Raw genomic sequence first — 112962 nt, 5'->3', positions numbered from 1 at the left:
GTTCGCGGCGAACCGGCGCTGGGCGGCGACCAGCTGTTCCATCCGCCCGAGCATCCCGTCGAAGGTGTCGGCCAGCCGCTTGAGCTCCCCCGGCGGTGCGTCGAGCGCGATCCGCTCGTGGAGGTTCTCGCCGGACAGCCGGCGGGCCGTCTCGGTGATCACCGCGACCGGGCGCAGCACCCGGCCGGCCATCCACCAGGCCAGCAGGATGGAGAGCACGGCGAAGACGGCCAGGGCGATCAGCGAGTACACCAGCAGCCGGTGCAGGGCCGCGTCCGTGACGGCGGCGGAGATGTTCTGGGTGACGCGGAAGGACTCCAGCTGCTCCTCGGTGAGGGTGCCGGGCGGCAGCTTCTGCGCCGGGACCGCGTCCCGTAGGTCCAGTTCGAGGCCCTTCATCGTCCCGGGGGTGGTGGTCCGCACGGCGGTCGTGAGGCTGCCGAGCATGCCCTGGCTGACCAGTACGTACACCAGCGCCACCAGTCCGCCGCCGGCGAGCAGCAGCAACGCGCCGTAGAGGGCGGTGAGGCGGACGCGCTCGCTGCCGGGCAGCAGCCGGGCCGGAACGCCGCGCATCAGGGGCGGCCTTCCGTGACGGGACCGTCCGCGCCGGTCCGCCCGGGCGGCGCCGGGCGGTCCGGCGGGGGCGCGATGCGGTAGCCGGCGCCCGGGACCGTCTCGACCACCGGCGGCTCGCCGAGCTTGGCCCGCAGCTTGCTGACGGTGACGCGGACGGCGTTGGTGGAGTAGCTGGTGTCCTCCTCCCACACCTCCTCGATCAGGTCGTCGCTGCTGACCACCGCCCCCTGCGCACGGACCAGCGCCTCCAGCACCGCGAACTCCTTCCGGGACAGCGCGAGCCGGTGCCCGTCCCGGGTGGCGTCGCGGCGCGCGGTGTCGACGACGATGCCGGCCCGCTCCAGGACCGGCGGCAGGGCGGGGCGGGCGCGGCGGCCGAGGGCGAGGACGCGGGCGAGCAGTTCGTCGTACGCGAAGGGCTTGGTCAGGTAGTCGTCGGCGCCGAGGCCGAGGCCCTCGACCCGGTCGCGCACGGTGCCGGAGGCGGTGAGCATCAGGATCCGGGTGAGCAGGCCCTCGCGGACCACCTGGCGGCAGACCTCGTCGCCGTGCAGGCCGGGGAGGTCCCGGTCGAGGACCATCACGTCGTACGCGCCGAAGCGCAGCCGGTGCAGCGCCTCCAGGCCGTCGGCCGCCTCGTCCACGGCCAGGGCGTCGCGGCGCAGGCCCTCGGCGATCATCTCCCGGAGGAACTCCTCGTCCTCCACCACCAGAACTCGCATGCGTTCCTCTCTATCCGAGGCGGGGGTTTCGGCGTTGTAAAGGTCCGCCGTTAGGGAAGCGAAAGCCCGCTGTGGCGCAGGGTCGGCGCCATGACTCCACACACCTCGGGCAGGCGTGCGTCCTCCCCCGTGACCATGACCGCAGCGGCGCTCCTCACCGGACTGGCGCTGCTCGTGACCGCGTGCACGAACTCGTCTCCGTCGGACGGTCCGGACTCCGCCGGCTCCGGTTCGTCGTCCGGATCCGGTTCCGGTTCGTCGTCCGGCTCGGGTTCCGGTTCCGGTTCCTCGGCGGGCGGCGGGGCCGACGCCGACGCGGCGCTCAAGCTGCGCCAGTGCCTGCGCAAGCAGGGCCTGGACGTGCCGGACCCGAAGCCGGGCGAGGACCCGCGGGGCATGACGCTGGGCGGCGGTTCGAACGCCGACCCGCAGAAGTTCCAGAAGGCGCTGGAGGCCTGCGGCAGCGGCCCGAAGGGCGGCGCCGGCGGCCCGACCCAGAAGGAGAAGGACGACCAGCTCACGTGGGTCCGCTGCATGCGGGACAACGGGATCAACCTCCCGGACCCCTCGTACGAGGGCGGGATGATGAAGGCCACGGAAATACCCAAGGGGCAGGAAGAGGCCTTCAAGAAGGCCATGGAGAAGTGCAACGCGGGGCGGCCGTGAAGAAGTGGCTCGTGGCGGGCCTCGTCGTGCTGGCAGCCGCGGGCGGCGGGGGGTACGTACTGGTGGCGCAGCCGGGCGGCGGCGGTGCGGGCGGCGAGGAGCGCCGTACGGACGGGCTGCCGCCCGACACCGCGCCGGTCACCCGCGGCGACCTCGGCAACGGCCTGCAGGTGGACGGCACCCTCGGCTACGCCAGGGAGCGCAAGCTGAACGCGGCGGCCCAGGGCGTGCTCACCTGGGTGGCCGGAGAGGGCTCGGCGGTCTCGCGCGACGGGCGGCTGTACGAGGTCGACGGGCGGCCGGTACGGCTGATGTACGGGCCGGTGCCGATGTACCGGGCGCTGAAGGCGGGCGACAAGGGCGAGGACGTCAAGCAGCTCAAGGCCAACCTGCGGGCGCTGGGCTTCGGCACGGGCCTGGACCCGGCCGACGGGACCTTCACGCAGGGCACGGTGACGGCCGTGAAGCGCTGGCAGAAGTCCCACGGGCTCAAGCAGACCGGGCAGGTGGGCGCCGGTGACGTGGCCTTCGCCTCCGGCCCGCAGCGGGTGCAGGCGGCGGACGCCGCGACCGGCGACCAGGCCGCGCCCGGCAAGCCGGTGCTCACGCTGACCGGCACGGAGCGCGTGGTGCGCTTCACGCTGGACGTCGCCAGGGCCGGGTCCGCGCGGACCGGGGACGCGGTGACGGTGTCCCTGCCGGGCGGTGGGACCGCGACCGGGCGGATCGGCTCGGTGGGCCGTGCGGTCACGGACGAGGGACAGGGCCAGGGCCCGGGCTCCGGCGGTGCCGGGGACGGCGCGGCGAAGGTCGAGGTGACGGTGCTGCTCGACCGGCCGGGCGAGGTGAAGGCCCCGGACCGGACCCCGGTCTCCGTCGGACTGACCGGGGAGACGGTCAAGGGCGTGCTGTCCGTGCCGGTGAACGCGCTGCTGGCGCTGGCGGGCGGCGGCTTCGGGGTCCAGGTGGTCGAGGACGGCCCGGACGGCCGGCCCCGGGTCCGCGAGGTCCGGGTCGAGCTGGGGATGTTCGGACAGGGCCGCGTCGAGATCAAGGGCGGGGCGCTGAAGGAGGGCATGAAGGTCGGGGTGCCGAGGATATGACGGACGAGCGGGTGCCGGGCACCGTGGTGGAGCTGACGGGGGTGACCAAGGAGTACCCGGGCGGGGTGGCGGCGCTGCGCGGCGTGGACCTGACCGTGACGGCCGGGGAACTGCTCGGCATCGTCGGCCCGTCGGGCTCGGGGAAGTCGACGCTGCTGCACATCGTCGGGACGCTGGACCGGCCCACCGCCGGTACGGTCGCGATCGCCGGCCACCACGTGCCGTCCCTGTCCGACCGCGCCCTGTCGGCGCTGCGCGCCCGGCACGTCGGCTTCGTGTTCCAGTCCTTCCACCTGGTGCCGGGCATGAGCGCGCGGGACAACGTGGCCGAGGGGCTGCTGTATTCGGGCCTCCCGAGGGCCGAGCGGCGGCGCCGGGCCGTGCGGGCGCTGGAGCGGGTGGGGCTGGGCGACCGGCTCGGCCACCGGCCGCACCAGCTGTCCGGCGGCCAGAAGCAGCGGGTGGCGATCGCCCGGGCGGTGGTCGGCGAGCCCGACCTGCTGCTGGCGGACGAGCCGACCGGGGCGCTGGACTCGGCGTCGGGCGAGGCGGTGATGGAGCTGCTGCGCGAGCTGAACCGGGACGGCGCGACCATCGCGGTGATCACGCACGACCAGGAGATCGCGGCGGCCCTGCCCCGCCAGGTGCGGATCCGGGACGGGGAGATCGTGGCGGACGAGTGGAACGGGGCGGCGGCATGAGGGCGGGGCGGCGGGACCGTACGCGGGAGCGGCCGGCCCGGCGGGACCGTACGCGGGAGCGGAGGAGCCGTGCGCGGCTGCGGGGGGACCGTACGCGGCTGCGGCCGGCGCGGCTCTCCCCCCGCGACGTGCTGCACGTGGGCTCGGCGGGGCTGCGGGCCCGGCCGGTACGGGTGGTGCTGTCGGCCCTCGGCATCGCGATCGGCATCGCCACGATGATCGCGGTCGTCGGCATCTCCTCCTCCAGCCAGGCGAAGCTGCTGCGGGAGCTCGACGCGCTGGGCACGAACATGCTGGTCGTGACGCCGGGCCAGTCGATGTTCTCCGGCCAGGACACCAAGCTGCCCAAGGAGGCGCCGGGCATGATCGGCCGGATCGAGGGCGTGGAGCGCGTCGGCGCGACCGGCGCAGTGGCGCACTCGGTACGGCGCAGCGAGAAGATCTCCCCGGACGAGACGGGCGGCATCGCGGTGCTGGCCGCCCGGGGCGACCTGCTGGAGACGCTGCGGGCCGGGGTGCGCAGCGGGGCGTGGCTGAACGCGGCGACCGGCCGGTACCCGGCGGTGGTGCTGGGCGACGTGGCGGCGCGGCGGCTCGGCATCACGGCACCGGGCCGGCAGGTCTTCATCGGCGGGCGGTACTTCACGGTGACCGGCATCCTCGGGCCGGTGCCGCTGGCGCCGGAGATCGAGCGGGCGGCGCTGGTGGGCTGGTCGGCGGCGGAGTCCCTGCTGGGCTTCGACGGGCACCCGACGGCCGTGTACGAGCGCTCCGCGGACGCCCGGGTGGGCGCGGTGCGGAACCTGATCCCCCGGACGGCCAACCCCCGCTCGCCGCAGACCGTTTCGGTGACGGACCCGTCGGCCGCGCTCCAGGCCAGGGCGGCCACCGAGGGTGCGTTCTCCACGCTGCTGCTGGGGCTGGGCGGGATCGCCCTGCTGGTCGGCGGGGTGGGGGTGGCCAACACCATGATCATCTCGGTGCTGGAGCGGCGGCACGAGATCGGCCTGCGCCGCTCGCTGGGGGCCACCAAGGGCGCGGTCCGCGTCCAGTTCGTCACGGAGTCCCTGCTCCTGTCCGGCCTCGGCGGACTGGCCGGCATCGCGCTGGGCTCGGCGGCCGTGGCCGCGTACGCCGCCGCGGGCGGCCTGCCGTGGGTGGTCCCGCTGTGGTCGGTCACCGGCGGCTTCGGCGCGACCCTGGTGATCGGCACACTGGCGGGCCTCTACCCGGCGGTCCGGGCCTCCCGCCTGTCCCCGACCCTGGCCCTGCACGCGTCCTGAGCCGCCCGGCCACCCGCCCGGATCCCGGAACGCCGGTCCCCAGGCCGGGGCGGATCCGGGCGGGGCGGGTCCGGGCGGGGCGGGTCCGGGCGGGGCGGGTCCGGGTGGGGAATCCGGGCGGGGAATCCGGGCGGGGAATCCGGGCGGGGAATCCGGGCGGGGAATCCGGGCGGGGAATCCGGGCCCCTGACCGGGCCGTCCACGGCCGGGCCGGTCAGGGGCCCGTGCCCAGGCCCCGCTCGCGGGCGCGGACGATCGCTTCCGCGCGGGTGGCCGTCCGGAGCTTCGCCAGGATGTTGGAGAGGTGGTTGCGGACCGTCTTCGGGGAGAGCGTCAGGCGCCGGGAGATGGCCGTGTTGTCCAGGCCCCGCGCCACCAGGTCGAGTACCTCCAGCTCCCGGGCGGTCAGCTCGGGGAAGGGCACGCGGGCGGCACCGGGCACCCCCGGGCCGGTCAGGTAGGCCATCGCCCGGGTGGCGACGGCGGGACCCAGGATGACCTCCCCGTTGGCCACGGCGTGCAGCGCCCGCTCGATCTCCTGCGGCGCCGCGCCCTTCAGCAGGTACCCGCGCGCCCCGGCCCGCATCGAGGCGAACACCGAGTCGTCGTCGTCCAGCATCGTCACCACCAGCACCGCCGTGCGGGGCCTGACCCGCAGGATCTCCCGCGTCGCGTCCACCCCGGAACCGGCTCCCTCGCCGAGGTCGAGGTCCATGACCACCACGTCCGGCTCCCCGGCCACCGCCCCGGCCACGGCCTCCGGCAGCGACGCGGCCTCGGTCACCACGCGCACCCCCGCCAGGGAGCCGAGCAGCGCCGCCATCCCCATCCGGAACACCGGGTGGTCGTCCACCACCATCACCCTCATGCCGCCGCCCCCTCCCGCCGCGCGGGTATCCGCAGTTCCAGCCGGGTGCCCCGGCCCCCGGAGCCCGGTCCCCACGCGACGGTGCCGCCGACGAGTTCGGCGCGCTCGCGCAGGGACTGCGTACCGACGCCCGGGCGGGCTCCCGGGCGCATGCCCCGGCCATCGTCCTCGACCGTGACGGCCAAGGCGCCCCGTTCGCCCGCCAGTTCCACGGCGCAGACCCGGGCGCCGGAGTGCCGGGCCACGTTCCTGATGGCCTCGGCGACCACCGCGTACACCGCGCCCGCGACCTCCCGCTCCGGTTCGCCGGCACCCGCGTCGCGCACCACCACCGCCAGGCCGTCCGCCTCGTACCGCATGACCAGCTCGCGCAGCGCCGGTACGAGGCCCAGCTCGGCCAGCACGGGCGGGACCAGCCCGCGCGCCAGCACCCGGACGGCCTCCACCTGGTGGTCCACCTCCTCGCGGAGCGCGGCCAGCAGCGCGTCCGAGGCCGCGGCTCCGGGCGGCAGCAGGTTGCGGGCGGCGGACAGCCCGAGGCCGACGCCGGCCAGGGCGGGACCGAGCCCGTCGTGCAACTCCCTGCGGAGCGCACGGCGTTCGTCGTCCCTGGCGGCGGCGAGCCGGCCCCGGGACTCGCGCAGCGCGCGGGTGACGGCGGCGATCTGGACGGCGGTGCCGAGGAGCGGGCCGACCTCGTCGAGGGCGCTGCGCGCCCGGCGGTCGAGCGCCTCACCGGGGCGGGCGGTGACGCGGAGCGTCCCGGCGGGCTCCTGCCGGACCACCAGGGGGAGTTCGTACGGCGCCTGCTCCTCGGGGTCGCCGGCCGCGGCCAGCACCCGGCCGTCGGGGCCGAGCACGCGGACCGAGCCGAGGTTGAAGGACGCGGCCACGCTCTCCGCCATGCCGGCCAGCGCCTCCTCGGGGGTGGCGGCGCTGCCCAGGTGGCGGCCGACGCGGCTGAGCGCGGGGGCGGCGGCCTCGCCGTGCACCAGCCGGTCCACCCGGCGCTGGAGCCAGCCGCGGGCGGGCTGGATGCCGGCGGCGGTGGCGGCGGTGGCGAGGACCGCGCCGAGCGTGCCGGAACCGGGCAGCAGCGCACCCAGCAGGGCCAGGGCGGCGAAGCAGCCGCCGATCAGCAGGCCGGTGAGCAGCGCCCAGACGAGGGTGCGGCTGATGACGAGGTCGATGCCCCAGAGGCGCTGGCGCAGGACCACGACAAGCACGGCCGCCGGGAAGAAGGCCTGCGAGGCGAGGTGCGTGACCGGGGTGAGCAACTCCGGCCAGCCGCCGGGGCCTTCGGGGCGGACGACCAGGGGGACGAAGGTGAGCGCGATCAGGGCCGTGCCGATGGCGAGCCAGCCGAGGCCGCGGGCCGAGGGGTCGCGGCGGCGCCGCAGGGCGGCGTGGGCCGCGGCGGTGAGCCCGAGGACGATCACGGCGAGTACGAGGGCGTCGGCGAGCGGTCCGGCCAGCCGGGCCCAGGCGGCGCTGCGCACGGCGAGCGGGGCGAAGGGGTCCGGCGCGGCGGGCCAGGGCCAGGGGTCGGCGAGGCGTACGGCGAGCAGCGCGGCGATGACGGCGACGCCGGCCCCCACGGCGGCGTACGCGGCCCGGGAGGGGCGTTCGCGGCCGAGGAGGTACGGGACGACGAGGATCAGGGAGAGGGTGCCGGGGACCCAGGCGGTGCCCTGGAGGATGCCCCAGGCGGGGGGCGGGGCGGCGGGCCCGTACCGGGCGGCCAGCTGGGCGACGACCGCCGCAACACCTCCTCCGGCGGCGCACAGGGCGACGAGCCAGGCCACGGGATGGGTGCGGCGGCCGAGCACGACGGCCGCGGTGAGCCCGTAGACGAGGGCGTCGGCGGTGTCGACGAGGAAGTAGACCTGGTCGGGGCTCCAGGGCGGGTGGGCCACGGCCCACAGGCCGAGCCCGAGGGCTGCCGCGCCCCAGGTCAGCACCAGCACGGCGGCAGCGGCCGGCCGGCACCCCCCGCCCTTCCCGGCCGTTCCCCCCGAATCCGCCATACGGCCCAAGATGGCACCCCGCGGCGGCCCTGTCACAGGGTTCGGCGGCGGACACGCCGGGCGCCGTGCGCCTGCCGGCAGGCAGGGACGGAGGGTGGGCGCGTACCGCCCGGCCGCCGGCTCACCGGTGGGCCGACGCGGTCCGCACGCACGGCACCGGCGCGGACGCGCGCACGGCCGCCGGGGCGGCTCACAGGGTCCCCGGACGGAAGGGGCCCCGGCGGTCCGCCGCCCGGGCCCCGGTCCGGCGCGCCGCACCCCCGGAGGGGTCAGGCGCCGGGCCAGAGGCCGTCCGGGGTCAGGCCCAGGAGGTCGATGGCGTTGCCGCGGACGATGCGGTCCACCACGTCCGGGGCCAGGTGGGACATCTGCGCCTCGCCCACCTCGCGGGACTTCGGCCAGGTGGAGTCCGAGTGCGGGTAGTCCGTCTCGTACAGGACGTTGCCCACGCCGATCGCGTCCAGGTTCCGCAGGCCGAAGGCGTCGTCGAAGAAGCAGCCGTAGACGTGTTCGGCGAACAGCTCCGACGGCGGGCGGGTGACCTTGTCGGCGACGCCGCCCCAGCCGCGGTTCTCCTCCCAGACCACGTCGGCGCGCTCCAGGATGTACGGGATCCACCCGATCTGACCCTCCGCGTACATGATCCGGAGGTTGGGGAACCGCTCGAACTTGCCGCTCATCAGCCAGTCGGTCATCGAGAAGCAGCAGTTGGCGAAGGTGATGGTGGAGCCGACCGCCGGCGGCGCGTCCGCCGAGGTGGACGGCATCCGGGACGAGGAGCCGATGTGCATGGCGATGACCGTGCCGGTCTCGTCGCAGGCCCGGAGGAACGGGTCCCACTCGTCGGTGTGGATCGACGGCAGTCCGAGGTGCGGCGGGATCTCCGAGAAGGCCACGGCGCGCACCCCGCGGGCCGCGTTGCGCCGCACCTCCTCGGCGGCGAGGCGGGCGTCCCACAGCGGTACGAGGGTGAGCGGGATCAGCCGGCCCCGCGCGAGGGGGCCGCACCACTCCTCCACCATCCAGTCGTTGTAGGCGCGGACGCCGAGCAGCCCCAGCTCGCGGTCCTTGGCCTCGGTGAAGGTCTGGCCGCAGAAGCGCGGGAAGGTGGGGAAGCAGAGCGCGGACTGGACGTGGTTGACGTCCATGTCGGCCAGCCGGTCCGGGACCGAGAAGGAGCCGGGCCGCATCTGCTCGTAGGTGATGACCTCCAGCCGGATCTCGTCGCGGGCGTAGCCGACGGCGGTGTCGAGGCGGGTCAGCGGGCGGTGCAGGTCCTCGTACACCCACCAGTCGCCGATGGGGCCCTCGTCGCCCTTCGCCCCCATGACGGGAGCGAACTTGCCGCCCAGGAAGGTCATTTCCTTGAGGGGGGCGCGGACGACGCGCGGGGCGACGTCGGCGTACTTGGACGGGAGCCGGTCCCGCCAGACGTGGGGAGGCTCAACCGTGTGGTCGTCCACCGAGATGATCTTGGGGAAGGTCTCCATGTCCTCCACGGTAGCGTTTATCTGACGTACCGTCAGCTACTCGGGTGGTGATCGATGTGTACCAGCTCTGCCACACACACCGGCCGGGCTGACGCGCCCGCCCAAGACAGGGCAGACTGACCAATGCGTACACACGGCTCCGGAAAGGCGAGGGGGAAGTAGATGGACGGCACACCGCCCATACCGCGGCAGCGGAACCACCCCGGATCGGCGCCCGGACCCGCACCCTCCACATCCGGCGAAGCCACGGGCGCGCCCACCGACACCTCCACGGGCACCACGAGCCCCACAGGCACCCCCACCGGTCCCGACGCCACCAGCGGCACCGGCGGCACCAACGCCACCGACCGCACCGGCACCACCGGCGGCACCCGCGGCCCCACCGGCACCTCCGCCACCGCCACCGGCGCCTCCGCCGGCGCCGCCGGAGCCCCCGCCCCCGCCCCCACTCCCGACACCGCCCGCTTCGCCGTGCTCGGCCCCGTACGCGCCTGGCGCGGCGGCGAGCCGATCCCCTCGGGCTCCCCGCAGCAGCGCGCCCTGCTCGCCGCCCTGCTGCTGCGCGACGGCCGCACCGCGACCGCGCCCGAACTGATCGACGCCATCTGGGGCGAGGACCCGCCCTCCCAGGCGCTGGCCGCGATCCGCACGTACGCCTCCCGGCTCCGCAAGGTCCTCGACCCGGGCCTGCTGGTCAGCGAGTCCGGCGGCTACGCCATCCGCACCCCGGCCGCCGCCCTCGACCTCGGCCTCGCCCGAGGCTTCGCCGCCGACGCCGACAAGGCCCGCGCCTCCGGCAACCGCGGCCAGGCCCGCACGCTCCTCAACCACGCCCTCGCCCTCTGGGACGGCGAGCCGCTCGCCGGCGTCCCCGGCCCGTACGCCGAGACCGAGCGCACCCGGCTCTCCGAATGGCGGCTCACCCTCCTGGAGACCCGCCTCGACCTCGACCTGGAGGTCGGCTCGCACGGCGAGGCGGTCTCCGAACTGACCGCGCTCACCGCCGCCCACCCGCTCCGCGAGCGCCTCCGCGAGCTGCTGATGCTCGCTCTCTACCGCAGCGGCCGCCAGGCCGAGGCCCTCGCCGTGTACGCCGACACGCGCCGCCTCCTCGCGGACGAGCTGGGCGTGGACCCACGCCCCGAACTCGCCGAACTCCAGCAGCGCATCCTGCGCGCGGACGCCGAACTGGCCCGGGTCGCCGAGCCCGCCCCCGCCGCCCCCGCCGTGATCGTCCGCCCGGCGCAACTCCCGGCGACCGTGCCCGACTTCACCGGCCGGTCGGCCTTCGTACAGGAACTCAGCGAGGTCCTCACCGCCGCCGGCACCGACGGCCGGGTGATGGCCGTCTCCGCACTGGCCGGCATCGGCGGCGTCGGCAAGACCACCCTCGCCGTGCACGTCGCGCACGCCGCCCGCCCGCACTTCCCCGACGGCCAGCTGTACGTGGACCTCCAGGGCACCGACCCGCGGGCCGCCGAACCCGAGGCCGTGCTCGGCGCGTTCCTGCGCGCCCTGGGCACCGCCGACTCCGCCATCCCCGACACCGCCGACGAGCGGGCGGCCCTGTACCGCTCCACCCTCGACGGGCGCCGGGTCCTGGTGCTGCTCGACAACGCCAAGGACGCCGCCCAGGTACGGCCCCTGCTGCCCGGCACCGCCGGCTGCGCGGCCCTGGTCACCAGCCGGGTGCGGATGAACGGCCTGGCCGGTGCGCACCTGGTGGACCTGGACGTGATGAGCCCGGAGGAGGCGCTCCAGCTCTTCACCCGGATCGTGGGCGAGGAGCGCGTGGCGTCCGAGCGGCAGGCCGCCCTGGACGTGGTCGGGGCCTGCGGCTTCCTGCCCCTGGCCATCCGCATCGCGGCCTCCCGGCTGGCCGCCCGGCGCACCTGGACCGTGTCCGTCCTGGCCGCGAAGCTCGCCGACGAACGGCGCCGCCTCGACGAGCTCCAGGCCGGCGACCTCGCCGTCAAGGCCACCTTCGAGCTCGGCTACGGCCAGCTCGAACCCGCCCAGGCGCGGGCCTTCCGGCTGCTGGGCCTGGCCGACGGCCCCGACATCTCGCTGGCGGCCGCCGCGGCCGTACTGGACCTCGCCGAACACGACGCCGAGGACCTGCTGGAGGCGCTGGTCGACTGCTCCCTGCTGGAGTCGGCGGCGCCCGGCCGCTACCGCTTCCACGACCTCGTACGGCTCTACGCGCGTGCGTGCGCCGAGCGGGACGAGCAGCCGCCGAGCGAGCGCACGGCCGCCATGTCCCGGCTGCTGGACTTCTACCTGGCCACCGCGGCCGGCGTGTACGCGCTGGAGCGGCCGGGCGACCGGCTGGTGGAGCACCTCTCCGCCACGGCCTACCCGGGCCTGGTCTTCCCGGACGGCCGGTCGGCCGTGGACTGGCTGTACTCGGAGGCGGCCTGCCTGCTCGCCTGCGTGCACCAGAACGCCTCGGGCGGCGCCCTGGGGCGGGCCGTAGACCTGCTGTGGGCGGCGAAGGACCTGGCCGAGTCCGGGGCCAACTCCCGCCAGTACGAGACCACCGCGACGGCCGTGCGCGAGGCGGCCCGCGCCGCCGGCGACGCCCGGGCGGAGGCCCGCGCACGGATCGCGCTGACCACGCTGCTGCTGGTCTCCGGCCGCTTCGCGCAGGCCGACGAGGAGGCGCGGGTGGCCAGCGAGCTGGCCCGGCTGACCGGCGACCCGATGCCGGCGGGCGTGGCGCCCAACGACCGCGGCATCATCGCCTTCTACCAGAACCGGCACGCGGACGGCGAGGCGCTGCTCAGCGAGGCCATAGAGAACTACCGGGCGGACGGGAACCGGCCGGGCGAGGCCAGCGCGCTGTGCAACCTGTCCCGGATCCACGTGAACATGGGCCGCACGACCAGTGCCGTCCAGCTCGCCGAGCGCGGACTGGCCATCTTCAAGGAGATGGGCCTGGCGCTGCGGGTGGCCAACGGGCGCTTCGCGCTGGGCATCGCGCTCACCCGGGCGGGCCGGCCGGCGGACGCGCTCGAACAACTCGGTGAGGCGCTGCGTGTGTTCCAGGAGAACCGGCAGCGGCTGTGGGAGGGGACGACCAACTTCCGGATCGCCGAGGCCCACCTCTCGGCGCAGCGCTTCGCCCTGGCGGCGCAGCACGCGGAGCGCGCGCTGGCGCTGCGCTGCATCGGCGGCGAGTGGATGCGCGGGAACGTGCTGACCACCCTCGGCCGGGCCCTGGACAGCCTGGGCCAGGCGGACCGGGCGCGGGCCTGCTGGCGGGAGGCGCTGAGCATCTACGAGCAGACGGGCGCGGGCGAGGCGGCGGAGGTCCGGGCACTGCTCCGGCCCACGCAGGCGGCGTAGGAGCCTTCGGCGGCGTAGGCTCTGACCTGCGTCTTTCCCGGACCACCGGCGATAATCGGGCACGTTCATCGAACGTTTATCGCCGGGCGCCATGCTTCTTCCAACGGTCCGTCGCGTCGGGGGGCAGGCGGACCACCAGGTGTGGTTCACCGCTAGGGTGAACGACCCTGGAACGCCCGTCCGGTGGTTCGCGGGGGAATCCCCGGGCGGGCGTTTCCCACCAGTTGATTTCAGGGAGTTGAAGATGAGCGACGCCAAGAAGCCCGTGATCGGCACCAGCACCGACGCCGGCACCATCAAGCCGATGGAGAACCACGCGGGCCTCGTCGGCGCCGACGCCCTGATCACGGACCCGGCCGCCAAGCCGATCCTGACGCCGGTGCCGGACCCGGCGGCCGAGAGCCTGCCCGAGGAGACCACGCCGCTGGAGAACCACGCCGGCAGCGTCCAGGACGACATCTTCAAGCCCGCGGAGAACCACGCGGGCTGACCCCACCGGCCGCCGGGCCCACGGGACTCGGTGGATCACGGGGGACACGGGGGACCACGGGGGACACGGGGGGTCCGCGCGGATCACGGGGGAACCGCGCGGACGTACGTACGGGGGAACCACGGGGGGACACGGGGGACCACGGGGGACACGGGGGACCCACGGGGGAACACGGGGGGACGGTCGCGGTGGCCCGGAGGGGGAGCCACCGCGACCGCCGCCGTTCCGGCACGTCCGGGACCGGGCCCGGGTGATTAGGCTGGCGGCGTGTTCACCACCGAGGGACCCAGTCTGCGCGAGCTCACCGTCCAAGCGCTCTCGTCCGTGGAGCGCGGCTACGACCTGCTCGCCCCGAAGTTCGACCACACCCCCTTCCGCACGCCGGACCGCATGCTCGACTCGGTCGCCGAGACGCTGAGCCTGCTCGCCCCCTTCGACGCCGGCCTGGACGTCTGCTGCGGCACCGGCGCCGGGATCGGCGTGCTGCGGCAGCTCTGCCGGGAGCGGGTGACCGGCGTGGACCTCAGCGCCGGGATGCTGGCCGGGGCGCGGGCCGCGCACGCCGGGGCGATCACCCCCGCGGTGGACTTCGTACGGGCCGACGCCCGCGCCCTGCCCTTCGCCGACGCGTACGACCTGGCCGTCTCCTTCGGCGCCTTCGGGCACTTCCTGCCCGCCGAACGCCCCGCGCTCTTCGAGGGCGTGCACCGGGCGCTGCGCCCCGGCGGGGTGTTCGCCTTCCCGATCGGGGCCCCGCTGCCGCTGTCCTCGGCGGGGTACTGGGCCATGCTCGGCTTCGACGCGGCGATGCGGGTGCGCAACGCCGTGTGGCGGCCGCCGTTCGTGATGTACTACCGGACCTTCCCGCTCGGGGGCGTGCGCGAGGACCTGGTGCGGGCCGGCTTCCGCGTGGAGCTGCTGCCGCTGGAGCACTTCGGCCGCCGCCCGGACGGCAGCCCGCACTGGCGGCTGCTGGTGGCCCGCAAGCAGGGGTGACGCGGGCGGTCCGGGTGGTCCCGGCCACGGCGGCCGGTCCGGGTGCCCGCGGCCCCGGGGGCTCAGGCCGGGTGCCCCCGGCCCCGGTGGCTCAGGCCGCCCGCGTGCGGAGTTCCGTCTTCAGGACCTTGCCGCCGGCGTTGCGCGGCAGTTCGGCGACGAACTCAACGGCCCTGGGCACCTTGTAGTTGGCCATCTCCCGGCGCGCCCAGGCGATCAGGTCGTCGGCGGTGAGGGTGGAGCCGGGGCGGCGTACGGCGTAGGCCTTGCCGACCTCGCCCAGGCGCGCGTCCGGTACGCCGACGACGGCGACGTCCGCGATGTCCGGGTGCAGGCCCAGGAGTTGCTCGATCTCGGCCGGGTAGGCGTTGAACCCGCCGACGATGAACATGTCCTTGATCCGGTCGGTGATGCGCAGGTTGCCCGCGGCATCCAGCACGCCGACGTCCCCGGTGCACAGCCAGCCGTCCGGGGTGACGGCCTGCGCGGTCCCGTCCGGGTCCTCGAAGTACCCGCTCATGACGTTGTGCCCGCGCACCCGGATCTCGCCGGGGGTGCCGGGCGCCAGCGGGGTGCCGTCGGCGGAGACCACCCGTACCTCGGTGTCCGGGATGGCCCGGCCCGAGGTGGCCGAGATGACCTCCGCGGGGTCGCCCTGCCGGCACATGGTGACGATGCCGCTGGCCTCGGAGAGCCCGTACGCGGTGAGCACGGTCGCGATGCGCAGCTCGGCCCGCAGCCGCTCGACCAGTTGGAGCGGGACCACGGCGGCGCCGGTGACGACCAGCCGGAGCGCGGACAGGTCGTGGCTGTCGCGGGCGGGGTGGTCGAGCAGGGACTGGTGCAGGGTGGGCGGGCCGGGGAGCACGGAGATCCGCTCGGCGGCGACGTTGGCGAGGACGGTGTCGACGTTGAAGACCGGCTGGGGGACCATCGTGGCCCCGCGCATCAGGCAGGCGATGATCCCGGCCTTGTAGCCGAAGGTGTGGAAGAAGGGGTTCACGATCAGGTAGCGGTCGCCCTCCCGCAGTCCGGCCAGCTCGCTCCACACCTGGTAGCAGCGCAGGGACTGGGCGTGGGTGATGACGGCGCCCTTGGGCCGGCCGGTGGTGCCCGAGGTGAAGATGATGTCGGAGGGGGCGTCGGAGCGCACGGCGGCGGCCCGCTCGCGCACGGCCGCGGCGGACACGGCGTCCCCGTCGGCCAGGAACTCCTTCCAGGTGCGGAAGGAGGGCGGCGCGTCCTCGGCGAGCACGACCACGTCCTCCAGGTGCGGCAGGCCGGGGAGGGGCCCGCTGCCGGTGCCCTCGGCGGCCGCACGGCGCAGCGAGGCGACGTACGAGGTGCCGAGGAAGGTGCCGGTGACGAAGAGCAGCCGCGCCCGGCTGCGTTCCAGCACGTACGCGGCCTCGGCGCCCTTGAAGCGGGTGTTCAGCGGCACGAGCACGGCCCCGGCCGAGACCGCGCCGAGGGCGGAGACGATCCACTCCAGGGTGTTGGGGGCCCAGACCGCGACGCGGTCCCCGGGCTCGACGCCCGCGGCCAGGCAGGCCGCGGCGGCGCGTTCGACGCGCTCGCCGAGTTCGGCGTACGAGATGCGGGTGCGGCCGTCGGCCACGGCCTCGCGGTCCGCGAACCGCACGGCCGCGTCGCGCACCAGCCCCGGAATGCTGACCCAGCGCAGATCCCCGCGTTCTTCCCGGCTCATCAAGGCCTCCCCGCCGCCGGACCGTCGGCCCGGCACCCAGTAGCTGACTATCCGTCAGATTAGCTGTACCCTTCCCGGCTGTCAGCAGTGGAGTACCCGGAGGTGGCGATGGCGGCAACCCTGAAGGACGCTACGGCGATAGTCGGGATCGGCCAGACCGCCTTCGCGAAACGACTCCCCCAGACCGAGAAGGAACTGGCCTGCCGGGCCGTCCTCGCGGCCCTGGAGGACGCCGGGATCGCACCGTCCGAGGTGGACGCCTTCGCCTCGTACACGATGGAGGAGACCGACGAGGTCGAGGTCGCCAAGGCCATCGGCGCCGGCGACGTCACCTTCTTCTCCAAGGTCGGCTACGGCGGCGGCGGTTCCTGCGCCACCGTCGGCCACCTCGCGAGCGCCGTCGCCACCGGCCAGGCCACCGTCGGCGTCGCCTGGCGCTCCCGCAAACGCGGCTCGGGCCCCAGACCCTGGAAGAACACCGCCGTCCAGCTGCCCACCCCCGGCCAGTGGACCCGCCCCTTCGGACTGCTCCGCCCCGCGGACGAGATCGGCATGCTGGCCCGCCGCTACATGCACGAGTACGGCGCCACCCGCGACCACCTCTTCAACGTCGCCCTGGCCTGCCGCAACCGCGCCAACCAGAACCCCGCCGCGATGATGTACGAGCGCCCGCTGACCCGGGATATGTACATGACCGCCCGGTGGATCAGCGACCCGCTCTGCCTCTTCGACAACTGCCTGGAGACCGACGGCGCGCTCGCGTGCGTGATCGTCTCCGCGGAGCGGGCCCGCGACTGCCGGCAGAAGCCGGTGTACGTCCACTCCGTCGCCCAGGGCCTGCCCGCCCAGCACCACGGCATGGTCAACTACTGGAACGACGACCCTCTCTCGGGCCCCGCCTGGACCGCCGCCCGGCACCTGTGGAAGCAGGCCGACTTCGGCCCCCAGGACGTGGACGTCGCCCAGATCTACGACGCCTTCACCCCCCTGATCCCGCTCTCCCTGGAGGGCTACGGCTTCTGCGGGCGCGGCGAGGGCGCCGCCTTCACCGAGGGCGGTGCCCTGGAGATCGGCGGCCGGCTGCCGATCAACACCGGCGGCGGGGGCCTCTCGGAGGCGTACGTGCACGGCTTCAACCTGATCAACGAGGGCGTCAAGCAACTGCGCGGCACCTCCACCGCCCAGGTCCCGGACGCGGCCACCTGCCTGGTGACCGCGGGCGAGGGCGTCCCCACCTCCGCGATCCTGCTGCGCGCCTGAGCCGCGCGCCCCGAGAGGAGCCGAACGATGACCGCGAACGGAACGACGGCCACCGACCCGGCCGTCGCAGGCGCCGAGGAGGGGCTGCTGCTGCCCGTCCCCGACGAGGACGGCGCGCCCTTCTGGGAGTACGCGGCCCGCGGCGAACTGCGGGTGCAGGCCTGCGCCGCCTGCGGCCGGCTGCGCTTCCCGCCCCGCCCCTGCTGCCCGCACTGCCAGTCCTTCGACAGCGAGTGGCGGCAGATGAGCGGGCGCGGACGGATCTGGTCGTACGTCTTCCCCCACCCGCCGCTGCTGCCCGCCTACGCCGCCCAGGCCCCGTACAACGTGGTCCTGGTGGAGCTGGCCGAGGCGCCGCACATCCGCCTCGCCGGGAACCTGGTGAGCGCGCCGGACGCGCCGCTGGACTCCGTCGACCCGGCCCGGCTGCGGATCGGCGCCCGGGTACAGGTCGCCTTCGCCGAGGTGGGCGGCGTGACCGTGCCCCGCTGGCTGCTGGAGCGCCCGTGAGCGCGGAGCCGGGCGGGGGCCTGCGGGTCGATCGGGACAAGGCCACCGGCGTCGCCGTGGTCACCCTCTCCCGGCCCGAGCGGCACAACGCCCTCGACCTCGCCACCGCGGCCGAACTCGCCTCCACCTGGCAGGAGTTCCGCTTCGACGCGTCGGTACGGGCCGTGGTCGTGACCGGCGCCGGGCGGGCCGCCTTCTGCACCGGCATCGACCGGTCGGCGGACGTGCCGCAGCCCAGCTCCCCGTACGCGATCGAGGACCCGATGATCGCGACCGGGCCGAAGGCCAACGGCCTGTGGACACCGGTGATCGCCGCCGTCAACGGGATGGCCTGCGGCGGCGCCTTCTACCTGCTCGGCGAGGCGGAGTTCCTGGTGGCCTCCACCGAGGCCACCTTCTTCGACCCGCACACGACGTACGGCATGGTCAGCGCCTACGAGGCCGTCTACATGGCCCAGCGGATGCCGTTCGGCGAGGTGGCCCGGATGTCGCTCATGGGCACCGCGGAGCGGCTCTCCGCCCGGCGCGCGTACGAGATCGGGCTCGTCTCGGAGCTGACCGAACCCGGCGAGGAGCTGGCCGCCGCCGTCCGCTGCGCGGAGACGCTGGCCGGCTATCCGGCGGAGGCCGTCCAGGGCACCGTACGGGCGGTCTGGTCGGCGAAGGAGGCCGCCAGGGCCCAGGCCCTGGCCCACGCCCCGCACCTGATCGCGCTGGGGAACCTGGCGCCGGAGCGGCAGGCGGAGCTGTTCAGCTCGCGGAAGGCGACGGGCCCGGGGCCGGGCTTCCGGACCCGGTGACCTCTCTGACGCCGTCGACCTCGCACTTCTTGACGTCGGCGGCCTTGCGGGGCTTGGTCATGGGCACCTCCACCTCCTTGGTGCCGTGGGCACCGACGGTGACCGTGACGGTCCGCTCGTCGATCTCCGTGGAGGTGACGCCGCCGAGGAAGTCCACCTCGACCTCCACGGTGACCGGCCGGCCGACGTTGCCGGTCACCTGGACGAGCGCCGAGGTGCGGGGCTTGGAACCGGCCTTGGACCTGGACTTCCGGGCGCCGGCGGACTTGTCCGGGCCCGCACACTCCCAGATCACCACCGAGACCGGCTCCCGGGTGGACGCGGTGGTGGCGGTGGCGTTGGCGCCGTTCCCGGCGTTGTCCTGGTAGTCGCCGTCGCTGTGCGTGCCGTTGCGCTTCTTGGAGCTGGAGCAGCCGCCGCCGGAGTCGGAGTCCGAGCCGGACCGGGACTTGCTCTTGCCGCCCGACGAGCCGTGGCCGTGCCCGGTGGCGAAACCGGTCAGCGACAGGACCACCACGGTCAGCACGGACGCGAACTTGATACGACGGCGCAGCACGTGCGCTCCCTCCCCCGATGACGGCGCGCCACGCTACCAGGGGTGCCGGGGTGCGGGGGCGCCGGGCCGGGCGTAGCGTCGGGAGCGAGAGCCCGACTCAGGAGGCCGAGCATGATCCGCAATCTCCTCGGCGGTCTGATGGGCCTCATCGGAGCGACGGCCGCCGTCTGGAGCCCCTTCCGTGCCTGGTACGACGGCCGTCACGGCAGCGACTACCGCATCGAGGAGCTCTTCTCCGGCTCCGGGATCACCGCCGACCGCGCCGCGCTCCTCGGCTCCCTCTTCCTGCCCTTCCTCGTGGCCGCGGTCCTCGCCCTGGTCGCCGCCCTGCTGCGGTCCCGGCTGCTGATGGCCGTGGCGGGCGTGCTGGTGCTGGGCTTCACCGTGCTGTGGATGGTCCGGCAGGGCCAGGCCGCGGGTGCGCTGACGGTCGGCGGTGACGCGGGCGGGCTGGGCGACGGGGTGGCGAACGCGTTCGGCGGCGGCGTGCTGATGCTGCTGGGCGCGGTGGTCATGAGCGGCCGCCGGCGCGCTCCGCGCCGGCCGCTTCCGGCCCACGATCCGTCGCCTCCGCCGTCGGCCCACGAGTGGGCTCCGCGGGGCGGGGGTGCGGGGGCGCCGGTGCCGGCGCCGGACCGGGACGCGACGCGGGAGCACCCGGACGCAGGGGCGGAACCGGGGGCGACGCGGGAGTACCCGCGGCCGGAACCGGGGCCGGGGGCGACGCGGGAGTACCCGCGGCCGGCTTCCCCGGAGGACGGTCACGGACCCGTACTGGGCTCGCCCCTGCACGAGCAGGACCCGGCCCCGAACGGACCGGACCACGGTCCCCCGCTGGGACCCCCGCTGAACAAGGACTGACCGCCGGCCGCCTCCTGCGGGGCAACTCCCCGGGGGTCCGGGGGCAGCGCCCCCGGTTTCGGGAAGGGGCGGGGTGGGGAAGCGGCTCCGCGCAGCGGCGACGGCCCGCACCACCCCGGCACCGCACCCGGCCACGCACCGCACCCGGCACGGGACCGGCACCCGGCACGGGACCCGCACCGGGGGTGTCAGGTGGTGCGGGTACCCGTGCCCTTGGCCGCGTCGAGGGCGTACACGCACCGGTCCTTGCTGCACGCGTAGACCACGCCCGCCTTCGCCACCGGCGACCCGGTGATCTCGCCGCCCGTCGCGAGCTTCCAGCGCAGCTGGCCGCCCGCCGCGTCCAGCGTGTACAGGCAGTGGTCGGCGGAGCCGAAGTGGACCCGGCCCTCCGCCACGGCGGGGGCGCCGGTGATCTCGCCGCCCGCGGCGAACCGCCACTTCGGGGTGCCGGTGACCGCGTCCAGCGTGTACAGCGCGCTGCCCGCCCCCAGGTGGATGCTGCCGTCCGCCACGATCACCGGCTCGGCGGACTGCCGCGGCTCGGTGGCGATGCGCCAGCGGTCCTTGCCGGTGGTGGCGTCGAGCGCGTACACCGTGCCGAGGTAGTCCACCAGGTACACGCCGCCGCCGGTCACCGCGGGCCCCGGCGCGAACGCCGGCGGGGCCAGGAAGACCGCGGGCGCCTCGAAGTGCCACCGCACCCGGCCGGAGGCCACGTCGATGCCCAGCACGCGGGTGCCGGCCGCCACGTACACGTAGCCGTCCGCCGCCGGGGTGACCCGGACCGGGACGTTCCCGCAGGAGGCCGCGTCGCCGATCGGGTACGACCACCGCTCGGTGCCGGTGCGCGCGTCCAGGGCGCGCAGCCGCGCGTCCTGCCAGACGTACACCGTGCCGTCGTGGACCACCGGACCGGCCTCGGGGGTCTCGAAGTCGGTCTGGCCGCCCGTGACCTCCCACAGCTTCCGGCCGTTCGCCGCCTCCCAGGCCTGTACGCCGCCGCCGCGCGTGGCGGTGACGACGGTGCCCCGGTCGGCCTTCAGCGCGTACACCCACGCGTCCGTGCCCAGCCGCCACCGCTCGGACCCGTCCTGCGCGTCCAGCGCGTACAGCGTCGGGCCGTCGGAGGCGTGGATGCGGCCGTCCGCGACCTGCATGGCCCAGGCCACGTCCCGCGTCTTGAACTGGCGGCGGCCGCTGGCCACGTCCAGCGCGTGCACCTCGAAGGAGGTCACGTACAGCAGGTCGCCGTCGACGGCCGGGGTGCCCCAGACCTCGTTCGACATCCGGAACCGCCAGGGGCGCCAGCGCCCGCTGTCCGGTGCCGCCGCGGGCCGCGGCACGGCCCCGGCGGACGGTCCGGTGGCGTTCGACGGCGCGGGCGGCGCGGCCACCCCGCCGGGCGGCCGGATCCAGCCGGTGGCCGCGCCGGCCTCGGCGACGGCCACGGCCGAGCCGCGGGACACCCGCGGGCCGGGCCCGATCGGCACGGACGCACCGGCCAGGCGTACGGGCTCACCGGACGCCACGGAGGACCCGGCGGACCCCACGGGCGCCACCGGCGGGTGCTGCGGCATCGGCGGGGCGACGGCCGGCCCGGTACGCGGGTCCGCCCACTCCCTGACGGGCGCGGGCCCGGGCTCCCGGCCCGGCGGCACGGCGCGGTCCCGGCGGTGCGTGGCCGGCCCGGAGACCGGACCGGCGCCGTGGCCGCCCGCCCCGCGCCCGCCCGCGCCGCCGCCCGGCGTGGTCGTCGTACGCCCGGAGGCCCCGGCGCGGCGCTGCTCGATCAGCTCCACGGCGCGCCCCGGCAGCCAGGCCGAGGCCGTGCCGCTGTCGTCGCCCGCGGCGAAGAGGTGCGGGGCGAGCTGCGCCTGGAGGTCGGCGGGGGTGGGCCGCTGCGTGGCGTCCATCTGCATGCAGGACTCGATGAGCGGCCGCAGCTCCTCCGGCAGCCCCTCCAGGTTCGGCCCCTCGCGCAGCAGCATGAAGACCGTCTCCACGGGGTTCGCGCCGTGGTACGGGGGGTGGCCGGTGGCGGCGAAGACGAGCGTGGAGCCGAGGGAGAAGACGTCGCTGGCGCCCTTGACGCTGCGGGAGTCCTTCGCCTGCTCGGGCGACATGTAGGCGGGGGTGCCGACCGCGACGTTCGTCATGGTCAGCCGGGTGTTGGAGACACCGCTGGCGATGCCGAAGTCGATGACGCGGGGGCCGTCCTCGACGACGAGCACGTTGGACGGCTTCAGGTCGCGGTGGACCAGGCCCGCCCCGTGGATGGACTGGAGCGCCTCGGCGATGCCGGCCGCCAGCCAGCGCACGGCCTGCGCGGGCATCGGCCCGCACTCGTTGACGATCTCCTCCAGGGAGGGCGCCGGTACGTACGCGGTCGCCAGCCACGGCACGGCGGCCCGCGGGTCGGCGTCGACCACGGCGGCCGTGTAGAAGCCGCTGACGGCGCGCGCCGCCTCGACCTCCCGCGTGAACCGCACGCGGAACAGCTGGTCCTCCGCCAGCTCGGTCCGCACGGTCTTGATCGCCACGCGTCGGCCGGAGGCCGAGCGTGCCAGATAGACCAGACCCATGCCGCCCGCGCCGAGCCGGCCCAGCACCTCGAACGGGCCGATCCGTCTCGGGTCGTGCTGCGTCAGCTGCTCCACTCGTCTGCCACCTCCCCGTACGGGCCGTTCTCAGGACCCGCTTCCTACAGCACGGTGCAGCGTCTCACCGCAGCGTCTCAGCGTCTCACCACGGGGTGACACCCGGTGGTGCGCACCCTGATTCTGTCTGGCCCGGGCCCGATGGGCGAACCCAGGGGCGGATCGGGGTGTCTTACCGCGATCCGGACACGTCGGGCGTCCCACCCGCTCGCGTACCGGGCGTTCTGCCTGGTCACACGCCGGATGCTCCGCCTGCTCCCCCGTTCCGTCCGGTCACGACGTTTCGGAGAGCATCGCGAAGGCCGCCCCTTGATTGTCCGCGACGACCGCGATCCTCCCGTAGGGGGTGTCGAAGGGATCCGCGGTGACGCGTCCGCCCAGGCGCTGGACGGTGCCCACCGAAGTGTCGCAGTCCTGGACGGCGAAGTACGTGAGGAAATGCGCGGGCATCGCGGCCGGGAAGGCCTCGGTGATCACGCTGCGGCCCAGCACGGCGGTGTCGGGGCCGGGCGCGCTGCCCGGCGGGGACCAGGTGCGGTACTCGACGCCCGCGTCGTCCCGGTCCTCGGGGACGTAGCCGAAGACCCGGGCGTAGAAGACGTCCACCGCGTCGCGCTCGCGGGTGTAGACCTCGGCCCAGCAGAAGGAGAAGGGCTCGTTCTGCCGCTCGAAGCCGTGGTGGGTGCCGGGCTGCCAGAGGCCGAAGACGGCCCCGCCCGGGTCGGCGGCCATGGCGATGCTGCCGTAGGGGCCGACCGGCATCGGGGGAATGATCACCTGGCCGCCGGCGTCCGTGATCCGGGCGGCGGTGGCGCGGGCGTCGCGGGCGGAGAGGTAGACGTTCCACACGGTGGGCATGCGGCCGTCGGGCTTGGGGGCGAGCGCGGCGACGTTGCGGCCCTCGCTGAAGGCCTGGGTGTAGCCGCCGTACTCCGGCCCGGCGCTCTCGCCGAAGGTCCACTCGAAGAGCTCACCGTAGAACCGCTTGCCCGCCTCTACGTCCGGGAGCGAGGCGTCCACCCAGCAGGGCGTGCCCTCAGTGAATCCGGCCATGGCCCCGTCCCTTCCTTGCGCGCGGTGCGCGGCCGTACGTGATGTCAAGCTAATGGGCTCCCGGCGGTCACGCAGCGAGAGGAATCGAACACCGTGGGCGGTGCGGCGGGCGGCCGGACGGGGTCCGGGCTTGGGGCGCCGGGGTTCCGGGGTGTCCGGGGGCTTGTCCACCGACGTTGTCCACAGGCTGTTGATAAGACTATTCGGGGGACGGGGTGGGGGACGAGTGGGTGGCGAGTGGGTGGCGACGGGGAGGGGGCCGAGGTCTGGTCCGGGGGCTCGGGGTGGCGGTTGCGGCGGTACGGGCGGCTGCCGCCGGGGCGCCGGAAACCGCGGTGCGGAGGTACCCCGAACCGTGCGGAAACCGGGCACGGAGGGCCCGTAACCCCATTTGCAGGCGGCCGAATCGCGCGCCGATCACCCCTCGGTAAGCTGACGGCATGACAGGACAAGTACGCACCGTCGACGGCCGCGTGGCCGGTCGGCGCGGTCAGGCGACGCGGCAGAAGCTGCTCGACTGCCTCAGCGAGATGCTCAGCTCCTCGCCATACCGCGACGTCAAGGTCATCGACGTCGCACGCAAGGCCGGGACCTCGCCCGCGACCTTCTACCAGTACTTCCCCGACGTCGAGGGGGCGGTTCTGGAGATCGCGGAGCAAATGGCCACCGAGGGCGCACAATTGACCGCGCTCGTCGAGGGCCGCGCCTGGGTCGGCAAGGCTGCCTGGCAGACCTCCGAGGAGCTCGTCGAGGGATTCCTCGACTTCTGGCGCAAGAACGACGCCATCCTCCGCGTGGTCGACCTCGGTGCCGCCGAGGGCGACAAGCGCTTCTACAAGATCCGCATGAAGATCCTGAACTCCGTCACCAACTCCCTGACGGAGTCCATGAAGGAACTCCAGGCCAAGGGCAAGGTCGACAAGGACGTCAGCCCCGCCGCCATGGCCGGATCGCTGGTCGCCATGCTCGCCGCGGTGGCCTCGCACCAGAAGGGCTTCCAGACCTGGGGCGTCAAGCAGGCCGAGCTGCGGCCGAACCTCGCCCTCCTGGTGCACCTGGGCATCACGGGCAAGAAGCCGACCAAGTAGGGCCGGCCGGCCGCAGGGGCTCCCGGGAGAGGGGCCGCGGCCGGCGCCGGACACCGGCACATCCTGTCTGCGCGGCGGCGGACCACCCGGGGGTCCGCCGCCGTGGTGCGTACGGGGCGGGCCGGCGGTGCAGCCAGGCCGGCGGCGCGGATGCGGTGGGCGCCGCATCGCGTACCGGCTCGGGCCGACGACGCCACCCTCGGGCGGGGTGCGCGGAGGTCCCGGCGCACACCGGGTCCGGTCAGCGGCGCTCCAGGCGGAAGAGCCGGATCTCGCGCTCGATCCTGGCCTGGTACGTCGCGTACGGCGGCCAGAACCTCAGCACCGCCTGCCACGCCTCCGCCCGCTCCTCGCCCGCCAGCAGCCGGGCGCGCACCGCGATGTCCTCGCCCCGCCAACTCACCTGCGCATCGGGGTTCTTGAGGAGGTTGGCGGTCCAGGCGGGATGACCCGGACGGCCGAAGTTGGAGCCGATCAGGATCCAGGTGCCGGCCGCCTCCTCCGGCATGCACGCGAGCGGCGTGGTGCGCGGCTGCCCGGACCTGGCGCCCTTGGCGGTGAGGATCACGCCCGGCAGCATCTGGGCGCTGAGCATCACCTTGCCGCGCGTGAGCCGGTGGACGGCGCGGTCCATGGCGGGGATGAAGTGCGGGGCGATCTTCGCGAACGTACGGGTCGAGGAAACCTTCTGCATCAGGCGGACACCGGGAGGCATCAGACGGCCACCCTCTCTTCTGTCGTGGTGGGGGTTCCGGCAGGGGTTCCGGCAGGGGCGAACAGGCCGGCGCGCTGTGCGGCGTACGCGCGCAGCCGGTGGACGGGGCCGAAGAGCAGCTCGTCGGCCGCGGCCCGCTTGAAGTACAGGTGCGCGTCGTGCTCCCAGGTGAAGCCGATACCGCCGTGCAGTTGGACGGCCTCCGCGGCCGCCGTGCGCAGCGCCTCCAGACCCTGGGCGAGGGCCAGGCCGCCCTGCCCCGGGTCCCAGGCGGCGTAGTACGCGGCCGAGCGGGCCGCCTGGAGCTGTACGTACACGTCGGCGAGCCGGTGCTTGACCGCCTGGAACGAGCCGACGGGCCGGCCGAACTGCTCTCGCGCCTGCACGTACTCGACGGTCCTGGCCAGGGCCTGCCCGGCGGCCCCGGCCGCCTCCGCGGCCAGCACGGCCGCGGCCCCGAGGCCGGCGGCGGCGAGCGCGGCGCAGATCTCCGCCTGGTCGTCCTCTCCCAGCAACTCCGCCGGTGTGTCCCGGAGTTGTACGCGCCCCTGCGGGCGGGTCTCGTCCAGCACGGTCTGCCGGGCCCGCGCCAGGCCGGGCGCGTCCGCCCGCACCAGGAACAGCTGCGCCCGGCTGCGGGCGAACCCGCCCGTGTGCGCGGCCACGACCAGCAGCTCCGCGCCGTGGCCGTCCAGCACCTGGGCGGCCTCGCCGTAGAGCAGCCAGCCGCCCGCCTCCATGTCCACCCGCGCCTGGATGCCGCCGGCGCGGCCGCCGCCGGCCCAGCCGTCGGGGGCGTTGTCGCAGGTCAGGCCGAGGGCGGTGGAGAGCGCGGGGCCGGGCACCACGAGGGTCGCGGTCAGCTCCCCGCCCGCGATGCGGGGCAGCAGCTCCGCCTGCTGGGCGGGGGTGCCGAGGGCCGCGATCAGGGGGGCGGCGAGCACGGAGGTGGCCAGCAGCGGCGAGGGGGTCAGCGCGCGGCCGGTCTCCTCGCACGCGAGGGCCAGGTCGGCGAGGGTGCAGCCGACGCCGCCGCGGTCCTCGGGGAGGGCGAGGCCCGGCAGTCCGAGCTGCCGGGCGAGCTGCTGCCACAGCTCGCGGTCGTATCCGGCTGGGGTGCGTACGGCGGCCTTGACCTCGTCGGGTCCGCTGCGCTTGCCCAGCAGCTCCCTCAAGGTGCGGCGGATCTCGTCCTGTTCCGCGGTGAAGGCGGCATCCATCGGCGGGCTCCTCCCCGTATCTGACGGCGCGTCATATTAGGGCGGCCGAGCGTGGATGCACAGAGCGCGGGGCGGTCGGACTCCTGCCGCGGGGGGCAACATCTGATGTACCGTCAGATCCATGTCGTCCTCCTCCAGCTCCTCCAGCACCAGCACGCGTGCTGCGGCCGCGGCCGGGCGGTCCGCGCCCGGCCGTCGCAGGGTCGCCGTCGTCGGCGTCGCCCTCTCCGACTGCGGCCGGGTCGACGAGGCCACCCCGTACGCCCTGCACGCCCAGGCGGCCCGGCGCGCCCTGGCCGACTCCGGACTCGACCGCTCGGTCGTCGACGGCTTCGCCTCCGCCGGGCTCGGCACCCTGGCGCCGGTCGAGGTCGCCGAGTACCTCGGGCTGCGGCCCACCTGGGTGGACTCCACCTCGGTCGGCGGCGCGACCTGGGAGGTCATGGCGGCCCACGCGGCGGACGCCATCGCGGCCGGGCACGCCAACGCCGTCCTGCTGGTCTACGGCTCGACGGCGCGCGCCGACATCAAGGCCCGCCGCCGGACGTCGAACCTCTCCTTCGGGGCGCGCGGCCCCTTGCAGTTCGAGGTCCCCTACGGGCACACCCTGGTCGCCAAGTACGCCATGGCCGCGCGCCGGCACATGCACGAGTACGGCACGACGCTGGAACAGCTCGCCTCGGTGGCCGTCCAGGCCCGGGCCAACGCCGCGACCAACCCGGACGCGATGTTCCGCACCCCGATCACCGTGGACGAGGTGCTGGGCGGCGACATGATCGCGGACCCGTTCACCAAGCTGCACTGCTGCATCCGGTCCGACGGCGGCTGCGCGGTACTGCTGGCCGCCGAGGACTACGTACCGGACACCGCGAAGGCCCCGGTCTGGATCCTGGGCACGGGCACGTCCGTCTCGCACACCACGATGTCGGAGTGGGAGGACTTCACGGTCTCGCCGGCCGCGGTCTCGGGGCGGCTGGCCTTCGAACGGGCGGGGCTGCGCCCCGCGGACGTCGACGTCGCGCAGATCTACGACGCCTTCACCTACATGACCCTGGTGACGCTGGAGGACCTGGGCTTCTGTGCGAAGGGCGAGGGCGGCGCCTTCGTGGAGAAGGGCCGGCTGCTCCGGGACGGCGAACTGCCGGTCAACACGGACGGCGGCGGCCTGTCGGCCTGCCACCCGGGGATGCGGGGCCTGTTCCTGATCGTGGAGGCGGTCCGCCAGCTGCGCGGCGAGGCGGGCGAAGGCCAGGTCCGAAAGCCCGGCGGCCGCCTGCCGGAGGTAGCGGTCGCCTCGGGCACCGGGGGGTGGTTCTGCTCGTCGGGAACGGTGCTGCTGGGGAGGGGGTAGGGGGGTGGGGTGGAAGTGAGGGTGGGGGCGGGGCTACGGGTACGAGTCCCCGCACCCGGCATGGCGCGGGCCGGGGGCATTCCACACCCGCACCCGGCGCCGGGGCGGGCCGGGGGCATCCACAGCGGCCCTGTCTTGGATGGGTTCCTGGAGCCACCCGCCACTTGAGGGTGTTTCCGGGGCGGGGCGGCCCGTCAAGGGCGCTCCGCTGCGCTCCGCGTCGCCTTCGGCGATTCCACTTCGTTCCACCCTTGACCGCCCACCCCGCCCCGGGGGTACGACGAGTGGCGGGAGGCTCCAGGAGGGACGGTCAGGGGGCAAAGCCGAGAGCCGGCCGGCGGCCATGGGAGCGTGCCCGGCGGCTCCGCCCCCCGGCGGACGGGCGGGAGCCCGGCATCGGCTCCCGATCCCCAGTGCCGGGGCGGGGCCGGGCCCCGGTGCCGGGGGCACGCGCCTGGTACCGGAGTGCATGAGGTGTCTCCCTGGGCGTCTTTCCTGGGGTTGTCCGCCGAGGTCTTTGCCTTCCGGGCCGGGGTGGCCTGTCAAGGGTGGAACGAAGTGGAATCGCCGCAGGCGACGCGACGAAGGAGCGCCCTTGACAGGGCACCCCGGCCCGGAAACCCTCGGTCGGCGGACGGCCCCGGATACGTCCAGTTCCCTGAGGCCGGCGCAGGGGATGCCGCCCTCCGTCCACCTCCCCGACACCCCTCCGCTCAGAGTTGGCCGTGCTCGCGGAGGACTCGGCGGGCTTGGGCGAAGAGCATGCCGACGTTCACGGTCTTGCGGCAGACGACCACCGCGACCACTTCGTCGGTGCTGTCGATGCGCAGGAAGAGGTGCGCCAGGTTGTCGCTGTTGACCAGGATCTCCTGGAAGTAGTGGCGGTCGCTGACGATGCCGCGGCGCTCCTTGAAGATGCCCTCGATCATCACGACGTTGCGGCCCTGGAAGAGTTCGAGCGTCGCGGCCGCCAGCATGTCGAGGACTTCCGCCGGGTGGGAGTCGACCGTCTCGACGGACAGCAGCATGCCGGTCGACATGTCGATGACCCCCGCGGCCACGCAGTCGGGAACCTCCGCACGCAGCCGCTTGACCAGGGTCGCGACCTGTTCGGACATGCTCGGGCCCCCGTGGGGTGTAGGGGTGCTCATCGTGCTCCTTGGTGGGATTGGGTGGTGGGTGCGGTGGGCGTCGTGGGTGCGGTGGGCGTCGTGCGTGCCGCGGGCCTCACGTGCCGCGTGGCGCCTCCGGCGCCGTCAGGAGGGCTGTCAGGCGTTGGAGGGTGGCCTGCGTTTCGGTGTGGAGGCGGCGGACGTCCAGGCCCGTGTCGCCCAGTACGCCGATCAGGGCCATGTCGCCGACGGGGTGGGCGACCAGGTAGCCGTCGGTGAAGCGCGACACGGTGTGGTGCAGCAGCCCCTTGCTGGTCATGGCGCCCGCGCGGCGGGCGAGGCTGACGGCCGCTGCGGTGAGTGCGGCCAGGCTCTCCGCGTCCGCGGTGTCGTCGGTCTCCGCCGTGATCAGCAGACCGTCCACGGACGCCACGACGATGTCGGTGACGCCGACGACGCGGTCCCGCAGTTCCCGCATCTCCGTGGCGAGTTGGGTGTTCCTGGTGGTCAAGGTTCTCCTGTCGTGCTGCGTCGTGTTGCCTGTTCGTGGGCCCAGCGGGTGCCGCCGAGCGCCCGGTACCTGGCGAGGAAGGCCGGCGGGGGCTCCCACGGCTCGGCCACGGGGCGCAGCGGCAGTACGTCGCCGATGCCGCTCGCGCCGGGGCGGCGTCGTGGGAGGCGGGCGTGGGCGGGAGGGCCCGGAGGCGGGCCCGGGGGCGGGGGTGCCGTCGGCGCGGGTTCCGTCGGTGCGTCGGCCGTGGGCACCGTTGCGAGGAGGCCTTCGCCCAGCAGGCGGGAGACCTCGACGGTGACGGCGTACAGGCTCCGGCCGAGCAGGAAGGCGATGTCGCGGACGCTGCGGCGGCCGTTGGCTCGGAGCAGGATCTCCCTGCGCTCGCCGGTGGCCGGGCCGGCGAGCCGGGCCGAGCCGGCCGGGGTACGGGCGATGCGGGTGCGGAACGGGGAGGGGCACCGGCCCAGGGCGCTGAGGACGCGGATCCGCCGGCCCGCCTCCTCCACCAGCCAGTCCGGTTCGATGCCGGCGGGGGCGGCGAGGCGGCAGGTGTCCGCGTCGCGGTCGAGGGTGAAGCCGTTGATGCGGCCCATTCCGACGGCCAGCGCGCCGTCGAGGGCGGCCATCGCGCACATCAGCTGTAACTCGGCGCTGCCCACCAGGTCCTGGGCGATCAGCGCGGTTCCGAGGCGCCCGTCGGCGGCCGAGGAGCGGGTGACGGACGCCCAGTCGGCCTCGCTCACGCGGCCCGAGCGCAGGAGCAGGGTCTCGACGCCCGGGGCGCCGGGCGAGGCCACCTCCAGGAGTGCGCCGCGGCGGAGGTGGAAGGAGCCGCCGGGCTCTCCGGAGACCAGCAGCTCTCCGGAGAGCCGGTCCCGTGCCGCCTCGGTGAGCGCCCTGGCCAGGTCGAGCCCCGTCACCCTCGATGGATTCCGACGTGGCGCCGGTACGTCGATTTCTGCCATGCCCCTGCAATCAGCCGCTGCCGCATATGCCAACTCGCTGACCGCACCGTAGCCACGCGCACTGATCATTCGATATGAATATTCAGTAGTGATCGGCTTATGTCGCGACCCGAGCGTTCGGGACCCGATTGATCGTGTATTCGATTGTTTCCGGAGCCGGCGGCTCGGACTACGGCACGGCGCGGCGCAGTTCCACGTACGCGATCTCGTCGCCGTCCAGGACGTAGCGGTCGAACTCCTCGAAGCCCCGGGCCAGGGCGAAGGCCAGGCCCGACGCGTTCGACTCCAGTACCACCGTCTCGACCTGCGTGACCCCCAGGGCGCGGGCGGTCGTCAGGGCGTGCTCGTAGAGGGCGCTGCCGTGGCCGCGGCCGCGGTGCTCCGGGAGGACGCGGGCGATCACCACGGCCGCGTCGGGGTTCTCGTCCGGCGGGCGGACCGTGGTGTTGCCGACCGGTTCGTCGCCCAGGTACGCCACGTCCAGGTGGTGGCGCGCCGCACGTTCCCGTACGTCCGCCAGGGACAGCGGGTGGGTCGGGATGATCGTGTTGTGTACGTGCCGCCAGTGGCCGAGCATCTCGTCGCCCACCGGCCGCACGATCCGCAGCTGGTCCATGGCGCGCAGCCAACCCGGCCGGGGCCGTGCCCGTCAATCGCGTTCTGGTGCTGGGAGGATGGGGCCATGACGACCACCGCCGAGGAATTCCGCAAGGCGCTGCGCTCCCTGCGCGTCTGGGACACCGAGCTGCCCGCCTTCGACGTCGACCGGGCGCCCGGAGAGCCGCTGGGGCTGTTCCACGAGTGGTTCGCGCACGCCGTGGCGGCCGGCCAGACCGAGCCGCACACCATGTCCCTCGCGACGGCCGACGGCGAAGGGCGCCCGGACGTGCGGACGCTGATGCTGCACGACGCCGACGGGCGCGGCTGGCACTTCGCCTCGCACTCCGGCAGTGCCAAGGGGCGTCAGCTGGCCGGCCGCCCCGAGGCCGCGCTCGGCTTCTACTGGCCCGCGGTGGGGCGGCAGGTCCGGGTGCGGGGCCGGGTGGTGACCGGCGGCGCCGAGGAGGCCCGCGCGAGTCTCGCCGTACGGTCGCGCGGGGCGCTCGCCGCCGCGCTCACCGGGCGGCAGAGCCAGGTGCTGGGGTCCCTGGACGAGCTGTACGCCGCCTCCTCGGCGGCCTGGGAGCGGGCCGGGGCCGAGCCCGACGCGCCGGCGCCCAGCTGGACGCTGTACGTACTGGAGCCGCGCGAGGTGGAGTTCTTCCAGGGGGACGCCCAGCGCCGTCACGTCCGGCTGCGCTACCTGCGTGAGGCGGACGGCGGGTGGGTACGGGAGCTGCTCTGGCCCTGAGGCCGCGGGCCGGGCAGGGCCCGGACAGGGGCCGGGCAGGGGCCGGACAGCGGCCCGGACAGGGGCCAGGCAGGGGCCGGACAGCGGCCCGGCCCCCGGCCTCACGGCCTCCCGGCCCCCGTCAGCCGCGCGCCGGCCGGAAGACCGGGACGTGGATCTCGTCCGTCTCCGCCCGGAAGGCCACCTCCAGCGGCATGCCGACGCGCAGGTCGTCCGCCGCGCAGTCGATCACCTCGGTCATCATGCGGGGTCCCTCCGCCAGATCGGCCACGGCGGCGACGTACGGGACCCGGGAGCCGAAGGGCGGCAGGTCGTTGCGGTACACGACCGACCAGGTGTAGAGGGTGGCTCGGCCGCTCGCGGGCTCCCACGCCACCGTCTCGCTCCAGCAGTGCGGGCAGAACTCCCGCGGGTAGTGGTGGGCCCGCCCGCAGCTCCCGCACCGGCGCAGCAGCAGCCGCCCCCCGGCGGCGGCCTCCCACCAGGGCCGGGTGAAGGCGTCCACGTCGGGCAGGTCGAAGCGGGGCGTGGGCGCGGCGGCGGTCACAGGAAGAGTCCCGTCGCGTGGTCGAGCGACCAGGTCTGCCAGCTCATGGTGAACAGCGCGACGAGGGAGATCAGCGCCATCATGGCGTTCTGCCCCTGCTCGGCCCAGTCGTGGATCATCAGCACCAGGTAGAGCAGGTTGAGCAGCAGGCCGCCGACGAGGGCGACCGGCGTCAGGAAGCCGGTCACCAGCCCCAGGCCCAGGGCGAGCTCGGCGTAGACGACGACGTACGCCATCAGCCGCGGACGGGGCTGCACGACCTTCGCGAAGCCGGTCTTCACGAACGGCCAGCGGTGCTTGTCCGCGACGTCCGCCGCCCACGCGATGCCGGTGCCGCGCTCGAACCAGCCCTTCTTGTCCTTGTGCCGCCAGCTCTCCAGCCACCACAGGCCGAGGCCTATCCGGAGCACGGCGACCCACTCGGCGCCGCCGAGCAGGATGGTCCGCATCGCCCGTCCACCTCCCTCACCCACACGCACTCATCTGACGGTACGTCAGTTCAGCGGATGGGACCCCTTCCGCACAAGACCCGGGTCCCGTGATCGATTCGCAACCGGATCCCGCCTTGACCGAGACCCATCAACGCTGTGTGCCGATACGCTCACAGCTCATGCTGGACACCACCCCCCTCGAGAACCACACCGAACCCCGCCCCGTGTACGTCATCGGCGCCGGGCCCGGCGGGCTCGCCGCGGCAGCGGCGCTGCGCGCCCGGGGCGTACGGGCCGTGGTCATCGAGAAGTCCGACGCCGTGGGCGCCTCCTGGCGCCGCCACTACGACCGGCTGCGGCTGCACACCACCCGGCGGCTCTCCGCGCTCCCCGGGCTGGCGATGCCCCGGAAGTTCGGCCGGTGGGTGGCCCGCGACAACGTGGTCCGGTACCTGGAGAAGTACGCCGAGCACCACGAGCTGGAGCTCGTCACCGGCGTCGAGGTGACCCGCGTCGACCCCGCCGAGGACGGTGCCGGCTGGGTGCTGCACGCCACCGGCGGACGGGAGCTCGCCGCCTCCGCCGTGATCGTCGCCACCGGCTTCAACCACACGCCCCGGCTGCCGGACTGGCCCGGCGCCGACGCGTTCACCGGCACGCTGCTGCACGCGAGCGAGTACCGGAACCCGGGTCCGTACGAGGGCCTCGACGTGCTCGTGGTCGGCGTCGGCAACACCGGCGCCGAGATAGCCGTCGACCTCGCCGCGGGCGGGGCCGGGCGGGTGCGGCTGGCGGTGCGCACCGCCCCGCACATCGTGCGCCGCTCCACCCTGGGCTGGCCGGCCCAGCGCACCGGGATCCTGTGCCGGCGGCTGCCGGTGCGGCTGGTCGACCGGCTGGGCGCGGCGGTCGGGAAGCTCTCGGTGCCGGACCTGGCGGAGTACGGGCTGCCGCGCCCGGACACCGGGCTGTACACCCGGGTCCGCGAGGGGGCGATCCCCGTGCAGGACGTCGGGCTGATCGACGCGGTGCGGGAGCGGCGGGTGGAGCCCGTGGCGGCCGTGGAGTCGTTCGAGGGCGCCGAGGTGGTGCTGGCGGACGGCAGCCGGGTGACGCCGGACGTGGTGGTCGCGGCCACCGGGTACGGCCGGGCGCTCGAAGGACTGGTCGGGCACCTCGGGGTGCTGGACGAGCGGGGGCGTCCGGTGGTGCACGGCGCCCGCACCCCCGCAGGGGCGCCGGGGCTGTACTTCACCGGCTACACGAACCCGATCAGCGGCATGTTCCGCGAGATGGCGCTCGACGCGGAGCGGATCGCGAAGGCCCTGGCCCGTGCCCGCACCCGGGCCGGCGGCGGAGCGGGCGCTTCCGCGACCCGCCGGTAACCCCGCCGGTTCCGTACCCCTAAGCTCCCCTGCAAGATCGAACATGGGGGGGAACATGACGTTCAGCTTCGGCCTGCCCACGCGCCTGACCCGCGCGGCGGCCACCGGCCTCGGCACCGCGGCCGTCGTACTGGCCACCGGCACGCTGGCCGCGCCCGCGGCCCTGGCGGCGCCCGCACCCGGAGCCGCCGGCGCGGCCTTCGGGGCGGCGGCGGAGGACCCGTACGCACGGGTCGTGCTCGGCACCGGCCTCGGCTGGAACGCGGTGACCGTGGACCTGGGCGGAGCACCGCGCCCGGCCGGTCTCGCGGTGCACGTGCGCGTGCCGGGCAGCGACACCCGGCTCGCGACGGTGACGGAGTTCCCGTTCGGCGGGAAGACGGTGGCCGGGAAGGTCCAGCCGCTGCAGTCCGCGGCGCTCAAGCTCGCCGAGCTCGGCAACTACGCCCTCGACCTGGAGTACCGGGACGCGCGCGGCGTACCGGTCCTCAGGAAGGACCTGGGGCGGCTCACCTACCAGGTCAGGCCGTGGCTGTCCGAGGTCGGCCCGGTCGGCGGCTCGGTGTCGCTGGACTCGCTGCGCACCGCGGTGAGGGGGCGGCTGACCGCCACGGACCCGCGCGACGGCCAGGAGGTGCCGCTGGGCGGGACCGCGGTGAAGGTGGACTTCACCGGTGACGCCCTGCCGGCGGAGCCGGTCACGACGGGTGCGGACGGCCGCTTCCTGCTGCCGCACGCCTTCGCCGGCACCGAGACCTCGACCGAGTTCACCGTCTCGTACCGCAGCGCGCCGGCGGAGCAGACGGTCAGCGCGTCGGGCAAGGTCTGGTCGAGCAACCGCTACCCGGAGATCCGCCTGGACTCGCCGGCCGAGCTGACCGCGCGCCACGGCTCGACGGCCAAGGTCACCGGAAAGGTCGTGCGCAAGGCCTGGACGGGCGCCGACGAGCCGGAGCTGGTGACCGTGCCGGGGATCTCCGTGCTGGTCAGCACCGGCTACTGCCCCGTCGCCGGGTGCGCGCCGAAGCAGCGCCTCCAGGTGGTGAAGACGGACGCCAAGGGCCGGTTCTCGCTGAGCCGGAAGGTCCTGGAGGACGGGACGTGGATGGTCGGCTTCGACCCGGCGCTCCCGGCCAACCCGTGGGTGTACCCGGACCCGGTCGCGAAGCGGATCGAGGTGACGGCGACCGCGCGGACGGCCTTCGAGGACTACCGGGCCCGGCAGCGCTCCGACGGCAAGGTGACCGTCTCCGGCAGGCTCGCGCTGTACGAGGGTCCGGCCGTGCCGCCGGGCTCCGCCAAGGTCAAGGTGCAGTTCTCGGCGAACGGCAGGACCGGCTGGACCACCGTCAGCAGCTTCGGCACGCCGTACGGCAAGGCCTTCACCCACACCGTGCCGGGGCGGGGCGCCGGCTACTGGCGGCTGAAGTACACCGGCACCACCACCGGTGACGAGCCGATTCCGGGGACGGTCTCGGCCAAGCTGCCGCTGGGCGCGGTCCGCGGGGCGTGACGCGTGACGGGCGCGGGTACGACGTACCCGCGCCCGTCACGCGCGTCCGTAGCTCCGTCCCGCTCCGTCCCGCTCCGCCCGCGGACCGGCGTCGCACCCCTGCCCTGAGCACCCGTTCCACCCCACTCCTGGGCACCCGTCCCACCCCTCCCAGGGGGCCCGTACGCGCCTCTTCGGCCAGGGCCGGGAAATCCGGCCACTGCAACCTGTTCCTGACTGCCCGTCAGTTCAGTAATCTGACTAAGCGTCAGCTATGGCGTCAGTCCTGGAGAGTCATCGAGCAGGAGCGGGCGGAACGATGCTTGGATCTACTCACGGCACCCTCACCACCGACTTCCGCGCCCGTGTCGAGGCCTGCGGGGAGCACCCCCGCAGGGCCGTCCACTCCACGGCCGGATCCCCCTCCGAGGGGGTACCGGACCTGGATGTGAGCGGGCGCCCCCTGCACGCCGACGTGCCCGACCTCGACCGGTTCTTCCGGCCCGAGTCCGTGGCCGTCATCGGTGCTTCCGACGCCGAGGGCAGACCCAACACCGGAATCACCCGCCAGCTCATCGCCTGGGCCGGCCGCGTCGGGGCGCGGCTGTACCCCGTACACCCCACGCGGGAGACGGTGTTCGGCCTCCCCTGCCACGCGTCCGTGGCCGACCTGCCCGAGCAGGTGGACCTGGCCGTGCTGCTGGTCGGCGACCCGCTGCCGGTGATCGAGGAACTCGCCGAGGCGAAGGTGAAGTTCGCCGTCGCGTTCGCCTCGGGATTCGCGGAGACCGGGGACGAGGGCGCGGCGGCGCAGGCGCGGCTCGCGGCGGCGGTCCGGCGCTCGGGCCTGCGCCTGCTGGGCCCGAACACCAACCTCAACGCCTTCGAGGAGTTCCGCGAGGACCTCGACGGCCCGGCCATCGCCCTGATCACCCAGTCCGGCCACCAGGGCCGCCCCGTCTACACCCTCCAGGAACTGGGCATCCGGCTCTCCCACTGGGCGCCGACGGGCAACGAGGCGGACCTGGAGACCTCGGACTTCATCGCGTACTTCGCCGAGCGCCCGGAGGTCGGGGCGATCGCCTGCTACGTCGAGGGCCTCAAGGACGGCCGCTCCTTCCTGCTCGCCGCCGACCGCGCCGCCCGCAACGGCGTGCCGGTGGTCGCGGTCAAGGTGGGCCGTACGGAGACCGGCGCGCGGATGGCGGCCTCCCACACCGGCAAGCTGACGGGCGCGGACACGGTGGTGGACGCGGCGATGCGGCAGTTCGGCGTGATCCGGGTGGACGGCCTGGACGAACTCCAGGACACCGCCGCCCTGTTGGCGCGGGCCAGGAAGCCGAAGGCCGACGGGGTCGTCGTCTACTCCATCTCCGGCGGCACGGGCGCGCACTTCTCCGACCTGGCGACGGAGGCCGGCCTGCGCCTGCCCACCCTCTCCCAGGCCAAGCAGGACGAGCTGCACCAGTGGATCCCGGAGTACCTGAACGTCGCCAACCCCGTCGACAACGGCGGGCACCCGGTGGGCGACTGGCGCGGCCGGAAGATCATCGACGCGATCCTGGCGGACCCGTCCGTCGGCGTGCTGATCTGTCCGATCACCGGGCCCTTCCCGCCCATGAGCGACCGGCTGGCGCAGGACCTGGTGGACGCCGCCGAGCAGACGGACAAGCTGGTCTGCGTGGTGTGGGGCTCGCCGGTGGGCACGGAGGAGGCGTACCGGACCACCCTGCTGGGCTCGTCGCGGGTGGCGACCTTCCGCACCTTCGGCAACTGCATCACGGCGGTCCGCGCCTACCTGGACCACCACCGGTTCACCACCGGCTACCGCTCGCCCTTCGAGGACGCGCCGCGCACGCCCTCGCCCTCGTACCGCAAGGCGCAGGCGCTGATGCGGCCGGGCCAGCAGCTGAGTGAGCACGCGGCGAAGCAGCTGCTCAGGGCGTACGGGATACGGGTGCCCCGCGAGCAGCTGGTGACCAGCGCGGCGGCGGCGGTGCGCGCGGCCGGGCTGGTGGGCTACCCGGTGGTGATGAAGGCGTCCGGCCCTCAGCTCGCGCACAAGACGGAGCTGGGCCTGGTGAAGGTGGGGCTCACCTCGGCGAGCCAGATCCGGGACGCGTACCGGGAGCTGACGGACATCGCGCGGTACGAGGACCTCCCGCTCGACGGCATCCTCGTGTGCCAGATGGTGGAGCGGGGCGTGGAGATGGTCGTCGGCGTCACGCAGGACCAGCTCTTCGGGCCGACCGTGACGGTGGGGCTCGGCGGCGTGCTGGTGGAGGTGCTGCACGACGCGGCGGTACGGGTGCCGCCCTTCGGGGAGGACCAGGCGCGGGCGATGCTGCGCGAACTGCGCGGGCACGCGCTGCTGGAGGGGGTGCGGGGCGCACCGCCGGTGGACGTGGACGCGCTGGTGGAGGTGGTGCTGCGGGTGCAGCGGATGGCGCTGGAGCTGGGCGACGAACTGTCGGAGCTCGACATCAACCCGCTGATGGTGCTGCCGCGCGGACAGGGCGCGGTGGCGCTGGACGCGCTGGCGGTGTGCCGGTGAGTGCCGTGGGCGGGGAGGCGGACGTGCTCCACCGGGTGGAGAGCGGCGTCTCGTGGATCACGCTGAACCGGCCGGCCGCGATGAACGCGGTCACCTGGGACCAGCGGGAACGGATCATGGTCCTGCTGGCCGAGGCCTCGGCCGATCCGGCCGTCCGGGCCGTGGTGCTCACCGCCACCGGCAAGGGCTTCTGCGCGGGCGCGGACCTGCGCGGCCCCCCGGCCGCCGGGGAGCGGGTCGTGGGGGACGTCGCCCGGATGATCCGGCAGGGCGCGCAGCGGTTCATCACGGCCGTGCTGGACTGCGAGAAGCCGGTGATCGCGGCGGTGAACGGCACCGCCGCGGGCATCGGCGCACACCTGGCCCTCGCCTGCGACCTGGTGCTGGCGGCCGAGTCGGCGCGGTTCATCGAGGTGTTCGTGCGGCGGGGGCTGGTGCCGGACGGGGCGGGCGCGTACCTGCTGCCCCGGCTGATCGGTCCGCAGCGGGCGAAGGAGCTGATGTTCTTCGGCGACTCGGTGCCGGCCGCCGAGGCGCTGCGCCTGGGGCTGGTGAACCGGGTGGTCCCGGACGCGGAGCTGGAGTCCCTGGCCCGCGACTGGGCCGAGCGGCTCGCGCAGGGCCCAACCCGCGCCCTGTCCCTGACGAAGCAGCTGGTCAACGCCTCGCTGGACACGGACCGCACGACGGCCCTGGCGGCCGAGGCGGTGGCCCAGGAGCTGAACATGTCCACCGCGGACGCGAACGAGGGCGTGGCGAGCTTCGTGGAACGCCGCACTCCGAAGTACCGGGGGTTGTAGCGGCCGCGGGCCCCCTCCCCGACGCCGCACACCACGTACCCCGGGGCGCCCACACACCACCGCCCACCGAACCCTTGGCAGGGCCTGGTGGGTCGTGTGGTGTGTGGGGAAGGTGCTTGAGGCGTCGTGGCAGGCTGGTCCGGAGGCAGGCCCGGGCCGGGGGTGGCCGAAGGCCAGGGGCGCAGCCCCCTTGCCCCCGGGGTGGGCCTGCCGCAGGGCCTGCAGGCCACGACGGGTCAAGCACCGAGGGGACCCACACACCACACGACCCGCCCCCGAAGCTTCGGGAGAGGCGTGCGGCCCGGCCCGGTCGGCCGGCCAACTCGGCCTCCCCACCGGCCTACTCGGCCGCCTTCTCGGCGGGCCCCGCCCCCGCTGGCCCTCCCTCGGGGCCGGCGGCGGCCTCCTCCGCCTCCAGCTCCGCCAGTTCGGCCAGGCGACGGGCGCGCGGGGCGCGTACCGCGACGACGATGCGGGTGATGCCCCAGCCGAGCAGCCACGGCAGGACCGTGATCACCCCGACGTACCAGAGCAGGTAGCCGCTGAAGTCGTCCCACCACCGCGAGCCCGGGTCCCGGAGGCGCACCAGGAAGAGGACCAGCAGCCCGCCCACCGGTACCGCCGGCAGCAGCACCGACCACAGCCGGGGCTTCAGGCCGGGCCGGCGGGCGCACCACACCCCCACCGCGACCATGACGAAGGGCCCGCCCAGGAACCACAGCAGGGCAGGCAGCAAGACCAGCGCCTGCAAGCCCTCACCGCCTCCGAACATCATCCGCGTACCCCCTCCGTTCGAAAGCTCCCGCCGCCAGCACCGGCAGCAGGCCCAGCGTCACCACGCAGGCCCACACCACGCCGAACTCCGGCAGGTACGGGCCCTGGTCGCGGCGGAGCAGCCCCGCCACGGCCGCCGCGAGCAGCGGCAGCGGCAGCAGCCGCCACAGGGCGCCGGGGCGCGGCAGCCGCCCGGCCAGGTACTGCCCGGCCAGCACGGCCGGGCCGGTGAGGAAGACCGCCTGGAGCGTGCCGACGACCGCCGCGGCCACCGGTACGACCAGCAACGGACAGGCCAGGTCCGCCCCGTACTCGGGCAGCCCGTACCGGACCCAGGACCACACGGCGTACCCGAGGCCCAGCACCGTGAACTGCGCGGCCGCGACCGTCGAGGCGGTCCGCAGGGCCCGGCAGCCGACCCAGGTGGCGCGCTCCGCGCTCATCGGGACACCCCCTCGTGCTTGCGGAGCACGCGGACGTCCGCGTAGTCCGGGTCGCCGATGAGCAAGAACAGCTCCGGCCGGTCCGCCGTCCCCGCGACCTCCCAGGAATGCAGCCACTGCGGGGAGCAGGGCAGGGAGAGGTCCACACCCTCCGAGTCGTCCGCCCGGGCTTCCCGGAACGACCACGTGCCCTCTCCCGTACAGGTGCGCTCCTCCATGTCCTGCTGGTACGGCACCCTGGTGACCACCGCCCGGCCGCCCACCTCCAGCCGCAGCCACCCCCCGCCGCCGCTCCACGTCCCCACGTAGCCGTGAGCGCCGAGCCGGGGGGACGGGCGTGGCGCGTCGAACGGGCCCAGGGCGTGGGCCGAGGCGGTGCCCACCGCCATCACCGAGGCCGGGACGGTCACGATCGCCGCCAGCTCCCGCCACGCCCTTCCCTGCGTGAAGTCGCCGTCCGCCCACAGCTCCGCGGCCACCAGCGGCAGCAACGCGAGGCCGGCGCTCCAGGCCCAGACCGTCAGGAAGTCCGAGCCGAGCGCGGCCATCCCGCCTGCGAGTACGGCCGCCCCCGCACCGAGGACTCCCAGGGCCCACAGCAGGGCGGGCCCGCCGTACCGCCCGGCGAGCGTCCGCCCGAGCCAGACCGGGGGCACCGCGACGGCCACCGCCTGGGCGGCGCCCAGCAGCAACGCGACGAAGGGGCCCACGACGGCGGCCATGACGAGCGAGAACAGCAGCTCGATCCCGCCCATGGAGCGTCCTTACTCGTCTCCGGGGATCGCGGCCAGAATCCAGATCCCACCCACCACCAGCAGTTGGATCCCGGCCGCGATCGACGCCGCCAGGACCGCGCTGCGGCTCCACGCTCTCGCGGAGTCCTCCACGAGCCCACCCCCCACACGCTTGAACGTGTTCAACTCTCGCCAGGAGCGTACACCTCGCCCTTGAACGCGTTCAAGGGACTCCCTGAACGCGTTCAAGACCCGCCCGCGCTCCGCCGGCGCTCCACCGGGGTTCCAATCTGACGAGCCGTCAGGTTCAATCGGGTCATGATGGGACACGCAGGGATGGCGGCCACCGTCATCCGCTACCTCAGGAACACCGGCACCCCCACCGCCGTGGACCCGCACCCCCGCCCCGAACTCCGCGCCGTCGCCGACGACGAGCGGGCGCCCGTCGGGGCGGGCGAGTTCCGGGCCGTGCTCGGGCACTTCGCGAGCGGCGTCACGGTCATCACCGCCCCCGCCGCCGAGGGCGAGGAGGGCCCGGCCGGCTTCGCCTGCCAGTCCTTCGCCTCGCTCTCCCTGGATCCCCCGCTGGTCACGTTCATGGTGGCCCGTACGTCGACCACCTGGCCCCGCATCGCCCGCGCCGGGGTGTTCTGCGTGAACATCCTGGGCGCCCGGCAGGGCGAGCTGTGCCGCTCCTTCGCGGTGAGCGGGGCCGACAAGTTCGCCGGCGTCAGCCACGCACCCGCCCCGGTGACCGGCTCGCCGCAACTGGCCGACGTACCGGCCTGGATCGACTGCCGGATCCACGCCGTGCACACCGGCGGCGACCACCTCATCGTCGTGGGCCGCGTGGAGGCCCTCGGCGCCGCGGGCGAGGGCGACCCCCTCCTCTTCCACCAGGGCAGGTTCGGCCGCTTCACGGCCTGAACGGCCGGCCCCCCGGAGGGCCGGCCGCCCGGCAGCGGTACGCCAGGACCCGCGTCAGAAGGTCAGCACCCCCCGCGCCACCCGCCCCGCGTGCGCGTCCTCCGCGGCGAGGGCGAAGTCCTCCACGGGGTACGTACGGGTCACCAGCTCGTCCAGCAGCAGCCGGCCCTCCCCGTAGAGCTTCGCGTACAACGCGATGTCCCGCTGCGGGCGCGAGGACCCGTACCGGCAGCCCAGGATGGACTTGTCCAGGTACAGCGAGGAGACCTGGAACGAGGCCTCGTCGGCGAAGCCCGGCACCCCGAGCAGGACCGCCTGGCCGTGCCGGTCCAGCAGGTCCACCGCCTGCCGGATCAGCTTCACGTTGCCCACGCACTCGAAGGCGTGGTCGGCGCCGGTCGGCAGGACGCCCTTGACGGCCTCCACGGTGTCCTTGACGGCCGACGCGTCGACGAAGTGCGTGGCGCCGAACTGCCGGGCCACCGCCTCCTTCGCCGGGTTGGCGTCCACCGCCACGATCGTGCTGGCCCCCGCGATCCGGGCGCCCTGGATGACGTTCAGCCCGATGCCGCCGGTGCCGATGACCACCACCGACTCACCGCGGTCCACCCGGGCCCGGTTGAGGACCGCCCCCACCCCGGTCAGCACCCCGCAGCCGATGAGCGCCGCCGAGGTCAGCGGCACCTCCTCCGGGATCTTCACGGCCTGGACGGCCTTCACGACCGTCCGCTCCGCGAAGGCCGAGTTGGAGGCGAACTGGAACAGCGGCTGCCCGCCCCGCGAGAACGGCTGCCCCGGCATCCCGATCGCCTTGCGGCACATCGTGGGCCGGCCCCGGTCGCACTCCGCGCAGGCACCGCAGTTGGCGAGGGTGGAGAGCGAGACGTGGTCGCCGGGCGCCACGTGCGTCACGCCCGCCCCCACGGCCTCCACCACGCCCGCGCCCTCGTGCCCGAGCACCACCGGCGGCGGGAAGGGGATGGTCCCGTCGATCACCGACAGGTCGCTGTGGCACAGCCCGGCCGCCTTCACCGCGACCAGCACCTCGCCCGGCCCCGGGTCGCGCACCTCCAGGTCGTCGACCACCCGGACCTGCTTGCCGTCGAACACCACACCTCTCACCGTGCCGCCTCCTTGGGCTCCCTGGGCAGGCCGAGCACGCGCTCGGCGATGATGTTGCGCTGGATCTCGTCCGAGCCGCCGTAGATGGTGTCGGCGCGGGTGAAGAGGAACAGCCGCTGCTCCTCGTCGAGTGCGTACGGGCGCTCCTCCGACCAGTCGTACGGGCCGACGGCGCCGGCGGCGCCCCGGACCGCGACGGCCAGCTCGCCCAGCCGCTTGTGCCAGCCGCCCCACAGCAGCTTCGCCACGCTGGGGGCGCCCTCGTCGCCGGAGCCGCCGAGGGTGCGCAGCGCGTTCCACCGCATGGTCCTCAGCTCGGCCCACTGCCGGATGAGCCGCTCCCGCAGCACCGGGTCGGCCGCGCCGGGCCCGGCGAGGAAGGCGGCCAGCACGCGGTCCAGTTCGGCGGCGAAGCCGATCTGCTGGACGAGGGTGGAGACGCCCCGCTCCAGCGCGAGGAGGCCCATGGCCACCTGCCAGCCGTTGCCCTCGCCGCCCACCACCTCGGTGGCCCCGGCGCCGTCGAAGAAGACCTCGTTGAACTCGCTGGTGCCGGACATCTGGCGGATCGGCCGCACCTCGACGCGGCCCGGCTGGTCCATCGGCACCAGCAGGAACGACAGCCCGTGGTGACGCTTCGAGCCGGGCTCGGTACGGGCCAGTACGAAGCACCAGTCGGCGTCCTGGGCCAGCGAGGTCCAGATCTTCTGACCGGTGACCCGCCAGCCGGCTCCGTCACGCACCGCCGCGGTGCGCAGGGCCGCGAGGTCGGAGCCGGCGCCGGGCTCGCTGTAGCCCTGGCACCACAGCTCGTCGCCGCGGGCGATGGCGGGCAGGAAGCGGTCGCGCTGCTCCCGGGTGCCGTACGCGATCAGGGTGGGGGCGAGGAGGTTCTCGCCGATGTGGCCGACGCGCGCGGGGGCGCGGACGCGGGCGTACTCCTCGGCCCACACCACCTGCTGGGTGAGGGAGGCCCGCCGCTGCCCGTACTGCCCGTACTCCCCCGGTCCACCCCGTTCCCCCGGCCCTCCCGGCTCCCAGCCGAGGCCGATCCAGCCGCCGCGGCCCAGCTCGCGCTCCCAGGCGCGGCGCTCCGCGACGCCCTCGTGCTCGCTGCCGGGGCCGCCCAGGCCCACGGCGGCGGTGTACGGGCCGACCAGGTGCGCGTCGAGCCACTCCCGGGCCCGGGCGCGGAACTCCTCGTCCGCCGGGCCGAAGCCGAAGTCCACGAGCCGCCCCCTCTAGGCGTTGGGGCGGTCCTTGGCGGCCGCCGCCCTGGCCATCGCCTCCAGCTGGGCGAGCATGGGCATCGGGTCGGTGCCGACGGTCCCCGGCAGGAAGTCGGCGATCTTCTCGGGGGTCCAGGCCCCCTCGGCGTACCCGGCGCGCAGTTCGCGCGGCTGGGCCCAGACGGCGATCTTGGGGCCGGCGATCGTGTAGACCTGCCCGGTGATGTTCTCGGCCCTGGCCCGGTCGCTGAGCAGGTACGTGACGAGCGCCGCCACGTCCTCGGGCTCGCCGATCTCCTTGAGCTCCATGGGGACGTTGGCGGACATCCGGGTACGGGCGACCGGCGCGACGGCGTTGGCGGTGACCCCGTACTTGTGCAGCCCGAGGGCGGCGGAGCGGACCAGGGAGATGATGCCGCCCTTGGCCGCGGAGTAGTTGGCCTGGGCGACGGAGCCCTGGTGGTTGCCGCTGGTGAAGCCGATGAGGGTGCCGGACCCTTGGCGGCGCATCACGGCGGAGGCGGCGCGGAAGACCGTGAAGGTGCCCTTGAGGTGGGTGGCGACGACCGGGTCCCACTCCTCCTCGGACATGTTGAAGAGCATCCGCTCGCGCAGGATGCCGGCCACGCAGACGACGCCGTCGACGCGCCCGTACTCGGCCAGCGCGGTGTCGACGATGCGCTGGCCGCCGGCCATGGTGGAGATGTCGTCGGCGACGGCCACGGCCTCGCCGCCGGCCGCGGTGATCTCCTTGACCACCTCCTCCGCGACCTCGCTGGTGGGCTCGCCGCCCTCGATGGACACGCCGTAGTCGTTGACGACGACCCTGGCGCCCTCGGCCGCCGCGGCGAGTGCCACGGCCCTGCCGATGCCCCGGCCCGCGCCCGTGACGGCGATGACCTTGCCTGCCAAGAAGTTCCCCACGTCCCGACCCTTCCCGCGGTTTCTGACGGACCGTTAGATTCTATGGGCAGTCGGACGGACCCGCACAAGCCCCAGTCCGTGCCCGGAATCGAGGAGCTGACGAACCGATGAGCCTGCCCGCCGAGTTCCACGACATCGCCAAGCGCGTCAACAACTGGGGGCGCTGGGGCGCCGACGACGAGATCGGCACGCTGAACCTGATCACCGACGAGGTGGTACGGGCCGCCGCGGCCGGCGTCACGAGCGGGCGCCGCGTCCCGCTGGCCCTGCCGCTCAAGGAGGACGGCGTACAGGCCGGGATGATCCCGGGCCGGATCAACCCGCTGCACACGATGGTCCAGATCAACCAGGAGATCTTCGGCCCAGGCACGGTGGCCTGCAGCGACGACGCGGTCACCATGGGCCTCCAGGCGGCCACCCACTGGGACGCCCTGACGCACGTCTCGCACTCGGGGAAGATCTACAACGGCCGTCCCGCGGACACCATCACCCCGCACACCCGCGCCCAGTACAGCGGCATCGAGAAGGCCGGTCCGATCGTCTCGCGCGGCGTGCTGCTGGACGTGGCCCGCGCCAAGGGCCTGGACCGGCTGCCGGGGAACCACGCGGTGACCCCGGAAGACCTCGCGGAGGCCGAGGAGTTCGGCCGGGTCACGGTCCGGGCCGGGGACATCGTGCTGGTCCGCACCGGCCAGATCCAGGTCTACCTGGCCGGCGACAAACACGGCTACGGCTTCCCGTCGCCCGGCCTCTCGGTCCGCACCCCGGAGTGGTTCCACGCCCGGGACGTGGCCGCGGTCGCCAACGACACCCTGACCTTCGAGATCTTCCCGCCGGAGATCGAGAACCTGTGGCTCCCGGTCCACGCCCTCGACCTGGTGGAAATGGGCATGCACCAGGGCCAGAACTGGAACCTGGAAGCCCTCTCCGCGGCCTGCGCCGACGAGCAGCAGCACACCTTCCTGCTCAGCGCGATGCCGGAACCCTTCGTAGGCGGCACGGGCACCCCGGTGGCCCCGGTGGCGATCCTCTAGGCGCCACCGGGCGACCGGATCCCGCCAGTGGCCAATTCGTGATCTCCGTGGGGTGCCGTCGTTCGGCCGGGGGTGGATAGCGTGCGGTGCCCCCGGGCATCCGGGGGGCGTTCAGATCGCTCAGGAGACGTACATGGCCGTCAAGAAGGCCACCATCCAGGCGCAGGTCGCCGCCGCCATCACCGAGGCCAACCCCGCCGACAGGCCGCTCGTCACCATCCAGGCCGTCGCGGGCCCGAGCGTGTGGCTGATGAGCATGCTCGGGCTGATTGGCCAGGCGTTCCTCACGTACTACTTCATCACCGTCACCGAGCAGGCCGTGCTGGTCCACAAGGCGAGCATGCTGAGCAACCGGCCCAAGGAACTCGCCTTCGCGATACCCCGCACCGAGGCCACCTGGCTGGTCAGCGACGTGAACCGGAACACCCTCTGGAGCTGGTTCCGGTTCCAGCTCCCCGGCCAGGCCACCCCGGCCCGCATGAACGTCCACCGCATCTGGCGCGAGGAACTCGACCAGCTGCTGGACCACATCGTCGGCCAGCCGGTCACCTGACGCGGACGAGGTGACGGACATGCACGACGCGTCCTTCAGCGTCACCGGCAGCGTGAGCCGGGCCGAGTTCACCGAAGGCACCAGGGCAGCGGGCACGTTCCGCTGGGTGCGCGGCGTCGGCGTGCTGGGGGCCGTCTGGCTCGCCGCGGCGGGGATCACCCTCGACGCGGACGGCGTCACGGTGCACCCCGTGCCGCTCGCCGTCGCGGCCGTCTACGCGCTGCTCGTGCCGGTGCTCCTGCCGCGGCTGCTCGTACGGATCGGCCACGCCCGCCGGGCCGCCGCCGAGAAGCACACCGTCGTGGACGGGGACGGCATCACGGTGTCGCGGGGCGGCGAGACGGTGAGCATGACGTGGGACGAGGTCCGCTGGTACCACGACACCCCCGCCACCCACGTGCTGGTGGGGCGGACGGGCCGCCGGACCTGCCTGCTGGTGCTCCCCAAGCGGCTGTTCACCGGCCCCGGCGAAAGCGACCGGTTCGGCGCCTTCGCCCACGCCCGCGCCGGCGACCGCGGCTGACACCGCCCCGCACACACACGCACACGCCGCCGGGGAGGTCCCGCACGGGACCTCCCCGGCGCGGACGACCTGCGGGTGGCGGCGAGCTTTCGTGCTCGCCCCGAGCGCGGCACGGCGGGCCGCCACCCCACGACCCGCACTCGCCAAGGGCATATACCTCGGCGTCCCCTCGCGACGAATCGCTCCCCTCCAGGGTGATCAACGCATGACGGCCCGTCAACACCTCGTTAGAGGGACGTCCGCCGGATCGTCGGTCTTGGCGTCGCGGTCGACCTCGCACCAGATGCGCTTGCCGGCGCCCTCCGGCTGCCAGCCCCAGCGGTCCGCGAGGCCGGAGACCAGCTCCAGGCCCCGCCCGTTGGTGTCCTCGCCGTCGGCGTGACGGCGGGCCGGCGGCTGGGCGCTCACGTCGGCGACCTCCACCCGCACCCCCGGCTCACCGAAGAGCATCCGCAGCTCCGCGGGGCAGCCGGTGTGCACCACGGCGTTGGTCACGAGTTCGGAGATCAACAGGATCAGTGTCTCGGCGAGGGGTTCGTCCACTCCTATGCCGCACCCCGCCAGCCGGGAACGCGCCCATCTGCGGGCGCGGCTCACTTCCGCGGGATCCGCACCGACTTCCAGCTGAACCTGAAGCACCTGCACCGCTCACACCATCCGAACCGGCGGACACTTCGCCTCGCGAGAGAACGGGATCACCGACCGTGACCCCCTTGCGGAGCAGCATGGTTGACATACAGTCACCACAACAAGCGCTTCGGGCATATTCCAGCGCGAAGGAGTAAGCGTGGTGCATACTGTGCGACGCCCTCGCCGCTCAACCGCTCGCATCTGTGGGAGCGTACCGGAGGGCACCCCCGACTCCGCCGTGTAACGAGTCGGGCGAAGGACACAAACCGATATCAACTCTCTGTAATCGGACATGCGTCCCGCGCCGTCCCACCCGTCACCCCCGGCGCCCTCCCCCGGCGCCCCGGCCGGCACCGCTCACAGCGCGGCCAGCAGCTCCCCCGCGAGCGCCTCCTCCGCCTCCTCCGAGGTCATCCACTGCTCGGCACGCACCCACGCCCGCTTCAGGTGCAGGTGCACGTCCGCCTCCCAGGTGAACCCCATGCCGCCGTGCACCTGGAGGCAGTCCCGGGCGTTGCGTACGGCCGCCTCGTCGGCCAGCAGCTTCGCCGCCGCCACCTCGCCCGCGTCCCCGGTCACGGCCGCCGCGTACACCGCCGTACGCGCCACCTCGGCCCGCACCAGCATCTCCGCGCACAGGTGCTTGACCGCCTGGAAGGCGCCGACCGGCCGGCCGAACTGCTCGCGCTCACCGGCGTACCGCACCGCCGTCCCGCAGGTCGCGAGCGCACTGCCGACCTGCAGCGCGGCCGTCAGCAGCGCCCCCTCGGCCCGCCACGCCTCCGGCGGCCGCGCCCCCGGCACCCGGTGCAGCGGCGTCAGCGGGTCCACGGACCGTACGGGCTCCCCGCCCCCCGCCACGGCCCCCAGCAGCACGTCCGCCTCCGCCAGGTACGCCACCAGGCCCCCGGCGAGGTCCGGCGCGGTCACCACCGCGGCCCCCTCCGCCGCGCCCGGCACCGAGCCGGCCGCCAGCTCCGTGGCGACCAGCGGCCCCGGCAGCAGCGCCCGCCCGGCCTCCTCGAAGACCAGCACGGCCTCCGGCAGCCCGAGCCCGACCCCGCCGGCCTCCTCCGGCACCCGCAGCGCGAAGAACCCGGCCTCCCCGAGCTCCCGCCACAGCGCCCGGTCCACGGACGCCCCGGAGTCCACCGCGGCCCGCAGCGCGTCCCGCCCGAACCGGCCGCGCAGCAGCTCCCGCATGCCCGCCCGCAGGTCCCGCTGGTCCTCGGTCAACTGGAACCGCAACGTGGCTCACCGGCCCTTCGGGAGGCCGAGGATGCGCTCGGCGACGATGTTCTTCTGGATCTGCGAGGTCCCGGCGGCGATGGTGTACGAGAGGGAGGACAGCCGGTCCAGCACCCAGTCCGCGCCCGCCCCGTCGGCGCCCCCCAGCACGAGCGACCCGGCCCCCAGCACCTCGGCCGCCGTGTCGTACAGCTCCTGCCGCGCGTGCGAGTACCGCAGCTTGAAGACCGAGCCGCCGACGCCGGGCACCCCGCCCGACCCCTCGGCCTCGCTCACGTTCCACTGGGTCAGCCGCCACAGGGCGCCGAACTCCCCGTACAGCCGCCCCAGTCTGCGCCGCAGCACCGGGTCGTCCCAGCGGCCGTTGTCCCGGGCCACCCGGGCCAGCCCGGCCAGCGTCCGGCGGCAGGCCACCACCTCCCCGACGAAGGCGGTGCCCCGCTCGAAGGACAGGGTCACCATCGTCACGCGCCAGCCGTCGTTCTCGGCGCCCACCCGGTTCGCCACCGGCACCCGCACCTCGTCGAGGAACACCTCGGCGAACTCGGTGGACCCGGCGAGGGTCCGCAGCGGCCGCACCGACACCCCCGGGGCGTCCATCGGCATCGCGAGCCAGCTGATCCCGCGGTGCTTGGGCGCGGCCGGGTCGGTGCGCACCAGCAGCTCGCACCAGTCGGCCACTTCGGCGTGCGAGGTCCAGATCTTGGAGCCGGTGACGACGTACTCGTCCCCGTCCCGGACGGCCCTGGTCCGCAGCGCGGCCAGGTCGGAGCCCGCGTCCGGCTCGCTGAAGCCCTGGCACCACACCTCGTCGCCGCGCAGCACGGGCGGCAGCCAGCGGGCCCGCTGCTCCGCGGTGCCCTCGGCGGCGATGGTGGGACCGGCGTGCAGCAGCCCGACGAAGTTGGCGCCGACGTAGGGGGCCCCGGCGCGCTCGGTCTCCTCCAGGAAGATCAGGTGCTGGGTGGGGGTGGCGCCCCGGCCGCCGGCGTCGAGGGGCCAGTGCAGGCCGGCGTACCCGGCGTCGTACAGCCGGCGCTGCCAGCCGAGGTCGTACGCCCGGCGGCCGGGCCAGTCGTCGGGCGAGGGCGCGGGGGGCAGCTCGGGCAGCGTCTTGCCGAGCCATTCGCGCAGGCGGGCCCGGAACTCCCGCTCCTCCTCGGTGTACGTGAGGTCCACTAGGCCGCCCTGCGGCGGTCGCGGTCGAGGTCGAGTCCGAGCATGCGGATGGCGTTGCCCCGCATCAGCTTGTAGACGGTCTCCTCGTCGAGGCCCTTCACGTGGTCGAGGGCGACCTCCTTGGTGTGCGGGAAGGTCGAGTCGACGTGCGGGTAGTCGGTCTCGAAGGTCGCGTTGTCGCGGCCGACGACGTCGAGCGAGGCGATGCCGTGCTTGTCGCGGAAGAAGCAGCAGAAGATCTGCCGGTAGTAGTACGTGGAGGGCGGCTCGGGGATCAGGTCGCGGACGCCGCCCCAGGCGCGGTGTTCCTGCCACACGTCGTCGGCGCGCTCCAGGGCGTACGGGATCCAGCCCATCTGGCCCTCGCTGTAGGCCAGCTTGAGCTGCGGGAACTTCACGAGGACGCCGCTGAAGAGGAAGTCCATCATCGAGGCCATCGCGTTGTTGAAGCTGAGCGAGGCCTGGACGGCGGGCGGCGCGTCGGGGGAGGCGGCGGGCATCTGGGAGCTGGACCCGATGTGCATGTTGACCACCGTGCCGGTCTCCTGGCAGGCGGCGAAGAAGGGGTCCCAGTAGCCGGAGTGGATCGAGGGCAGCCCGAGGTGGGTGGGGATCTCCGAGAAGGTGACGGCGCGGACCCCGCGGGCGGCGTTGCGGTGGATCTCGGCGACGGCGAGGCCGATGTCCCAGAGGGGGATGATGCAGAGGGGGATGAGGCGGCCGCCGCTGTCGCCGCACCACTCCTCGACCATCCAGTCGTTGTAGGCGCGGACGCAGGCCAGGGCGACCTCCTTGTCGTGCGCCTCGGCGAAGGTCTGGCCGCAGAAGCGGGGGAAGGTCGGGAAGCAGAGGGACGCCTCGACGTGGTTGAGGTCCATGTCGGCCAGCCGCGCCTTGGGGTCCCAGCAGCCGCGGCGCATCTCCTCGCGGGTGATCCCCTCCAGGGTCATCTCGTCGCGGTCGAAACCGACGGCGGCGATGTTGCGCTTGTAAGGGAACTTGAGGTCCTCGTAGATCCACCAGTCGGTGGGCGGGCCGTCCGGGTCCATGGAGATCACGTACTTGCCACCGGTGTAGACGAGCTCGCCGATGCCCGCGGTGAGCGGCCTGGGCCCGCGGTCCCGGTACCTGGCCGGCAGCCAGGTGTCGAAGAGGTGCGCGGGCTCGATCACGTGGTCGTCCACGCTGATGATCCGGGGCAGTTCCATGGGGTTCCCCTCACCGGGTTTCTGATGCACCGTCAGAAACAAGCTAGCTCCGCCACCCCTGGACCGACAAGCGGCAGCGCCCTACGCTTCCCAGTCGATCTGACGAAACGTCAGCTACGGATCCCGACGGAGGTCAGGGCATGACCGACACCGCACACGAACTGGCCCAGGCACCCACCCTCTGGGAGCTCGTCGCCCGCCGGGCCGCACTCACCCCCGACGCCCCGGTGCTCATCGAGGCCGGGACCGGCCGCACCCTCACCTTCGGCGCCCTGCACCGGCGCGCCGAACGCGTCGCCGCCGGGCTGTACGGCAAGGGCGTCCGGCCCGGCACCGTCGTCGCCTGGCAGCTCCCCACCCGCATCGAGACCGTGCTGCTGTCCGTGGCCCTCACCCGGCTGGGCGCGGTCCAGTCGCCCGTCATCCCCTTCTACCGCGACCGCGAGGTCGGCTTCGCGCTGCGCGAGTCCGGCGCCGCGTTCTTCGCCGTACCCGGCACCTGGCGGGGCTTCGACCACACCGCGATGGCGGAGCGGCTCGGCGCCACCGGCGTCTTCGAGGCGTACGAGGACCTCCCCGAGGCCGACCCGGCGGCGCTCCCCGGCCTCCCCGGGCCGCCCGCCACCGGCACCGACGTCCGCTGGATCTACTGGACCTCCGGCACCACCTCGGACCCCAAGGGCGTCCTGCACACCGACCGCTCGCTGATCGCCGGCGGCTCCTGCCTGGCCCACGCCCTCCGCCTGGAGCCCGCCGACGTCGGCTCGATCGCCTTCCCGTACGCCCACATCGGCGGACCCGACTACCTGGTGATGCTGCTGCTGTACGGCTTCCCGGCGGTGCTCTTCGAGAAGTTCGCGATGCCGGACGCCCTGGAGGGCTACCGCAGGCACGGGGTGACCGTGGCCGGCGGCTCCACGGCCTTCTACTCGATGTTCCTCACCGAACAGCGCAAGGCCCCGGGCGAGAAGCTCATCCCCACGCTCCGCCTGCTCGCCGGCGGCGGCGCGCCCAAGCCGCCCGAGATCTACCACGCGGTGGTCCGCGAACTGGGGTGCCAGCTCACCCACGGCTACGGCATGACCGAGGTCCCCATGATCACCATGGGCGCCCCCGACGACACCGCCGAGAACCTCGCCCACACCGAGGGCCGGCCGCCGGCCGGCATGGAGATACGCATCACCGACCCCGAGGGCAAGCCGCTGCCCGTCGGCGCGGAGGGCGAGGTCCGGCTGCGCGGCGAAGCCGTGTGCCGCGGCTACCTCGACCCGGCCCAGAACGCGGAGGTCTTCGACGCCGACGGCTTCCTGGTGACCGGGGACCTCGGCCGCCTCACCGGGTCGGGACACCTGGTCCTCACCGGCCGCAGCAAGGACGTGATCATCCGCAAGGGCGAGAACATCTCCGCCAAGGAGATCGAGGACCTGCTGCACCGGCTGCCCGGCGTCGGCGACGTCGCCGTCGTCGGCCTCCCCGACCCCGACCGCGGCGAACGGGTCTGCGCCGTGGTGGAGCAGCCCGCGGACGCCGCACCCCTCACGCTGGACGACCTGACGGCGTACCTCCGCGCCGAGGGCCTGGCCACCCACAAACTGCCGGAACAGCTCGAACTCGTCGACGCCCTCCCGCGCAACGACGCCCTCCGCAAGGTCCTCAAGTACAAGCTGCGCGAGCGCTTCTCGTAGGGCGGCCGGGGCGGGGGCGGTGCGGGGGCCTGCGGGGAGGCGCGTGGGGCCCGTACGGGGGCGCCGTACGGTACCCCTGCGCGGACCCCCGCGCGGACCCCCGTCGAGCCCCTACGCGTCCGGGAGTTCGACGCCGCAGTAGCCGGCGAAGGCGGTCAGGATCTCGTCCTCGGTGATCCGGCCGTCGCCGTCGGCGTCCAGGGCCGTCGCGACCGCGGCGGCCACCCCGGCCTCCGTCCCCAGCACCCGCAGCACCCGCGCCGCCGCCTCGGGGGTGGCGCCGCCGCCCTCCGGGTCGGCCACCGCGAGCACGGCGTGCAGGAACGGGCGGGCGATCTCGGCGAACCGCCGGGGACTGTCCCGCAGCCGCTTCGCGGCCCCGGTCACGAACTCCTCGCGGGTGACGCGCTGGTCCCCGTCGACGTCGGCGATGCCGGCCATGCCCTGCCAGAAGGCCTCCGCGCCGATGAACACGGCCTGGCCCCGGTCCGAGCGGGCGGCAGTGCCGAATTCGGCCAGGACGGCCTTCGCGGCGGTGCTGAAGTCCTCCCGGTCGATGTATCCGTTGCCGTCCTGGTCGAAGGTGGCGAATCGGGCGGCGATCTTGCGCTCGTACTCTGCGCTGTCCATATTCGGCGTTCCGCCTTCACTAATGCGGTGGTTGCGTTTCAGTCAGGACGGAGCGTAAGGCCTGCGTGGCCTGCGCGTTAAGGAAAGCGGTCAAGCGGGTGGCCGCACCGGGCCCGCGCACGGGGAGCGCGCCGGGGCGCGCGGCGCCCCTTGCTAGCACGGGCGGTTCCCGTACGGGGGGAGTTCGGCCAAAGCGGGCGCACGGCGGCGCGTGGCCATTACATTCGAGAGGTCGACACAGGGCTGGGGGCCGCCATGGCGAAGGACGCACCACCGCGCTGGGACCGCAGGATGCAGCAGCGGCTGGCCCGCGGCGAGGCGGCGGCGCTGGGTGAACTGTACGACCGCTTCGCCTCCCTGGTGCACAGCCTGGCCCACCGCGTGCTGGGGGACGAGAAGGCCGCCGACCGGATCACCCGCGAGGTGTTCGGCTACATCTGGGAGAACCCCGACGCGTACGACCCGAAGCAGGGCTCCATGCGGTCCTGGGTCGCGCGCATCACCCAGGGGCAGGCGGTGGCCCGGCTGCGGCAGGCGGAGACCGCCTCGCTCGCGGAGGGCGGCGGGGGCTCGCGCGAGGAGCTGGAGCAGAAGCTCCGGCTGGCCTCGGCCGCGGCCCGGGCCGACTACATCGTCACGTCCATGCCGGCGCCGCTGCGGAAGGCGCTGGAGCTCGCGTACTTCCAGCGGCGCGACTACCGCCAGGCCGCCGCGGACCTCGGGGTGACCGAGGACGAGGCCCGGCGCAGGCTCAGGCTCGGCCTGCAGCTCCTCTCGACCGCCAACTCCCTGCCACGGGACGGCTCGGCACCGCCGTCCGGATACGGACGCACGCTGTGAACGCGCACAGCCGCTGGAGCGGCGACGACGAATCCCTGTACGGCGGCGCGGGCGGGCCCGCACCGGGCGGGCCCGGGGGTCCGGCTTCCGGTGGGCCGGCTTCCGGTGGCCCCGGCGGGCCGGCTTCCGGTGGCCCCGGCGGGCCGCTGGGGCCCGTACCCCACGGCCTCCGCCCGGGCGCGGGCGGGCCGCGGATACCGGGACCGCGCGGGGCTGCCGACGACCTGGACCCGTCCCTCGCTCCCCCTCCGCCGCCCTCGCACGGGGTGCTGAAGTCCCTGCTGGGCGCGTGGGCCCTGGCGGCCTGCTCCGCCGAGGAGACCCAGGCCGTCGAGGACCACCTCACCGAGTGCGCGCCCTGCGCCGAGGAGGCGCTGCGGCTGCGGGACGCGGTGGCGCTGCTGCACCCCGAGGAGTCCCTGGACCTCGACCCGCTGCTGCGGTCGCGGGTGCTGGAGGGCTGCCTCGGGCGGCGTCCGGCGCGGATCCCCGTACCGACGTGGGCCGCGCCGTACGACGCGGAGACCGCGCGGCTGGACGCGCTGCTGCGGGACATCGGGGACGCCGAGTGGCACGCGCCGGTGCGGCTGAAATGGTTCGAGGAGGAACGCGGGCGCAGCCGGAAGACCACGGTGGCGGGGGTGATCGGGCACCTGCTGACGGTCGACGGACTGGTGGCGACCGCCCTCGGGCTGGACGACCCGCTGGGCGCGGACGCGCCGAAGGATCCGGCGGACCGGACGGAACGGTACTGGGAGTCCGCCGCCCGGCCCGCGACGCGGCGGGTCCGCGAGCCGTGGCGCGAGCAGGGGCACACGCTGGTCCGCACGGTGTCCTTCGCGGGCCGCGGCGTCGCCGAACTCGGCGTCTCGTACGGGAGCTTCGCGCTGCCGCTGGGTGACGCGTTCCTGGAGCGGGCCTTCGAGTGCTGGGTGCACGCGGGGGACATCGCGGACGCGGTGGACTACCCGTACGAGCCGCCGTCCGGCGCCCACCTGCACCAGATGCTGGACCTGGCGGCCCGGCTGCTGCCGGGGGCGCTGGCGAAGCGGCGCCGGGAGGGCCTGGCGGGCCCGGCCCGCCGGCTGGTGGCCGCGGGGGCGCCGGGCCGCACGCTCCACCTGGAGATCGAGGGGCTGGGCGGCGGCACCTGGGACATCGCCCTGGACTCGCCGGCGGCGGCCACCTCGGAGGAGCACACGGTGGCCAGCATCGCGCTGGACGGGGACGAGTTCTGCCGGCTGGCCGCGGGCCACATCTCCCCGGAGGAAGCGGCGCTGGGCCAGCACGGCGACCGCGAGGCGATCAGGGACGTCCTCTTCGCCACGGCCTCCCTCAGCCACCTGTAGCCTCCGGCGGTCCTGGGCCCCCTCCCCCGGCAGGCCCGCCGGCCTGGGGCCCGCCGGCCTCGGGGCCCGCCGGCCCGGGGACGCCAGGTCCGTTCCGGGGTGCGGGCCGTTGCCCTGCGGGGCAGGCCCCACCCCGCCCTTCTCCCGTTCACCGGGGCTGCGCCCCGGACCCCCGGGCTCCGCTCCGGACCCCTCCGGGGGTTCCGGTGCCCGTGGCCGGTGCGCCTCGCGCGGCGACGAGGGCGGGCGGCGGTGCGGGGGCGACCCGCAAGGCGGCGGCCCCGGCCCGTACCGGCGGACGCCGCTACGGCGGGGGGAGGATCCGGCACAGGGTCGCCAGGGCGGCTGCGTACGCGCTGTCCGGTGGGGTGGCGTAGCCGACGACCAGGCCGTCGGGGGCCGGGCCGGAGGCCCGGGGGTGGCGGTGGGCCGAGAGGCCGTCCACCGCGAGACCCTGGCGCGCGGCGGCCTGGACGACCGCCCGCTCCGTACCCGCCGGCAGCCGCAGCACCGCGTGCAGCCCCGCCGCCACCCCGCTGACCGTGATGTGCGGGGCCCGCTCCGCCAGCGCCGAGGTCAGCTGGTCGCGCCGCCGCCGGTACCGCTGCCGCATCCTCCGCAGGTGGCGGTCGTACCCGCCCGACGTGATGAACTCCGCCAGCGTCAGCTGGTCCGGCACGCTCACCCACGCCTCCCGCTGCCCCTTCACCGCCAGCACCCCGTCCAGCACGGGGTCCGGCAGCACCATCCAGCCCAGCCGCAGCGCCGGGGAGAGGGACTTGCTGACCGAGCCGATGTAGACCACCCGCTCCGGGTCCAGGCCCTGGAGCGCGCCCACCGGCTGGCGGTCGTACCGGAACTCCCCGTCGTAGTCGTCCTCCAGCACCAGCCCGCCCCGCGCCCGCGCCCAGTCCGTGGCCGTGCGCCGCCGCTCGTGGTGCAGCGGCACACCCGTCGGGAACTGGTGGGCCGGCGTCAGCAGCACCTCCCGCACGCCCGGCAGCCCCGCCAGGGCGGTGGTGTCCGCGCCCCGCCCGTCGACCGGCAGCGGCAGCAGCCGGACCCGCGCCCGCTCCAGCAGCCCCCGGTGGTACGGCAGCCCGTACTCCTCCACCGCCAGCGGCCCCCGCAGCACGCCGCCCTCGTACAGCAGCCGCAGCCCGTGCGCGAAGCCGGCGCACACCACGATCCGTTCGGGGTCGGTCCGCACGCCGCGGGCCCGCGCGAGGTACTCGGCGAGGGCCGTCCGCAGTTCCACCCGGCCCCGCGGGTCACCCGGGCCGAAGGCCTCGTTGGGGGCGGCGGCCAGCGCCCGGCGGGCGGCCGCCAGCCAGCCCGTACGGGGGAAGGAAGCGGCGTCGGGCTGTCCCTGGAGGAGGTTGTACGAGGGCGCCGCCGGGGCCGGCGCCGGCTTCGGCCGGCGGACCGCCGCCCGCGGCGCGACCCGCTCGGCCACCCGCGTGCCCGAGCCCTGGCGGGCGGTCAGCCAGCCCTCCGCGACCAGTTCGGCGTACGCGTCGGCGACGGTGTTCCGGGCCACCCCGAGGTCGGCGGCCAGCGACCGGTACGGCGGCAGCCGCGTCCCGGGCGGCAGCCTGCCCTCCCGTACGGCCGCGCGCAGGGCATCGGCCAGCGCGGCCCGGCGGCTGCCGGTGGGGGCCAGCTCCAGGTGCAGGTCGCTGCCGGCCCGCTCCGCCGAATTGACCCAGGTTTCCGCCATGGAAATGCACCCTACAACCGGTCGATGAGACCCATAGGTTGATCACATGACGACGACGAACGAGCTGACCCAGACCCCCGGCCGCGTCAACATCGCCGAGGTCGCCCCGAAGGTCTACCGCGCGCAGATCGGCCTCGACGCGGCCGCCCGCCAGGGCCTGGACCCCTCCCTCGTGGAGCTGATCCAGATCCGCGCCTCGCAGCTCAACAACTGCGCGTACTGCCTGCACATGCACACCTCGGACGCCCGGAAGGCGGGCGAGAGCGAGGAGCGGCTGCACATGGTCGCCGTCTGGCACGACGCGCCGCACTTCTTCTCGGCCGAGGAGCGCGCGGCGCTCGCGCTGACCGAGGCGATCACCCTGATCGCGGAGCGGGGCGTGCCGGAATCGGTGTACCGCGAGTCGGCCGACGTGCTCGGCGAGGAGAAGACGGCCCAGGTGGTGGCCGCGATCTGCGCGATCAACACCTGGAACCGCTTCTCGATCGCCACCGGCAAGATCGCCGGCACGGACGAGCGGAAGAAGTGACGGAAGGAGCGGGGGGCGGCGCTACGCGAAGACCACCGTGCGGCTGCCGTTCAGCAGCACCCGGTGCTCGCTGTGCCACTTCACGGCGCGCGCCAGCGCCTGGCACTCCACGTCGCGCCCGATCGCCACGAGCTGGTCGGGCGTGACCTCGTGGCCGACCCGCTCGACCTCCTGCTCGATGATCGGGCCCTCGTCGAGGTCGGCCGTCACGTAGTGCGCGGTGGCGCCGATCAGCTTCACACCGCGCGCGTGCGCCTGGTGGTAGGGCTTGGCGCCCTTGAAGCTCGGCAGGAAGGAGTGGTGGATGTTGATGATCCGGCCGCTGAGTTCCTTGCAGAGGTCGTCGGAGAGCACCTGCATGTAGCGGGCGAGCACGACGAGCTCGACGTTCTCCGAGCGCACCAGCTCCAGCAGCCGGGCCTCCGCCTCGGCCTTGTTGTCCCTGGTCACCGGGATGTGGTGGAAGGGGATGTCGTACGAGGCGACCAGCTCGGCGAAGTCGGTGTGGTTGGAGACCACGGCCGCGATCTCGACCGGCAGCGCGCCGATCCGGGACCGGAACAGCAGGTCGTTCAGGCAGTGGCCGAACTTGGAGACCATGAGGACGATCCGCATGCGCTCGTCGGCGCGGTGGATCTGCCACTCCATGCGGAAGGAGTCGCCGATGGCGGCGAAGCTCGCGCGGAGCTTCTCCAGCGTCACCGGGGACTCGGCGGAGAAGTGCACCCGCATGAAGAACAGGCCGGTCTCGTGGTCGCCGAACTGCTGGCTGTCCTCGATGTTGCAGCCGGTCATGAAGAGGTAACTCGACACCGCGTGCACGATGCCCTGCTTGTCAGGGCAGGACACGGTCAGGACGTACTGCTCGGGCCGCGCCGCCGCGGAGGCGCTCTTCGGGTCGCTCATGACGCCCAAGACTCCCATACGCGCAGGCCGGGAACCTACCGCGGCCCTATACGCCCAGGGCCGCGGGGCCCCTACGCGGCCCTCGTCATGATCCGCAGCACGTCCAGCGAGCGCGGCGCGGTGTCCGGGTCCTCCCCGTCGGCCGTGGCCAGGCGTACGTGGGCCTCGCGGGCGGCACGGACGGCCTCGGGCCAGCCGTGGTGCTCCAGGTAGGCGGAGACGGGGGCGTCGGGGCCGACCTGGTGCAGGATCCGCAGCACGCGCAGGACGGCGACGTCCACGAGCGCGGCCTCCTGGCTGTCCCGGAAGATCGTGCCGACGTACTTCTCGGCGGACCAGTTGTCGAGCCAGGTGTCCTCCACCAGCCGGTACACGGCGTCGGTGACGTCTCCGTAGCCCTCCTGGCCCCCCAGCCAGCACTCCTCCTGGAAGGCGGGGTCGGAAAGCATGTGGAGGGCCGAGCGCACGTTGCAGCGCCAGCGCCACCAGGGCATGTCGTTGAGGGGCATGCCGCCCATGGTGGATGAGCGACCGCCACGACGGGAAGGGTTCTTCGAAGCTTGGACGAATGTCACGGTCGTCGATCGTACGTTCCCGCTCGGGGCGATCTTGACGCCCCCGGAGTTCACCCGGACGTCACCGAACGTTGAGTGGACATCACTCCTTCGTTACCCCTGGGGCGGAATCGTGCATGCACATGACCGGTCGGCGACGCACCACTGCATTCCGTTCCACCACATCGGCGGCGATCACCGCGCTGTGTACGGCGGTCTGCGCGTCCCTCATCACGGCATGCGGGGCGCTCCCCGGGAAAGCGGGGGGATCCGGGGAGCCCCTCACCGTGATGACGTGGGCGCCCGACGGCACCAAGGCCACCAACATGCCCGGCATGCCCGCCATGGCCAAGGCGTACGAGCGCTGGGTCAACGCCAACGGCGGCATCAACGGCCGCGACCTCAAGGTCCTCACCTGCAACGAGCACAACACCGCCCAGGGCGCCGCCGCGTGCGCCCGCAAGGCGGTCCAGGCCGGCGCCGTCGCGGTCGTCGGCTCCTACAGCCAGCACGGCCTCGCCTTCATGGCACCGCTGGAGACGGCCGGCATCCCGTTCATCGGCGGCTACGGGGTCTCCGCCGAGGAGTTCCAGAGCGTGCTCTCGTACCCCGTCAACGGCGGCCAGCCGGTGCTGCTCGCGGGCGCCGGCCGCCAGCTCGCCCGCACCTGCGACAAGGTCGCGCTGGTCCGCCCCGACACCCTGCCCGGCGACACCATGCCCATCCTCCTCAACGCCGGTCTGAAGTCCGGCAACCAGCACGCGGCGGCCGACGTCCGGGCCGCCGAGGACGCCACGGACTACAGCGCCAAGGCCCGCGAAGCCCTGGACGAGGCAGGCGCGGGCGCCTCGCTGCCGGGCCGCATCGGCACCTCGGCCGCGAAGGACAGGGCGGCCAAGGGGTGCGTCACGGCCGTGCTCGGCGAGCGCACCGAGACCTTCTTCGACTCGTTCCGCCGCATCGAGAGCGACGACCAGCGGGTGCGGATCTCCTCGGTCCTCGGCAGCGTCAGCCAGTCCCTGGTGGACCGCACCGGCGGCAAGGAGGGCCCGTTCGAGGGCGCGTACGTCACCGGCTGGTACCCGGTCGCGACGGACCCGCTCTGGGACCCCATGCGCAAGGTCATCACCCGGCACGCCTTCGGCGACGACCGGATCGACCCGGCCGACACCGGGGTGCAGACCACCTGGATCGCGTACACCGTCTTCACCGAGATCATCAAGGGCCTCGGCGACTCCGAGATCACCGGCCGCAAGGTCGCCAAGGCCCTCAACCGCAGCGGGGGCGTCAAGACCGGCGGGCTGACGCCCGACCTGAGCTGGCGCTTCAAGGACCTGCGCGCGGTCGGGGGCTTCCCCCGCCTCGTCAACGGCCGGGTCACCTTCCAGGAGGTCCGCGAGGGCCGGCTGGTCGGCCAGGGCGAGGGGGCCAGGGACATGACCGACACGCTGGAGGCGTCGCGCGCCACCGGCTGACCACCGGCGTGGGCAGGGGGCGGGGCCGGGACGTGTGTCCCGGCCCCGCCCCCCTTCCGCCGCGTGCCCGGGGGGCGCCGGGCCTCAGAGCTGGGTCTTGTCCCGCTTGGTCAGCTCGTACTTGACCGCGATGCCGTTCCAGAGCCCGGCGGCCTGCTCCTTGTACTTGCTGGCGTTGCCGCTGGCCCGGTTGCCCGCGCTGGTGTGGCTGGTGCTCCTGGCCTTGCCGTTCTTGCAGTACTTCTTGCCGCCGTCGACCTGCTCGGCCCATTCCGCGTAGTGCTTGTCGGCCGAGGCCGAGTACTTCCAGGCCTTGGTCAGCGCCGACGAGAGCCGCTCGTGGTCCGGGAGCTGGTCGATCTTCAGCTCCTCCAGACGCGTGATCAGCTCCTCGCGCTCGCGGGCCGCGTCCCGCAGGTCGTCGGCGGCCTGCTCCAGGTTGTCGCAGCCCTTGATGTCGTCGACCGCGCCGATGACGGTGTCCCGGCTGCCGCCGCTGTCGGCGAGCAGCTTGTCCAGCTGCACGGCCTGGGCGCGCGCCGGGTCGACCGGCTTCTCGCCGGCGTCCTTGGTGGCGCCCGGCTTGGTCGCGTCGGAGGAGACGGTCGCCGGGTTGTTGTTGCCCTTGGTCCCGTCGCCGGCCATCAGCGCGCCCACGCCCAGGCCCACCACCGCGAGGCCGAGCACGCCGGCCGCTATCAGCCCGACCGGCGCGCGCCGCGGCTCGGGCTCCTCCTCGTACCGGTAGGGGGCCGGCGGGGGCGCCTGGTGGTGCGGGGGCTGGTGGTGCGGGGGCTGGTGGTGCGGGGGCTGCTGGCCGGGGTACGGGCGCGGCGCGGCGGCGACCGGTTCCTCGATGCGCGGCATCTGCTGGGTGGAGCCGGGGGCGTCGGCCGGGTAGCCGTAGCCGCCGGGGGCGCCGGGCGCACCGGCCGGGACTCCGCCGCCCTGGGTGCGGAAGAGGCCGTCGAACTCGGCGGGGGGCCCGGCGGGGCCGCCGGGGACGGGAGGGATGTACTGCGTGGCCGCCTCGTCCAGTCCCGCGGGTGCCGGGGGGACGGGCGGGATGTACTGCGTGGCGGCCGCGTCCGGGTCGGCGGGGACCGGGGGGATGTACTGGGTGGCGGCCGCGTCCGGGCCGGCCGGGACCGGCGGGATGTACTGGGTGGCCGCCGCGTCCGCGCCGCCGGGGACGGGCGGGATGTACTGGGTGGCCGCGCCCGGGTCGAAGGGCGGGATCAGGGCCGTGGCCTCGGCGTCCGTGCCCGCGGCCGGGTGCTGGGGCGCGGGGGCGCCGAAGGGGTCGCCGGGGGCGGCGTACTGCCGGTCGTAGCCGGGCTGTGCGTACTGCGGGTCGTAGCCCGGCTGCCCGTGCGGGTCCTGCGGCGCGGCGTACTGCCCGTACGCGTCCTGCCCGGGGTGGCCGGCGCCGTACGACGGCTGCTGCCCGTACGGCTCGGGCTGCTCGGGGTACGGCTGCGGGTACCCGTACGCCGCCGGCTGGTGCGGCTGCTGCGGGACGCCCCCGACCGGCGGGGCGGCGGGGGGCGGCGGCACGCCGGGGCCCTGCGCCGGACCCCACTGGTCGTCCCAGGGGCTGCCGCCCACGGGGGCGGTCTCGCTCACCCAGGGCTCCTGGGGAGGTCCCGCGGGGACGCCCGGGATGATCGGGGCGGAGCCGTCGGCGGGCAGCACGATGCCCTCGTGGGCGGGGCGCGCCGAGGGGTACTGCGGCTCGCCCCCCTGTCCGCTCTGCGTCACCGGGACTCCTTCTGCTGCCTACGGAATCGTCGGTTTACGCTACCGGGTCGCCCTCCCGCCCTGCCACGCGCCCATGATCGACAGCAAGCGGACACGCGGGAGAACGCGCCGTGAACTGAGGAGGCGTCATGCCGCCTGGAGTTCCAGACGGGCCGTGAACTCCCTTACGGCGGCCTCCTCCCGGTACGGCTCCAGACGCTGCCGGAAGTCGTCCAGGTACTCGGCGCCGCGGTTGCTGCGCAGCGTGCCCAGCAGCTCCACGGCCTGTGTGCCGGTGTGGCAGGCCTGTTCGACCTCGCGCGCCTGCACCTGCGAGGCGGCCAGCAGCAGCAGCCCGATGGCGCGCCTGCGGGCCTTGGTCTCGGGCAGGGCCCGCAGGGCCTCCTCCGCCCGCCGGCCGGCGGCCTCGGCCTGCCCGAGGTCGCGGTGGCAGTGGGCCAGCTCGTCGGCGAGGTAGGCCTGGTCGAAGTGCCTGATCCACACCGGGTCGTCCCCGGAATCGGGCTCGGCCCGCTCCAGCGCCGAGACCGCCCGCCCCGCCAGCAGCTGGGTGGCCCGGACGTCCCCCATCAGCGCGTGCCCGCGCGCCTCGGCGGCGAAGAACATCGCCTGCACCCGCGGCGTGACCTGGCTCCGGGCGCCTTCCTGCGCGGCCCGCGCCAGCTGCGCGATCTCCCTGGGGTTGCCCAGCTCGGCGGCCAGGTGGCTCATGGACGCGGCCAGCACGTACCCGCCGTACGCCCGGTCGCCCGCGGCCTGCGCGAGCCGGAGCGCCTGGATGTAGTACCGCTGGGCCAGGCCGGGTTGCCCGGTGTCCACGGCCATGTACCCGGCGAGTTCCGTGAGGCGGGCCACGGCCGCGAAGAGGGCGCGGCCCACCGGCTCGCGGTAGGAGCCGCCGAGCAGCCCGGAGACCACGCTGTTGAGGTAGTGGACGACGACCGGGCGGACGTGCCCGCTGCCGAAGCGGTGGTCCAGCTCGGTCAGGGCCTCGGTGGTGGCGCGTACCGCCTCGACGTCGGAGGCGCCGACGCGGGCGCCGGCGGTCCGCGCCACCTGGGCGTCGGCGCTGGTGATCAGCCAGTCCCGGCTGGGCTCGACCAGCGCGGAGGCGGCGACGGTGGAACCGGACAGGAAGTCGCGGCGGCCCACGTCGCTGCGCCACAGCTCGCAGACCTGCTCGATCGCGCCCACGACGGTCGGGGAGAACTGCAGGCCGACGCCGGAGGCGAGGTTCTTGCCGTTGGCCATGCCGATCTCGTCGATGGTGACGGTGCGGCCGAGCTTGCGCCCGAGGGCCTCGGCGATGATTCCCGGGGCGCGGCCGCGGGGCTGCTGGCCGCGCAGCCAGCGGGCGACGGACGTCTTGTCGTACCGGAGATCCAGTCCGTGTTCCGCACCGGTCATGTTGACCCGGCGGGCCAGTCCGGCATTGGAGCACCCGGCTTCCTGGATGAGCGCCTGGAGCCGTTCGTTCGGCTGGCGGGCGACGAGAGGCCTGGCTGCCATGAAGAAACCCCCTGTGGCCGCGAGTGGTCGTGCGTACGATCACTGCCCGGCGGATCGGCGGAGAATGCGGAACTTGCCCGGAACGTGGTGCTCTTGCGCTCACTCGCCTGGGATTGTCGCGCTTTCACGTCACTCGCTACCCCGCACCCGCTCCCTCGTCCCCTACGCGCCCCCGCCCGTGCACCGGTGCGCCCCGCGTGCAGGATCGATGCTCCGCCCCCTGGCTGGTTTACGCCCGTAACCCCGGGTGACGGCTGTAGTTGTGAAGGGCGTGGAAGAGACCATGGGAGTCACGGAGACCGCACCCATCCCCAAGCAGCGTGGCGAGCAGCTGCTTGACCATGCCGTGCGGTACGCGGAAGAGCGGCACTGGGACGTGTTCCCCGGCACCTGGCTGGAGGCCGAGGAGGGCCGGGAGCTGTGCTCCTGCGGGAACTCGGAGTGCGTGGCCCCGGGGGCGCACCCGGTGATGCAGGGCTGGGCGGCCTCCGCCACGGGCAGTGCGGTACAGGTGCGACGGATGTGGCAGAAGCAGCCCAAGGCGGCGATCCTGCTGCCCACCGGGCGGACCTTCGACGCGATCGACGTGCCGGAGACGGCCGGCTTCCTGGCGCTGGCCCGGATGGAGCGGATGGAGCTGACGCTGGGTCCCGTCGCGCTCACGCCGGACCGCCGGATGCTGTTCTTCGTGCTCCCGGGGGCCTCGGCCAAGGTGCCCGAGCTGGTGCGGAAGCTCGGCTGGTCGCCGTCCACGATCGACCTCCTCGCGCGGGGCGAGGGCGACTACGTGGCGGCGCCGCCCACCCGGTACGGCGGGCGGGGCGCGGTGCAGTGGGCGCGACGGCCCACGCCCGCGAACCGCTGGCTGCCGGACGCGGAGGAACTGATCAACCCCCTTGCCTACGCGTGCGGTCGCGAGGCGGCGGCGGCCCGGGCGCGACGCGGCTGAGCCCGGGCGGCGGCCCGGCTGCGGCAGCGGTCCCGGGGGCGGGCTCCAAGATCTTCAGTGCCGGTGTGCTGGCCTCGTAAGGTGAGTCCGACCAACGGGGAACAGTACGAAAGGCAGGGCGCACGTGCCTGACCAGACGTTCACGGACGGGGCGGGGGCGCGGTCCGCGCCGCCCGCGGCCGTGCGGATAACGGGGCTGTGGAAGCGGTTCGGCGAGCAGGTGGCCGTCTCGGGGATCGATCTGGAGCTCCCTGCGGGGAAGTTCATCGGCCTCGTCGGGCCGAACGGCGCGGGGAAGACCACCACCCTGTCGATGGTGACCGGACTCCTCCGGCCCGACCAGGGCACGGTGGAGGTGGCCGGGTACGACGTGTGGACCGACCCGGTCCAGGTGAAGTCCCGGATCGGCGTCCTGCCGGAGGGACTGCGGCTGTTCGAGCGGCTCTCCGGCCGGGAACTGCTGGGCTACATGGGCCGGATGCGGGGGCTGCCGGGCGACGAGGTCGACAAGCGGGCGACCCAGCTGCTGGACGTGCTGGACCTGGCCGGATCGCAGCACAAGCTGGTGGTGGACTACTCGACCGGCATGCGGAAGAAGATCGGGCTGGCCGCGGCGCTGCTGCACAACCCCGAAGTGCTGTTCCTGGACGAGCCGTTCGAGGGCGTCGACCCGGTGTCGGCGCAGACCATCCGCGGGGTGCTGGAACGTTACACCGCCTCCGGGGCCACCGTGGTGTTCTCCAGCCACGTGATGGAGCTGGTGGAGTCGCTGTGCGACTGGGTCGCCGTGATGGCCGCCGGCCGGATCCGCGCCTCGGGCACGCTGGCGGAGGTGCGGGGCGAGGCGTCCTCGCTGCAGAACGCCTTCCTGGAGCTGGTGGGCGCCGGCGGGCGCGACGCGGGCGAGTCCCTGGACTGGCTCGGCGGCGGGGCGGGCCGGTGAGCGCCGCGGACCCCACTGCCACCGCGGACCGCACTGCCGCCGCGGGCCGGAACGCCGGGGGCCCGGGCGGTTCCGTCGGGGCGCTGGCCCCGGTCTTCGTACGGCTGAAGCTGTCGCTGCTGCGCAACGGGCTGCGGCAGAGCTCCAAGCGCAAGGCGGCGTACGTCGTGTCGCTGGCGTTCACGCTGTTCTTCGCCGCCCTGATGGTGCTTCTCCTGGTGCTGCTGCGCGGGTACCCCGACGCCGCCGGGACCGTGGTGGTGCTGCTGGGCGCCGTGCTGGCGCTGGCCTGGGCGGTCATGCCGCTGTTCTTCTCGGCCGGCGACGAGACGCTGGACCCGTCGCGGCTGGTGATGCTGCCGCTGCGGCCGCGGCCGCTGGTGGGGGCGCTGCTGGTGTCCTCGCTGGTCGGGATCGGCCCGTTCTTCACCCTGTGCCTCGCGGTCGGTTCGGTGATCGCGCTGGCGCGGGGTGCGGCGGGGGTGGTGGCCGGTGTGCTGGCGGTGCCGGTGGTGATGCTGGGGTGCGTGGCGCTGTCGCGCGCCGTGGCCACGGCGAACGTCCGGCTGCTGACCAGCCGCAAGGGCCGTGACCTGGCGCTGCTGAGCGGTCTGCTGATCGCGGTGGGCGCGCAGGTGGTGAACTTCGGGAGCCAGCGGCTGTTCCAGCAGGGCGGCCTCGACACCCTGGAGCCGGCGGCGGCCGTGCTGCGCTGGGTGCCGCCCGGTTCGGCACTGGGCGCGGTCGAGTCCGCGAGCGAGGGCTCGTACGGGGTGGCGGCGGTGCAGCTGCTGCTGGCCGTGGCGGCGCTGGGCGCGCTGGTGTGGGCCTGGCAGCGCTCGCTGACGAAGCTGATGGTCACGCCCGACGGGTCGACGGTCGCGGCGGCGGAGCCGACCCGCGCCAAGGAGTCGGGCGGCGGGGCCTGGGGCCTGCTGCCGGGCGGCCGCACGGGCGCCGTCATGCAGCGCACCCTGCGGTACGTGATGCGCGACCCGAAGACCAAGGCGGCCTGGGTGACGGCGCTGGCGATCGGCCTGATCGTGCCGGTGTTCAACGCCCTCCAGGGCACCGGCTCGATCTACTTCTCCTGCTTCGGCGCCTGGATGCTGGGCGTGCAGATGTACAACCAGTTCGGCCAGGACACCTCGGCCTTCTGGATGGTCGCCCAGACCATCGCGACGCCCCGTCAGGCGTACGAGGAACTGCGCGCCCGCGCGCTGGCGCTGCTGCTGGTGACCCTGCCGTTCAGCACGCTGGTGGCGGTGGTGACCGCCGCGATGCTGGGCGACTGGCAGTCGCTGCCCGAGGCGCTGGGGCTGGCCTTCGCGCTGCTGGGCGCGATGCTGGCCACGGGTGCCGTGTCGTCGGCCCGCTTCCCGTACTCGATCCCGCAGGACGGCGCCTTCAAGAGCGCGGCGCCGGGCCAGGGCGGCCTCGCCTGGATGAGCGTGTTCCTCGGGATGCTGGTGTCGGCGGTGCTGTGCGCCCCGCTGATCGTGGCGACCGTGGTGCTGCACGTCACCGGCCAGCACGGGCTGCTGTGGCTGCTGCTGCCCGCCGGCGCGCTGTACGGCGGCCTGCTGGTCTGGGCCGGCATCCGCACGGCGGCCCCGTGGACGGCCGACCGCCTGCCGGAAATCCTGGCGGCGGTGAGCAAGGGCTGACGCCGGTGCCGGTTCGCCTGCCGGCCGGCCGCCGCCGGAGCCGCGCGCCACTGCACGGGGCTCCGGCGGCGGCCTTTTCACGCCTCCTCCGGCCGCCGGTCGCCGCGACGGCACGCCTCCCCGGCCTGGCCCCCGCCGCCCGACCCGCCGGGCCCGGTTACTCGCGTACCGGGGACGGGAGGTCGGCCAGGAAGGGTTCGACCGCTGCGCGCCAGGCCGTCGGCTGGTCCCAGTGGACCAGGTGGCCGGCGTCGGGGATCTCGGCGTAGGCGCCCAGCGGGAGGACGCGGACCATCTCCTGGGCCTCGGCCCGGCCCAGCTCGCCGTCGAGGCCTCGGACCACCAGGGTCGGGCAGCGGACCTGGCCCAGCTCCTCCCAGTGCGCGTCGTGCACCCAGGTCTCGCGGGCCCGCAGCATCTGGCGGCGGGAGAAGACGGGACGCCAGCCGTCGGGGCCCTCGGTCATCACCTCGGCGAAGAACTCGCCGCGGGCCGGGCTCGGCCGCTCCACCCAGGGGTCGTCCTCACCGAACCACTTGCGCACGTCGCCGAGCGTCGCGAACGGCAGCGGCCAGCTGCGGAACCAGTCCTCCCACTCCCGCTGGGAGGCCGCGCCGAGCGCGGTGGCCCGCATGTCGCAGATGACCAGCGCCTGGACGAGGTCCGGTCGGCGGGCGGCCAGCTGCCAGGCGGTGAGGGCGCCCATGGAGTGGCCGATGAGGATCACGGGGGCGAGCCCGAGCTGCTCGATGGCCGCCTCGGCGTCGCGGATGAAGGCGTCACGGGAGTACGGGCCGTCCGCCGGGCGCTCGCTGCGGCCGTGGCCGCGCTGGTCCAGGGCCACCGCGCGGTGCCGGGCCGCCAGCCAGCGGGCGGTGCCGGCCCAGTGGGAGGCACGTCCCATCAGCCCGTGCAGTAACAGCACCGCCGGTTCCGCCGGGGCTCCGCCGTCGGTGTCCTTGGGCGGGTCAGCGAACTCCCAGGCGGCGAGCCGCACACCGTCGGCTCCCGCCACATCGATGCGCCGTACCACCGTCGATGCACCCCCTTCGCTCCGCGCCAGACTATCGAACCTGCATTCGAAAACGGGCGTCTCCCCGGCAACACCGCTCTTTCGAGTGACCTTCCTCAAGGATTGGCGGCCGCTGCCGAGGGGAGATCTTCATCGGGAGGCGGGCCGCTCGGGGAAGACGGTCCGAGGGGATTGACCCTGGGAGCTCGGGGCTCCGGGTCAGCAATGGGGAGGACAGGTCCCGGCGTCGTGAGGCGCCGGGACCTTCTCGTGCCGGAGCGCGCCGGGCGCGCGGGGCCGGGCACATCGCATCGCCCCCTCCCGCAGTTGCCTGGGGCAAGCCTGGCACGGGAGTCGCGCGGTCGCTTCCATTCCGAGGGATTAGCCGGAATTCGACACGGGGGAGCCGGGGCCTCCCGGCGGTGGCCGGGGGCGGGTGGGGTCAGCGGGGCCTGAGAGGTCGTCCGGTGGCCCCGGAGGAATGGCGGGCTCGGTCAGCCCGGAGAGTGGGCCGGATGGGCCCCGGAGGGCCGCGCGGCCCGGGTGGGCCGGATGGCCCGGGGCGCGTACGCCCGGGTGGTCCTGGGGCGGCCCGGCGCGCACCGGGGTGCGGGCAGGACACGGCACGGGTTCCGCACCCGGGACCGGGGGTGCCGCCGCGGGCTACCGCTTGGCGACGAAGACGTGCGACGCGGTGTCGTCGTCCAGCTCGGCGGCCTCGCCGCCGCTGCCGACCAGCACACCGCCGGGCGACTCGGTCACACTCACCACGGCACCGGGCTGCACACCCGCACGCCGCAGCGTGTACATCAGCTGGGCGTCGGTCTGGATCGGCTCGCCGATCCGGCGGACGACCACCGTCTTGCCGTCCGGGCCCGGCTGCAGCTCGCCCAGGCTGACCATGCCCTCGTCGAGGAAGGGGTCCGCCTCGGCCTTCTCGCCCAGCTCCTCCAGCCCGGGGATCGGGTTGCCGTACGGCGACTCGGTCGGGTGGCGCAGCAGCTCCAGCACGCGCCGCTCCACCGCCTCGCTCATCACGTGCTCCCAGCGGCAGGCCTCGGCGTGCACCTGCTCCCACTCCAGGCCGATCACGTCGACCAGCAGACACTCCGCCAGCCGGTGCTTGCGCATGACGCGGGTCGCCAGGCGGCGGCCCTCCTCGGTCAGCTCCAGGTGCCGGTCGCTGGCGACGGCCACCAGGCCGTCACGCTCCATGCGCGCGACCGTCTGGCTGACCGTGGGACCGCTCTGGTCCAGCCGTTCGGCGATGCGGGCGCGCATGGGGACCACACCTTCCTCTTCCAGCTCGAGAATGGTGCGGAGATACATCTCCGTGGTATCGATCAGTCCGGACATCCGTGCCCCTCAATATCGTGCGCTGGCCCTGTCCCCAATTCTGACGCATCACGCCGACAACCGTCCCGTGCCTGAGCGCGCGACCTCCCGCCGACACGGCCGACCGGCTATTGACAGGCCACTGGTCCAGACCGCACGGTGATCCGCGGACACGGACGCACCCCGACTTCTGGAAGGGCCCTCGGCGATGAGCGAGAGCAAGCTGGCCGGTCAGTTCTTCGACGCCGCGATCGGTCTCCTACAGCGGGTCCGCGACGAGGAGTCCGCGCACATCGCCGCCGCCGGGGAGCTGATCGCGGACGCCGTGGCCTCGGGCAACCGCCTCTTCGCCTTCGGCGCCGGACACTCCTCGCTGCCCGCGCAGGACGTCGTCTACCGGGCCGGCGGCCTCGCCCTGATGAACTTCCTCGCCGTCCCCGGCACCGCCGGCGTCGACGTCATGCCGGCCACCCTCGGCAGCGCCCTGGAGCGGGTGGACGGCCTGGCGAGCGCGGTGCTCGACTCCAGCCCGGCCGCCTCGGGCGACGTACTCGTGATCATCTCCCTGTCCGGGCGCAACGCGCTGCCCGTCGAGATGGCGATGAACGCGCGCGCCCTGGGCCTCAAGGTCATCGGCGTGACGTCCGTGGCCTACGCGACCGAGACCAGGTCCCGGCACGTGTCCGGCGGCTTCCTCAAGGACCACTGCGACATCGTCCTCGACAGCAAGATCGCGGTGGGCGACGCGGAGCTGACCCTGGACGGCATCGACGCGCCCTTCGCGCCCGCGTCCACCGTCGTCACCAGCGCGATCATGCAGTCGGTGATGGCCGCCGCGGCCGGCTCGCTGGCCGAGCGGGGCATCGAACCGCCGCTCCTGCGCTCCGGCAACGTCGACGGCGGCCACGAATGGAACGGCCGCGTGATGACGGAGTACGGCGACCGCATCTTCTTCCGCCACTGAGCGGCCCGCCCCCGGGGACAGGGCCTAGTCCGCCGTGACGCCCGCCAGGGAGAGGTCGGCGGCCACCCTGGCGGCGATCTCCTCCGCGTAGACCGCGTCCGGGCGTTCGAACGGGGGGCGTGAGGGGGCGCGCAGGAAGGTGAGCACGCCCAGGGTCCGGCCGCGGCTGCGGAGCACCGTGCACAGGCCGTGCGCGACGCCGTCGGGCCAGCCGGACGGCAGCCGCGCCGGGGCGCTGACCCGCACCGAGCCGACCCGGTCCAGCGCCTGGAACGCCGGGTGCCCCGCCTCGTACCTGGCCGGCAGGCCGCCGGTGGAGGTCAGCCCCGGCGGCGAGGTGGCCGAGCGCACCAGCCGGTCCCCCACGGTCAGGTCGACGAGCGCGTGGTCGGCGAACCCGGCCAGCGAGAAGTCCAGCCGCACCGCCACCGCCTCGGCCGGGTCCTCGCACTCGGCGGCGGCCCGCGCGGCCCGGTGCAGCTGGTTGGCCCGGAACCGCAGCTGCGCGGTGTCCAGCTCGGTCTGGCGGGCCTCGGTGATGTCCTGGAACAGCCAGGCCACGCCCAGCGGCACCGGCTCCTCCCCCAGCGGCGAGGCGAGCCGCAGGAAGCCGGAGCGCCAGCAGCGGCGGCGTACGCCCTCGGGCGTCTTCACGGACACCCACAGCTCCGCCGGCGGGGGCGGCGCGCCCTCGGCCAGCACGTGCTGGATGGCGCCCTCCAGCTCCTCCACGCCCTGGGTCAGCAGCTCCCCCAGCGGCCGGCCGAGCAGCACCGTCCGCCCGGCCCCGAAGGCGCGGGCCGCGTGCGCGTTGACCACGGCGGGCCGCAGGTCCACGTCGACCAGGACCACGCCCCACGAGGCGTCGTCCAGCAGCGCCTCGCTCAGTGCGATGGACCGCTCCAGGTCGATCTGGGTGTGCACCTCGCTGAAGGCGCAGTAGACCCCGGCGGGCCTGCCGTCCGCGCCGGGCACGCGGGCCGACTGGGTGCGTACGAGGACCCGGCCGCCGTCCTTGGTGACCAGGGCGAACTCGTGCACCTGGCGGCCCGGCGCGTCCTGCGCGGACATCAGCCGGCGCTGCACGTCCTCGGCGTCCGCCGCTCTGGCGGCCCACCCGGCGAAGCCATGCCGGCCGACCGCCTCCGCGGCCGTCCACCCCAGGATCCGCTCTGCCTCGCGGTTCCAGTGGGTGATCACACCGTCGGCGTCGAACGCGCACAGTGCGGCGTCCATGCCGTCCAGTAGCGCGGCGAGCAGATCGTCGGCGGTCTCACTACGTCCGGAAGCACTCACCTGGCACCCCCTGCAGGTGTTCGCGTGTGCGGCACGTCAGATCATTCAACTCCAACGTGACGCAGCCCACACGGGGTTCTCGGAAAAGAGCCGGGTCTATTAATCGGTTGCGGCGGTTCCGAGGGGCTCCTAGCGTGTGGGGCACACGAGAAGGGAGGTGGTTCCGGAAATGTATGGCAACCGGACGCGTGAGGTGACTGCGGGCTAGCGCCCGTCGTCGCACGCACCCAGTGTGCTCGCCGGCGTCATGGCGTCGGCCAATCCCAAGCAGTCACCCGACCCGCGGGCTCGCCGGTACGTCCGGCCGGCTTCTCTTACTGCAGAAGAGAACCCGAGCCCGCGGGTCGCCTGCTGTTCCAGGCCCTACGGCTGGAGCCGCTCCACCCGCCAGCCCTCGCCGTCGCGCACGTAGCGGAGGCGGTCGTGGAGGCGGTTCTCGTGGCCCTGCCAGAACTCCACCGCCTCCGGTACGACGCGGAAGCCGCCCCACTCCGTCGGTACGGGGACCTGCTCGCCCTCCGGGTAGCGCGCGGTCAGCTCCGCGTAGCGCGCGTCCAGGTCCGCCCGCGAGGCGATCACGGTGGACTGCTCGCTCGCCCACGCGCCCAGCTGGGAACCGTGCGGCCGGGACCGGAAGTAGGCGGCCGTCTCGTCGCGGCCGACCCGGGCCGCCGTGCCGGTCACCACGACCTGCCGGGCGATGGGGTGCCAGGGGAAGAGCAGCGCGACGTGCGGGTTCTCCGCCAGCTCCCGGCCCTTGCGGGAGCCGTAGTTCGTGTAGAAGACGAAGCCCCTGGAGTCGAACTGCTTGAGCAGCACCGTGCGCGAGCTCGGCCTGCCGTCCGCCGTGGCGGTCGAGACGACCATCGCGTTCGGTTCGAAGACGTGCGCGTCGGCGGCCTGCTGGAACCAGCGGGCGAACTGCTCCATCGGGTCCGCGGCGAGATCGGCCTCGAAGACGATCTCGGAGCGGTACTGCTTGCGCATGACAGCGGGATCAAGGTCCTGGTTCGGCACACCGCCATCCTGCCCCAGGGACGGCCCCCGCCGGCCCCGGGGTTCGGCCGCTCGCGGCGGCGCCCCCGGCCGGTGTGCCGCACGTCACGCTTCCGCGCGCCTGGCGCAACGTACAAAATCTTGAGGCTGGGCCGCCTCCTGCGGCCGATTCGCGCGGTGGGCCTCCGCCCCGGAATCCCGTCCCGGTGTTCGGCATCGGCCGCACGGGGCATGACGGGGTTGACCACCCGCACCGCGCAGCGTGCGGAAGCGTACAAAGGTGTACGCACCCGCCAGATCCTTACGCCTGTTCACAGCCGGACCGCACAGCCGGCCCGTAGGCAGCCGTTCTGGTCACAGCCGTTCGCCGCACTACCTTGAGGAGCCGCCTGATGTCCGACTTCGTACCCGGACTCGAAGGGGTCGTCGCGTTCGAGACGGAGATCGCCGAGCCCGACAAGGAAGGCGGCTCGCTGCGCTACCGCGGTGTCGACATCGAAGACCTGGTGGGCCACGTCTCCTTCGGGAACGTGTGGGGCCTGCTGGTCGACGGTGCGTTCAACCCCGGTCTGCCCGCCGCCGAGCCCTTCCCGATCCCGGTGCACTCCGGTGACATCCGTGTGGACGTCCAGTCCGCACTCGCCATGCTCGCCCCCGTCTGGGGCCTGAAACCGCTGCTGGACATCGACGAGCAGACCGCGCGGGACGACCTCGCCCGGGCCGCCGTGATGGCCCTGTCGTACGTCGCCCAGTCGGCCCGCGGCCAGGGCCTGCCGATGGTCCCGCAGCGGGAGATCGACAAGGCCGACTCCGTCGTCGAGCGGTTCATGATCCGCTGGCGCGGCGAGCCCGACCCGAAGCACGTCAAGGCCGTCGACGCCTACTGGACCTCCGCCGCCGAGCACGGCATGAACGCCTCGACGTTCACCGCCCGGGTGATCGCCTCCACCGGCGCCGACGTCGCCGCGGCCCTGTCGGGTGCCGTGGGCGCCATGTCCGGTCCGCTGCACGGCGGCGCGCCCTCGCGCGTGCTGGGCATGATCGAGGAGATCGAGCGCACCGGCGACGCCGTGGCGTACGTGAAGAAGGCCCTGGACAAGGGCGAGCGCCTGATGGGCTTCGGCCACCGCGTCTACCGCGCCGAGGACCCGCGCGCCCGCGTGCTGCGGCGTACGGCCAAGGAGCTGGACGCGCCGCGCTACGAGGTGGCCGCCGCCCTGGAGAAGGCCGCGCTGGAGGAGCTGCACGCCCGCCGCCCCGACCGCGTGCTGGCCACGAACGTGGAGTTCTGGGCCGCGATCATGCTGGACTTCGCGGAGGTCCCGGCGCACATGTTCACGTCGATGTTCACGTGCGCGCGCACCGCCGGCTGGTCGGCGCACATCCTGGAGCAGAAGCGCACCGGCCGGCTGGTCCGGCCGTCGGCCCGGTACGTGGGCCCCGGCCCGCGCGACCCGCGCCAGATCGAGGGCTTCGGGGACATCGCCTCGACCGCCTGACCGGTCTCGGTTCCGTTCGGCGCGCCGCATCCCGTCCCGGGGTGCGGCGCGCCGTCGCGTTCAGGGGCGGGTGGCGGGTACGAGGGCCAGGTCGACCAGCGCGGACCACTGGGCGACGACCCGGGCGCGCCGGGCGGCGTCGTCGGTGAGGACGTTGGCCAGGCCCAGGCCGCGGGCCATGTCGAGCAGGCCCTGCACGGTCTCCCGGACGCCCGGGACCGACTCGTCGGCGCCCAGCAGCTCGGCGGCTATCCGGTGGGTCTCGCGGCCCACCCTGGCCTCCAGCTCGGTGACCCGGGGCCGCAGCTGCTCCTCGTTGGAGGCGGCCACCCAGAGCTGGAGCGCGGCCCGGAAGAGGGTGCCGGTGTACAGATCGACCAGGGCGGCGACCACGGCGGGCCGGGCGGCGGGCCCGTCGGCGAAGAGGCCGCGCAGGGCTGCGGAGCGCTCCTCGGCGACGTACTCGACGGCGGCGGTGAAGAGGTCCTCGCGGGTGGGGAAGTGGTGCTGGGCGGCGCCCCGGGAGACACCGGCCCGCTCGGCGACGACGGCGACGGTGGAGCCGGCCCAGCCGTGTTCGGCGAGGCAGGCCACGGCGGCCTCCAGGAGGCGCCGGCGGGTGGCGCGGCTGCGGTCCTGCTTCGGGGTGCGGTCGGGGACCGGGGCGGTCACGACACCCATGACGGGCTCCGGCGCTCGAAGCGGGCGGTGATGCCCTCGCGGGCCTCGTCGGAGGCGAAGAGGGCCGCGGACAGTGCGGTCAGCCGGGCGGCGTCCCGGTCGAAGGCGGCTCGTACCTCGGCGGTGACCAGCTTCTTCGTCTCGGCCAGGCCCTGCGGGGAGGCCTTGCGCAGGCCGTCGAGGACGGGAGCCAGGGCCAGGTCGACGGGGTCGAGGTGATCGAGGGAGTCCTCGGGCTCGTCGGGCTTCTCGGCGGGGGCGGCGTCGGCCGACAGGGTCAGCAGGCCGATGCGGGCCGCCTCGACGGGGCCGAAGGCCTCCGCGGTGAGGAAGTACCGGGCGGCCGCCCGGGGGTCGAGGCGGCACAGCAGCGGGACCGAGATGACGGCCGGGGCCAGGCCCAGGTGGGTCTCGGTGAAGGCGAAGGTGGCGCCCGGACCGGCGGCGGCGATGTCGCAGGAGCCGAGCAGGCCGAGGCCGCCGGCCCTGACGTGCCCGGTGACCCGGGCGACGACGGGCTTGGGCAGCTCCACGACCTCCCGCATCAGCGCCACGAAGTCCTCGGGGTCGCACGGCGACTTCAGGTCGGCGCCCGCGCAGAAGGTGTTCCCGGTGTGGGTGAGGACCACCGCCCGGACCGCCGGGTCCTGGCCGGCGACGGCGAACGCGGCGCGGAGTTCGGCGACGAGGGCCGCGGAGAGCGCGTTGCGGTTGGCCGGCGAGTCGAGCGTGAGCGTCGTGACGCCGCTCGCTTGCGCGGCGCTGACCAGGGGGTCCATGCCGGTGTCCTCCGGAGATGTGCGGGTGGCGACGGGATCCTGCCGGGGAGCGTACGCGGGCTCCCGGACCCGCGCCCGGGCGGGCGGGGGTCCGGGCGGCCCGGGGTGCGGCTCAGTAGGACTTCGGGAGGCCCAGGGTCTGGTGCGAGACGAAGTTCAGGATCATCTCGCGGCTGACCGGGGCGATCCGGGCCACCCGGGAGGCGGTGATGAGCGAGGCCAGCCCGTACTCGCGGGTCAGGCCGTTGCCGCCCAGGGTGTGCACGGACTGGTCCACGGCCTTCACGCAGGCCTCGGCGGCCGCGTACTTGGCCATGTTGGCGGCCTCGCCGGCGCCCATGTCGTCGCCCGCGTCGTAGAGGTGGGCGGCCTTCTGCATCATCAGCCGGGCCAGCTCCAGGTCGATGTGCGCCTGGGCGAGGGGGTGGGCGAGGGCCTGGTGCGCGCCGATGGGCTGCTTCCAGACCTGGCGGGTCTTCGCGTAGTCGACGGCCTTGGCGAGGGCGTGGCGGCCCATGCCGATGGCGAAGGCCGCCGTCATGATGCGCTCGGGGTTGAGCCCGGCGAAGAGCTGGAGGAGGCCGGCGTCCTCCTCGCCGACCAGGGAGTCGCCGGGCAGCCGCACCTCGTCCAGGACCAGCTCGAACTGCTTCTCCGCGGCGTGCAGTTCCATGTCGATGGGCGAGCGGCCGAAGCCGGGGGTGTCCCGGGGGACGATGAACAGGCAGGGCTTGAGCTGCCCGGTGCGGGCGTCCTCGGTGCGGCCGACGATCAGCGTGGCGTCGGCGATGTCGACCCCGGAGATGAAGACCTTGCGGCCGGTGAGGATCCAGTCGGTGCCGTCCCGGCGGGCCGTGGTCGTGATGCGGTGGGAGTTGGAGCCGGCGTCGGGTTCGGTGATGCCGAAGGCCATGGTGCGGCTGCCGTCGGCGAGACCGGGCAGCCAGGCGCGCTTCTGCTCCTCGGTGCCGAAGCGGGCGATGACCGTGCCGCAGATGGCCGGCGAGACCACCATCATCAGCAGGGGACAGCCGGCGGCGCCCAGCTCCTCCAGGACGATGGAGAGTTCGGCGATGCCGCCGCCCCCGCCGCCGTACTCCTCGGGGAGGTTCACGCCGAGGTAGCCGAGCTTGGCGGCCTCGGCCCACAGCTCGTCGGGGTGGCCGCCCTCGGCGGCCACCTTGGCGAGGTACTCGCGGCCGTAGCGCCGGCCGAGGGCGGCGACGGCGGCGCGCAGCGCCTTGTGCTCTTCGGTTTCGAGGACGGTGCCGGTCGGGGTTCCGGGGGCGGTGCTCATGACTGCGTTTCCTCCAGGACTACGGCGAGTAGGGCGCCCACCTCGACCTGGTGGCCGGGGGTGGCGTGGAGCGCGGTGAGCGTGCCGGAGGCGGGGGCGACGATGCGGTGTTCCATCTTCATGGCCTCCAGCCAGAGCAGTGGCTGGCCGGCGGTGACGGCGGTGCCGGGGGCCAGGCCCTCGGCGACGCGGACGACGGTGCCGGGCATGGGGGCGAGCAGGGATCCGGGGTCGGTGCGGTCCTCGGGGTCGGCGAAGCGGGGCAGGGCGGTGAGGGTGTGCGAGCCGAGCGCCGAGTCGACGTACACGGCCCCGGTGTTCGAATTGTGTTTCACGTGGAACATCCGCTGCACGCCGCCGACTTCGAGGGTGACCAGGTCCGGGGTGACCCCGACGACCCGGACGTCCTGGTGGCCCTCGGCGGGCTCGGGGCCGGTACGGGTGTGCCGGTAGCGGATCTCGTGTTCGGTGCCGGACGGCTCGGCGCGGTAGCGGCGGAGCTGCGGCCCGGAGGGTACGTTGCGCCAGCCGCCGAGCCGGGCGGCGACGCCCGCGCCGGGGGCGGGCAGGGCTTGGGCGAGGGCGGCCGCCAGGGCCGGGAGCCCGGCGTCGGGGGTGCCCTCGGTGAGGGCGGGGAGGTGGCGGTCGTAGAAGCCGGTGTCCAGACGGGCGGCCTGGAACTCCGGGTGGCGCAGGGACCGGACGAGGAGGTCCCGGTTGGTGGTCAGGCCGTGGATGCGGGCCCGCTCCAGGGCGCCGGCGAGGACCCGTACGGCCTCGTCGCGGGTGGGGGCGTGGGCGATGACCTTGGCCAGCATCGGGTCGTAGTGGATGCCGACCGGGTCGCCCGCGGCGTAGCCGGCGTCGACCCGGACCCCGCCGGGCAGGTCGAGGGTGTCCAGCGTGCCGGTCTGCGGGCGCCAGCCGCGGGCCGGGTCCTCGGCGTAGAGGCGGGCCTCGACGGCGTGGCCGGAGGGCTCGGGCGGGGTCAGGGGCAGCGCGTGGCCCTCGGCGATCCGGAGCTGGAGGGCGACGAGGTCGATGCCGTGGACGGCCTCGGTCACGGGGTGCTCCACCTGGAGGCGGGTGTTCATCTCCAGGAAGTACGGGCGGCCGTCGGCGGTGACGAGGAACTCCACGGTGCCGGCGCCCTGGTAGGAGACGGCGCGGGCGGCGGCGACGGCCGCCTCGTGGAGCGCGGTGCGCAGGCCGGCCGGGAGGCCGGGGGCCGGGGCCTCCTCGACGACCTTCTGGTGGCGGCGCTGGAGGGAGCAGTCCCGGGTGCCGAGGGCCCAGACCGTGCCGTGGGCGTCGGCGAGCACCTGGACCTCGACGTGCCGGCCGCGTTCGACGTAGGGCTCGGCGAAGACCTCGCCGTCGCCGAAGGCGGCGGTGGCCTCGGCGGAGGCGGCGGCCAGTTCCTCCTTCAGGGCGTCGAGGTCGCGTACCACCCGCATGCCGCGGCCGCCGCCGCCCGCGGCGGCCTTGAGGAGGAGGGGCAGGTCCGCGGCGGTGGCGGCGGCCGGGTCGACCGGTTCCAGGAGGGGGACCCCGGCGGCCCGCATCAGTTCCTTGGCGCGGGTCTTGGAGGCCATGGCCTCGATGGCCGCGGGCGGCGGGCCGATCCAGCGCAGGCCGGCGTCCTGGACGGCGCGGGCGAAGTCGGCGTTCTCGGAGAGGAACCCGTACCCGGGGTGGACGGCGTCGGCGCCCGCCGCGACGGCGGCCTTGATGACCAGGTCGCCGCGCAGGTACGTGTCGGCGGGCGCGGCTCCGGGCAGCCGGACGGCCGCGTCGGCCTCCCTGACGTGCAGGGAGCCGGCGTCGGGGTCGGCGTACACGGCGACGGTGGTGAGGCCGAGGGCGCGGGCGGTGCGGAAGACGCGGGCGGCGATCTCGCCGCGGTTGGCGACCAGGAGGGAGGTGAGGGGGGTGACGGGGGTCGCGGGGGCGGGGGTGTGGGGTGTCGTGGTCATCTGCGGGCTCACATCCGGAAGACGCCGAAGCCGCCGCGGGCGCCCTCGACGGGGGCGTTGTGGAGGGCGGACAGGCACAGGCCGAGGACGGTGCGGGTGTCGCGCGGGTCGATGACGCCGTCGTCGTAGATCCGCCCGGACAGGAAGAACGGCAGGGACTCCGCCTCGATCTGCTGCTCGACGAGGGCGCGCAGCCCGGCGTCGGCCTCGTCGTCGTAGGGCTGTCCCTTGGCGGCGGCGGAGGCGCGGGCCACGATCGAGAGCACCCCGGCCAGCTGCTGGGGGCCCATCACCGCGGACTTGGCGCTGGGCCAGGCGAAGAGGAACCGGGGGTCGTAGGCGCGGCCGCACATGCCGTAGTGGCCGGCGCCGTAGGAGGCGCCCAGCAGGACGGAGAGGTGCGGGACGCGGGAGTTGGAGACCGCGTTGATCATCATGGCGCCGTGCTTGATGATGCCGCCCTGCTCGTACTCCTTGCCGACCATGTAGCCGGTGGTGTTGTGGAGGAAGAGGAGGGGGATGTCGCGCTGGTTGGCGAGCTGGATGAACTGCGCGGCCTTCTGCGACTCCTGGCTGAACAGCACGCCGTGGGCGTTGGCGAGGATGCCGACGGGGTAGCCGTGGAGTTCGGCCCAGCCGGTGGTGAGGCTGGTGCCGTAGAGGGGCTTGAACTCGTCGAAGTCGGAGCCGTCGACGATGCGGGCGATGACCTCCCGCGGGTCGAAGGGGGTCTTGAGGTCGGCCGGGACGATGCCGAGCAGTTCCTCCGGGTCGTACTTCGGCGGCTCGGCGGGGCCCGGATCGGGGTGCGCCTTGCGGTGGTTGAGGCGGGCGACGATGCGGCGGGCCTGCCGGAGCGCGTCGTGCTCGTCGAGGGCGTAGTGGTCGGCGAGGCCGGAGGTGCGGGCGTGCACGTCGGCTCCGCCGAGGGACTCGTCGTCGCTCTCCTCGCCGGTGGCCATCTTCACGAGCGGCGGGCCACCGAGGAACACCTTGGAGCGGTCCTTGATCATCACGGTGTGGTCGGACATGCCGGGGACGTAGGCGCCGCCGGCGGTGGAGTTGCCGAAGACCACTGCGACGGTGGGGATGCCGGCGGCGGAGAGCCGGGTGAGGTCCCGGAAGATCGCGCCGCCCGGGATGAAGATCTCCTTCTGGGAGGGGAGGTCGGCGCCGCCGGACTCGACGAGGCTGATGCAGGGCAGCCGGTTCTGGAGGGCGATCTCGTTGGCGCGGAGCGCCTTCTTGAGGGTCCAGGGATTGCTGGCGCCGCCGCGGACGGTGGGGTCGTTGGCGGTGATCAGGCATTCGGTGCCCTCGACGACGCCGATGCCGGTGACCATGGAGGCGCCGACGGGGTAGTCGCTGCCCCAGGCCGCGAGGGGGGACAGCTCCAGGAAGGGCGTGTCCGGGTCCAGCAGGAGTTCGATGCGCTCGCGGGCGAGCAGCTTGCCGCGCCTGCGGTGCCGCTCGGTGTACTTCGGGCCGCCGCCGGCCAGCGCCTTGGCGTGCTCTGCGTCGAGGTCGGCGAGTTTGGCGAGCATCGCGGTGCGGTTGTCCGCGTAGGCGGGGTCGCGGGGGTCCAGGGCGGTGCGGAGCCGGGTCACTGCGTGGCCTCCGGGGGTGGTGTGCCGTCGGGTTCGCGGGGTGGGGTGCGTTGGCTGCGGCGCGCGGCTGCTGCGGGTGTCGTCCCTACGGGGACGGTTGCTGGGGGGCGGGGTGGTGCGGGGCGAGGTGGTGCGGGACCGGGTGCTGTGGGGCCGGGTGCGGGGCGCGGTGCTGCGGGGCGAGGTGGTGCGGTACGTCGACGTGCCGGGCGCGGAGCCATTCGCCGAGGGCCTTCGCCTGCGGGTCGAAGCGGTGCTGGGCTGCTGCGCCGTCGCCGAGGAGGCCGGTGATGACGAAGTTCAGGGCGCGGAGGTTGGGGAGTTCGTGCCGGGTGACGTGGAGCGGGGCCGTCTCCGGGAGGAGCTCCTTGAGGCGGGGGACGGTGAGGGTGGCGCGGAGCCACTCGTATGCGGGTTGCGTTTCCGTCCAGAGGCCGAGGTTGGCGTCGCCGCCCTTGTCGCCGCTGCGGGCTCCGGCGATGCGGCCCAGGGGGATGCGGACGGTTTCGGTGCCGGTTCCCGTGCCGTTGCCCGTGCCGGGGGCCGGGGCTTCCGGGTGCGGGGCCGTGCCGGGGGCCGCTGCTTCCGGGTGCCTGTCGGGGGCGGGTGCGGGGCTGAGCCCTGCGGGGCTGTCCCCTACCCGCCCTTCCTCCGTTCCCCGGGGCTCCGTCCCGGACCCTCCCCCAGCTACCGCTGGGGGGACCCCCACCTCCTCGAACGCCGGAGGGGCTGGACATGCCTGCGGCCCGGGATGCGCCTGCGGGGGTGGGGGGATCGGGACGGCCGTGCCGTCCGGGAGGATCGCCGTGTGGGGTGGGGTGGTGGACGGGACCAGGGGGGACGCGAAGGTGCCGTAGGGGGTGGGGGCGGCGGGTGGGGTCGTCACGTGGAAGCCGGGATAGCTGGCGAGGGCCAGTTCGATGGCCTGCGCCGTCAGGGGGCGGCCCACCTTGGCCGGGTCCGGGTCCTTCACCGTCAGGCGCAGCAGCGCGCTCGCCGTCTCCTGGGTGGCCGCGTCCTCGTGGTCCGTGCGGGCCAGGGTCCACTCCGCCGATGCGATGCCGGCCAGGGCGTCCGCCAGCTGGGCCTTCAGCAGGGCCGCCTTGGCCTCGACGTCCAGGCCGGTCAGCACGAAGACGACCTCGTTGCGCCAGCCGCCGATGCGGGTCAGGCCCAGTTTCAGGGTGCCGGGGGCGGGTTCGCCCCGGATGCCGGACACCAGGACCCGGTCCGGGCCCTGTTGCGTGAGCCGCACCGTGTCGAGGCGGGCCACCACGTCGGGGCCCAGGTACCGGGCGCCCTGGGTCTCGTACAGCAACTGGGCGGTGACCGTGCCGGTGTTCACCACGCCGCCGGTGCCGGGGTGCTTGGTGATGACCGCGCTGCCGTCCCGGGCGACCTCCGCCAGCGGGAAGCCCGGCCGCCGTACGTCGTGCCCGGTGAAGAACGCGTAGTTGCCGCCGGTCGCCTGCGTGCCGCACTCCAGCACGTGCCCGGCCACCACCGCCCCCGCCAGCGCGTCGAAGTCGTCCCGCGCCCAGTCGAAGAACCACGCCGCCGGCCCGCTGACCAGCGCCGCGTCCGTGACCCGCCCGGTGACGACCACGTCCGCGCCGGCCCGGAGGCACTCGGTGATCCCCCAGCCGCCGAGGTACGCGTTGGCGGTCAGGGCGTCCTCGTACGGCATCAGGTCGTCGCCCTCGACGTGCGCCACCGACACCGGTACGCCCAGCCGGGCGGCGAGCTGGCGGATGGCGTCGGCCAGTCCGGCGGGGTTCAGGCCGCCCGCGTTGGTCACCAGCCGGACGCCCCGGTCGACGGCCACCCCGAGGCTCCCCTCCAGCTGCCTCAGGTACGTCTTCGCGTATCCCAGTGCCGGGTCCTTGAGCCGGTCGCGGCCGAGGATCAGCATCGTCAGCTCGGCGAGGTAGTCGCCGGTCAGCACGTCCAGCGGGCCGCCGTCCAGCATCTCCGCCACCGCGTCGAAGCGGTCGCCGTAGAAGCCCGAGGCGTTGCCGATGCGCAGGATCCGGTCGTCAGGCACCGCGCCGCTCCCGGCCCTCGCCCGCGGGGCCCGCGAAGGCCTGGGCGATGTCCAGCCAGCGGTCCGCCTCCGCGCCCGAGGCCGTGACGGCGAGGTCCGCCCGGTGCGCCCGCCGGGTCACCAGCAGGCAGAAGTCCAGCGCCGGTCCGGTGACCCGCTGCTCCGCCTCCGGCGGCCCGTACGCCCACAGTTCCGTGCCGTCCGGCGAGGTCAGCTCCACCCGGAACTCCCCCTCGGGCGCGGGCAGTCCGCGTACCGCGTGGGCGTAGTCGCGGGCCCGCACCCCGATCCGGGCCACGTGCCGCAGCCGCGCGGTCGGGACGCGTACGGCGCCCAGCGCGTCCGCCACGTCCTGGCCGTGGGCCCAGGTCTCCATGAGGCGGGCACTGGCCATGGAGACGGCCTTCATCGGGGGCCCGTACCAGGGGAAGCGCTCCCCCGCGGGCGCCTTCGTCAGGGCCGCGTCCAGCTCCGCGCGCCCCGCCCGCCAGCGGGCCAGCAGTTCGGCGGGCGGCAGGGCGGCACCGGCCTCGGCGCCCTCGTCGACGAAGGTGTCGGGCCTGCCCAGGGCCTCCGCGGCCTGGCGTGCGAAGCCCTCGGCGTCGGTGAGGGCGAGGAGGGCGGCCCGGTCGGTCCACTCCAGGTGCGCGATCTGGTGGGCGACCGTCCAGCCGGGCGCCGGCGTGGGTCTGGCCCAGTCGCCGGCCTCCAACGCGCCGACGAGCTGGTCGAGTTCCTCCCCTTCGGCGCGCAGATCGGCGATCACCAAGGACGACGGATCGGGTACCGGGGACGACGGATCGGGCACGGCGGACTCCCCCACGCGGACGGCGACACGACGGTGTGCCCCGAAGCGTGGCAGCGGGCCGAGAAACAATCAAGCGTGCTTGCATTATTTTTCGGCCCGTGTTCCCGGGGAGCGGCCGCCGCCCCAACTTCCGTGCGGGGGTGGCGAAGTCAGCCCGTGAGGCCCTCCGGCAGCGAGTCGGCCAGGTAGGCCGCCACGTCCTGCTCGCCGGACAGCACGTGCCGCACCCACGCGTTCCGCTCGTGGCCGATCGGCGGGAGCTCCCACACGCACCCGATCAGCGAGCGGTCCAGCCGGACGAAGTGCGTGCTGTCCCGGTCCGGGCAGCCGAGCACCGGCTGGCCCGCCGCGCCGCCCGCGAAGTGCAGGACGTTGTCCCACACCCAGCTGTAGACGTTGAGGTACGCGCCGTCGTCCCCTCCCCTGTGGAGGACGACGAAGCTCACGGGCGGCGTGCCGTCCGTGAGTTCCGGCAAGGTCGCGAGCAGCTCGGGCAGGAAGGCGTACGCGGCCTTCTCGACCTCGGGCTCGATGCCGGCCGGGTCGGCGGTGACGTGGTACCGCTTCACCAGGCGGCCCTCGACCTCGACCGGCCCGGGGACGCTGAGGTGCTTCTCCTGGAATGCCATGCGGGGACCGTAGGGGCGCTTCCCTGACACCTTCCGTCAGGGGATCCGGCGTCGGTCCGGGGGTCCGGGGCGCCCGCGTGGCGCGTCGGCCGACACGCCCGGCCGGAGGACCCTGTTCCGGCCAGATCCGTAAAACTGCCGACACTTCCGGGCGCGGGTCCGCCCATACTGAGCCCGCTCCGCACACGGAGCGATCACGCCGTTGCTCACCGTAGAGGAATGGACCGCGACATGACCTCCGAAGCAGCACAGCAGCCGATCCCGCTCTACCCCCAGCTCGACGAGGCCGCGTTACGCGCCTTCGTGGCCGCCCTCCAGAGCGGCGACACCTCCGGGCTCGCGCCCGCCCGGGCCGCCGAGGTCGACCAGGCCCGCTCGCTGCTCACGTTCGCCCCGGTCGAGGTGCAGGGCGCGGCGGACCCCGCCACCGGCGAGCCCACCCGGCTCGACGCCGGGCTCTGGCGGCACACCGGCCCCGAGCCGCGGGCGGTCGTCGTGATGCCCTCGCCGTGGACGGACCTCGGCTGGCTCTCGTACGCCGTCCAGGCCACGGCCTTCGCGGCCAAGGGGTACAACGTCCTGGCCTACACCGCCCGCGGCTTCGGGCGCTCCGGGGGCGAGGTCGACGTGGCGGGCCCGCTCGACGTCCAGGACGGCACCCTGGCCCTGGACTTCCTGATCGAGCGCACGCCGTCCGGGGTCACGGCGGCCGGCTTCCTCGGCGACAGCTACGGGTCGGGCATCAGCCAGCTGGTCGCGGCGCACGACACCCGGGTCGACGCGGTCGTCGCGATGAGCACCTGGGGCGACCTCGGGGAGGCCTTCTACGAGAACACCACCCGGCACGTCGCCGCGGTGACCGCCCTGCTGAACGCCGCGCGGAACGCCCGGCTGAGCCGGGAGACGGCGGCCGTCTTCGCCGACGTGCTGAACAACCGGAACATCGAGGCGACGCTGGCCTGGGCCGCCCGGCGCTCGCCCCTCACGTACGTGGACGAGCTGCGCGAGCGCGGGATGCCCGTCTACTTCGCGCACGCCTGGCACGAGACGCTGTTCCCGGTGAACCAGACGCTGCGGATGTTCGAGGCGCTGACCGGCCCCAAGCGCCTCGACCTGTCCATCGGCGACCACTCCTGTCCGGAGATGAGCGGGATCATCGGGCTGCCGAACCGGATCTGGTCGAACGCCCACCGCTGGCTCGACCAGCACCTCAGGGGCGAGGACACCGGCATCGGCGCGGAGGGCCAGATCCTCAGCCAGGTGATGTGGAACAAGACGCTGGAGGACCGCCCCACCTGGACGGCCGTCACCACGCGCCGCCAGCGGGTGTACCTCACCGGCGGGGCGGCGGGCGGCTCGCTGGCCGACAAGCCCGAGACCGGCTGGACCATCGAGGCGCTGACCGGCATCGACACCCCCGCCACCGTGGCCGACGCGATCATCACCACCGGGTACGACGAGCTGGCCGGCCGCCCGAAGACCTACCCCGCCGACGGGATCAGCCGCGACGTGGCGGCCGTCTGGACGGGCGCGCCGCAGGACGCGGTGCTGCGGCTGCGCGGGATCCCGCGGCTGCGGCTGAGCTGCGCGGCGGCGACGCCGCGGGCGACGTTCGTCGCGTACCTGCTCGACGTGGCGCCGGACGGGACCGGGCACATCGTGACGCACGCGCCCTTCACCCGGCTGCAGGGCGACCCGGAGAGCCCGTACACCGCGGAGGTGGAGCTCCAGGCCACGGCGTACGACGTGCCGGCGGGGCACCGGCTGATGCTGGTGGCGGACACGGTCGACCCCTTCTACGGGGGCGTGAACCTGCCCCGCGGGACGCTGCGGTTCGGCTCCTCGGACGAGGACCCGGCCTTCCTGGAGCTGCCGCTCGGCTGAGCCGTACGCGGTGCCGCTCGGGTGAGCCCTGCGCGATGCCGCTCGGCTGAGCCGTACGCAGGCCGTCGCCGGCCGGGGTCAGGCCTCGGCCGTCGGCGGCAGGCGCTTCGCCTGCGAGCGCACCGCGCCCATGCTGGCCGCGATGACCAGGGCGATGGCGAGCGCGTCGGTGAGCGAGAGGCCCTGGCCCAGGACGAGGAAGCCCGCCGTGGCCGCGATGGCCGGCTCCAGGCTCATCAGCACGGCGAAGGTGGGCGCGGGCAGCCGCCGCAGGGCGAGCAGCTCCAGCGTGTACGGAAGGACCGAGGACAGCAGCGCGACGCCGAGGCCCAGCGCCAGCGTGCTCGGCACCACCAGCTTGGACCCGGCTTCGGCGATGCCCAGCGGCAGGCTGATCACGGCGGCGAAGGCCATCGCCAGGGCCAGCCCGTCGGCCTGCGGGAAGCGGCGGCCGGTCCGGGCGCTGAAGACGATGTACGCCGCCCACATCGCGCCCGCGCCGAGGGCGAAGGCGGCACCCAGCGGATCGAGCGAGCCCATCCCGGAGCCGCCGACCCCGCCGAGCAGGGCCACGCCGCAGAGCGCGAGCCCGGCCCAGAGCAGGCTGGACAGCCGCCGCGAGGCGAAGACCGACAGCACCAGCGGGCCCAGCACCTCCAGCGTGACGGCGGGTCCGAGGGGGATGCGCTCGACGGCCTGGTAGAAGAGGCCGTTCATGCCCGCCATGGCCACGCCGAAGGCCAGCACGGTGGTCCAGTCGGCGCGCGAGTAGCCGCGGATCCGCGGCCGGCACACCAGCAGCAGCACGACGGCCGCCGCGACCAGCCGCAGCGAGACGACGCCCGCCGCGCCCGCGCGGGGCATCAGGGTGACCGCGAGCGCCGCGCCGAACTGCACCGAGATGCCGGCGGAGATCACCAGCGCGACCGGGCCGAGGCGGCCGGGGCCGCGGTCCCGGAGACGCTCGGCGACCGTCGTCCCGGAGGTGACGGGGACGGCGGCGGGCGCGGGGGCGGGCGCGGCGGAACGGGTCATTCCACCATGCTAAGCCCGCCGTAAGGAGCGTGGCTCCAGGTTTTCCCTTACACGGCCGGGCGCCCCCGCCTCCCCGCGACTCAGCCCGCTTCCGGCTCCAGGGCGCCGCGCCAGACCGTCACGTCGACCTTGGAGTGCCGGCTCGGGTCGTCCTGACCGGACATCCCGCGGTACGTGACCAGCGCGATGTTGCCGGACTTGGTGCGCAGGCAGATCTGGTCGCCCCGCGACAGGGTCTCCGCCAGGATCCGGTTGGTGAAGCGGGTCGCCTTGCGGCAGGTGTCGAGCGAGCCCTTCTCCGCCGAGTCGAGCAGCACCATCTTGGTGACGTACGAGGTGAACTTGCAGCCGTCGGAGCTGCCGCACGAGAAGTTCAGGTCGTCGCTGAACTGCGAGTCGCGGGGCGTGAGCGGGTCGTCCCCGAGCTCGATGTGGTAGCCCGCGGGGAACTCGAAGTTCGCGTACGTGGCGGGCTTCGGGTCCGTGCGCGGCCGGGCGCTCCCGCCGGCGGACGGGTTCCCGCTGCCGCTCGCCGAACCGCCGCCGCTGCTCGCCGCCGCGGTGCCGCCGGTGCGGCGCGCCGCGTCGTCGTCCTTGCCGGCCAGGTTCGCCAGGGCCGCGCAGCCGCCCAGCAGCAGGACCAGGCCGCCGAAGATCGAGCCCAGCACGATGCCGGCCCGCTTGGCGTCGGAACCGCGCGGGGCGGGCGCGGGTACGGGCGCGGGGGCCTGGAGCGGGTAGCCGCCGGTGCCGGGGTACGCGGTCTGGTACGGGTTCACCGGCGGGGGCGTGTGGTGCGCCGGCGGCGGGGGCGTCGGGTACGTGCCGGGGGCGGTCGGCGGCGGCGTCGGGTACGTGCCCGGCGGCGGCGTCGGGTGGGCGCCGGCGACCGGGTGGGCCGGGGCGGTCTGCTGGTGGGCGGGACCCGCATGGGTGGGCTCGGCGTACGGGCCGGACGCGGCCCGGGCGACGGCGGCCGGCGCAGCAGCCGCGGCAGCGGGCGCCGTGGCCGGCATCGGGGGCGGCGTGGCGCCGGACGCACCCGGCGCGCCGGCCGGCACCGGGGGTACGGCCGGGGCCGCGGCGGCCGTCGGCAGAGGACCGGCCGGAGCGGACGCGGGAGCCGGGGGTACGGCCGGAGCCGTCGGCGGAGGCGTCGCCGACGCCTGGGCCGGCACCGTCGGCACGGGACCGCCCACCGGACCGCCCACCGGCCCCGGCACGATCCCCACCCGCGAGGTGATCCCCGCCGCGAGGCCGCCCGGCAGCCAGTCCTCGGGCCGGCGCAGCTGCGTCTGGCCGTCCGCCGCCCGGCACAGCTCCAGCACCTCGGCGAGGGAGGCCCGGTCGGCGGCGTCCTTGGCGAGGCACCGCTCCACCAGCGGCCGCAGCTCCTCCGGCAGACCGGTCAGCCGCGGCTCCTCGTGCACGATGCGGTAGAGGACGCCGTGGGAGGGGCCCTCCCCGTACGCGGGGGCGCCCAGGGCGGCGTACGCGGCGACCTGCCCCAGCGCGAAGATGTCGGTGGCGGGTCCGATGCGGCCCCCGGCGGCCTGCTCGGGCGCCATGAAGGAGGGCGTGCCGATCGCGACCCCGCTCGCGGTCAGGGAGGTGGCGTCGGCGGCCCGCGCGATGCCGAAGTCGATGACGCGCGGCCCGTCGGAGGCCAGCAGCACGTTCGACGGCTTCAGGTCCCGGTGGACGATGCCCGCGCCGTGGATGACCTGGAGCGCCTCCGCGATACCTGCGGCCAGCATCAGCACCGTGCGCGCGGGCAGCGCGCCGTGCTCGGCCACGGCCGCGGCGACCGTGGGCCCGGGGACGTACGCCGTGGCCAGCCAGGGCACCGGGCCGTCCGCGTCCGCGTCGATGACCGGCGCCGTGAAGAGGCCCTGCACCCGCTGCGCGGACTGCACCTCCTGCTTGAACCGCCGCCGGAACTCGGCGTCTTCGGCGAACTCCGGCCGGATCACCTTGATCGCGACCGGCCGTCCGCCGGGCGTGTGCGAGAGGTAGACCTTGCCCATGCCGCCCGAGCCCAGCCGGGCCGCCAGCCGGTATCCGGCCACCATCTGCGGATCGTCCGCCTCAAGCGGCTGGAAGATCCCGTCAGTTGCCGACCCGCTCATCCCTGCGCCCCCTTCACGCCCATGTGTTCAGGCGCCACCCTATTGGTCCCGCGGCACTTCCCCGGCGTCGAGCGCGGAAGCGAGCAACTCGGCCAGGTGCAGCGCGCGCCGGCCCCCGAGCTGGGCCAGCTGCGTACGGCAGGAGTAGCCGTCGGCCAGTACGGCGGCCCGCGCGTCCGCCGCCCGGACGGCGGGCAGCAGCCGCTCCTCCGCACAGGCCACCGACACCCGGTAGCGCCCGGCGCCACGCTCGAAGCCGAAGTTGCCGGCCAGCCCGCAGCAGCCGCCCTCCAGCTCCCCGGTCAGGCCGGCCCGGCCGCGCAGCCGGCGGTCCGCCGCGTCGCCCAGCACCGCGTGCTGGTGGCAGTGGGTCTGGCCGGTGACCGGGCGGTCCAGGCGCGGGGGCGCCCAGTGCGGCGCGTACTCCTCCAGGGCCTCGGCGAAGGTCCGTACGGCCGCGGCCAGCCGGGCCGCCCTGGGGTCGTCGCGCAGCAGCCGCGGCAGGTCACCCCGGAGGGCGGCGGCGCAGCTGGGCTCCAGGACCACCACGGGCCGCCCCGCGTCCAGCACCGGCTCCATCACGTCGAGCGTGCGGCGCAGCACGGCCCGCGCCCGGCCGAGCCGCCCGGTGGAGACGTACGTCAGCCCGCAGCAGACCCGGCCCGGCGGGAGCCCGGCCGGCAGCCCGGCGTCGGCGAGCACCCGTACCGCGGCGTGGCCCGCGCCCGGCGCGAGGTACTCGGTGAACGTGTCGGGCCACAGCACCACCTCGCCCGGGCCCTCCGGCCGCCAGGCCCGCGTGAACGGCACCCGGGCCGGCGCCGGCAGCTCCCGCTCGGGCGTGATCCCGGCCAGCCGCTTGACCAGCGAGGACAGCACCGGCGTCCGGCCGGCCGCACCCACCAGCGGTGCCAGCCGGAGCGCGGCGGCGAGCCGCAGCCAGCCGGGCAGCCCGCCCATCGCGTAGTGGGCGGCCGGCCGGATCCGCCCGGCCCAGTGGCGGTGCAGGAACTCGGCCTTGTACGCGGCCATGTCGACGCCCACCGGACAGTCGCTCAGGCACCCCTTGCAGCCAAGGCAGAGGTCCAGCGCCTCCCGCACCTCCGCCGACCGCCACCCGTCGGTGACCACCTCGCCGGCCAGCATCTCGTGCAGCAGCCGAGCCCGCCCGCGCGTGGAGTGCCGCTCCTCGCCGGTCACCCGGTACGAGGGGCACATCACCCCCGGACCCGGCCCGGGCGTACGGCACTTGGCCACCCCGACGCACCGGCCCACCTCCCGGGCGAACTCCGTGCGCGGCAGCACGGTCAGCCGCAGCCCCTCGTCCAGCGGCTCCGGGCGGACCAGCACCCCCGGGTTCATGCCGCCCTCGGGGTCCCACAGGTCCTTGTACGCGCCGAACAGCCGCACCACCTCGTCCCCGTACATCCGCGGCAGCAGCTCCGCCCGGGCCCGGCCGTCGCCGTGCTCCCCGGACAGCGAGCCGCCGTGCGCCACGACGAGGGCGGCCAGCTCCTCGGAGAAGGCCCGGAAGCGGCGCACGCCCTCGGGAGTGACCAGGTCGAAGTCGATCCGCACGTGGACGCAGCCCTCCCCGAAGTGCCCGTAGGGAACGCCCCGGAGGCCGTGCGCGGCCAGCAGGGCCCGGAACTCCCGCAGGTACGCGCCCAGCCGGGCCGGCGGCACCGCGCAGTCCTCCCAGCCGGGCCAGGCCATCTCCCCGCCCGGCAGCCGGGTGGCCGTACCGGCCGCGTCCTCCCTGATCCGCCACAGCGCCCGCTGCCCGCCCCGGTCGGCCACCACCGCCACGTCCACCGCGTCCGCCGCCCGCACCAGGGCCCGGGCCGCCCCCGCGTCCGGCATCTCCACGAACAGCCAGGCACCCCCGCGCGGCAGACCCGCCGCGCCCCGCACCAGGTCGGCGGCCATCCCCTCCACGGTCAGCGGCCCGAAGGGCAGCAGCCCCGCCGCCGCGTCGGCAGCCGCGCCCTCGTCCGGGTACCCGAGGACGACCAGCACCGGCGCCGCCGGCAGCTCGACCAGCCGCACCACCGCCTCGGTGACCACCCCGAGCGTGCCCTCGCTCCCGCAGAACGCCCGCGCCACCTGCGCGCCCCGCTCGGGCAGCAGCGCGTCCAGCGCGTAGCCGGAGATGCGGCGCGGGAAGTCCGCCGGCATCCCGGTGCGCAGCAGCGCGAGGTTCCCGTCGACCAGCTCGCGCAGCCCGGCCGGCGCGCCGGAGAAACCCCGGGAGAGGCGGTGCCGGCCGCCCCCGTAGGTCAGGACCTCCAGTTCGGCGACGTTGTCCGCGGTGGTCCCCCAGGCCACCGAGTGCGCCCCGCACGCGTTGTTGCCGATCATCCCGCCGAGGGTGCAGCGGGACCAGGTGGACGGGTCGGGGCCGAAGGTCAGCCCGTACGGGGCGGCCGCGGCCCGCAGCGCGCCCAGCACCAGACCGGGCTGGACCACGGCCGTGCGCGCTTCCGGGTCCAGCCGGACCAGGGCGGCCATGTGCCGGGTGAAGTCCAGCACCACACCGGTGCCGACGGCCTGGCCGGCGATGGACGTGCCGCCGCCCCTGGGCACGACCGGCACCCCGGCCTCGCGGCACACCCGCAGCACCTCACGCACGTCCGCCGCGTCGCGCGGGGCCACCACGCCCAGCGGGACCCGCCGGCGGTTGGAGGCGTCCATGGTCACCAGGGCGCGGGCCGAGACCCCGAAGTCCACTTCGCCCCGGACCGTCCCCCGCAGCACCCGTTCCAGTTCCACCGTGTCGGTCACCCGCCCATCCTCCCGCCCTGCACGGCTCGTCTCATCGGGTGGACGCGCCGCCGACGGGAGGGTTCCGACCGGATACGCTCCGCTCGTGGCTGAGATCCAGATTCCCGCTGACATCAAGCCCGCCGACGGACGATTCGGCGCGGGCCCCTCCAAGGTGCGGACGGAAGCGCTGGACGCGCTGGCCGCCACCGGAACCTCCCTGCTCGGTACCTCCCACCGCCAGGCCCCGATCAAGAACCTGGTCGGGTCCGTGCGCGACGGCATCCGGGACCTCTTCTCGCTCCCCGAGGGCTACGAGGTGATCCTGGGCAACGGCGGCTCCACCGCCTTCTGGGACGTCGCGACCCACGGTCTGATCGAGCGGAAGTCCCAGCACCTGACCTTCGGCGAGTTCTCCTCGAAGTTCGCCAAGGCCGCCAAGCTGGCGCCGTGGCTGGACGAGCCGAGCGTGATCTCCTCCGACCCGGGCACGCACCCCGAGCCGGTCGCCGAGGCGGGCGTGGACGTGTACGCGTACACGCACAACGAGACCTCCACGGGTGTCGCCGCGCCGGTCAAGCGCGTCGCGGGCGCCGACGAGGGCGCCCTGGTGCTGGTCGACGCGACCTCCGGCGCGGGCGGCCTGCCGGTCGACATCACCGAGTCGGACGTCTACTACTTCGCCCCGCAGAAGTCCTTCGCCTCGGACGGCGGCCTGTGGCTCGCGGCGTTCTCGCCGGCCGCGCTGGAGCGCGCCGCGCGCGTCCACGCCTCCGGGCGCCACGTCCCCGAGTTCTTCTCGCTGCCGACCGCGATCGACAACTCGCTGAAGAACCAGACGTACAACACCCCGGCGCTGTCCACCCTGTTCCTGCTGGACCAGCAGCTGAAGTGGATCAACGGCCAGGGCGGCCTGGACTTCGCCACGCAGCGCACCGCGGCCAGCGCCCGGACCCTGTACGGCTGGGCCGAGGAGTCGAAGTACGCCACGCCGTTCGTGACGGACGCGGCCAAGCGGTCCGCGGTCATCGGCACGATCGACTTCACGGACGAGATCGACGCCGCCGCGATCGCCAAGGTGCTGCGCGCCAACGGCATCGTGGACACCGAGCCGTACCGCAAGCTCGGCCGCAACCAGCTGCGCATCGCGATGTTCCCGGCGATCGACCCGGCGGACGTCGAGGCGCTGACCAAGTGCATCGACTACGTGATCGAGAAGCTCTGACGGCTTCCCGAACCGTACGGTCCGGAGCCCCCGGTGACGCCCTGTCACCGGGGGCTCCGGTGTTCCCGGAGCACAGCCGCGTCCCGGTCGGGACCTTGGTCCCGAAAATGCCGGCAAAGGCGGCGCAAACAGCGGGTCAGCCCGCACCCCGGGGCCTGCGGATACGTCCCGGAGGACCTTCGGCCGGTGCCCCGGGCGCCCGCGCGGAGGCCCGCAACCTGGCGCACAGGATGTCCCTCATGTCTGGTGTGCCCCGAAAAACCGGGGCCCTGTCAGGAGGATCCACCATGCGCAAGGCACTCACCGTCCCGGCGATCGCACTCGCCGCGTCCCTGGCCCTGGCCGCCCCGGTCACCGCGTACGCCGCCGGACCGGCGGCGGCCACGGGCGGCACCACCCCCGCCACCGCACACGGCACCGCGACCGCCACTCCGACGGCCACCACCCCCGCCACCCCGACGCCCGCCCCCGCCACCTCCACGGTCTCCCTGTCCAAGGACAGCGGCGCCCCCGGCGACAGGATCCGGGTCACGGTCAGGACCACGGTCAAGGACGCCGCCGCGTACGTCAGCTCCAAGGCCTTCGGCGGCAAGGTCGCCCTGAAGGACGACGGCCACGGCCTCTGGACCGGCACCGCGGTCGTCGCCAAGGACGTGCGGCTCGGCTACTACGGCGTGGACGCCTTCGCCGGCGGCAGGAAGTTCGACACCGTGAAGTTCACCGCCACCGAGGGCCGGCACGGCGGCGACACCAAGCCCGTCACCCCGCACGGGCCCGCCGGGCACAAGAAGCCCAAGGGCGGCGTGAACACCGGCCTGGCTCCCGTCGGCGTCACGGCCGGCGATGCCTGAGCGGCGGCGCACCGCCGTCCGCCGGGGCCGCCGCGCGGGCCGCGCCACCGCCCTGGCGGGAGCGGTCGCCCTCACCGTCACCCTGGCCGCGGGCTGCTCCGCGTCGGCGGACTCCGGTGCGGGCGGGCCGGCCCGGCCGGCCACGGCACGCGCGGCGAGCGTACTCAAGCCCTCCGTCCCGGATCGGATCGAGATCCCGGACATCCACGTCGACGCGAAGCTCGACGCGGTGGGGCTCGCGGCGGACGGGGAGATGCGGGAGCCGTCGTTCGACAGACCGATGGAGGCCGCCTGGTACGAGGACGGACCGACGCCCGGCGAGAAGGGCGCGGCGGCGATCGTCGGGCACATGGACACGCCCACCACGCGCGAGGCCGTGTTCCACGACCTGAAGGAGCTCACCGCCGGCGAGCAGGTCCAGGTCCACCGGGCCGACGGCACGACCGCGGTCTTCGCGGTGGACGGGGTGGAGACGTACAGGAAGAGCGCGTTCCCCACGGAGAAGGTCTACGGCGCGACGAAGGACGCCGAGCTGCGCCTGATCACCTGCGGCGGGAAGCTGACCCCGGACCGGCACTGGGACTCGAACGTCGTGGTCTTCGCCCACCTGACGGGCACGGCCTGAGCCGGCCCCGCGGTACGGGCGGCCGTACGGGTACGGCGTGGGGGGGGGCGGGGGGGCCCCCCCGGGGGGCCCCCCCCCCCCCCCGGCCGCCCCCCCCCCCCCCCGCCGCGCGACCGCACCGGGGCCGGGGTGGGGCCCCGGGGCGCCGGGGGCGGCGGGGGGGGGGGGGGGGGGGGGGCGGGGGGGGGGGGGGGCGGGGGGGGGGGGGGGGGGGGCGGGGGGGGGGGGGCGGGGGGCGCCCCCCCCCCCCCCCCACGGCTATCGCACCTCCGGCCGTCGCGCTCACGAGACCGGCAGCTTCGGTGCCTCGCCGGGCAGCTTCGGCAGGCCGGGCAGGTCCGGCAGGCCGGGCAGGGACGGCGCGGGCAGGCCGGCGCCGAGCAGCAGGGCCAGCACGGTGTCGACCAGGCCCGTCACCACCTCGTTGACCTTGCCGACGGCGTCGGCGGAGCAGCCGCAGGGCCCGGAGGCCTTGGCGAGGCCCTCGACGGACTTCACCAGCTTGTCCAGGGCGGTGGTGATCAGGTCGAGCGGCGCTGCGGCCCGGGCCTGGCCCGCCACGGCGGCGACCGGCAGCTTCGGTGCCTCGACCGGCAGCTTGGGCGCCTCGACCGGCGTCTTCGGTGCCTCGACCGGCGTCTTGGGGGCCTCGACGGGCAGCTTCGGCGCCTCCACGGGTGGCTTCGGCGGGTCGACGGGCAGCTTCGGCGGGTCCACCGGCAGGTCGACCGGGGGCTTGGGCGCCTCGACCGGCGGCGCCGGCAGCGAGGCCTTCAGCTTCTCGACCGCGGCCTTGACCGCCGCCACGTGTTTGTCGAGGTCCGCCTGCGGCAGCTTGCCGTCGTCCGCCTTCAGCACCGCGGTCAGCAGGTCCGTGACGGGCGTCAGCAGACCCCCGACGGCACCCAGCGCCTGCACCTGCTTGAGCAGGGCGTCGGCACCCGGCAGGGGCGCGGCGGCCGGGGCCGCCAGGGCGGGCCGCTCGGGGGCGGCCGCGGCACCGGCGAGGCCGGGCGACGCGCCCAGCAGGGCCAGGGACAGGACGGCGGGCAGGACGAAACGCGCAGGGGTACGCAACGGGCTCTCCTCCTCGGGGAGTGGACGTTCAGTCACCACTCACGAGCAGGCGGCGCGTCCCCGCAACCGGGGTGCGCCAGTCACGTGAAGACCCGTCAGGTCAGTCACCCCGACGCAGCAGGCGGCGCATCGCCAGCAGCGCGGCGGCGCCCACCACCAGGACCACGGCACCCACGGTGAAGCCTCCACCGCCCGCGGCCGCCGTGCCGCCCGTCCCCCCGGACGCGGCCGCCGCACCCGGCTTCCCGCCCGGCCGCGTGGCGTCGGGCGCCCCGTCCGCCGCGCGCCCCGGCACCGGCACCGCCACCACCCGGCTGCCCTCGCCCTCCGAGCCGAACATCAGCGTGGAGCCGTCGGGTGAGTACGTCACCGCCTCGGCCTGGCCCTGGAAGGGGGCGTTCACCCGCTCGCCCTCGCCCACCGTCCGGCCGTTCCGCCACCGGTAGGTCTCCGCGAAGAAGTAGCCCCGCAGGACCAGTTGGCGCCCGTCGGGCGAGAAGGCGCCGTCCGTCACCCACGGCACGTCGCCCACCCGGCGGAACACGTTCGTGCCGGAGGCGCTGAGCCGGGCCGGGCCCTCGTACAGGTGCCCCGAGTCCTCGCTCTTGCTCGCGATGTAGACCCGTCCGGTCACCGGATGCACCATCAGCGCCTCGGCGTTGCGCGCGCCGTCCGCGTAACGGACCGTGAACTGGGTGGCCTTGACCGTCGCGTCGGCCAGCCGGTCGGGCTCGGGCAGGCGGTAGATCCACACGTGGTCCCAGGAGCCGTCGGCGTTGTCCCCGATGTCGCCGACGTAGAGGTTCCCGTCCGGCCCGAGGGAGATCCCCTCGACGTCACGCGGGCGGCCCACACCGGTCATGGTGACCCGGGCGACCGTACGGCCGCTGGCCGAGTCCACCGCGTACAGGTAGGGCCCGTCCTCGCTGTCGTTGTGCGTCCAGTACACGCCGGGGTGCTTCCTGCTGGCCGCGAGGCCGCTGGACTCCTTGATGCGCGGGTCGGAGATCGTGAACGAGGAGGTGCCGGGGCCCTCCGCCCCGTCGGCGGCCACGGCGGCCGCCGGGGAGGACAGGACCGCCGGGACCAGGACGGCCGCACACAGGGCGGGACGCAGAAGACGACGCATCCCCCCAGCCTGCCACCCCGGCGGGGTGTCCAGGCTCACAGGACGGCCCAGGGGCCGATCCGCGATGATGACCGGATGCGTTTCATGTTCGTCGGCGACTCCATGACCATCGGACGCGCGGGCGACTACACCTGGCGCTACCGGATGTGGCAGCACCTCAACGCGTCCTTCGGCGGCCCGTACAAGATCGTCGGTCCGCGCCGCGAGGTGTACGACACCTTCGCCGACGCACCCGTCTCGCACGACTACGCCGATCCCGGCTTCCCGGACCACGCCCGCCGCCACCTGGCCGGCTGGGGCGAGGGCTGGCAGCACATGGCCCCGCTGATCGGCGAGACCGTGGCCGTGCACAAGCCGGACGTGCTGCTGGTCTCCCTGGGCCTGATCGACCTCGGCTTCTACACGGCCTCGGACGAGACCGCGGCCAACGCCCGCCGGTTCGTCACCGCCGCCCGCGAGGCCCGCCCGGGCATCCGGATGGTCCTGCTGCCGGTGATCCCGAACGTCCGCGCCGAGTCGGATGCCCCCTTCGCCGCCGAGTGCACCCGCTTCAACGAGCTGCTGGCCAAGGCGGTCGCCGACCTGGACACCCCGGCCTCGCCGATCCTGCTGGGCGCGCGGCCGAAGGAGTACGACATCCACTACGACACGTACGACGGCACTCACCCGAACGAGTCGGGTGAGCACCGTCTGGCGGGCGAGTTCGCCGATGCCATGTACCAGGCCTGGGGCATCGGCGCGCCGTACGCGATGCCCTGACTAGCGGGTCATCAGACCGAAGCGGTTGCCCCAGGATTCGATCCTCGGGTCGCTCACCGGCCGGACCTCCCGCGTGGGGGCCGCCCCGACGACGCCGTTCTTCACACCGACGGACCAGATGGTCCCGCCCGACCAGGTGAGGTTCAGCTCGGGCTTCCTGTCGCCGTTCAGGTCGACCGGCTTGAGCTGGTCGCCGAAGCGGACGATCCCGCCGGGCTTGAGGACGCCCTCCGACGCGTAGTCGTAGAACGCCGAACCGGCGGCCACGACGCCCGACTTGCCGCCCTTGAAGACGTAGAGGCCGCCGCCGCTGCGGTTGCGGCAGCCGTCGTCGCAGAGGGGGGACTTCTCGCCGGAGGCGCCCACGACGAGGTCCGGGTAGCCGTCACCGTTGATGTCGGCCGCCCGGACGTCGGAGCCGAACTGGTCCCTGCGCTGCGGGCTGCCCGGGACGCCGACGGTGTCCTCGGTGATCACCCGGACGCGCCTGCCCGCGTCGAGGCCGCCGCTGCCGCCGTACGCGATGTGGACGCGGCCTGCCTGGGTGAGGTCCTCCCAGTTGTGATCGGGGTGGCCCACGGCGACGTCCCCGTAACCGTCCTTGTCGAAGTCCGCGATCACGGCGCTCGTGCCCGTGCGCACCTTCGCGGACGTGGCCTTCAGCCCCTTCGGGCCACCGAGGAGCACCTTGCCGGGGCGTTCGCCGAGGAGCGTCCGGTCCCCGAGGACGACGAGGTCGTCGGCGGCGTCCTTGTCGATCCGGCCGGCTGCGATCCGTCCGGGCTCGTACGGCGAGTAGCGGAAGTCGATGCCGTCGTCGACGGGCAGGATCGCGGCGGGCTTGCCGGTGCGGGTGAACGGGCCCTTGAAGAGGTCCAGGCGGTTGCTGTGCCCGACGACCAGGTCGGTCTTCCCGTCACCGGTGAAGTCGCCCGTCACCAGGACGCCGCCGAAGGCACCGAACTTCAGGTCGGGGTCGTTGTTGGCGATGTCGGAGCCGCCCTTGAGGCCCGTGGGACCGCCCCACAGGACCGTGACCCGGGCCGTGTCCTTGCCGTCCGGCCCGCCGACCCAGTCCTCGGAACGCACGACGAGGTCGGCGTAGCCGTCGCCGTCGAGGTCGCCGTTGGCGATGACCTGGCCGAAGCCGTGGTTGAGCGCGGCCTTGCCGGGGACCCCGGGGGTGTCCTGGGTGATGGCTTTGAGACCGGTCTTCTGAGCGCCGTACTTGCCGCCGTAGGAGACGGTGACGTATCCGGCTCCCCAGCCGGCGTTGGGCTTCTCCGCGGTCTCGGGGACGACGACGTTGGCGCTGCCCACGGCGACCGCGAGGTCGTGGTAGCCGTCGCCGTTGAAGTCGTCGGAGTACCGGGTGGCCGCGGGGCCGGCGGTGGTGGCCGCCTGGGCCTGGGTGCCGGCGGAGACCAGCAGACCTCCGGTGAGTGCCGTGGCCGCCGCGGCGACCGCGACGGCGTGACGCGTGTGGCGTCGCATGTGGAGTTCCCCCTGTGGTGCGGTGGTTGCGGGCCGGGGCGGGGGGGGGGGGGGCGCCGGCGCGCGGCCCCCCCCCCCGGGGGGCCCCCCGGGCGGGGCGGGGTGGGGTGGCCCCCCCCAGCGGGGGGGGGGGCGAGGCTGGGCGGGGGCGGGGGGGGGGGGGGGGGGGGGGGGGGGGGGGGGGGGGGGGGGGGCGGGCCCCCACGCCCCGGTCTTCGAGGCAGACGGGCGAGGTCAGTTGGCGAGGACGCCGAACTGCGTTGCGGTGCCCTGAAGTTGTGCGTCCACCGGCGGGGTGACGACCCGGGTGGGCGAGGTGCCGGCGACCTTGCCGTCCTTCGTGCCGACCGACCAGACCTGCGGGACGGCCGCCTTGACCGGGAAGGTCAGCTCGGGCTGGCGGTCGCCGTTCAGGTCGGTGGCCTTGAGGTACGAGGGGATGCGGTAGGTGCCCGCGGGGCGGGGCAGACCGGGTGCGTTGTAGGCGTAGAAGGCGGCGCCGGTGCCGGTGAGGCCCTTGGCCGTGCCCTTCAGCACGTAGATGCCGCCGCCGCTGACGTAGCAGTGCTCGCAGGTGGGCTTGAACTCGCCGATGGCACCGACGGCCAGGTCGGCGTAGCCGTCCCGGTTCAGGTCGGCCGCGGCGACCGACGAGCCGAAGCGGTCCGCGGCCCCCACGCTGCCCGGGATGCCGGCGCTGTCCTCGGTGAACGTGCGCACGGCGCGGTTCTCGTCCACGCCGTCGGGGCCGCCGTAGTTGATGCGCACCAGGCCCGCGGCGTACTCGGTGTCGATCTGGTTCTCCGGGTCGCCCACCGCGATGTCGCCGTAGCCGTCCTTGTCGAAGTCCCCGACGGCGACGCTGCTGCCGCCCCGGATGGTGGTCTCCGTGAAGCGCAGGCCGGAGGCCCCGCCGAGGAGCACCCGGCCCCGCAGCGGTCCGCCGATGTCGCGTCGCTCGCCGAGGACGACGAGGTCGTCGATGGCGCCCTTGTTGATCCGGCCCACGGTGATCCGGTTCTGCGCCCCCGATTCGAAGACGGGGTAGTCGCGGCCGAGGTCGATGTGCTTCGGAGCCGCGGCGGGCGAGCCGTCCGCCTTGAAGGGACCCCGGAACAGCCAGAGCGTGGTGGAGTAGCCGACGACGAGGTCGGTCTTGCCGTCACCGGTGAAGTCACCGGACTTCAGGACCACTCCGTAGCCCGGCCGCTTCTGGGGGTCGGCCATCAGGGTGCCGCCCTTGAGGCCCGTGGCGCTGCCCCAGAGCAGGGAGACCTGGTTGCCCCGCGCGCCCACGGCGAGGTCGGCGTAGCCGTCGCCGTTGAAGTCGCCGCTGGTCAGGACCGCGCCGAAGCCCCGGCCCTGCGTCGCGTCGCCCGGCACGCCGGGGCTGTTCTGGGTGAGGACCTTCAGGCCGGTCTTCTGGGCGCCGTACTTCGAGCCGTACGAGACGGTGACGTAGCCGGCCGCGGAGAGCAGGGTCTCGCCGTCCGCACCCGTGACCTTGACGTTGCCGTCCGGGGCGCCGATCGCCAGGTCGTGGTACCCGTCGCCGTTGAAGTCGTCGGAGTACCGGGTGGGCGCGGGGGCCGTGGTGGCCGCCTGCGCCTGGGTGGAGACCAGCAGGCCCCCGCTGAGCGTTGCGGCCGCCGTGGCGACCACCACGGCCTGACGGATGTGACGTCGCACGTCCGTTTCCCCCTAGTGGATTCGTTCGGATACGTAGTCAAGACCCCGGTCGGGGACGGAAGGTTGTAGGGCGTCCGGCTCCGGATCTCAGCGGGTGATCAGGCCCAGGGTGCCCGGGGAGGTCGGCGTGCGGTGGATCAGCGGGTCGGCCGGCGGCTGGACCACGCGGGTCGGCGAGGTGCCGGCGACCTTGCCGTCCTTCGTGCCGACGGACCAGACCTGCTGGCCGGACTCGTACATGCTCGACAGGGCCAGGGTGATCTCCGGCTGCCGGTCGCCGTCGAGGTCGGTGACCTTCAGCTGGCGTGCGATGCGGGCGACACCGGGGAGGGCGGGCAGGCCGGCCGCCTTGTGGCCGTAGAACGCGGCACCGGCGCCGGTCGGGCCCTTGGCCGTGCCCTTGAGCACGTACAGGCCGCCCCCGCCGACGTAGCAGTGCTCGCAGGTGGGCCGGTTCTCGCCGACCGCGGCGGCGATCAGCTCCGGGCGGCCGTCACGGTCGAGGTCGCCCACGGCGACCTCGGAGCCGAACTGGTCGCCCTCACCCGGGGAGCCCGGGACGCCGGTGGTGTCCTCGGTGAACGTCCGCACGGCGCGGTTCTCGTCCACTCCGGCCGAGGAACCCATGGTGACGTGGACCCTGCCGACCCAGCGCCGGCCGTCCCGCTCGTGCTCCGGGTCGCCCACGGCGATGTCGCCGTAGCCGTCCGCGTCGAAGTCCCCGACGGCGACGCTGCCGCCGCCGCGCAGGGTGCCCTCCGTCAGGCGCAGGCCGGACGGGCCGCCGAGGAGCACGCGGCCGCGGCCGCGCCCGTCCGGGAGGACGACGAGGTCGTCGATGGCGCCCTTGTTGATCCGGCCGACGGCCAGTCTCTTGAGGACACCGGCGGCGCCGAAGTCGACGTTCGCGCCGACCTCCACGGGCTGGACCCGGGAGGGCCGGCCGTCGGCCGCGAACGGGCCGCGGAACAGGTGGAGCTGCGTGTCCTGGCCGACGAGCAGGTCGGCCTTGCCGTCCCCGGTGAAGTCACCGGCCACGAGCGCGGCACCCAGGCGGTACTGCAGCGCGGGCGCCACCGGAACGGTGCTGCCGCCCTTCAGACCCGTCGGGCTGCCCCACAGCAGGGTGACCACGCCCTTCTGCGGCGTGTCCCAGTCGACGAAGGCCGAGCGCGAGGACACCGCCAGGTCCGCGTACCCGTCGCCGTTGAAGTCGCCGTTGGCCAGCGCCAGGCCGAAGGACTGGCGTTCCCCCGCCGTGCCGGGCACGCCCGGGCTGTTCTGGGTGACGGCCTTGAGGCCGGTCTTCTGGGCGCCGTACTTCGAGCCGTACGAGACGGTCACGTAGCCCGCTTCGTAGGCGATCACGGTGCCGCCGTCGGCCCCCGGCACGTTGAGCGCGGCCCCCGCGGACGCGGCCGCCAGGTCGTGGCGGCCGTCGCCGTTGAAGTCGTCGGCGTACCGGGTGGGCGCGGGCCCCGTGGCGGCCTGGGCCTGGGCGGAGACCAGCAGGCCTCCGGTGAGCGCGGCGACCGCCGCGGCGGTCGTGACGGTCCTGCGGATGCGACGACGCACGTCCGTTCCCCCCTGGGATGCGATCGGTGACACCCCCAAGACCCCTGACAGGACAGAACGGTTGTACGGATCTTTGCCCCGCCTCCCGCTCGGCGCCCTTGCCCGCGCCGCGTCGATCGAGTTGGCTTGCGGACCATGAAGTACACGCAGCTCGGACGCACTGGACTCAAGGTCAGCCGACTCGTACTCGGCACCATGAACTTCGGCCCGCAGACGAACGAGGCCGACAGCCACGCGATCATGGACGCGGCGCTGGAAGCGGGCATCAATTTCTACGACACGGCCAACGTGTACGGGTGGGGCGAGAACAAGGGCCGCACCGAAGAGATCATCGGCACGTGGTTCGCGCAGGGCGGCGGCCGCCGCGACAAGGTGGTCCTCGCCACCAAGGTGTACGGGTCCATGGACCGCCAGGGTGAGACCTGGCCCAACCACGACCGGCTCTCCGCGCTGAACATCCGGCGGGCCGTCGACGCGAGCCTCAGGCGGCTCCGTACCGACTACATCGACGTCTACCAGTTCCACCACGTCGACCGCCGGACCCCCTTCGAGGAGATCTGGCAGGCGATCGACGTGCTCGTCCGGCAGGGCAAGGTCCTGTACGCCGGATCGTCGAACTTCCCCGGCTACAAGATCGCCCAGGCCAACGAGACGGCCGCCCGGCGCGGCCTGGTCGGCCTGGTCAGCGAGCAGTGCCTGTACAACCTCGCGGAGCGGCGCGCCGAGATGGAGGTCATCCCGGCCGCGCAGGAGTACGGGCTCGGCGTCATCCCGTGGTCGCCGCTGCACGGGGGGCTGCTCGGCGGCGTGATCAAGAAGGAGGCCGAGGGCGGCCGCCGGGCCTCCGGACGGTCCGCGGACGCACTGGCCAACAGCACGGTGCGGGCGCAGGTGCAGGCGTACGAGGACCTGCTCGACAAGCACGGCCTGGCGCCCGGCGAGGCCGCCCTGGCCTGGCTGCTCACCCGGCCCGGCGTGACCGGACCGATCGTCGGGCCGCGCACGGCGGAGCAGCTGGAGGGCGCCCTGCGGGCGGTGGAGCTTGAGCTGCCGGACGAGGTGCTGGGCGGGCTGGACGAGATCTTCCCCGGCCCGGGCCCCTCCCCGGAGGCCTTCGCCTGGTAGCCGGGCCGCGTACGGCGTACCGCGCGGTGGCGGCTGCGGCTACTTCAGGGCGGCCGCCACCGCGACGACGACGAACATGACGGCGAGCACACCGGCCATTACCCGGTTCCTGGTCTTGGGATCCACCCTTCGAGCGTAACCGGCCCCGCGGGTCACCCCGCCAGCGGCCAGGCCTCGACCACGTCGTACCGCGGCTGCTCGCCGGGCACGCCGTGCGCCGGCAGGGTGCTGCGGACCAGGGACAGCTCGCCCACCTGCCAGGGCGCGCCCTCGAAGGAGCCCAGCGCCTCGGTGTACGGGTGCAGGTCGGCCCGCGCCCGGCTGCGGGCGACGGTCAGGTGCGGGGTGAAGCGGCGGTGGCGCTCCATCGGGACGCCGGAGCGGCGGGCCGCGGCGTCCGCGCGCTCGGCGAGCAGGTGGATTGCGTCGACCCCGCCGGCCGCGCCGATCCAGAGGGCGTGGCCGCTGAACTGTCCGGCGCCGTGCAGGCGCAGCGGGAAGGGTGCCGTACGGTGCGCCGCGCGGGCCAGCCGGGCGTGCAGCTCGGGCAGCAGCGCCTCCCCCACCTCGCCCATGAAGGCCAGGGTGAAGTGCCACCCGGCGTGCCCCGTCCAGCGGAGCCCGCCGCCGTCGGCCCGGCGCAGCGGGTCCACGACCCGCGCCAGCTCGTCGAGCGCCTCCTCGGGCGGCAGCACGGCCGCGAAGAGTCTCATGCGGCGACGATAGTCCTCGCCGCGGAACTCGGCAGGCGGCCCGGCGGGCGGTTCGGGCCGCCCGCCGGGGGCGTCACGCGGCGGTGGCGAGCTGCTCGCGGCGCGGTACGAAGGCCACGTGCGTACGGCCCGGCCTGAGGTCCACCCGGAGGCGGAGGCCGCCGACGCGGGCCAGCACCAGACCGACGCCGACCGCGGCGGCCAGCGACACGAGGCCGCCCGCGGCCATGCCCACGCGGGCGCCGTAGGTGTCCGTGACCCAGCCGACCAGCGGTGCGCCCACCGGCATGCCGCCGGTGAACACCATCATGAACAGCGCCATGACGCGGCCCCGCATCTCCGGGTCCGTGGCCATCTGCACGCTGGAGTTCGCCGTGACGTTCACGGTGAGCCCGAACATGCCGATCGGCACCAGCAGCGCGGCGAAGAGCCAGAAGCCCGGCGCGAACGCGGTGACCGTCAGCAGGGCGCCGAACAGCGCGGCGGCCACGACCAGCAGCCGCAGCCGGGCGAGCCCGCGCCGGGCCGCCAGCAGCGCCCCGGCGAGGGAGCCGGTCGCGATGAGCGAGTTGAACAGGCCGTACGTGCCGGCCTCCCCGTGGAAGACGTCGTCCGTGAAGGCCGAGAGCCAGATCGGGAAGTTGAAGCCGAAGGTGCCGATGAAGCCGACCAGCACGATCGGCCAGACCAGCTCCGGGCGTCCGGCCACGTAGCGCAGTCCCTCGCGGAGCTGGCCCTTGGCGCGCGGCCGGGGTTCGACCACGTGCAGCTCGCGGGTCCGCATGAGCAGCAGGCCGGCGATCGGTGCCGCGAAGGACAGGCCGTTCAGCAGGAAGGCCCAACCGGAGCCGACGGCGGTGATCAGCACACCGGCGACGGCGGGGCCCACCAGCCGCGCGGTCTGGAAGTTCGCGGAGTTCAGGCTGACCGCGTTGGCCAGCTGCCGCTTGCCGACCATCTCCGAGACGAAGGTCTGCCGGGCCGGGTTGTCGACCACCGTGATCAGGCCGGCCAGGAAGGCGGCCAGGTAGACGTGCCACACCTGGACGTGCCCGGTGACGGTGAGCGCGCCGAGTGCGACGCCGGTGAGGCCGAGGGCCGAGTTGGTGGCGATCAGCAGCGGCCGCTTCGGCAGGCGGTCGGCGAGGACGCCGCCGTAGAGGCCGAAGAGCAGCATCGGCAGGAACTGCAGGGCGATCGTGATGCCGACCGCGGAGGCGGATCCGGTCAGGGAGAGGACCAGCCAGTCCTGCGCGATGCGCTGCATCCAGGTGCCGGTGTTCGAGACGACCTGGCCGGTCGCGAAGAGCCGGTAGTTCCGGATCCTCAGCGAGGCGAACATCGTGTTCTTGCGGGTGGTGCCGGTACTGCGGGTGGTGCTCGGGGTGGTGCCGGCCGGGGTGCGGCCGGCGCCGGGTGCTGCGGGTCCAGCGGGTGCTGCGGGTCCAGCAGGCGGTGTCGGGGTGGATTTCGGTCCGGGTGCGGAGTCTGCTCCGTTTCCCGTACTCAAGGGCTTTCGCCTCCTCGGCTCGTCCTTACAGGTGCGCGAGCTTGTCGAGGACGGGCGCGGCGGCGCGCAGCTTGGCCCACTCGTCCTCGTCGAGCTCGGCCGCGAGCCGGGCCAGGAACGCGTTGCGCTTGCGGCGGCTCTCCTCGAGCATCGCCTCGGCGCGTTCGGTCTGGCTGACCACCTTCTGCCGGCGGTCGTCCGGGTGCGGCTCCAGCCTGACCAGTCCCTTGGCCTCCAGCAGCGCGACGATGCGGGTCATCGACGGCGGCTGGACGTGCTCCTTGCGGGCCAGCTCACCGGGGGTGGCCGAGCCGCAGCGTGCGAGGGTGCCGAGCACCGACATCTCGGTCGGGCTGAGCGATTCGTCGACGCGCTGGTGCTTCAGGCGCCGGCCCAGCCGCATGACGGCCGAGCGGAGGTCGTTCACGGCGGCAGCATCGTCGCCATGGGTGAGGTCAAGCATGTATTTAGAGTAGCTCATTAGTCAGTCTAAATACCAACCGTTTACGCGCGGCACGCCGTGATACCCCGCACGGGGCGTCCTGACGGCACGTGTCACCCATAAGGGTGAGACCCTTCCGGAAAGTGACCCATCCCTCGGCCCGCTGCCCCGACCCTGTGCCCATGGGGACACACGTGCTCAGCATGCGCATAGACGGGGAGCTGCTGGCCCGGCTGCGGGACCACGCCGCCAAACGCGGAATGAGCGTCCAGGACTACGTGGTCCGGACGCTCATCCGCGATGACTTCGACGAGCGCTTCAAGGCGGCCGTCGACGAGACGGAGAAGTTCTACGGGCTCACCTGAGCCCGTGGCACCCCACCGGGGAAAGGTTTCTACGTGAGGCCCAGGGCAGGCATCGCGTAGTAGAAGACGAACACCGCCGACACGACGTACATCGCCGCCGGAACTCCCCCTCGCTCCGCTGGGGGGACCCCCACACGGCCCCGTCCGGCGGCCAGCCGCAGCACGGTGAAGCTGATGAAGCCGATGCCGATGCCGTTGGTGATCGAGTACGTGAAGGGCATCGTCAGCATCGCCAGGAAGGCCGGGACGGCGATGGTGAAGTCGCTCCAGTCGATGTCCTTGACGGAGCCCGCCAGGATCAGGAAGCCGACCGCGACGAGCGCGGGGGTGGCCGCCTGCGAGGGCACCATCGTGGCCAGCGGGGTGAGGAACAGCGCCACGGCGAAGAGCGCGCCGGTCACGACGCTCGCCAGGCCCGTACGGGCACCTTCACCGACGCCCGCGGTCGACTCGACGAAGCAGGTGTTGGCGGACGAGGACGTGGCGCCGCCGGCCGCGACGGCGATGCCGTCCACGATCAGGACCTTGTTGATGCCGGGGAAGTTGCCGTCCCGGTCCATCAGCCCGGCCTCGTCGCCGACGCCGAGGATGGTGCCCATCGCGTCGAAGAAGCAGGACAGCAGCACGGTGAAGACGAACAGGGCGCCGGTCAGGAAGCCCACCTTGTCGAAGCCGCCGAACAGGCTGACCTGACCGACGAGCCCGAAGTCGGGCGCGGCGACCGGGTTGCCCGGCCACTCCGGCACGGTCAGGCCCCAGGCCTGGCCCGGCAGGTCCGCGATCAGCTGGACGGCCACCGCGACGACCGTCATGGCGACGATCGAGATCAGGATGGCGCCCGGGGTCTTGCGGATGAGCAGCGCCAGCGTCAGCAGCACGCCGAGTACGAAGACCAGCACGGGCCAGCCGTGCAGGTGGCCGTCGCTGCCGAGCTGGAGCGGGACGGTGGTGTGCGCGGCGTCCGGGATGCGGGAGACGAAGCCCGAGTCGACCAGGCCGATCAGCATGATGAAGAGGCCGATGCCGATCGCGATGCCCTTGCGCAGGCCCAGCGGGACGGCGTTCATCACGCGCTCGCGCAGGCCGGTGGCCACCAGCAGCATCACGATGAAGCCCGCGAGCACCACCATGCCCATGGCGTCGGCCCAGCTCATGCGCGGGGCGAGCTGGAGGGCGACCACGGTGTTCACGCCGAGGCCGGCGGCCAGGGCGATCGGGACGTTGCCGATCACACCCATCAGGAGGGTGGTCAGGGCCGCGGTCAGCACGGTGGCGGTGACCAGCTGGCCGCCGTCGAGCTGGTGGCCGTACATGTCCTTCGCGCTGCCGAGGATGATCGGGTTCAGCACGATGATGTAGGCCATCGCGAAGAAGGTGGCGAAGCCGCCGCGGACCTCGCGGGCCACGGTGGAGCCGCGCTCGGAGATCTTGAAGTAGCGGTCCAGGACGGACCCGGTCCCCTGCGGGGAGGGCTGGGGGGCGGTGGCCGGGGCGGCGGGGGCCGACGTGCTCATTCGGTCCTCAAAGGGTTTGCTTAGGAGATTCGCACCAATAAATTCGGTCGCGAACAAACCGTTTCAGTATGAACACATGAACGAAGGGGCGTCCATCTCCGCGCGTAGACCGTTCAGGAGGCCACCTAGACTGGCCCGCATGGCGAAGTGGACCCCCAAGCACGAGGCGCCCGAGCCCCTGGAGGGGCCGGTCGTCGCCACCATCACCGGCGGCACGATCCTCTGGTTCGCCATGTTCGTGGTGCAGCTCCCGTTCTACGGCTGGTTCGCCGACCGGGACCTCCTCTGGTGGGTCTGGACCTGCGCGGCCGGCGGCGCCCTCGGCCTGATCGGCATCTGGTACGTACGCGCCCGCGACGCCGCTCTCAAGCGCCACGCGGCGGAAGCGGCCGGGCGACCCCAGGACGATCCTGGTCATACCGAGGTCTGATCTTCCCGTCGCTCGGCGGGTGAACCGGCACGACCCCGCTTACCGTCGAAACCATGACGCAGCGGGCGAAGATCGACACCGACGGGCCGGAGCCGGGCGGCGGGGGCGCGGGCGGCACCCGCGGCACCGCCATCGACGCGGGCGCCGAGCTCGACCCCGTCCACCCCGTACGGCTGCCCGCTCCCGCCTTCCAGCCGGGCGGCCTCACCGCGGCGGCCGTCGCGGAACGGATCGCGCGCGGTGACGTCAACGACGTACCGGTCCGCAGCAGCCGTTCGACCGCCGACATCGTCCGCGGCAACGTCTTCACCCGCTTCAACGCGATCATCGGCGTGCTCTGGGTGATCATGCTGTGCGTCGCGCCCATCCAGGACAGCCTCTTCGGTTTCGTGATCATCGCGAACACCGGCATCGGCATCGTCCAGGAGCTGCGGGCCAAGAAGACCCTCGACGGGCTCGCCGTGATCGGCGAGGTCAAGCCCACCGTCCGGCGCGACGGCAGGGCCGCCGAGATCTCCACGTCCGAGATCGTCCTCGACGACGTCATCGAGCTCGGCCCCGGCGACAAGGTCGTCGTCGACGGCGTGGTCGGCGAGGCCGACGGGCTGGAGATCGACGAGTCGCTGCTGACCGGCGAGGCGGACCCGGTCCTGAAGAAGCCGGGCGACGAGGTGATGTCGGGCTCGTTCGTGGTCGCCGGCGGCGGCGCCTTCACCGCCACCAAGGTCGGCCGCGAGGCGTACGCCGCTCAGCTGGCCGAGGAGGCCTCCCGCTTCACGCTCGTCCACTCCGAGCTGCGCTCCGGCATCTCCACCATCCTCAAGTACGTCACCTGGATGATGATCCCGACCTCGATCGGCCTGATCATCAGCCAGCTCGTGGTCAAGGACAACAACCTCCAGGACTCCATCGCCCGGACCGTCGGCGGCATCGTCCCGATGATCCCCGAGGGCCTGGTGCTGCTGACCTCCGTGGCCTTCGCCATCGGCGTCATCCGGCTCGGCCGCAAGCAGTGCCTGGTCCAGGAGCTGCCGGCCATCGAGGGGCTGGCCCGCGTGGACGTGGTCTGCCTCGACAAGACCGGCACCCTCACCGAGGGCGGCATGGACGTCACCGAGCTGCGGCCCCTGGGCGGGGCGGACGTGACGTACGTACGCAAGGTCCTCGGCGCCCTCGGCGAGTCCGACCCGCGGCCCAACGCCAGCCTGCAGGCCATCATCGACGCCTACCCGGACGCTGAGGAGTGGCGCTGCACCGAGTCGCTGCCCTTCTCCTCCGCCCGGAAGTACAGCGGCGCCAGCTTCAGCGAGGGCGACGGGGAGAACTCCACCTGGCTGCTCGGCGCGCCCGACGTGCTGCTGCCCAGCGGCGACCCGGCCCTGGACGAGATCAACGCGCTCAACGAGCAGGGGCTGCGCGTGCTGCTGCTCGCCCGGTCCGCCCGCGAGCTGGACGACCCGCAGATCGCCGCCGGCGCCCGCCCCACCGCGCTGATCGTCCTGGAGCAGCGGCTGCGCCCCGACGCCGCCGACACCCTGCGCTACTTCGACGAGCAGAACGTCCACGCCAAGGTCATCTCGGGCGACAACGCGGTCTCCGTCTCGGCGGTGGCCGGGAAGCTGGGCCTGCCGGGCGCCGAGAACACCGTGGACGCGCGGCAGCTGCCGGCGGACCAGGCCGCGATGGCGGAGGAGCTGGACCGGAACGCGGTCTTCGGCCGGGTCACGCCGCAGCAGAAGCGCGACATGGTCGGCGCCCTCCAGTCCCGCGGCCACACCGTGGCGATGACCGGGGACGGCGTCAACGACGTCCTGGCCCTGAAGGACGCGGACATCGGCGTCTCGATGGGCTCCGGGTCCGAGGCCACCCGCGCCGTGGCCCAGATCGTGCTGCTCAACAACTCCTTCGCCACGCTCCCCTCGGTGGTCGCCGAGGGCCGCCGGGTCATCGGCAACATCACCCGGGTGGCCACGCTCTTCCTGACGAAGACCGTCTACTCGGTGCTGCTGGCCATCCTGGTGGTGTGCTGGCAGGTCGAGTACCCGTTCCTGCCGCGGCACCTGACCCTGCTGTCCACCCTCACCATCGGCGTCCCGGCCTTCTTCCTGGCCCTGGCCCCGAACAAGGAACGGGCCAGGCCGCACTTCGTGAAGCGGGTGATGCGGTACGCGATCCCGGGCGGCACCATCGCCGCGCTGGCCACCTTCGTCACGTACCTGCTGGCCCGGAACCACTACACGGGCGAGGGCGCCCTGGAGGCCGAGACCAGCGCCGCCACCCTGACCCTGTTCCTGGTGTCGATGTGGGTGCTGGCGATCATCGCCCGCCCGTACACGTGGTGGCGGGTGGGGCTGGTCGGAGCGATGGGGCTGGCGTTCCTGCTGGTCCTGGTGGTGCCGTGGCTCCAGCACTTCTTCGAGCTGAAGCTGGTCGGCACGACCATGCCCTGGGCCGCGGTGGCCATCGCGGGCGCCGCCGCCGTGCTGGTGGAGTTCACCTTCCACTGGGTCGACCGCCGCTTCCCGGCCTAGCCGGCGTCCCCGCGGGACCGGTGCGGTCCCCCGGTCCGGCGCGTGCGGTTCCGGCCCCACCCCCGTGGGAGCCCGTTCCGCACGCGCCGGACCCGTTCGGAGTGGCCGTGCGCCGTCCGGACGTGCGCTGTCCGGCCGACTGCTACGACGCGTTCTCGGCCGGAATGGTTGTACGCGGGCCGGTACCGGCTCGCGGGAGGTCCACACGAGGTCCAGGGGTTTAGCGGACGTCGACGTAGTCCTCGCGGGAGACCGTGCGGTTGGTGGTCGCGTTGCCCTGGATCTTCCACTGCCAGTAGCCGTCCTCGCTCGCGAGGAGGCGCTTGGTGAAGTTGCCCTTGCCGTCGGTCTCGACACCCGTGACGTAGCTCTGGACGGTGCCGCCCTTCTTGCGGAACCACAGGCCCATGCCCACGGCGCCGTTGTAGTTGCGGTAGTCGCCGGTCTCCCAGTTGGCCCGCTGCACCGTCCCCCTGACCGTGAGGACCTGCCCCTTCACCACCGGCTCCGGTCCGGCGTCCATCGGCAGGTACGCGGCGCGCGGGGTGTAGACGTTGCCGCTGAGCGGGGTCGTGAAGACCTCGGCGGGCCGGGACTTGCGCCAGGCTCGGCCGGTGAGCTCCCAGGGGGACTGGGAGTCGGCGTTCTTGAGGTCGGTGCGCGGGTCCACGGTGATGACGACCTCGCAGACGGCCGAGGTGCGGTCGGCCGCGACGCACACCGGCGCCTGGCGGGGTGCGATCGTCTTGCCGCCGTAGAACTCGGCCTTGGCGAGCAGGACGTCCGCGTGGATGTCGGACAGCGGCACGTCCGCCGCGTGCCTGATCGTGTACGACACCTTCACCGTGTTGGGCGTGACCGGCTTGACCGGCATCCAGCGCTTGTTGGTGGACACGGCGCTGAACGCGACCGGACCCGTACCC

General features: G+C 74.1%; 99 protein-coding genes (2 of these 99 only partly in view). 41 read left to right on the top strand and 58 right to left on the bottom strand.

Annotation, left to right across the window (positions count from 1 at the left end; genetic code table 11):
* Positions 1–576, bottom strand: the beginning of a protein-coding gene (locus tag ACIQUR_RS05550; protein ID WP_403658711.1) for an ATP-binding protein. 696 nt of this gene lie to the left of the window's left edge; the window shows 576 of its 1272 coding nt (coding positions 1–576); its start codon is at positions 574–576; its stop codon lies beyond the left edge, outside the window.
* Positions 576–1301, bottom strand: coding sequence for a response regulator transcription factor (locus tag ACIQUR_RS05545; protein WP_403658708.1), 726 nt, complete (start codon positions 1299–1301; stop codon positions 576–578). Before ACIQUR_RS05545 ends, ACIQUR_RS05550 begins: the two co-directional genes overlap by 1 nt.
* A gap of 90 nt (positions 1302–1391) precedes the next feature.
* Between ACIQUR_RS05545 and ACIQUR_RS05540 the strand changes: the two genes are divergently transcribed.
* The 4 genes from ACIQUR_RS05540 to ACIQUR_RS05525 all read left to right on the top strand — a co-directional run bounded on the left by ACIQUR_RS05540 (position 1392) and on the right by ACIQUR_RS05525 (position 5054).
* Positions 1392–1967 carry a hypothetical protein gene (locus tag ACIQUR_RS05540; RefSeq protein WP_403658705.1) on the top strand — a complete coding sequence of 192 codons (576 nt, stop codon included), beginning with the start codon at positions 1392–1394 and terminating at the stop codon, positions 1965–1967.
* Complete coding sequence (locus ACIQUR_RS05535; RefSeq protein ID WP_403658702.1) at positions 1946–3070, top strand: peptidoglycan-binding protein; 1125 nt, start codon at positions 1946–1948, stop codon at positions 3068–3070. Before ACIQUR_RS05540 ends, ACIQUR_RS05535 begins: the two co-directional genes overlap by 22 nt.
* Positions 3067–3771 carry an ABC transporter ATP-binding protein gene (locus tag ACIQUR_RS05530; protein ID WP_403658699.1) on the top strand — a complete coding sequence of 235 codons (705 nt, stop codon included), beginning with the start codon at positions 3067–3069 and terminating at the stop codon, positions 3769–3771. Before ACIQUR_RS05535 ends, ACIQUR_RS05530 begins: the two co-directional genes overlap by 4 nt.
* Before the next feature lie 128 nt (positions 3772–3899).
* On the top strand, positions 3900–5054 hold the full coding sequence (locus ACIQUR_RS05525; protein WP_403658696.1) for an ABC transporter permease: 1155 nt from the start codon (positions 3900–3902) through the stop codon (positions 5052–5054).
* 214 nt (positions 5055–5268) lie between these two features.
* On the opposite strand, the gene ACIQUR_RS05520 is transcribed toward ACIQUR_RS05525, so the two are convergent.
* The 3 genes from ACIQUR_RS05520 to ACIQUR_RS05510 all read right to left on the bottom strand — a co-directional run bounded on the left by ACIQUR_RS05520 (position 5269) and on the right by ACIQUR_RS05510 (position 9439).
* On the bottom strand, positions 5269–5922 hold the full coding sequence (locus ACIQUR_RS05520) for a response regulator (protein ID WP_403658694.1): 654 nt from the start codon (positions 5920–5922) through the stop codon (positions 5269–5271).
* The gene (locus tag ACIQUR_RS05515) at positions 5919–7889 is read right to left on the bottom strand and encodes a sensor histidine kinase (protein ID WP_403658691.1); all 1971 of its coding nucleotides are present in this window, start codon (positions 7887–7889) and stop codon (positions 5919–5921) included. Before ACIQUR_RS05515 ends, ACIQUR_RS05520 begins: the two co-directional genes overlap by 4 nt.
* A gap of 329 nt (positions 7890–8218) precedes the next feature.
* Positions 8219–9439: an amidohydrolase family protein gene (locus ACIQUR_RS05510; protein WP_403658688.1), complete on the bottom strand. Its 1221-nt coding sequence runs from the start codon at positions 9437–9439 to the stop codon at positions 8219–8221.
* Positions 9440–9601: 162 nt separating this feature from the next.
* Here ACIQUR_RS05510 and ACIQUR_RS05505 point away from each other — a divergent pair, with 162 nt between their 5' ends.
* From ACIQUR_RS05505 to ACIQUR_RS05495, 3 genes are all read left to right on the top strand, one after another.
* Positions 9602–12787, top strand: coding sequence for an AfsR/SARP family transcriptional regulator (locus ACIQUR_RS05505; protein WP_403658685.1), 3186 nt, complete (start codon positions 9602–9604; stop codon positions 12785–12787).
* Between the two features lie 244 nt (positions 12788–13031).
* Positions 13032–13277: a hypothetical protein gene (locus ACIQUR_RS05500; RefSeq protein ID WP_399955934.1), complete on the top strand. Its 246-nt coding sequence runs from the start codon at positions 13032–13034 to the stop codon at positions 13275–13277.
* Positions 13278–13544: 267 nt separating this feature from the next.
* Entirely contained in the window at positions 13545–14273 is a 729-nt protein-coding gene (locus tag ACIQUR_RS05495; protein WP_403658681.1) for a class I SAM-dependent methyltransferase, read from the top strand.
* 91 nt (positions 14274–14364) lie between these two features.
* Here ACIQUR_RS05495 and ACIQUR_RS05490 read toward each other — a convergent pair whose 3' ends face one another.
* On the bottom strand, positions 14365–15981 hold the full coding sequence (locus ACIQUR_RS05490; protein WP_403658678.1) for a FadD3 family acyl-CoA ligase: 1617 nt from the start codon (positions 15979–15981) through the stop codon (positions 14365–14367).
* Positions 15982–16089: 108 nt separating this feature from the next.
* Between ACIQUR_RS05490 and ACIQUR_RS05485 the strand changes: the two genes are divergently transcribed.
* The 3 genes from ACIQUR_RS05485 to ACIQUR_RS05475 are packed head-to-tail and all read left to right on the top strand — an operon-like array spanning position 16090 to position 18551.
* Positions 16090–17241: a lipid-transfer protein gene (locus tag ACIQUR_RS05485; RefSeq protein ID WP_403658676.1), complete on the top strand. Its 1152-nt coding sequence runs from the start codon at positions 16090–16092 to the stop codon at positions 17239–17241.
* A 27-nt stretch (positions 17242–17268) separates the two neighbouring features.
* On the top strand, positions 17269–17751 hold the full coding sequence (locus ACIQUR_RS05480; RefSeq protein WP_403658673.1) for a Zn-ribbon domain-containing OB-fold protein: 483 nt from the start codon (positions 17269–17271) through the stop codon (positions 17749–17751).
* On the top strand, positions 17748–18551 hold the full coding sequence (locus ACIQUR_RS05475; RefSeq protein WP_403658670.1) for an enoyl-CoA hydratase/isomerase family protein: 804 nt from the start codon (positions 17748–17750) through the stop codon (positions 18549–18551). The genes ACIQUR_RS05480 and ACIQUR_RS05475 overlap by 4 nt, the downstream gene beginning before the upstream one ends.
* On the opposite strand, the gene ACIQUR_RS05470 is transcribed toward ACIQUR_RS05475, so the two are convergent.
* Complete coding sequence (locus ACIQUR_RS05470; protein WP_403658667.1) at positions 18502–19107, bottom strand: hypothetical protein; 606 nt, start codon at positions 19105–19107, stop codon at positions 18502–18504. The genes ACIQUR_RS05475 and ACIQUR_RS05470 overlap by 50 nt on opposite strands.
* Before the next feature lie 111 nt (positions 19108–19218).
* On the opposite strand from ACIQUR_RS05470, the gene ACIQUR_RS05465 reads away from it, so the two are divergent.
* The gene (locus ACIQUR_RS05465; RefSeq protein ID WP_403658664.1) at positions 19219–19968 is read left to right on the top strand and encodes a hypothetical protein; all 750 of its coding nucleotides are present in this window, start codon (positions 19219–19221) and stop codon (positions 19966–19968) included.
* A gap of 188 nt (positions 19969–20156) precedes the next feature.
* Here ACIQUR_RS05465 and ACIQUR_RS05460 read toward each other — a convergent pair whose 3' ends face one another.
* Both ACIQUR_RS05460 and ACIQUR_RS05455 read right to left on the bottom strand, forming a co-directional pair.
* Entirely contained in the window at positions 20157–22628 is a 2472-nt protein-coding gene (locus ACIQUR_RS05460) for a PQQ-binding-like beta-propeller repeat protein (protein ID WP_403658661.1), read from the bottom strand.
* 273 nt (positions 22629–22901) lie between these two features.
* The gene (locus ACIQUR_RS05455; protein WP_403658658.1) at positions 22902–23681 is read right to left on the bottom strand and encodes a VOC family protein; all 780 of its coding nucleotides are present in this window, start codon (positions 23679–23681) and stop codon (positions 22902–22904) included.
* A gap of 440 nt (positions 23682–24121) precedes the next feature.
* Here ACIQUR_RS05455 and ACIQUR_RS05450 point away from each other — a divergent pair, with 440 nt between their 5' ends.
* Positions 24122–24769 (top strand): TetR family transcriptional regulator, encoded by a 648-nt coding sequence (locus ACIQUR_RS05450; RefSeq protein WP_399955904.1) that lies wholly within the window; start codon positions 24122–24124, stop codon positions 24767–24769.
* Positions 24770–25010: 241 nt separating this feature from the next.
* Here ACIQUR_RS05450 and ACIQUR_RS05445 read toward each other — a convergent pair whose 3' ends face one another.
* Positions 25011–25484 (bottom strand): nitroreductase family deazaflavin-dependent oxidoreductase, encoded by a 474-nt coding sequence (locus ACIQUR_RS05445; protein ID WP_403658653.1) that lies wholly within the window; start codon positions 25482–25484, stop codon positions 25011–25013.
* Complete coding sequence (locus tag ACIQUR_RS05440) at positions 25484–26704, bottom strand: acyl-CoA dehydrogenase family protein (RefSeq protein ID WP_403658650.1); 1221 nt, start codon at positions 26702–26704, stop codon at positions 25484–25486. The genes ACIQUR_RS05445 and ACIQUR_RS05440 overlap by 1 nt, the downstream gene beginning before the upstream one ends.
* 121 nt (positions 26705–26825) lie before the next feature.
* On the opposite strand from ACIQUR_RS05440, the gene ACIQUR_RS05435 reads away from it, so the two are divergent.
* A complete protein-coding gene (locus ACIQUR_RS05435) occupies positions 26826–28055 on the top strand; it encodes a thiolase C-terminal domain-containing protein (protein WP_403658647.1) in 1230 nt (409 codons plus the stop codon).
* Between the two features lie 713 nt (positions 28056–28768).
* Here ACIQUR_RS05435 and ACIQUR_RS05430 read toward each other — a convergent pair.
* The 4 genes from ACIQUR_RS05430 to ACIQUR_RS05415 all read right to left on the bottom strand — a co-directional run bounded on the left by ACIQUR_RS05430 (position 28769) and on the right by ACIQUR_RS05415 (position 31262).
* The gene (locus ACIQUR_RS05430; RefSeq protein WP_403658644.1) at positions 28769–29173 is read right to left on the bottom strand and encodes a hypothetical protein; all 405 of its coding nucleotides are present in this window, start codon (positions 29171–29173) and stop codon (positions 28769–28771) included.
* 109 nt (positions 29174–29282) lie between these two features.
* Positions 29283–29678: a roadblock/LC7 domain-containing protein gene (locus tag ACIQUR_RS05425; protein WP_403658641.1), complete on the bottom strand. Its 396-nt coding sequence runs from the start codon at positions 29676–29678 to the stop codon at positions 29283–29285.
* Complete coding sequence (locus ACIQUR_RS05420) at positions 29675–30601, bottom strand: MarR family transcriptional regulator (protein WP_403658638.1); 927 nt, start codon at positions 30599–30601, stop codon at positions 29675–29677. Before ACIQUR_RS05420 ends, ACIQUR_RS05425 begins: the two co-directional genes overlap by 4 nt.
* Positions 30602–30815: 214 nt before the next feature.
* Positions 30816–31262 carry a GNAT family N-acetyltransferase gene (locus tag ACIQUR_RS05415; protein WP_403658635.1) on the bottom strand — a complete coding sequence of 149 codons (447 nt, stop codon included), beginning with the start codon at positions 31260–31262 and terminating at the stop codon, positions 30816–30818.
* Between the two features lie 66 nt (positions 31263–31328).
* On the opposite strand from ACIQUR_RS05415, the gene ACIQUR_RS05410 reads away from it, so the two are divergent.
* The gene (locus ACIQUR_RS05410) at positions 31329–31997 is read left to right on the top strand and encodes a pyridoxal 5'-phosphate synthase (RefSeq protein ID WP_403658633.1); all 669 of its coding nucleotides are present in this window, start codon (positions 31329–31331) and stop codon (positions 31995–31997) included.
* A gap of 121 nt (positions 31998–32118) precedes the next feature.
* Here the strand turns inward: ACIQUR_RS05410 and ACIQUR_RS05405 are convergent, their stop codons facing one another.
* Both ACIQUR_RS05405 and ACIQUR_RS05400 read right to left on the bottom strand, forming a co-directional pair.
* The gene (locus tag ACIQUR_RS05405) at positions 32119–32544 is read right to left on the bottom strand and encodes a Zn-ribbon domain-containing OB-fold protein (RefSeq protein ID WP_403658630.1); all 426 of its coding nucleotides are present in this window, start codon (positions 32542–32544) and stop codon (positions 32119–32121) included.
* Positions 32541–32993 (bottom strand): DoxX family protein, encoded by a 453-nt coding sequence (locus ACIQUR_RS05400; protein ID WP_403658628.1) that lies wholly within the window; start codon positions 32991–32993, stop codon positions 32541–32543. The genes ACIQUR_RS05405 and ACIQUR_RS05400 overlap by 4 nt, the downstream gene beginning before the upstream one ends.
* A gap of 161 nt (positions 32994–33154) precedes the next feature.
* On the opposite strand from ACIQUR_RS05400, the gene ACIQUR_RS05395 reads away from it, so the two are divergent.
* From ACIQUR_RS05395 to ACIQUR_RS05380, 4 genes are all read left to right on the top strand, one after another.
* Positions 33155–34360 (top strand): flavin-containing monooxygenase, encoded by a 1206-nt coding sequence (locus ACIQUR_RS05395; protein ID WP_403658625.1) that lies wholly within the window; start codon positions 33155–33157, stop codon positions 34358–34360.
* Between the two features lie 55 nt (positions 34361–34415).
* The gene (locus ACIQUR_RS05390; protein WP_403658622.1) at positions 34416–35873 is read left to right on the top strand and encodes a hypothetical protein; all 1458 of its coding nucleotides are present in this window, start codon (positions 34416–34418) and stop codon (positions 35871–35873) included.
* Positions 35874–36171: 298 nt separating this feature from the next.
* Positions 36172–38406, top strand: coding sequence for an acetate--CoA ligase family protein (locus tag ACIQUR_RS05385; protein ID WP_403658619.1), 2235 nt, complete (start codon positions 36172–36174; stop codon positions 38404–38406).
* Positions 38397–39206, top strand: a complete 810-nt coding sequence (locus ACIQUR_RS05380) for an enoyl-CoA hydratase/isomerase family protein (RefSeq protein WP_403658616.1) — start codon at positions 38397–38399, stop codon at positions 39204–39206. Before ACIQUR_RS05385 ends, ACIQUR_RS05380 begins: the two co-directional genes overlap by 10 nt.
* A 340-nt stretch (positions 39207–39546) precedes the next feature.
* On the opposite strand, the gene ACIQUR_RS05375 is transcribed toward ACIQUR_RS05380, so the two are convergent.
* From ACIQUR_RS05375 to ACIQUR_RS05365, 3 genes are read right to left on the bottom strand one after another with little or no spacing between them, the layout of a single operon-like run.
* The gene (locus ACIQUR_RS05375) at positions 39547–39942 is read right to left on the bottom strand and encodes a hypothetical protein (RefSeq protein ID WP_403658613.1); all 396 of its coding nucleotides are present in this window, start codon (positions 39940–39942) and stop codon (positions 39547–39549) included.
* Between the two features lie 19 nt (positions 39943–39961).
* A complete protein-coding gene (locus ACIQUR_RS05370; protein ID WP_403658610.1) occupies positions 39962–40423 on the bottom strand; it encodes a hypothetical protein in 462 nt (153 codons plus the stop codon).
* Complete coding sequence (locus tag ACIQUR_RS05365) at positions 40420–41178, bottom strand: hypothetical protein (RefSeq protein WP_403658608.1); 759 nt, start codon at positions 41176–41178, stop codon at positions 40420–40422. Before ACIQUR_RS05365 ends, ACIQUR_RS05370 begins: the two co-directional genes overlap by 4 nt.
* Positions 41179–41475: 297 nt before the next feature.
* Between ACIQUR_RS05365 and ACIQUR_RS05360 the strand changes: the two genes are divergently transcribed.
* Positions 41476–42084, top strand: a complete 609-nt coding sequence (locus tag ACIQUR_RS05360; RefSeq protein WP_403658605.1) for a flavin reductase family protein — start codon at positions 41476–41478, stop codon at positions 42082–42084.
* 54 nt (positions 42085–42138) lie between these two features.
* Here the strand turns inward: ACIQUR_RS05360 and ACIQUR_RS05355 are convergent, their stop codons facing one another.
* Genes ACIQUR_RS05355 through ACIQUR_RS05345 form a run of 3 tightly spaced genes read right to left on the bottom strand, consistent with a single transcriptional unit; the run spans position 42139 to position 45359 of the window.
* Positions 42139–43206 (bottom strand): Zn-dependent alcohol dehydrogenase, encoded by a 1068-nt coding sequence (locus ACIQUR_RS05355; protein ID WP_403658602.1) that lies wholly within the window; start codon positions 43204–43206, stop codon positions 42139–42141.
* Complete coding sequence (locus ACIQUR_RS05350; protein WP_403658600.1) at positions 43203–44435, bottom strand: acyl-CoA dehydrogenase family protein; 1233 nt, start codon at positions 44433–44435, stop codon at positions 43203–43205. The genes ACIQUR_RS05355 and ACIQUR_RS05350 overlap by 4 nt, the downstream gene beginning before the upstream one ends.
* Before the next feature lie 12 nt (positions 44436–44447).
* Entirely contained in the window at positions 44448–45359 is a 912-nt protein-coding gene (locus ACIQUR_RS05345; protein ID WP_403658598.1) for an SDR family oxidoreductase, read from the bottom strand.
* A 107-nt stretch (positions 45360–45466) separates the two neighbouring features.
* On the opposite strand from ACIQUR_RS05345, the gene ACIQUR_RS05340 reads away from it, so the two are divergent.
* The 3 genes from ACIQUR_RS05340 (at position 45467) to ACIQUR_RS05330 (ending at position 47469) form a co-directional block, all read left to right on the top strand.
* A complete protein-coding gene (locus ACIQUR_RS05340) occupies positions 45467–46393 on the top strand; it encodes a cyclase family protein (protein ID WP_403658595.1) in 927 nt (308 codons plus the stop codon).
* Positions 46394–46526: 133 nt separating this feature from the next.
* A complete protein-coding gene (locus ACIQUR_RS05335; RefSeq protein ID WP_403658592.1) occupies positions 46527–46946 on the top strand; it encodes a hypothetical protein in 420 nt (139 codons plus the stop codon).
* A gap of 19 nt (positions 46947–46965) precedes the next feature.
* Complete coding sequence (locus tag ACIQUR_RS05330; RefSeq protein ID WP_403658589.1) at positions 46966–47469, top strand: YcxB family protein; 504 nt, start codon at positions 46966–46968, stop codon at positions 47467–47469.
* Positions 47470–47685: 216 nt separating this feature from the next.
* Here ACIQUR_RS05330 and ACIQUR_RS05325 read toward each other — a convergent pair whose 3' ends face one another.
* From ACIQUR_RS05325 to ACIQUR_RS05310, 4 genes are all read right to left on the bottom strand, one after another.
* Positions 47686–48114: an ATP-binding protein gene (locus ACIQUR_RS05325; protein ID WP_403658586.1), complete on the bottom strand. Its 429-nt coding sequence runs from the start codon at positions 48112–48114 to the stop codon at positions 47686–47688.
* A gap of 342 nt (positions 48115–48456) precedes the next feature.
* Positions 48457–49347, bottom strand: coding sequence for an acyl-CoA dehydrogenase family protein (locus tag ACIQUR_RS05320; protein ID WP_403658583.1), 891 nt, complete (start codon positions 49345–49347; stop codon positions 48457–48459).
* A gap of 6 nt (positions 49348–49353) precedes the next feature.
* On the bottom strand, positions 49354–50526 hold the full coding sequence (locus ACIQUR_RS05315; RefSeq protein ID WP_403658580.1) for an acyl-CoA dehydrogenase: 1173 nt from the start codon (positions 50524–50526) through the stop codon (positions 49354–49356).
* The gene (locus ACIQUR_RS05310; RefSeq protein ID WP_403658577.1) at positions 50526–51734 is read right to left on the bottom strand and encodes an amidohydrolase family protein; all 1209 of its coding nucleotides are present in this window, start codon (positions 51732–51734) and stop codon (positions 50526–50528) included. The genes ACIQUR_RS05315 and ACIQUR_RS05310 overlap by 1 nt, the downstream gene beginning before the upstream one ends.
* A gap of 140 nt (positions 51735–51874) precedes the next feature.
* Between ACIQUR_RS05310 and ACIQUR_RS05305 the strand changes: the two genes are divergently transcribed.
* Entirely contained in the window at positions 51875–53419 is a 1545-nt protein-coding gene (locus tag ACIQUR_RS05305; protein WP_403658574.1) for a class I adenylate-forming enzyme family protein, read from the top strand.
* 111 nt (positions 53420–53530) lie between these two features.
* Here the strand turns inward: ACIQUR_RS05305 and ACIQUR_RS05300 are convergent, their stop codons facing one another.
* Entirely contained in the window at positions 53531–54049 is a 519-nt protein-coding gene (locus ACIQUR_RS05300; protein ID WP_403658571.1) for an EF-hand domain-containing protein, read from the bottom strand.
* A gap of 255 nt (positions 54050–54304) precedes the next feature.
* Here ACIQUR_RS05300 and ACIQUR_RS05295 point away from each other — a divergent pair, with 255 nt between their 5' ends.
* The gene (locus tag ACIQUR_RS05295; RefSeq protein WP_399955776.1) at positions 54305–54889 is read left to right on the top strand and encodes a sigma-70 family RNA polymerase sigma factor; all 585 of its coding nucleotides are present in this window, start codon (positions 54305–54307) and stop codon (positions 54887–54889) included.
* 146 nt (positions 54890–55035) lie between these two features.
* Complete coding sequence (locus ACIQUR_RS05290) at positions 55036–56238, top strand: maleylpyruvate isomerase N-terminal domain-containing protein (RefSeq protein WP_403659817.1); 1203 nt, start codon at positions 55036–55038, stop codon at positions 56236–56238.
* 304 nt (positions 56239–56542) lie between these two features.
* Here ACIQUR_RS05290 and ACIQUR_RS05285 read toward each other — a convergent pair whose 3' ends face one another.
* Positions 56543–57958, bottom strand: coding sequence for a PLP-dependent aminotransferase family protein (locus tag ACIQUR_RS05285; protein ID WP_403658568.1), 1416 nt, complete (start codon positions 57956–57958; stop codon positions 56543–56545).
* 46 nt (positions 57959–58004) lie between these two features.
* Between ACIQUR_RS05285 and ACIQUR_RS05280 the strand changes: the two genes are divergently transcribed.
* Positions 58005–58487: a carboxymuconolactone decarboxylase family protein gene (locus ACIQUR_RS05280; protein WP_403658565.1), complete on the top strand. Its 483-nt coding sequence runs from the start codon at positions 58005–58007 to the stop codon at positions 58485–58487.
* Positions 58488–58508: 21 nt separating this feature from the next.
* Here the strand turns inward: ACIQUR_RS05280 and purU are convergent, their stop codons facing one another.
* Both purU and ACIQUR_RS05270 read right to left on the bottom strand, forming a co-directional pair.
* The gene (gene purU, locus ACIQUR_RS05275) at positions 58509–59393 is read right to left on the bottom strand and encodes a formyltetrahydrofolate deformylase (RefSeq protein WP_403658563.1); all 885 of its coding nucleotides are present in this window, start codon (positions 59391–59393) and stop codon (positions 58509–58511) included.
* A 71-nt stretch (positions 59394–59464) separates the two neighbouring features.
* Positions 59465–59911, bottom strand: coding sequence for a hypothetical protein (locus tag ACIQUR_RS05270; RefSeq protein ID WP_403658560.1), 447 nt, complete (start codon positions 59909–59911; stop codon positions 59465–59467).
* 179 nt (positions 59912–60090) lie between these two features.
* Here ACIQUR_RS05270 and ACIQUR_RS05265 point away from each other — a divergent pair, with 179 nt between their 5' ends.
* Positions 60091–61422, top strand: coding sequence for an ABC transporter substrate-binding protein (locus ACIQUR_RS05265; protein ID WP_403658557.1), 1332 nt, complete (start codon positions 60091–60093; stop codon positions 61420–61422).
* Positions 61423–61506: 84 nt separating this feature from the next.
* Here ACIQUR_RS05265 and ACIQUR_RS05260 read toward each other — a convergent pair whose 3' ends face one another.
* Together ACIQUR_RS05260 and ACIQUR_RS05255 are read right to left on the bottom strand one after the other, a co-directional pair.
* Positions 61507–63183: a hypothetical protein gene (locus ACIQUR_RS05260; RefSeq protein WP_403658555.1), complete on the bottom strand. Its 1677-nt coding sequence runs from the start codon at positions 63181–63183 to the stop codon at positions 61507–61509.
* A gap of 126 nt (positions 63184–63309) precedes the next feature.
* Entirely contained in the window at positions 63310–64692 is a 1383-nt protein-coding gene (locus tag ACIQUR_RS05255) for a transcriptional regulator (RefSeq protein WP_403658552.1), read from the bottom strand.
* Between the two features lie 283 nt (positions 64693–64975).
* Between ACIQUR_RS05255 and ACIQUR_RS05250 the strand changes: the two genes are divergently transcribed.
* The 3 genes from ACIQUR_RS05250 (at position 64976) to ACIQUR_RS05240 (ending at position 68251) form a co-directional block, all read left to right on the top strand.
* A complete protein-coding gene (locus tag ACIQUR_RS05250; RefSeq protein ID WP_403658549.1) occupies positions 64976–65641 on the top strand; it encodes a bifunctional DNA primase/polymerase in 666 nt (221 codons plus the stop codon).
* A 124-nt stretch (positions 65642–65765) separates the two neighbouring features.
* Positions 65766–66584 carry an ABC transporter ATP-binding protein gene (locus ACIQUR_RS05245; protein WP_403658546.1) on the top strand — a complete coding sequence of 273 codons (819 nt, stop codon included), beginning with the start codon at positions 65766–65768 and terminating at the stop codon, positions 66582–66584.
* 83 nt (positions 66585–66667) lie between these two features.
* Entirely contained in the window at positions 66668–68251 is a 1584-nt protein-coding gene (locus tag ACIQUR_RS05240) for a transporter (RefSeq protein WP_403659814.1), read from the top strand.
* Positions 68252–68408: 157 nt separating this feature from the next.
* Here ACIQUR_RS05240 and ACIQUR_RS05235 read toward each other — a convergent pair whose 3' ends face one another.
* Complete coding sequence (locus ACIQUR_RS05235; protein WP_403658543.1) at positions 68409–69284, bottom strand: alpha/beta fold hydrolase; 876 nt, start codon at positions 69282–69284, stop codon at positions 68409–68411.
* Between the two features lie 642 nt (positions 69285–69926).
* On the bottom strand, positions 69927–70619 hold the full coding sequence (locus tag ACIQUR_RS05230) for an iron dependent repressor, metal binding and dimerization domain protein (protein ID WP_399939369.1): 693 nt from the start codon (positions 70617–70619) through the stop codon (positions 69927–69929).
* A gap of 187 nt (positions 70620–70806) precedes the next feature.
* Between ACIQUR_RS05230 and ACIQUR_RS05225 the strand changes: the two genes are divergently transcribed.
* Positions 70807–71562 (top strand): SIS domain-containing protein, encoded by a 756-nt coding sequence (locus tag ACIQUR_RS05225; RefSeq protein ID WP_403658540.1) that lies wholly within the window; start codon positions 70807–70809, stop codon positions 71560–71562.
* 24 nt (positions 71563–71586) lie between these two features.
* On the opposite strand, the gene ACIQUR_RS05220 is transcribed toward ACIQUR_RS05225, so the two are convergent.
* Both ACIQUR_RS05220 and pdxH read right to left on the bottom strand, forming a co-directional pair.
* Positions 71587–72858, bottom strand: a complete 1272-nt coding sequence (locus tag ACIQUR_RS05220) for a PAS domain-containing protein (RefSeq protein ID WP_403658537.1) — start codon at positions 72856–72858, stop codon at positions 71587–71589.
* Positions 72859–73221: 363 nt separating this feature from the next.
* Positions 73222–73845, bottom strand: a complete 624-nt coding sequence (pdxH, locus tag ACIQUR_RS05215; RefSeq protein WP_403659811.1) for a pyridoxamine 5'-phosphate oxidase — start codon at positions 73843–73845, stop codon at positions 73222–73224.
* Between the two features lie 401 nt (positions 73846–74246).
* Between pdxH and ACIQUR_RS05210 the strand changes: the two genes are divergently transcribed.
* On the top strand, positions 74247–75353 hold the full coding sequence (locus tag ACIQUR_RS05210; protein ID WP_403658534.1) for a citrate synthase 2: 1107 nt from the start codon (positions 74247–74249) through the stop codon (positions 75351–75353).
* A gap of 60 nt (positions 75354–75413) precedes the next feature.
* Here ACIQUR_RS05210 and ACIQUR_RS05205 read toward each other — a convergent pair whose 3' ends face one another.
* From ACIQUR_RS05205 to ACIQUR_RS05170, 8 genes are all read right to left on the bottom strand, one after another.
* Complete coding sequence (locus tag ACIQUR_RS05205) at positions 75414–76034, bottom strand: TetR/AcrR family transcriptional regulator (protein WP_403658531.1); 621 nt, start codon at positions 76032–76034, stop codon at positions 75414–75416.
* On the bottom strand, positions 76022–76813 hold the full coding sequence (locus tag ACIQUR_RS05200) for an enoyl-CoA hydratase family protein (RefSeq protein WP_403658528.1): 792 nt from the start codon (positions 76811–76813) through the stop codon (positions 76022–76024). Before ACIQUR_RS05200 ends, ACIQUR_RS05205 begins: the two co-directional genes overlap by 13 nt.
* Before the next feature lie 112 nt (positions 76814–76925).
* Positions 76926–78110 carry an acyl-CoA dehydrogenase family protein gene (locus tag ACIQUR_RS05195; RefSeq protein WP_403658525.1) on the bottom strand — a complete coding sequence of 395 codons (1185 nt, stop codon included), beginning with the start codon at positions 78108–78110 and terminating at the stop codon, positions 76926–76928.
* A complete protein-coding gene (locus ACIQUR_RS05190) occupies positions 78107–80086 on the bottom strand; it encodes a biotin carboxylase N-terminal domain-containing protein (RefSeq protein WP_403658522.1) in 1980 nt (659 codons plus the stop codon). Before ACIQUR_RS05190 ends, ACIQUR_RS05195 begins: the two co-directional genes overlap by 4 nt.
* An 8-nt stretch (positions 80087–80094) precedes the next feature.
* A complete protein-coding gene (locus ACIQUR_RS05185; RefSeq protein ID WP_403658519.1) occupies positions 80095–81693 on the bottom strand; it encodes an acyl-CoA carboxylase subunit beta in 1599 nt (532 codons plus the stop codon).
* Positions 81694–81778: 85 nt separating this feature from the next.
* Positions 81779–83662, bottom strand: a complete 1884-nt coding sequence (locus ACIQUR_RS05180; RefSeq protein WP_403659808.1) for an acyclic terpene utilization AtuA family protein — start codon at positions 83660–83662, stop codon at positions 81779–81781.
* 67 nt (positions 83663–83729) lie between these two features.
* Positions 83730–84545, bottom strand: a complete 816-nt coding sequence (locus ACIQUR_RS05175; protein WP_403658516.1) for a TIGR03084 family metal-binding protein — start codon at positions 84543–84545, stop codon at positions 83730–83732.
* A 149-nt stretch (positions 84546–84694) separates the two neighbouring features.
* A complete protein-coding gene (locus tag ACIQUR_RS05170) occupies positions 84695–85174 on the bottom strand; it encodes a hypothetical protein (protein ID WP_403658513.1) in 480 nt (159 codons plus the stop codon).
* Between the two features lie 231 nt (positions 85175–85405).
* Here ACIQUR_RS05170 and ACIQUR_RS05165 point away from each other — a divergent pair, with 231 nt between their 5' ends.
* Positions 85406–87058: a CocE/NonD family hydrolase gene (locus tag ACIQUR_RS05165; RefSeq protein ID WP_403658510.1), complete on the top strand. Its 1653-nt coding sequence runs from the start codon at positions 85406–85408 to the stop codon at positions 87056–87058.
* A 78-nt stretch (positions 87059–87136) separates the two neighbouring features.
* On the opposite strand, the gene ACIQUR_RS05160 is transcribed toward ACIQUR_RS05165, so the two are convergent.
* From ACIQUR_RS05160 to ACIQUR_RS05150, 3 genes are all read right to left on the bottom strand, one after another.
* Positions 87137–88093, bottom strand: coding sequence for an EamA family transporter (locus ACIQUR_RS05160; RefSeq protein WP_403658508.1), 957 nt, complete (start codon positions 88091–88093; stop codon positions 87137–87139).
* An 80-nt stretch (positions 88094–88173) separates the two neighbouring features.
* Positions 88174–90222 (bottom strand): serine/threonine-protein kinase, encoded by a 2049-nt coding sequence (locus ACIQUR_RS05155; protein ID WP_403658505.1) that lies wholly within the window; start codon positions 90220–90222, stop codon positions 88174–88176.
* Positions 90223–90261: 39 nt separating this feature from the next.
* Positions 90262–93006, bottom strand: a complete 2745-nt coding sequence (locus ACIQUR_RS05150; protein ID WP_403658502.1) for an FAD-binding and (Fe-S)-binding domain-containing protein — start codon at positions 93004–93006, stop codon at positions 90262–90264.
* Positions 93007–93091: 85 nt separating this feature from the next.
* Between ACIQUR_RS05150 and serC the strand changes: the two genes are divergently transcribed.
* The 3 genes from serC to ACIQUR_RS05135 all read left to right on the top strand — a co-directional run bounded on the left by serC (position 93092) and on the right by ACIQUR_RS05135 (position 95686).
* Positions 93092–94210 carry a phosphoserine transaminase gene (serC, locus tag ACIQUR_RS05145; protein ID WP_403658499.1) on the top strand — a complete coding sequence of 373 codons (1119 nt, stop codon included), beginning with the start codon at positions 93092–93094 and terminating at the stop codon, positions 94208–94210.
* Positions 94211–94497: 287 nt separating this feature from the next.
* On the top strand, positions 94498–95061 hold the full coding sequence (locus ACIQUR_RS05140) for a hypothetical protein (protein WP_403658496.1): 564 nt from the start codon (positions 94498–94500) through the stop codon (positions 95059–95061).
* Positions 95054–95686, top strand: coding sequence for a class F sortase (locus ACIQUR_RS05135; RefSeq protein ID WP_403658492.1), 633 nt, complete (start codon positions 95054–95056; stop codon positions 95684–95686). Before ACIQUR_RS05140 ends, ACIQUR_RS05135 begins: the two co-directional genes overlap by 8 nt.
* 282 nt (positions 95687–95968) lie before the next feature.
* Here the strand turns inward: ACIQUR_RS05135 and ACIQUR_RS05130 are convergent, their stop codons facing one another.
* Both ACIQUR_RS05130 and ACIQUR_RS05125 read right to left on the bottom strand, forming a co-directional pair.
* Positions 95969–96763, bottom strand: coding sequence for a hypothetical protein (locus ACIQUR_RS05130; protein ID WP_403658489.1), 795 nt, complete (start codon positions 96761–96763; stop codon positions 95969–95971).
* 100 nt (positions 96764–96863) lie between these two features.
* A complete protein-coding gene (locus tag ACIQUR_RS05125) occupies positions 96864–97892 on the bottom strand; it encodes a WD40 repeat domain-containing protein (protein ID WP_403658486.1) in 1029 nt (342 codons plus the stop codon).
* A 75-nt stretch (positions 97893–97967) separates the two neighbouring features.
* On the opposite strand from ACIQUR_RS05125, the gene ACIQUR_RS05120 reads away from it, so the two are divergent.
* Positions 97968–98651, top strand: coding sequence for a GDSL-type esterase/lipase family protein (locus ACIQUR_RS05120; RefSeq protein ID WP_403658483.1), 684 nt, complete (start codon positions 97968–97970; stop codon positions 98649–98651).
* Here the strand turns inward: ACIQUR_RS05120 and ACIQUR_RS05115 are convergent, their stop codons facing one another.
* The 3 genes from ACIQUR_RS05115 to ACIQUR_RS05105 form a co-directional block, all read right to left on the bottom strand.
* Complete coding sequence (locus ACIQUR_RS05115) at positions 98652–100145, bottom strand: FG-GAP and VCBS repeat-containing protein (protein WP_403658480.1); 1494 nt, start codon at positions 100143–100145, stop codon at positions 98652–98654. It lies immediately after the preceding gene.
* Between the two features lie 234 nt (positions 100146–100379).
* Entirely contained in the window at positions 100380–101834 is a 1455-nt protein-coding gene (locus tag ACIQUR_RS05110; RefSeq protein WP_403658477.1) for an FG-GAP-like repeat-containing protein, read from the bottom strand.
* A gap of 87 nt (positions 101835–101921) precedes the next feature.
* The gene (locus ACIQUR_RS05105; protein WP_403658474.1) at positions 101922–103409 is read right to left on the bottom strand and encodes an FG-GAP and VCBS repeat-containing protein; all 1488 of its coding nucleotides are present in this window, start codon (positions 103407–103409) and stop codon (positions 101922–101924) included.
* A 135-nt stretch (positions 103410–103544) separates the two neighbouring features.
* Here ACIQUR_RS05105 and ACIQUR_RS05100 point away from each other — a divergent pair, with 135 nt between their 5' ends.
* Positions 103545–104534: an aldo/keto reductase gene (locus ACIQUR_RS05100; RefSeq protein ID WP_403658471.1), complete on the top strand. Its 990-nt coding sequence runs from the start codon at positions 103545–103547 to the stop codon at positions 104532–104534.
* 152 nt (positions 104535–104686) lie between these two features.
* Here ACIQUR_RS05100 and thpR read toward each other — a convergent pair whose 3' ends face one another.
* The 3 genes from thpR to ACIQUR_RS05085 all read right to left on the bottom strand — a co-directional run bounded on the left by thpR (position 104687) and on the right by ACIQUR_RS05085 (position 107220).
* Positions 104687–105247 carry an RNA 2',3'-cyclic phosphodiesterase gene (gene thpR, locus ACIQUR_RS05095; RefSeq protein ID WP_403658468.1) on the bottom strand — a complete coding sequence of 187 codons (561 nt, stop codon included), beginning with the start codon at positions 105245–105247 and terminating at the stop codon, positions 104687–104689.
* Positions 105248–105320: 73 nt separating this feature from the next.
* The gene (locus ACIQUR_RS05090) at positions 105321–106757 is read right to left on the bottom strand and encodes an MFS transporter (RefSeq protein ID WP_403658465.1); all 1437 of its coding nucleotides are present in this window, start codon (positions 106755–106757) and stop codon (positions 105321–105323) included.
* A 25-nt stretch (positions 106758–106782) separates the two neighbouring features.
* The gene (locus ACIQUR_RS05085; protein ID WP_399939311.1) at positions 106783–107220 is read right to left on the bottom strand and encodes a MarR family winged helix-turn-helix transcriptional regulator; all 438 of its coding nucleotides are present in this window, start codon (positions 107218–107220) and stop codon (positions 106783–106785) included.
* 161 nt (positions 107221–107381) lie between these two features.
* Between ACIQUR_RS05085 and ACIQUR_RS05080 the strand changes: the two genes are divergently transcribed.
* Positions 107382–107564, top strand: coding sequence for a ribbon-helix-helix protein, CopG family (locus tag ACIQUR_RS05080; RefSeq protein ID WP_399939308.1), 183 nt, complete (start codon positions 107382–107384; stop codon positions 107562–107564).
* 29 nt (positions 107565–107593) lie between these two features.
* Here ACIQUR_RS05080 and ACIQUR_RS05075 read toward each other — a convergent pair whose 3' ends face one another.
* Entirely contained in the window at positions 107594–109078 is a 1485-nt protein-coding gene (locus ACIQUR_RS05075) for an NCS2 family permease (protein WP_403658461.1), read from the bottom strand.
* A 139-nt stretch (positions 109079–109217) separates the two neighbouring features.
* On the opposite strand from ACIQUR_RS05075, the gene ACIQUR_RS05070 reads away from it, so the two are divergent.
* Positions 109218–109508 (top strand): DUF2530 domain-containing protein, encoded by a 291-nt coding sequence (locus ACIQUR_RS05070; protein ID WP_403658458.1) that lies wholly within the window; start codon positions 109218–109220, stop codon positions 109506–109508.
* 53 nt (positions 109509–109561) lie between these two features.
* On the top strand, positions 109562–112039 hold the full coding sequence (locus ACIQUR_RS05065) for an HAD-IC family P-type ATPase (RefSeq protein ID WP_403658455.1): 2478 nt from the start codon (positions 109562–109564) through the stop codon (positions 112037–112039).
* Between the two features lie 220 nt (positions 112040–112259).
* Here ACIQUR_RS05065 and ACIQUR_RS05060 read toward each other — a convergent pair whose 3' ends face one another.
* Positions 112260–112962, bottom strand: the 3' portion of a protein-coding gene (locus tag ACIQUR_RS05060; RefSeq protein ID WP_403658453.1) for a hypothetical protein. It continues 98 nt past the right edge of the window; 703 of the gene's 801 nt are visible here — the last part of the coding sequence; its start codon lies off the right edge, out of view; it ends in the stop codon at positions 112260–112262.

Origin of the sequence: Streptomyces sp. NPDC101132 (assembly GCF_044759225.1) — a bacterium.
Taxonomy (GTDB): Bacteria; Actinomycetota; Actinomycetes; order Streptomycetales; family Streptomycetaceae; genus Streptomyces.
The sequence above is the reverse complement of the archived record's forward strand: the minus strand, read 5'-3'. Positions and strand labels throughout refer to the sequence as shown.

Excerpts from the sequence above, each read along its gene's own strand:
- ACIQUR_RS05210 (WP_403658534.1), top strand. The coding sequence starts at position 74,247 with ATGTCCGACTTCGTACCCGGACTCGAAGGGGTCGTCGCGTTCGAGACG.
- ACIQUR_RS05485 (WP_403658676.1), top strand. The coding sequence starts at position 16,090 with ATGGCGGCAACCCTGAAGGACGCTACGGCGATAGTCGGGATCGGCCAG.
- ACIQUR_RS05065 (WP_403658455.1), top strand. The coding sequence starts at position 109,562 with ATGACGCAGCGGGCGAAGATCGACACCGACGGGCCGGAGCCGGGCGGC.
- ACIQUR_RS05155 (WP_403658505.1), bottom strand. The coding sequence starts at position 90,222 with ATGAGCGGGTCGGCAACTGACGGGATCTTCCAGCCGCTTGAGGCGGAC.
- ACIQUR_RS05180 (WP_403659808.1), bottom strand. The coding sequence starts at position 83,662 with ATGCTGGACGGCGGCCCGCTGGACGTGCTGACCGGCGACTACCTCGCC.
- ACIQUR_RS05250 (WP_403658549.1), top strand. The coding sequence starts at position 64,976 with ATGGGAGTCACGGAGACCGCACCCATCCCCAAGCAGCGTGGCGAGCAG.
- ACIQUR_RS05295 (WP_399955776.1), top strand. The coding sequence starts at position 54,305 with ATGGCGAAGGACGCACCACCGCGCTGGGACCGCAGGATGCAGCAGCGG.
- ACIQUR_RS05255 (WP_403658552.1), bottom strand. The coding sequence starts at position 64,692 with ATGGCAGCCAGGCCTCTCGTCGCCCGCCAGCCGAACGAACGGCTCCAG.
- ACIQUR_RS05170 (WP_403658513.1), bottom strand. The coding sequence starts at position 85,174 with ATGGCATTCCAGGAGAAGCACCTCAGCGTCCCCGGGCCGGTCGAGGTC.
- ACIQUR_RS05310 (WP_403658577.1), bottom strand. The coding sequence starts at position 51,734 with ATGGAACTGCCCCGGATCATCAGCGTGGACGACCACGTGATCGAGCCC.
- purU (WP_403658563.1), bottom strand. The coding sequence starts at position 59,393 with ATGAGCGACCCGAAGAGCGCCTCCGCGGCGGCGCGGCCCGAGCAGTAC.
- ACIQUR_RS05165 (WP_403658510.1), top strand. The coding sequence starts at position 85,406 with ATGACCTCCGAAGCAGCACAGCAGCCGATCCCGCTCTACCCCCAGCTC.
- ACIQUR_RS05395 (WP_403658625.1), top strand. The coding sequence starts at position 33,155 with ATGCTGGACACCACCCCCCTCGAGAACCACACCGAACCCCGCCCCGTG.
- ACIQUR_RS05505 (WP_403658685.1), top strand. The coding sequence starts at position 9,602 with ATGGACGGCACACCGCCCATACCGCGGCAGCGGAACCACCCCGGATCG.
- ACIQUR_RS05400 (WP_403658628.1), bottom strand. The coding sequence starts at position 32,993 with ATGCGGACCATCCTGCTCGGCGGCGCCGAGTGGGTCGCCGTGCTCCGG.
- ACIQUR_RS05510 (WP_403658688.1), bottom strand. The coding sequence starts at position 9,439 with ATGGAGACCTTCCCCAAGATCATCTCGGTGGACGACCACACGGTTGAG.
- ACIQUR_RS05100 (WP_403658471.1), top strand. The coding sequence starts at position 103,545 with ATGAAGTACACGCAGCTCGGACGCACTGGACTCAAGGTCAGCCGACTC.
- ACIQUR_RS05445 (WP_403658653.1), bottom strand. The coding sequence starts at position 25,484 with ATGCCTCCCGGTGTCCGCCTGATGCAGAAGGTTTCCTCGACCCGTACG.
- ACIQUR_RS05115 (WP_403658480.1), bottom strand. The coding sequence starts at position 100,145 with ATGCGACGCCACACGCGTCACGCCGTCGCGGTCGCCGCGGCGGCCACG.
- ACIQUR_RS05390 (WP_403658622.1), top strand. The coding sequence starts at position 34,416 with ATGACGTTCAGCTTCGGCCTGCCCACGCGCCTGACCCGCGCGGCGGCC.
- ACIQUR_RS05195 (WP_403658525.1), bottom strand. The coding sequence starts at position 78,110 with ATGAGCACCGCCCCCGGAACCCCGACCGGCACCGTCCTCGAAACCGAA.
- ACIQUR_RS05270 (WP_403658560.1), bottom strand. The coding sequence starts at position 59,911 with ATGGGCGGCATGCCCCTCAACGACATGCCCTGGTGGCGCTGGCGCTGC.
- ACIQUR_RS05125 (WP_403658486.1), bottom strand. The coding sequence starts at position 97,892 with ATGCGTCGTCTTCTGCGTCCCGCCCTGTGTGCGGCCGTCCTGGTCCCG.
- ACIQUR_RS05085 (WP_399939311.1), bottom strand. The coding sequence starts at position 107,220 with ATGCTTGACCTCACCCATGGCGACGATGCTGCCGCCGTGAACGACCTC.
- ACIQUR_RS05075 (WP_403658461.1), bottom strand. The coding sequence starts at position 109,078 with ATGAGCACGTCGGCCCCCGCCGCCCCGGCCACCGCCCCCCAGCCCTCC.
- ACIQUR_RS05480 (WP_403658673.1), top strand. The coding sequence starts at position 17,269 with ATGACCGCGAACGGAACGACGGCCACCGACCCGGCCGTCGCAGGCGCC.
- ACIQUR_RS05225 (WP_403658540.1), top strand. The coding sequence starts at position 70,807 with ATGAGCGAGAGCAAGCTGGCCGGTCAGTTCTTCGACGCCGCGATCGGT.
- ACIQUR_RS05190 (WP_403658522.1), bottom strand. The coding sequence starts at position 80,086 with ATGACCACGACACCCCACACCCCCGCCCCCGCGACCCCCGTCACCCCC.
- ACIQUR_RS05285 (WP_403658568.1), bottom strand. The coding sequence starts at position 57,958 with ATGGCGGAAACCTGGGTCAATTCGGCGGAGCGGGCCGGCAGCGACCTG.
- ACIQUR_RS05370 (WP_403658610.1), bottom strand. The coding sequence starts at position 40,423 with ATGAGCGCGGAGCGCGCCACCTGGGTCGGCTGCCGGGCCCTGCGGACC.
- ACIQUR_RS05435 (WP_403658647.1), top strand. The coding sequence starts at position 26,826 with ATGTCGTCCTCCTCCAGCTCCTCCAGCACCAGCACGCGTGCTGCGGCC.
- ACIQUR_RS05450 (WP_399955904.1), top strand. The coding sequence starts at position 24,122 with ATGACAGGACAAGTACGCACCGTCGACGGCCGCGTGGCCGGTCGGCGC.
- ACIQUR_RS05465 (WP_403658664.1), top strand. The coding sequence starts at position 19,219 with ATGATCCGCAATCTCCTCGGCGGTCTGATGGGCCTCATCGGAGCGACG.
- ACIQUR_RS05520 (WP_403658694.1), bottom strand. The coding sequence starts at position 5,922 with ATGAGGGTGATGGTGGTGGACGACCACCCGGTGTTCCGGATGGGGATG.
- ACIQUR_RS05385 (WP_403658619.1), top strand. The coding sequence starts at position 36,172 with ATGCTTGGATCTACTCACGGCACCCTCACCACCGACTTCCGCGCCCGT.
- ACIQUR_RS05205 (WP_403658531.1), bottom strand. The coding sequence starts at position 76,034 with ATGGGTGTCGTGACCGCCCCGGTCCCCGACCGCACCCCGAAGCAGGAC.
- ACIQUR_RS05140 (WP_403658496.1), top strand. The coding sequence starts at position 94,498 with ATGCGCAAGGCACTCACCGTCCCGGCGATCGCACTCGCCGCGTCCCTG.
- ACIQUR_RS05265 (WP_403658557.1), top strand. The coding sequence starts at position 60,091 with ATGACCGGTCGGCGACGCACCACTGCATTCCGTTCCACCACATCGGCG.
- ACIQUR_RS05365 (WP_403658608.1), bottom strand. The coding sequence starts at position 41,178 with ATGGGCGGGATCGAGCTGCTGTTCTCGCTCGTCATGGCCGCCGTCGTG.
- ACIQUR_RS05200 (WP_403658528.1), bottom strand. The coding sequence starts at position 76,813 with ATGGACCCCCTGGTCAGCGCCGCGCAAGCGAGCGGCGTCACGACGCTC.
- ACIQUR_RS05500 (WP_399955934.1), top strand. The coding sequence starts at position 13,032 with ATGAGCGACGCCAAGAAGCCCGTGATCGGCACCAGCACCGACGCCGGC.
- ACIQUR_RS05135 (WP_403658492.1), top strand. The coding sequence starts at position 95,054 with ATGCCTGAGCGGCGGCGCACCGCCGTCCGCCGGGGCCGCCGCGCGGGC.
- ACIQUR_RS05120 (WP_403658483.1), top strand. The coding sequence starts at position 97,968 with ATGCGTTTCATGTTCGTCGGCGACTCCATGACCATCGGACGCGCGGGC.
- ACIQUR_RS05545 (WP_403658708.1), bottom strand. The coding sequence starts at position 1,301 with ATGCGAGTTCTGGTGGTGGAGGACGAGGAGTTCCTCCGGGAGATGATC.
- ACIQUR_RS05070 (WP_403658458.1), top strand. The coding sequence starts at position 109,218 with ATGGCGAAGTGGACCCCCAAGCACGAGGCGCCCGAGCCCCTGGAGGGG.
- ACIQUR_RS05540 (WP_403658705.1), top strand. The coding sequence starts at position 1,392 with ATGACTCCACACACCTCGGGCAGGCGTGCGTCCTCCCCCGTGACCATG.
- ACIQUR_RS05455 (WP_403658658.1), bottom strand. The coding sequence starts at position 23,681 with ATGGCCGGATTCACTGAGGGCACGCCCTGCTGGGTGGACGCCTCGCTC.
- ACIQUR_RS05305 (WP_403658574.1), top strand. The coding sequence starts at position 51,875 with ATGACCGACACCGCACACGAACTGGCCCAGGCACCCACCCTCTGGGAG.
- ACIQUR_RS05440 (WP_403658650.1), bottom strand. The coding sequence starts at position 26,704 with ATGGATGCCGCCTTCACCGCGGAACAGGACGAGATCCGCCGCACCTTG.
- ACIQUR_RS05360 (WP_403658605.1), top strand. The coding sequence starts at position 41,476 with ATGATGGGACACGCAGGGATGGCGGCCACCGTCATCCGCTACCTCAGG.
- ACIQUR_RS05335 (WP_403658592.1), top strand. The coding sequence starts at position 46,527 with ATGGCCGTCAAGAAGGCCACCATCCAGGCGCAGGTCGCCGCCGCCATC.
- ACIQUR_RS05300 (WP_403658571.1), bottom strand. The coding sequence starts at position 54,049 with ATGGACAGCGCAGAGTACGAGCGCAAGATCGCCGCCCGATTCGCCACC.
- ACIQUR_RS05280 (WP_403658565.1), top strand. The coding sequence starts at position 58,005 with ATGACGACGACGAACGAGCTGACCCAGACCCCCGGCCGCGTCAACATC.
- ACIQUR_RS05230 (WP_399939369.1), bottom strand. The coding sequence starts at position 70,619 with ATGTCCGGACTGATCGATACCACGGAGATGTATCTCCGCACCATTCTC.
- thpR (WP_403658468.1), bottom strand. The coding sequence starts at position 105,247 with ATGAGACTCTTCGCGGCCGTGCTGCCGCCCGAGGAGGCGCTCGACGAG.
- ACIQUR_RS05530 (WP_403658699.1), top strand. The coding sequence starts at position 3,067 with ATGACGGACGAGCGGGTGCCGGGCACCGTGGTGGAGCTGACGGGGGTG.
- ACIQUR_RS05340 (WP_403658595.1), top strand. The coding sequence starts at position 45,467 with ATGAGCCTGCCCGCCGAGTTCCACGACATCGCCAAGCGCGTCAACAAC.
- ACIQUR_RS05430 (WP_403658644.1), bottom strand. The coding sequence starts at position 29,173 with ATGTCCGAACAGGTCGCGACCCTGGTCAAGCGGCTGCGTGCGGAGGTT.
- ACIQUR_RS05080 (WP_399939308.1), top strand. The coding sequence starts at position 107,382 with ATGGGGACACACGTGCTCAGCATGCGCATAGACGGGGAGCTGCTGGCC.
- ACIQUR_RS05410 (WP_403658633.1), top strand. The coding sequence starts at position 31,329 with ATGACGACCACCGCCGAGGAATTCCGCAAGGCGCTGCGCTCCCTGCGC.
- ACIQUR_RS05490 (WP_403658678.1), bottom strand. The coding sequence starts at position 15,981 with ATGAGCCGGGAAGAACGCGGGGATCTGCGCTGGGTCAGCATTCCGGGG.
- ACIQUR_RS05330 (WP_403658589.1), top strand. The coding sequence starts at position 46,966 with ATGCACGACGCGTCCTTCAGCGTCACCGGCAGCGTGAGCCGGGCCGAG.
- pdxH (WP_403659811.1), bottom strand. The coding sequence starts at position 73,845 with ATGCGCAAGCAGTACCGCTCCGAGATCGTCTTCGAGGCCGATCTCGCC.
- ACIQUR_RS05160 (WP_403658508.1), bottom strand. The coding sequence starts at position 88,093 with ATGACCCGTTCCGCCGCGCCCGCCCCCGCGCCCGCCGCCGTCCCCGTC.
- ACIQUR_RS05415 (WP_403658635.1), bottom strand. The coding sequence starts at position 31,262 with ATGGACCAGCTGCGGATCGTGCGGCCGGTGGGCGACGAGATGCTCGGC.